General features: G+C 70.9%; 97 protein-coding genes and 1 pseudogene (2 of these 98 cut by a window edge). 51 read left to right on the top strand and 47 right to left on the bottom strand.

All coding sequences use genetic code 11. From position 1 onward, the window contains the following. Positions 1-261, top strand: partial view of a leucyl/phenylalanyl-tRNA--protein transferase gene (gene aat, locus K8640_RS06880; protein ID WP_223746332.1) — the end only. Its footprint begins 438 nt before the window's first position; only the last 261 of its 699 coding nucleotides appear in the window; its start codon lies off the left edge, out of view; it ends in the stop codon at positions 259-261. A gap of 12 nt (positions 262-273) precedes the next feature. Here the strand turns inward: aat and K8640_RS06875 are convergent, their stop codons facing one another. Then, entirely contained in the window at positions 274-1,269 is a 996-nt protein-coding gene (locus K8640_RS06875; RefSeq protein ID WP_223746331.1) for a WD40 repeat domain-containing protein, read from the bottom strand. A gap of 103 nt (positions 1,270-1,372) precedes the next feature. Beyond that, positions 1,373-2,380: a hypothetical protein gene (locus K8640_RS06870; protein WP_223746330.1), complete on the bottom strand. Its 1,008-nt coding sequence runs from the start codon at positions 2,378-2,380 to the stop codon at positions 1,373-1,375. Positions 2,381-2,524: 144 nt separating this feature from the next. Here K8640_RS06870 and K8640_RS06865 point away from each other — a divergent pair, with 144 nt between their 5' ends. Continuing rightward, positions 2,525-4,078, top strand: a complete 1,554-nt coding sequence (locus K8640_RS06865; protein ID WP_223746329.1) for an LVIVD repeat-containing protein — start codon at positions 2,525-2,527, stop codon at positions 4,076-4,078. Positions 4,079-4,081: 3 nt separating this feature from the next. Here the strand turns inward: K8640_RS06865 and K8640_RS06860 are convergent, their stop codons facing one another. Then, positions 4,082-4,864: a pilus assembly protein N-terminal domain-containing protein gene (locus tag K8640_RS06860; RefSeq protein ID WP_223746328.1), complete on the bottom strand. Its 783-nt coding sequence runs from the start codon at positions 4,862-4,864 to the stop codon at positions 4,082-4,084. A 54-nt stretch (positions 4,865-4,918) separates the two neighbouring features. On the opposite strand from K8640_RS06860, the gene K8640_RS06855 reads away from it, so the two are divergent. Then, complete coding sequence (locus tag K8640_RS06855; protein ID WP_223746327.1) at positions 4,919-6,262, top strand: hemolysin family protein; 1,344 nt, start codon at positions 4,919-4,921, stop codon at positions 6,260-6,262. A 3-nt stretch (positions 6,263-6,265) separates the two neighbouring features. Here the strand turns inward: K8640_RS06855 and K8640_RS06850 are convergent, their stop codons facing one another. The 3 genes from K8640_RS06850 to glgA are packed head-to-tail and all read right to left on the bottom strand — an operon-like array spanning position 6,266 to position 9,128. Then, positions 6,266-6,742: an LEA type 2 family protein gene (locus K8640_RS06850; protein ID WP_223746326.1), complete on the bottom strand. Its 477-nt coding sequence runs from the start codon at positions 6,740-6,742 to the stop codon at positions 6,266-6,268. Beyond that, positions 6,742-7,659 carry a serine/threonine-protein kinase gene (locus tag K8640_RS06845; RefSeq protein WP_046711397.1) on the bottom strand — a complete coding sequence of 306 codons (918 nt, stop codon included), beginning with the start codon at positions 7,657-7,659 and terminating at the stop codon, positions 6,742-6,744. The genes K8640_RS06850 and K8640_RS06845 overlap by 1 nt, the downstream gene beginning before the upstream one ends. Before the next feature lie 35 nt (positions 7,660-7,694). Then, a complete protein-coding gene (gene glgA / locus K8640_RS06840; protein WP_223746325.1) occupies positions 7,695-9,128 on the bottom strand; it encodes a glycogen synthase GlgA in 1,434 nt (477 codons plus the stop codon). A gap of 77 nt (positions 9,129-9,205) precedes the next feature. Here glgA and pdxH point away from each other — a divergent pair, with 77 nt between their 5' ends. Further along, the gene (pdxH, locus tag K8640_RS06835) at positions 9,206-9,790 is read left to right on the top strand and encodes a pyridoxamine 5'-phosphate oxidase (RefSeq protein ID WP_223746324.1); all 585 of its coding nucleotides are present in this window, start codon (positions 9,206-9,208) and stop codon (positions 9,788-9,790) included. A gap of 17 nt (positions 9,791-9,807) precedes the next feature. On the opposite strand, the gene K8640_RS06830 is transcribed toward pdxH, so the two are convergent. Beyond that, entirely contained in the window at positions 9,808-10,506 is a 699-nt protein-coding gene (locus K8640_RS06830) for an SDR family oxidoreductase (protein WP_223746323.1), read from the bottom strand. 96 nt (positions 10,507-10,602) lie between these two features. Here K8640_RS06830 and hemG point away from each other — a divergent pair, with 96 nt between their 5' ends. From hemG to K8640_RS06815, 3 genes are all read left to right on the top strand, one after another. Beyond that, positions 10,603-11,988 (top strand): protoporphyrinogen oxidase, encoded by a 1,386-nt coding sequence (gene hemG, locus K8640_RS06825; protein ID WP_223746322.1) that lies wholly within the window; start codon positions 10,603-10,605, stop codon positions 11,986-11,988. Between the two features lie 253 nt (positions 11,989-12,241). Next, entirely contained in the window at positions 12,242-13,297 is a 1,056-nt protein-coding gene (locus K8640_RS06820; RefSeq protein ID WP_141324242.1) for a sensor histidine kinase, read from the top strand. Beyond that, on the top strand, positions 13,294-14,073 hold the full coding sequence (locus K8640_RS06815) for a LytTR family DNA-binding domain-containing protein (protein WP_223746321.1): 780 nt from the start codon (positions 13,294-13,296) through the stop codon (positions 14,071-14,073). Before K8640_RS06820 ends, K8640_RS06815 begins: the two co-directional genes overlap by 4 nt. A gap of 58 nt (positions 14,074-14,131) precedes the next feature. Here K8640_RS06815 and K8640_RS06810 read toward each other — a convergent pair whose 3' ends face one another. The 3 genes from K8640_RS06810 to K8640_RS06800 form a co-directional block, all read right to left on the bottom strand. Further along, on the bottom strand, positions 14,132-14,878 hold the full coding sequence (locus K8640_RS06810) for a hypothetical protein (RefSeq protein ID WP_223746320.1): 747 nt from the start codon (positions 14,876-14,878) through the stop codon (positions 14,132-14,134). A 205-nt stretch (positions 14,879-15,083) separates the two neighbouring features. Beyond that, positions 15,084-16,511 (bottom strand): hypothetical protein, encoded by a 1,428-nt coding sequence (locus K8640_RS06805; RefSeq protein WP_223746319.1) that lies wholly within the window; start codon positions 16,509-16,511, stop codon positions 15,084-15,086. Positions 16,512-16,625: 114 nt separating this feature from the next. Next, the gene (locus tag K8640_RS06800) at positions 16,626-18,116 is read right to left on the bottom strand and encodes a glutamate--cysteine ligase (RefSeq protein ID WP_223746318.1); all 1,491 of its coding nucleotides are present in this window, start codon (positions 18,114-18,116) and stop codon (positions 16,626-16,628) included. Positions 18,117-18,283: 167 nt separating this feature from the next. Between K8640_RS06800 and rlmN the strand changes: the two genes are divergently transcribed. Both rlmN and K8640_RS06790 read left to right on the top strand, forming a co-directional pair. Then, a complete protein-coding gene (rlmN, locus tag K8640_RS06795; protein ID WP_223746478.1) occupies positions 18,284-19,363 on the top strand; it encodes a 23S rRNA (adenine(2503)-C(2))-methyltransferase RlmN in 1,080 nt (359 codons plus the stop codon). A gap of 188 nt (positions 19,364-19,551) precedes the next feature. Next, a complete protein-coding gene (locus K8640_RS06790; RefSeq protein WP_046711388.1) occupies positions 19,552-19,935 on the top strand; it encodes a hypothetical protein in 384 nt (127 codons plus the stop codon). Here the strand turns inward: K8640_RS06790 and K8640_RS06785 are convergent. Both K8640_RS06785 and K8640_RS06780 read right to left on the bottom strand, forming a co-directional pair. Beyond that, on the bottom strand, positions 19,925-21,535 hold the full coding sequence (locus tag K8640_RS06785; RefSeq protein WP_223746317.1) for an adenylate/guanylate cyclase domain-containing protein: 1,611 nt from the start codon (positions 21,533-21,535) through the stop codon (positions 19,925-19,927). The two genes, K8640_RS06790 and K8640_RS06785, sit on opposite strands and share 11 nt — an antisense overlap. A 33-nt stretch (positions 21,536-21,568) precedes the next feature. Further along, a complete protein-coding gene (locus tag K8640_RS06780; protein WP_223746316.1) occupies positions 21,569-22,423 on the bottom strand; it encodes a metallophosphoesterase in 855 nt (284 codons plus the stop codon). A gap of 191 nt (positions 22,424-22,614) precedes the next feature. Here K8640_RS06780 and K8640_RS06775 point away from each other — a divergent pair, with 191 nt between their 5' ends. The 8 genes from K8640_RS06775 (at position 22,615) to K8640_RS06740 (ending at position 31,653) form a co-directional block, all read left to right on the top strand. Next, on the top strand, positions 22,615-23,622 hold the full coding sequence (locus K8640_RS06775; protein ID WP_223746315.1) for a hypothetical protein: 1,008 nt from the start codon (positions 22,615-22,617) through the stop codon (positions 23,620-23,622). Between the two features lie 163 nt (positions 23,623-23,785). After that, a complete protein-coding gene (locus K8640_RS06770) occupies positions 23,786-24,997 on the top strand; it encodes a PEGA domain-containing protein (RefSeq protein WP_223746314.1) in 1,212 nt (403 codons plus the stop codon). Then, positions 24,994-25,941, top strand: coding sequence for a tRNA glutamyl-Q(34) synthetase GluQRS (gluQRS, locus tag K8640_RS06765; protein ID WP_223746313.1), 948 nt, complete (start codon positions 24,994-24,996; stop codon positions 25,939-25,941). Before K8640_RS06770 ends, gluQRS begins: the two co-directional genes overlap by 4 nt. A gap of 135 nt (positions 25,942-26,076) precedes the next feature. Next, positions 26,077-27,015 carry a hypothetical protein gene (locus tag K8640_RS06760; protein WP_223746312.1) on the top strand — a complete coding sequence of 313 codons (939 nt, stop codon included), beginning with the start codon at positions 26,077-26,079 and terminating at the stop codon, positions 27,013-27,015. Between the two features lie 454 nt (positions 27,016-27,469). Further along, positions 27,470-29,308, top strand: a complete 1,839-nt coding sequence (locus K8640_RS06755; RefSeq protein WP_223746311.1) for a patatin-like phospholipase family protein — start codon at positions 27,470-27,472, stop codon at positions 29,306-29,308. A gap of 206 nt (positions 29,309-29,514) precedes the next feature. Continuing rightward, entirely contained in the window at positions 29,515-30,120 is a 606-nt protein-coding gene (locus K8640_RS06750) for an AgmX/PglI C-terminal domain-containing protein (RefSeq protein WP_223746310.1), read from the top strand. A 27-nt stretch (positions 30,121-30,147) separates the two neighbouring features. Then, a complete protein-coding gene (locus K8640_RS06745) occupies positions 30,148-30,984 on the top strand; it encodes a GNAT family N-acetyltransferase (RefSeq protein WP_223746309.1) in 837 nt (278 codons plus the stop codon). A gap of 42 nt (positions 30,985-31,026) precedes the next feature. After that, positions 31,027-31,653 carry a tRNA-(ms[2]io[6]A)-hydroxylase gene (locus K8640_RS06740; RefSeq protein WP_223746308.1) on the top strand — a complete coding sequence of 209 codons (627 nt, stop codon included), beginning with the start codon at positions 31,027-31,029 and terminating at the stop codon, positions 31,651-31,653. A 10-nt stretch (positions 31,654-31,663) separates the two neighbouring features. Here K8640_RS06740 and K8640_RS06735 read toward each other — a convergent pair whose 3' ends face one another. After that, a complete protein-coding gene (locus K8640_RS06735) occupies positions 31,664-33,457 on the bottom strand; it encodes an SLC13 family permease (RefSeq protein ID WP_223746307.1) in 1,794 nt (597 codons plus the stop codon). A gap of 262 nt (positions 33,458-33,719) precedes the next feature. On the opposite strand from K8640_RS06735, the gene K8640_RS06730 reads away from it, so the two are divergent. From K8640_RS06730 to K8640_RS06720, 3 genes are all read left to right on the top strand, one after another. Beyond that, the gene (locus K8640_RS06730) at positions 33,720-35,513 is read left to right on the top strand and encodes a phosphoenolpyruvate carboxykinase (GTP) (protein ID WP_223746306.1); all 1,794 of its coding nucleotides are present in this window, start codon (positions 33,720-33,722) and stop codon (positions 35,511-35,513) included. Between the two features lie 149 nt (positions 35,514-35,662). Beyond that, complete coding sequence (locus tag K8640_RS06725; RefSeq protein WP_223746305.1) at positions 35,663-36,481, top strand: tetratricopeptide repeat protein; 819 nt, start codon at positions 35,663-35,665, stop codon at positions 36,479-36,481. Beyond that, the gene (locus K8640_RS06720) at positions 36,481-37,917 is read left to right on the top strand and encodes an ABC transporter substrate-binding protein (protein ID WP_223746304.1); all 1,437 of its coding nucleotides are present in this window, start codon (positions 36,481-36,483) and stop codon (positions 37,915-37,917) included. Before K8640_RS06725 ends, K8640_RS06720 begins: the two co-directional genes overlap by 1 nt. A 517-nt stretch (positions 37,918-38,434) precedes the next feature. On the opposite strand, the gene K8640_RS06715 is transcribed toward K8640_RS06720, so the two are convergent. The 6 genes from K8640_RS06715 to K8640_RS06690 form a co-directional block, all read right to left on the bottom strand. Beyond that, positions 38,435-39,607 carry a pyridoxal phosphate-dependent aminotransferase gene (locus K8640_RS06715; RefSeq protein WP_223746303.1) on the bottom strand — a complete coding sequence of 391 codons (1,173 nt, stop codon included), beginning with the start codon at positions 39,605-39,607 and terminating at the stop codon, positions 38,435-38,437. Further along, complete coding sequence (locus K8640_RS06710; RefSeq protein WP_046711372.1) at positions 39,604-39,882, bottom strand: hypothetical protein; 279 nt, start codon at positions 39,880-39,882, stop codon at positions 39,604-39,606. The genes K8640_RS06715 and K8640_RS06710 overlap by 4 nt, the downstream gene beginning before the upstream one ends. A gap of 131 nt (positions 39,883-40,013) precedes the next feature. Further along, on the bottom strand, positions 40,014-40,688 hold the full coding sequence (bioD, locus tag K8640_RS06705; protein WP_223746302.1) for a dethiobiotin synthase: 675 nt from the start codon (positions 40,686-40,688) through the stop codon (positions 40,014-40,016). Between the two features lie 160 nt (positions 40,689-40,848). Beyond that, positions 40,849-42,042 carry an 8-amino-7-oxononanoate synthase gene (gene bioF / locus K8640_RS06700; protein ID WP_223746301.1) on the bottom strand — a complete coding sequence of 398 codons (1,194 nt, stop codon included), beginning with the start codon at positions 42,040-42,042 and terminating at the stop codon, positions 40,849-40,851. Between the two features lie 11 nt (positions 42,043-42,053). After that, positions 42,054-43,082, bottom strand: coding sequence for a biotin synthase BioB (gene bioB / locus K8640_RS06695; protein ID WP_223746300.1), 1,029 nt, complete (start codon positions 43,080-43,082; stop codon positions 42,054-42,056). Between the two features lie 173 nt (positions 43,083-43,255). Continuing rightward, positions 43,256-43,522, bottom strand: coding sequence for a GlsB/YeaQ/YmgE family stress response membrane protein (locus K8640_RS06690; RefSeq protein WP_141328824.1), 267 nt, complete (start codon positions 43,520-43,522; stop codon positions 43,256-43,258). A 225-nt stretch (positions 43,523-43,747) separates the two neighbouring features. Between K8640_RS06690 and radA the strand changes: the two genes are divergently transcribed. After that, entirely contained in the window at positions 43,748-45,109 is a 1,362-nt protein-coding gene (radA, locus tag K8640_RS06685; protein WP_223746299.1) for a DNA repair protein RadA, read from the top strand. Positions 45,110-45,115: 6 nt separating this feature from the next. Here radA and K8640_RS06680 read toward each other — a convergent pair whose 3' ends face one another. Next, positions 45,116-45,541 carry a helix-turn-helix domain-containing protein gene (locus K8640_RS06680; RefSeq protein ID WP_223746298.1) on the bottom strand — a complete coding sequence of 142 codons (426 nt, stop codon included), beginning with the start codon at positions 45,539-45,541 and terminating at the stop codon, positions 45,116-45,118. A 107-nt stretch (positions 45,542-45,648) separates the two neighbouring features. Here K8640_RS06680 and K8640_RS06675 point away from each other — a divergent pair, with 107 nt between their 5' ends. Beyond that, a complete protein-coding gene (locus tag K8640_RS06675) occupies positions 45,649-46,056 on the top strand; it encodes a DoxX family protein (protein WP_141328818.1) in 408 nt (135 codons plus the stop codon). A 69-nt stretch (positions 46,057-46,125) separates the two neighbouring features. Here K8640_RS06675 and K8640_RS06670 read toward each other — a convergent pair whose 3' ends face one another. Together K8640_RS06670 and K8640_RS06665 are read right to left on the bottom strand one after the other, a co-directional pair. Then, a complete protein-coding gene (locus K8640_RS06670) occupies positions 46,126-46,722 on the bottom strand; it encodes a hypothetical protein (protein WP_223746297.1) in 597 nt (198 codons plus the stop codon). Positions 46,723-46,756: 34 nt separating this feature from the next. Beyond that, positions 46,757-47,443, bottom strand: a complete 687-nt coding sequence (locus K8640_RS06665) for an STAS domain-containing protein (protein WP_141328814.1) — start codon at positions 47,441-47,443, stop codon at positions 46,757-46,759. 433 nt (positions 47,444-47,876) lie between these two features. Between K8640_RS06665 and K8640_RS06660 the strand changes: the two genes are divergently transcribed. Both K8640_RS06660 and K8640_RS06655 read left to right on the top strand, forming a co-directional pair. Continuing rightward, on the top strand, positions 47,877-48,551 hold the full coding sequence (locus tag K8640_RS06660; protein ID WP_223746296.1) for a hemolysin III family protein: 675 nt from the start codon (positions 47,877-47,879) through the stop codon (positions 48,549-48,551). A 310-nt stretch (positions 48,552-48,861) separates the two neighbouring features. Then, positions 48,862-49,386, top strand: a complete 525-nt coding sequence (locus tag K8640_RS06655; protein ID WP_248542229.1) for an ABATE domain-containing protein — start codon at positions 48,862-48,864, stop codon at positions 49,384-49,386. On the opposite strand, the gene K8640_RS06650 is transcribed toward K8640_RS06655, so the two are convergent. Continuing rightward, complete coding sequence (locus K8640_RS06650) at positions 49,383-50,339, bottom strand: YafY family protein (RefSeq protein ID WP_223746294.1); 957 nt, start codon at positions 50,337-50,339, stop codon at positions 49,383-49,385. The genes K8640_RS06655 and K8640_RS06650 overlap by 4 nt on opposite strands. Before the next feature lie 100 nt (positions 50,340-50,439). On the opposite strand from K8640_RS06650, the gene K8640_RS06645 reads away from it, so the two are divergent. After that, the gene (locus K8640_RS06645; protein WP_223746293.1) at positions 50,440-51,075 is read left to right on the top strand and encodes a LysE family translocator; all 636 of its coding nucleotides are present in this window, start codon (positions 50,440-50,442) and stop codon (positions 51,073-51,075) included. A gap of 10 nt (positions 51,076-51,085) precedes the next feature. Here the strand turns inward: K8640_RS06645 and K8640_RS06640 are convergent, their stop codons facing one another. Continuing rightward, positions 51,086-51,355 carry a GlsB/YeaQ/YmgE family stress response membrane protein gene (locus K8640_RS06640; protein WP_046711358.1) on the bottom strand — a complete coding sequence of 90 codons (270 nt, stop codon included), beginning with the start codon at positions 51,353-51,355 and terminating at the stop codon, positions 51,086-51,088. A gap of 176 nt (positions 51,356-51,531) precedes the next feature. Between K8640_RS06640 and K8640_RS06635 the strand changes: the two genes are divergently transcribed. Together K8640_RS06635 and K8640_RS06630 are read left to right on the top strand one after the other, a co-directional pair. Continuing rightward, a complete protein-coding gene (locus K8640_RS06635; RefSeq protein ID WP_223746292.1) occupies positions 51,532-52,845 on the top strand; it encodes a chitosanase in 1,314 nt (437 codons plus the stop codon). 70 nt (positions 52,846-52,915) lie between these two features. Then, positions 52,916-54,388 carry an ATP-binding protein gene (locus K8640_RS06630; protein WP_223746291.1) on the top strand — a complete coding sequence of 491 codons (1,473 nt, stop codon included), beginning with the start codon at positions 52,916-52,918 and terminating at the stop codon, positions 54,386-54,388. Here K8640_RS06630 and K8640_RS06625 read toward each other — a convergent pair. From K8640_RS06625 to K8640_RS06615, 3 genes are all read right to left on the bottom strand, one after another. Then, positions 54,372-56,162, bottom strand: coding sequence for a methyl-accepting chemotaxis protein (locus K8640_RS06625; RefSeq protein WP_223746290.1), 1,791 nt, complete (start codon positions 56,160-56,162; stop codon positions 54,372-54,374). The genes K8640_RS06630 and K8640_RS06625 overlap by 17 nt on opposite strands. 230 nt (positions 56,163-56,392) lie before the next feature. Beyond that, on the bottom strand, positions 56,393-57,169 hold the full coding sequence (locus K8640_RS06620) for a TenA family transcriptional regulator (RefSeq protein ID WP_223746289.1): 777 nt from the start codon (positions 57,167-57,169) through the stop codon (positions 56,393-56,395). Positions 57,170-57,394: 225 nt separating this feature from the next. After that, complete coding sequence (locus K8640_RS06615; RefSeq protein WP_223746288.1) at positions 57,395-57,970, bottom strand: NUDIX hydrolase; 576 nt, start codon at positions 57,968-57,970, stop codon at positions 57,395-57,397. 160 nt (positions 57,971-58,130) lie between these two features. Here K8640_RS06615 and K8640_RS06610 point away from each other — a divergent pair, with 160 nt between their 5' ends. Both K8640_RS06610 and K8640_RS06605 read left to right on the top strand, forming a co-directional pair. Continuing rightward, complete coding sequence (locus K8640_RS06610; protein WP_223746287.1) at positions 58,131-59,537, top strand: sigma-54 dependent transcriptional regulator; 1,407 nt, start codon at positions 58,131-58,133, stop codon at positions 59,535-59,537. A gap of 174 nt (positions 59,538-59,711) precedes the next feature. Beyond that, a complete protein-coding gene (locus tag K8640_RS06605; RefSeq protein ID WP_223746286.1) occupies positions 59,712-60,779 on the top strand; it encodes a TetR family transcriptional regulator in 1,068 nt (355 codons plus the stop codon). A 10-nt stretch (positions 60,780-60,789) separates the two neighbouring features. Here K8640_RS06605 and K8640_RS06600 read toward each other — a convergent pair whose 3' ends face one another. After that, the gene (locus K8640_RS06600) at positions 60,790-61,329 is read right to left on the bottom strand and encodes a hypothetical protein (RefSeq protein WP_223746285.1); all 540 of its coding nucleotides are present in this window, start codon (positions 61,327-61,329) and stop codon (positions 60,790-60,792) included. Positions 61,330-61,428: 99 nt separating this feature from the next. Between K8640_RS06600 and K8640_RS06595 the strand changes: the two genes are divergently transcribed. Continuing rightward, on the top strand, positions 61,429-62,493 hold the full coding sequence (locus K8640_RS06595; protein WP_223746284.1) for a hypothetical protein: 1,065 nt from the start codon (positions 61,429-61,431) through the stop codon (positions 62,491-62,493). A gap of 3 nt (positions 62,494-62,496) precedes the next feature. Here K8640_RS06595 and K8640_RS06590 read toward each other — a convergent pair whose 3' ends face one another. Then, a complete protein-coding gene (locus K8640_RS06590) occupies positions 62,497-62,811 on the bottom strand; it encodes a tetratricopeptide repeat protein (protein ID WP_223746283.1) in 315 nt (104 codons plus the stop codon). 60 nt (positions 62,812-62,871) lie between these two features. Here K8640_RS06590 and rsfS point away from each other — a divergent pair, with 60 nt between their 5' ends. The 4 genes from rsfS to gpmI all read left to right on the top strand — a co-directional run bounded on the left by rsfS (position 62,872) and on the right by gpmI (position 66,756). Further along, complete coding sequence (gene rsfS, locus K8640_RS06585; RefSeq protein ID WP_223746282.1) at positions 62,872-63,444, top strand: ribosome silencing factor; 573 nt, start codon at positions 62,872-62,874, stop codon at positions 63,442-63,444. Further along, entirely contained in the window at positions 63,441-63,905 is a 465-nt protein-coding gene (locus K8640_RS06580) for a 23S rRNA (pseudouridine(1915)-N(3))-methyltransferase RlmH (RefSeq protein WP_255652755.1), read from the top strand. The genes rsfS and K8640_RS06580 overlap by 4 nt, the downstream gene beginning before the upstream one ends. Positions 63,906-63,976: 71 nt before the next feature. Next, the gene (locus tag K8640_RS06575; protein ID WP_223746280.1) at positions 63,977-65,128 is read left to right on the top strand and encodes an RNA ligase RtcB family protein; all 1,152 of its coding nucleotides are present in this window, start codon (positions 63,977-63,979) and stop codon (positions 65,126-65,128) included. Positions 65,129-65,214: 86 nt separating this feature from the next. Then, the gene (gene gpmI, locus K8640_RS06570) at positions 65,215-66,756 is read left to right on the top strand and encodes a 2,3-bisphosphoglycerate-independent phosphoglycerate mutase (RefSeq protein WP_223746279.1); all 1,542 of its coding nucleotides are present in this window, start codon (positions 65,215-65,217) and stop codon (positions 66,754-66,756) included. Positions 66,757-66,777: 21 nt separating this feature from the next. On the opposite strand, the gene K8640_RS06565 is transcribed toward gpmI, so the two are convergent. Next, positions 66,778-67,497 carry an immunity 52 family protein gene (locus tag K8640_RS06565; protein WP_370640317.1) on the bottom strand — a complete coding sequence of 240 codons (720 nt, stop codon included), beginning with the start codon at positions 67,495-67,497 and terminating at the stop codon, positions 66,778-66,780. 15 nt (positions 67,498-67,512) lie between these two features. After that, positions 67,513-68,793 (bottom strand): Tox-REase-5 domain-containing protein, encoded by a 1,281-nt coding sequence (locus tag K8640_RS06560; RefSeq protein ID WP_223746277.1) that lies wholly within the window; start codon positions 68,791-68,793, stop codon positions 67,513-67,515. A gap of 391 nt (positions 68,794-69,184) precedes the next feature. Here K8640_RS06560 and K8640_RS06555 point away from each other — a divergent pair, with 391 nt between their 5' ends. The 4 genes from K8640_RS06555 to K8640_RS06540 all read left to right on the top strand — a co-directional run bounded on the left by K8640_RS06555 (position 69,185) and on the right by K8640_RS06540 (position 75,040). Continuing rightward, on the top strand, positions 69,185-69,886 hold the full coding sequence (locus K8640_RS06555; RefSeq protein ID WP_223746276.1) for a ComF family protein: 702 nt from the start codon (positions 69,185-69,187) through the stop codon (positions 69,884-69,886). Positions 69,887-70,095: 209 nt separating this feature from the next. Then, entirely contained in the window at positions 70,096-71,364 is a 1,269-nt protein-coding gene (locus tag K8640_RS06550) for an SBBP repeat-containing protein (protein WP_223746275.1), read from the top strand. A 116-nt stretch (positions 71,365-71,480) separates the two neighbouring features. Next, entirely contained in the window at positions 71,481-74,204 is a 2,724-nt protein-coding gene (locus K8640_RS06545; protein ID WP_223746274.1) for a M1 family metallopeptidase, read from the top strand. A gap of 92 nt (positions 74,205-74,296) precedes the next feature. Next, positions 74,297-75,040: an arylamine N-acetyltransferase gene (locus K8640_RS06540; RefSeq protein ID WP_223746273.1), complete on the top strand. Its 744-nt coding sequence runs from the start codon at positions 74,297-74,299 to the stop codon at positions 75,038-75,040. A gap of 14 nt (positions 75,041-75,054) precedes the next feature. Here the strand turns inward: K8640_RS06540 and K8640_RS06535 are convergent, their stop codons facing one another. Beyond that, the gene (locus tag K8640_RS06535) at positions 75,055-76,017 is read right to left on the bottom strand and encodes a DUF6624 domain-containing protein (RefSeq protein WP_223746272.1); all 963 of its coding nucleotides are present in this window, start codon (positions 76,015-76,017) and stop codon (positions 75,055-75,057) included. A 270-nt stretch (positions 76,018-76,287) separates the two neighbouring features. On the opposite strand from K8640_RS06535, the gene K8640_RS06530 reads away from it, so the two are divergent. Together K8640_RS06530 and K8640_RS06525 are read left to right on the top strand one after the other, a co-directional pair. Next, on the top strand, positions 76,288-79,947 hold the full coding sequence (locus tag K8640_RS06530) for a DUF3857 domain-containing protein (RefSeq protein ID WP_223746271.1): 3,660 nt from the start codon (positions 76,288-76,290) through the stop codon (positions 79,945-79,947). A gap of 171 nt (positions 79,948-80,118) precedes the next feature. After that, positions 80,119-81,423 (top strand): hypothetical protein, encoded by a 1,305-nt coding sequence (locus tag K8640_RS06525; RefSeq protein WP_223746477.1) that lies wholly within the window; start codon positions 80,119-80,121, stop codon positions 81,421-81,423. A gap of 164 nt (positions 81,424-81,587) precedes the next feature. On the opposite strand, the gene K8640_RS06520 is transcribed toward K8640_RS06525, so the two are convergent. The 4 genes from K8640_RS06520 to K8640_RS06505 form a co-directional block, all read right to left on the bottom strand. Then, the gene (locus K8640_RS06520) at positions 81,588-82,790 is read right to left on the bottom strand and encodes a serine hydrolase (protein ID WP_223746270.1); all 1,203 of its coding nucleotides are present in this window, start codon (positions 82,788-82,790) and stop codon (positions 81,588-81,590) included. Positions 82,791-82,893: 103 nt separating this feature from the next. Beyond that, a complete protein-coding gene (locus tag K8640_RS06515) occupies positions 82,894-84,669 on the bottom strand; it encodes an acyl-CoA dehydrogenase family protein (RefSeq protein WP_223746269.1) in 1,776 nt (591 codons plus the stop codon). 159 nt (positions 84,670-84,828) lie between these two features. Further along, positions 84,829-86,997 (bottom strand): bifunctional alpha,alpha-trehalose-phosphate synthase (UDP-forming)/trehalose-phosphatase, encoded by a 2,169-nt coding sequence (locus K8640_RS06510; RefSeq protein WP_223746268.1) that lies wholly within the window; start codon positions 86,995-86,997, stop codon positions 84,829-84,831. Between the two features lie 14 nt (positions 86,998-87,011). Beyond that, entirely contained in the window at positions 87,012-88,160 is a 1,149-nt protein-coding gene (locus K8640_RS06505) for a hypothetical protein (RefSeq protein ID WP_223746267.1), read from the bottom strand. Positions 88,161-88,492: 332 nt separating this feature from the next. Between K8640_RS06505 and K8640_RS06500 the strand changes: the two genes are divergently transcribed. Both K8640_RS06500 and K8640_RS06495 read left to right on the top strand, forming a co-directional pair. Then, on the top strand, positions 88,493-89,704 hold the full coding sequence (locus K8640_RS06500) for a PAS domain-containing sensor histidine kinase (RefSeq protein WP_223746266.1): 1,212 nt from the start codon (positions 88,493-88,495) through the stop codon (positions 89,702-89,704). A gap of 240 nt (positions 89,705-89,944) precedes the next feature. Further along, positions 89,945-91,297, top strand: coding sequence for a sigma-54 dependent transcriptional regulator (locus K8640_RS06495; protein WP_223746265.1), 1,353 nt, complete (start codon positions 89,945-89,947; stop codon positions 91,295-91,297). Positions 91,298-91,304: 7 nt separating this feature from the next. On the opposite strand, the gene K8640_RS06490 is transcribed toward K8640_RS06495, so the two are convergent. The 3 genes and pseudogenes from K8640_RS06490 to K8640_RS06480 all read right to left on the bottom strand — a co-directional run bounded on the left by K8640_RS06490 (position 91,305) and on the right by K8640_RS06480 (position 93,768). Further along, positions 91,305-91,784: an SgcJ/EcaC family oxidoreductase gene (locus K8640_RS06490; RefSeq protein ID WP_141328359.1), complete on the bottom strand. Its 480-nt coding sequence runs from the start codon at positions 91,782-91,784 to the stop codon at positions 91,305-91,307. 98 nt (positions 91,785-91,882) lie between these two features. After that, positions 91,883-92,464, bottom strand: a complete 582-nt coding sequence (locus K8640_RS06485; protein WP_223746264.1) for an imm11 family protein — start codon at positions 92,462-92,464, stop codon at positions 91,883-91,885. Between the two features lies 1 nt (position 92,465). Continuing rightward, positions 92,466-93,768 (bottom strand): annotated as a pseudogene (locus tag K8640_RS06480) (AHH domain-containing protein). Between the two features lie 176 nt (positions 93,769-93,944). Here K8640_RS06480 and K8640_RS06475 point away from each other — a divergent pair. The 6 genes from K8640_RS06475 to K8640_RS06450 all read left to right on the top strand — a co-directional run bounded on the left by K8640_RS06475 (position 93,945) and on the right by K8640_RS06450 (position 100,722). After that, positions 93,945-95,393 (top strand): DUF6209 family protein, encoded by a 1,449-nt coding sequence (locus K8640_RS06475; RefSeq protein WP_223746263.1) that lies wholly within the window; start codon positions 93,945-93,947, stop codon positions 95,391-95,393. Beyond that, positions 95,390-95,701 (top strand): hypothetical protein, encoded by a 312-nt coding sequence (locus K8640_RS06470; RefSeq protein WP_046711330.1) that lies wholly within the window; start codon positions 95,390-95,392, stop codon positions 95,699-95,701. Before K8640_RS06475 ends, K8640_RS06470 begins: the two co-directional genes overlap by 4 nt. Before the next feature lie 255 nt (positions 95,702-95,956). After that, a complete protein-coding gene (locus K8640_RS06465) occupies positions 95,957-98,509 on the top strand; it encodes a hypothetical protein (RefSeq protein ID WP_223746262.1) in 2,553 nt (850 codons plus the stop codon). A 6-nt stretch (positions 98,510-98,515) separates the two neighbouring features. Further along, positions 98,516-99,121, top strand: a complete 606-nt coding sequence (locus K8640_RS06460) for a hypothetical protein (protein WP_223746261.1) — start codon at positions 98,516-98,518, stop codon at positions 99,119-99,121. A gap of 101 nt (positions 99,122-99,222) precedes the next feature. After that, positions 99,223-99,567, top strand: coding sequence for a hypothetical protein (locus K8640_RS06455; RefSeq protein ID WP_223746260.1), 345 nt, complete (start codon positions 99,223-99,225; stop codon positions 99,565-99,567). 87 nt (positions 99,568-99,654) lie between these two features. Beyond that, positions 99,655-100,722 carry a hypothetical protein gene (locus K8640_RS06450; RefSeq protein ID WP_223746259.1) on the top strand — a complete coding sequence of 356 codons (1,068 nt, stop codon included), beginning with the start codon at positions 99,655-99,657 and terminating at the stop codon, positions 100,720-100,722. Positions 100,723-100,758: 36 nt separating this feature from the next. Here the strand turns inward: K8640_RS06450 and K8640_RS06445 are convergent, their stop codons facing one another. Beyond that, entirely contained in the window at positions 100,759-101,772 is a 1,014-nt protein-coding gene (locus K8640_RS06445) for an NADP-dependent oxidoreductase (RefSeq protein WP_223746258.1), read from the bottom strand. An 87-nt stretch (positions 101,773-101,859) separates the two neighbouring features. Between K8640_RS06445 and K8640_RS06440 the strand changes: the two genes are divergently transcribed. Further along, positions 101,860-103,026: an acyl-CoA dehydrogenase family protein gene (locus tag K8640_RS06440; RefSeq protein WP_223746257.1), complete on the top strand. Its 1,167-nt coding sequence runs from the start codon at positions 101,860-101,862 to the stop codon at positions 103,024-103,026. A 78-nt stretch (positions 103,027-103,104) separates the two neighbouring features. Here the strand turns inward: K8640_RS06440 and K8640_RS06435 are convergent, their stop codons facing one another. From K8640_RS06435 to speD, 7 genes are all read right to left on the bottom strand, one after another. Next, on the bottom strand, positions 103,105-105,462 hold the full coding sequence (locus K8640_RS06435; RefSeq protein WP_223746256.1) for an arylsulfatase: 2,358 nt from the start codon (positions 105,460-105,462) through the stop codon (positions 103,105-103,107). Between the two features lie 179 nt (positions 105,463-105,641). Next, the gene (locus K8640_RS06430; protein ID WP_223746255.1) at positions 105,642-107,273 is read right to left on the bottom strand and encodes an FAD-dependent oxidoreductase; all 1,632 of its coding nucleotides are present in this window, start codon (positions 107,271-107,273) and stop codon (positions 105,642-105,644) included. After that, on the bottom strand, positions 107,264-108,760 hold the full coding sequence (locus tag K8640_RS06425) for a polyamine aminopropyltransferase (RefSeq protein ID WP_223746254.1): 1,497 nt from the start codon (positions 108,758-108,760) through the stop codon (positions 107,264-107,266). Before K8640_RS06425 ends, K8640_RS06430 begins: the two co-directional genes overlap by 10 nt. Positions 108,761-108,807: 47 nt before the next feature. Beyond that, positions 108,808-109,035 (bottom strand): DUF350 domain-containing protein, encoded by a 228-nt coding sequence (locus K8640_RS06420; RefSeq protein ID WP_046711323.1) that lies wholly within the window; start codon positions 109,033-109,035, stop codon positions 108,808-108,810. After that, on the bottom strand, positions 109,035-109,196 hold the full coding sequence (locus tag K8640_RS06415; RefSeq protein WP_223746253.1) for a hypothetical protein: 162 nt from the start codon (positions 109,194-109,196) through the stop codon (positions 109,035-109,037). The genes K8640_RS06420 and K8640_RS06415 overlap by 1 nt, the downstream gene beginning before the upstream one ends. 30 nt (positions 109,197-109,226) lie before the next feature. Further along, complete coding sequence (locus tag K8640_RS06410) at positions 109,227-111,128, bottom strand: DUF4178 domain-containing protein (protein ID WP_223746252.1); 1,902 nt, start codon at positions 111,126-111,128, stop codon at positions 109,227-109,229. Continuing rightward, on the bottom strand, positions 111,125-111,643 hold the full coding sequence (speD, locus tag K8640_RS43065) for an adenosylmethionine decarboxylase (protein WP_223746251.1): 519 nt from the start codon (positions 111,641-111,643) through the stop codon (positions 111,125-111,127). Before speD ends, K8640_RS06410 begins: the two co-directional genes overlap by 4 nt. Here speD and K8640_RS06400 point away from each other — a divergent pair. Both K8640_RS06400 and K8640_RS06395 read left to right on the top strand, forming a co-directional pair. Next, positions 111,633-112,601, top strand: coding sequence for a lipase (locus tag K8640_RS06400; protein ID WP_223746250.1), 969 nt, complete (start codon positions 111,633-111,635; stop codon positions 112,599-112,601). The two genes, speD and K8640_RS06400, sit on opposite strands and share 11 nt — an antisense overlap. A gap of 89 nt (positions 112,602-112,690) precedes the next feature. Beyond that, a protein-coding gene (locus tag K8640_RS06395) for a peptidylprolyl isomerase (protein WP_223746249.1) crosses the window boundary here: on the top strand, positions 112,691-113,162 show its 5' portion. Its footprint extends 266 nt past the window's final position; only the first 472 of its 738 coding nucleotides appear in the window; its start codon is at positions 112,691-112,693; its stop codon lies beyond the right edge, outside the window.

Here is a 113,162-nt window from a genome sequence, read left to right as displayed (position 1 = left end):
TACGGCGTGTCGCTGGGCGCGGCGTTCTTCGGCGAGAGCATGTTCGCGTTGGCGCCGGACGCGTCGAAGGTGGCCTTCGTCACCGCGGTGGAGCGCTTCAAGGCGTGGGGCTTCCAGTTCGTGGACTGCCAGGTGGAGACCGAGCACCTGTCGCGCTTCGGTGCGGAGTCCTGGCCCCGGAAGCGCTTCCTCACCGCGCTGCGCGAGGCCCTGCGCCAACCGACGCGGCAGGGGAAGTGGACCCAGCCCGCGTCCGAGTGACGAGCGCGAGCGTCAGTCCTCCACGCCCCACAGTTCCACGGTGCCGTCCGCCCTGCCCCACGCCACCAGGCGCCCGTCGGGCGAGAACACCGCGTCGCTCGTGTGCAGGTCCTCGCCGTCGCCATGGCTGAACAGTGCCTCGCCCGTGTCGAAGCGATGCACGCCGAAGCCTCGGCCATCGCGAGAGGCGGCGAGCAGCGCGCCGTCGGGGCTGAAGCTCAGGTTGCACGCGTAGCCCTGGAAGCCCGCGAGCGACTTCACCTGGCGACGCTCGCCCACGTGCACCACGGCGACCTCCTCCGTGATTCCGCCCACGGCGAGCAGCGGCTGCGTCGGATGGAAGGCGAGACTCCACACCGTGGACGCGTCGATGGAGAGCGCCACGGGGCGGGCCTCGGAGGCGACGTCCCAGAGCCACAGGTTCTCGCTGCGTCGGTCATCGGCGTGGAAGGTCACCGCGGCGTAGCGGCCCTCCACAGAGAGCGCGCACGCCGTCACCGACACGCCCAGGTCCATCGGCGTGAGCTCACGAAGCGGCCGCCAGGACTTCAGGTCCCACACCTCGGGCGAGTCACCTTCCAACGGAATCAGCAGCAACCGCGCGCCATCCGAGGACACGGCGAGCCGGGTCACCGCGTGCGTCAGGTGCCGCTCACGCACCTGTGCACCGTCCGTCGCGCAGAAGGCCACCAACCTCGGCCGCCACGGTCCTTGGGGCGACCGGTTCGCGGACACCACCGTCAAGACGTGCTCGGCGTCAGGGAACGCCAGGGAGTGCATTCCGGACGCGGACTCGTGGGTGCCCATCGGCTCCGGCGAGAGCGTCTCCACATCCCACCACCGCAGGGGCTGTCCCCTCCGCGCCAGCGCGCCGAGCCGGGCACCCGTCGGGTCGAAGACGAGCCGCTGGCCACAGGCAAACAAGTCCGGCACAGCGGGACCGAGCCTTGCCACCGGTTTGAGGCTCTCCGCGTTGGACTCGGTGATGACGGGACGGGAAGCTCGCATGGGGATGCTCGGCCGACGGGGCGGGAGCGGGGGCCTGACCGCGCCCCACCCTCCGCATACGAAGCCAGGGCGCGTCCCCGGTCACCGGAGACGACGAACTCCCTCAGCGCCTCACCTTGCACGGGGACAGGGTGCGTTGCTGCACCATCAGGTCCTCCTCCGAGGGGCTGCTGTAGCGCACGGCCTTCGGCGCGGCCTTGGGCTTCGCCACCTCGTGCACGTAGAGCGACATCAAGTCCCGCGTGAGGATGAACTTCAGCCCGCCGCTGTCGTGCAGGCCGCCGAAGAACACCGAGCCGCCATTGCGAAGCTGCACGGGCGTCAGCGCGCCGATGGGCTTGTGCAGCACCAGGGACAGGTCCTCCGTGGCCCAGTCACACGGGTTCTTCTTCCCGGCGCGCTCCATCCACGTCACCAGGAAGTCGCTCACCGTGGTGCCGTCCTCCCAGCTCGCGCCGATGCGCTCCCACAGCCGTCCGCACTCCGGCATGTCGCAGTCGCGCGCGGGCACGTACTCCATCACGTCCGAGGGCAGCCCCTCCGCCTCCTTGCCCGTCTCGCGCTCCGTCGGTCGGCGCAGCTTGCAGCCCGTGGGCTCGTCCTTCTGCCGCAGCGCCACCGGCGTGCCGGACAACCTGCCCGGCGGCAGCAGGTCGCACTCCGCCTGCACCTCCGCCATGAGGAACGTCTTGCGTTCCGCGTCCGTGGCGCCCATGCGCACGGCCCACCAGGCGCTCGGCACCGCGCGACAGGGCACCGCGTCCGTCTTGCCGTAGATCCACAGTGGAATCGTCGGGTCCGGCGCGCCCAGCTTCCGGATGTCCAGCTCGTCCACCCGCTTGACGCCGGCGCGCTCCCGCTCCAGCCCCTTGAAGTAGGGGTCCTTCGACTCGGGGATGATGGCCTGGTGCACCAACCAGCCCGAGCCCTCCAGCCCCGCCTGCGAGCGCTGGGTGAAGGGCACCACGTCCGGGCGCTTCGGACAGCCCCGCTCCACGTCGGAGGGGACGATGAACTTCACCGAGCCATCATCGTCCTGCGCCCCCGCGCTCCACGGCGCGAGCAGCGCCCACCCCAACACCCACGCAGTCGACCGCATCGACAATCGCATCCGCTCTCCTCCAGGCGACTCGAATCCTGGATGCGTTCATACCCCAAGCCCGGCGCCTGGCGGCACCTCGACGCACCGCGCCCGAAGCACGGCCAGCACCTTCGCGATATGAACACCCCGACACCCACTCACCAGGATGAGCCCATGCGCGCCCTGTCGATGCTGGCCGCGATGACACTGGCCTTGATGGCCTGCGGCAAGGACAAGCCCGACCCCGAGCCCCAACCTCCCGTCAGCGATGCCGACGAGGGCGACTGGGAGGACACGGGCCCCTTCGCCACCTGCGGCGTGGACGCCGCCTCCAACGCCTGCGGCAGCCTGGGCAGCTTCGACATCACCGGCTGCACCCCCGGGCAGCTCGCCTCGCTGGACCCCGACGGCGTCTACACGATTCACGTGCGCGCGCGCACGCCCCGCTACGGCAACACCTACGCCTTCTCGTCGCAATCGATGCGGCTGGCGGACTCGGGCGACCAGTACGCGGGCGGCCTGCCCCTCGACACGCGGCAGGTGCATGCCGGTGGCGTCGTCTTCGCCTCCGGCTCATTCACCTCGGGCACCACCTCCCGACGCCGCTCGTTCATCGGCTGCCAGTCCCCCGCTCCGAACCGCCTGCAGGGCTGCTACGTGGACTGCATCAACGGCCGGCTCGAGAGCGAGGGCACCTTCGACGCGTGGAAGGTGACGCCTCGCGACGGCGAGCCGGTGTCCTCCGGCCTGGAGCTGATGTCCGAGACCGCCGTGTCGGCGGGACTCGCCGCCGACGTCTACGTCACCAAGGGCCACGCCTACGTCGTGTCCCTGTACGGCGGCCTCTTCGTCTACGACGTGAGCGACCCGGCCCACCCCCGGCTCACCCGCAACATCCGCCGCACGAACGACAACTACTGGAACGGCGTGTGGGCGAAGGACGACGCGCTCTACATCGCCAGCGACTCGCGCGGCGTCATCGTCTTCGACATCAGCACCCCGGGCGAGCCGCTGGAGGTGCGCGCGATGGGCACCTCACGCACCAACGTGCACACGGTGTTCGTCGAGGGAAACCGCCTGTTCGCCGCGTCCCCCGCGCCCACCGGAGAAGTCCTCGTCTATGACATCTCCCAGCCGCTCGACCCCCAGCTGACGGGCACCTTCCAGGCCACGGGCTTCACCGCGGCGACGTCCTACGGCCCCCACGACATGTTCGCCTTCGAGGGGCGGCTCTACGTCAACTTCTGGCGCGCCGGCTACGTCATCGCGTCGCTGCAGGACGACGCCGCGCCCCGGCAGCTCGGCGCCTACCGCTACGAGCACTCCAACAGCCACGCCAGCGCCGTCGCGCGCTACGGCGAGCGCCTCATCGCCTTCGAGGGCGGCGAGGACTGGGGCGCGCACCTGCGCGTGCTGGACGTGACGGACGCCGCGAACCCCAAGCGCATCGGCGAGTACCGCCTGCGCCAGCACGTCTCCATCCACAACATGGTGCTGTCCGGCACGAAGCTCTACGTCGCCTGGTACCACGAGGGCGTGCGCGTGCTGGACGTGTCCACCCCGGAGAGCCCCCGCGAGGTGGCCCACTACAACACCTTCCGTCCGGACGACCCGATGCGCGGCGAGAGCTTCTACGACGGCGCCATCGGCATGCGCGTGCCCGGGGATGGCTTCGTCTACGCCGTGGACACCTCGCGCGGCCTGCTCATCCTGCGCGAGACGCCCTGAGCCTCACTGCGCCTTCTTGCGCGTGGGCTTCTTCGGCGCGGGCTTGAGGATTTCAATCTCCACCGGGGGCTCCGGCTTCACGTCCGGGCCCGCGTCCGGCGTGGCGGCCGAGGGCTCCGGGGCCTTCACCTCCACCCGGTCCTCCAGCGGCACCCGCCCCGCCGAGCGGCGGAACAGCTCCCACAGCGCCTTGTGCCAGTCCTCGCGGCTCGCCGAGCCCGACACCACCAGCCCCGCGCCGCTGTAGCGCGCCTCCAGGCCCAGCGGCTGCAGCGCGGTGGTGAACGACGTGAGCTGCTCCTGCAGCGCCGGCACGTCGAACGTCAGCTCCAGGTCCCGCGCGACGAAGGCGTCCGTGCGCAGCACCTCCAGCAGCGCCGCGCGGCACGCCGCGTCCTTCACCGTGGCCGTCAACCCGCGCTCCGCGCCCTGCGTGGCCTTCAGGTCCGGACACGCCTTGCGCGCCGCCGCCAGCCGGGGCGTGACGTCCTCCTCCGGCGGGCTGCCCACGGTCAGCCGCCACACGGCGAATCTCCCCTCCGCGTACAGGAGCATCAGCGTGCGCCCGGGCTTTCGCCCACTGAGCAACAGTTCGTTGCTGCCCTGGAGCACCTCCACGTGGGCCACGGAGGGGTCCTCCACCTCCACCCACTCGACGGCCGCCAGCTTCTGGAACTGCTCCTTGTCGACGTCCAGGGGACGGACCAGGTCCACCGGCCACGCCAGGGCCAGCGTGGGGACGAGGAGGGCCAGGAGTGCTCCAAGGGAATACATGCGAGCGGGCATCGGGGCTCCGGCGGGGTGGAACGGACCCTTAGCACGGGATAAGAACGGTGCTCTATGCCTACCTGGGCCCTCTGGGTCGCCTGCCTGGCGCTGTGCTTCGTCAGGTCGCTGGTCGCCGCGGCCGAATCCGCGCTCTACGGAACGTCGGACCTGCGTGCACAGGAGCTGGCCGAGTCCCACAAGGGCGCGTCGAGCCGACGCGTGCTGCGCCACAAGACCGAGCGCGAGGCCACCGCCACCGCGCTGCGCCTGGGCACCCTGCTCAGCGGGTTCCTCGCCGCCGCCATCGGCGCGTTCGTCCCGCCGCGCATGCTGGATTTGACGCGCTACGGTGAGGCCGCGTGGCTGCCCGTCGCCACCGTGGCCGCGGGCGCGCTGTTCGTCGGCGTGCTGGCCAGCCTCATGGAGGTCACCATGCGTGGCCTCGCCAACGCGAACCCGGAGCGCTGGGCGCTGCGGCTGTCGGGCGTGGTGTCGCTGCTGGTGGCGGTGCTCTATCCGCCCATGCGCGTGGTGCTGGGCGTGCTCAACCTGATGGCGCGCACCTTCGGCCGCACGCTGCGCTTCGAGCCGCCGCCGCCGCCGCTCGAGGAGCTGGAGAAGCTGCTCGCCGCGCAGGCCGCGAAGAACGAGGTCGACAAGAGCGCGCCCCAGCTCATCCGCTCCATCTTCGAGCTGTCCGACAAGCGCTGCCGCGACGTCATGGTGCCGCGCACCGAGGTCGTCACCGTCGACAGCACCATCTCCTCCGAGGACCTGCTGCGGCTGCTCGCCGAGGAGAACCACTCGCGCATCCCCGTGTACCGGGACGACGTGGACCACATCATCGGCGTGCTGCACGCGCGCGACATCATCCCGCTCCTGCAGCACCCGGAGCTCATCGTCCTGCAGGACATCATCCGCCCCGCGCACTTCGTGCCGTGGATGAAGCCCATCGGCGACCTCCTGCGCGACATGCAGAAGCGGAAGATCCACATGGCCATCGTCGTGGACGAGTACGGCGGCTTCATGGGCGTCGTCACACTGGAGGACATCCTGCGTGAAATCGTCGGCGACATCGGCGACGAGTTCGAGGTGGAGGAGAAGCAGGTCGAGAAGATGGCGGACGGCAGCTTCATGGTGGACGCCGCCATGGAGGTGGACAGCTTCACCCAGGCGTTCGGCTTCCCGCTGCCCGAGGGCGACTTCGACACGCTGGGCGGCTACCTGTCGTCGCTCGCCGGCCACCTGCCGGACGTGGGCGAGCGCTTCACCTACAACGGCTGGCAGTTCGTCGTGGCCAACAAGGAAGGCGCTCGCATCGACCGCGTGCGCATGTCCCGGCTCAAGAGCGCCACGCCGGGCAAGGACACGCGCCCCAAGGAGCCTCGCTCCGAGGCCTCCGCGGCCAAGTCCTGAGCGTCACTCCGCCATGCCCTCCAGCGGGGGCACGTGCGTGAGCTTGCGCGAGCCCTGGGCCCGGAAGGACGCCCGCCGCTCCGTGCCGCCGAAGCGCAGCACCACCCCGCCGCGCAGCCGCACCGGCACTGCCCCCGTCACCGGCACGACGCGCTCGGCGGCCAGCGGGAAGAGCACGCGCAGGGGCACCTCGCCCTGGGGCGCCAGCGCCGCGTCCACGTGCTGCTGGCCGGTGGCCACGCGCCGTCCGTCCACCCACAGCTCGAAGTCCACCGCGGTGAGCGTCGCCGGGTCCGACGCGGGGTTCCTCACCTGGAGCCCGACATCGAGCAGGCCCGAGCCGTCCGCCTGGAAGTCCACGTCCAGCGACTCGACGCGCACCGCCTCGTCGTAGGCGCGCGGCTTGAGGGGCACCGCGCCCAGGCAGCCCGGGCCGACGAGCGCCGCCCATGCCCCGAGGACGAGGAGCCGCGCGCGCATCAGCCGCCCAACAGGGGCTGGAGCGCCTCCACCGTGAGGGGCCAGCCCGCCCGACGGGCCAGCGCCTCCAGCGCCTTGATGAACTCCGCCGCCGACTGGAAGCGCCGCGCCCGGTCCGCGAAGAGCGCCTTGCGCACCACCAGCCCCGCGTAGTCCGGCAGGTCCGACGTCACCGAGGAGAGCAGCGGCACCCGCGCGTCGCGCACCTTGTGCATCAGGTCCGCCTCGTTGTCGCCCGAGTACAGCCGCCGGCTGGCGAACAGCTCCCACAGGATGATGCCCACGGCGAACAAGTCGGTGCGCGCGTCCACCGCCTGCCCCAGCACCTGCTCGGGGCTCATGTACGGCAGCGTGCCGCGCAGCGCGCCCGCGTCGCCGCGCATCATCCCCTCCACCTCCGCCACGCCGAAGTCCGTCAGCTTCACGTCGCCGTTGATGCCCAAGAGCACGTTGGCCGGGTTGAGGTCGCGGTGGACGATGGTGGCGCCGTTCTCCCCCACCTTCGCCCGGTGGATGTAGTCGAGCGCCTTGAGCAGGCACCACGCGATGTAGCACGCGGCCTCGGGCGGCATCGCCGCGCCGGCCTTGAGCAAGAGCTCCTGCATGTAGCCGAGCGTCCGGCCACTGACGAGCTCCTGCACCATGAGGTAGTCCGGCCCCGCCTTGAACAGGCGGAACGTCCGGACGATGTGCGCGTGTCGCAGGCGCACCGTCAGCTTCGCCTCGTCGACGAAGGCCTTCACGTAGGCCGTGTCGTTGCGGAACGACGGGTGCAACCGCTTGATGACAACTTCGTCAGGCTCGCCGGGCGAGCGCTGCGTCGTGGACCGGGCTCGCGCCTGGTACACCTCCGCCATGCCGCCAACGGCCAGTCGGCCGACTACCTCGTAGCCACCCAGGTCCGGAGCATCCGCCACGACACAAGCCTACTGCGATTTTCCGCAGGCACCCACTATTCAGCCATCAAGGCTGAATACAGGGCCTCGTATCGCCGGGCGGAGACATCCCAGGAAAAGTCCTTCTCCATGCCCCGCCGCCGGAAATCCGCGAGCCGGGGCGGGTCCGCGTAGAGGGCCTGGGCCCGGCGGAAGGCGGCCAGGAGCGCCGACTTGTGGAAGGCCTCGAAGAGGATGCCGTTGCCGTCCAGCCCCCCCTCCACGGTGTCCACCAGCCCCCCGGTGGCCCGGACGATGGGAACGGTCCCGTAACGCAGCGAATACATCTGGTTCAGCCCACACGGCTCGTAGCGGCTGGGCATCAGGAAGAAGTCCGCGCCGGCCTCCACCAGATGTGACAGGGCCGGGTCGAAGCCCAGGTGCACGGACACCTGGCGCGGGAAGCGGGCCTGCAGGGCGCGCAGGCCCTCCTCCAGGGGGCCCTCGCCGCTGCCCACGCCCACGAAGCGGATGTCCGCCTGCAGCGCGGTGGGCAGCGCCTCCAGGAGCAGGTCCATGCCCTTCTGCCACGCCAGCCGGCTGACGATGGCGAACACGGGCGCGTCCCCCTCCGGCAGGCCGAAGCGCTGGAGCAGCTCCCGCTTGCACACCGCCTTGCCCTCCATCTCCCGAGGGCCGAAGCGCGCCGGCAGGTAGGGGTCCGTGACGGGGTTCCACTCGTGCACGTCCACGCCGTTGAGGATGCCGTGCAGCCGGTGGGCGCGGCGGCGCAAGAGCCCGTCCAGGCCGTAGCCCTGCTCGGGCGTCTGGATTTCGCGCGCGTACGTGGGCGACACGGTGGTGAGCGCGTCGGAGAACACCAGGCCCCCCTTGAGCAGGTTGACGGTGTCGTAGAACTCCAGCCCGCCCTCCGAGGTGAACAAATCCCACGGCAGCCCCAGGTCCGCCATCGCGTCCTTCTGGAACTGCCCCTGGTAGGCCAGGTTGTGGATGGTGAACACGCTCCTGGCGCGTGACAGCGACGTGGACTGGAAGCCGCGCCGCAGCGCCACCGGGACCAGCCCCGTCTGCCAGTCGTTCGCGTGGATGATGTCCGGCTGGAAGCCCACGCGCTGGGCCGCCTGGAGCGCGCCCACGGACAGGTATGCGAAGCGCCGCACGTTGTCGCCGAACTCACCCGCCGCGTCGCCGTACAGCCCGTGGCGGCCGCCGAAGAAGTGCTCGTTCTCCAGGAAGAGGACCTCCAGCCCCTCCGCCACGCGGGCGGAGAGGATGGGCCCGCCCACCTCGCCGAAGGGGAAGCGCAGTTGGAGCGACTGTCCGGTGGGCGCGAGTCGTCCGGCGTCGCGCAAGTCACGGTAGCGCGGGGTGACGACCTTGACGTCGTGCCCCAGCGAGGCGAGCGCGGCGGGCAGCGCGCCGGCCACGTCCCCCAGTCCCCCCGTCTTCGAGAAGGGCGCCACCTCCGAGGAGATGAAGAGAATCTTCATGTGACAACCATGACGGTTGCGCCGGATGAGTCAACCGTGAACGTGCGCCCACTGTCCGCGTCCCTTATGGTGCGCCCGTGCTGATACCTCCCGACCCCATCCAGCGCTTCGCGGACGTCTTCGAGCGCGCCAAGAAGGCCATCCCCGTGGACCCCAACGCGGTGGTGGTGGCCAGCGTCGGCGCCGACGGCCGCCCCAGCGCGCGCGTCGTCCTCCTCAAGGACTTCGATGCGCGCGGCTTCGTGTTCTTCACCAACCACGAGAGCCGCAAGGGGAAGGAGCTGCTCACCCACCCCTTCGCCGCGCTGTGCTTCTACTGGCAGCCCCTGGACGAGCAGGTCCGCGTGGAGGGCCGCGTGGAGGTGGTGTCCCCCGAGGAGGCGGACCAGTACTTCAGGAGCCGCGCGCGCGGCAGCCAGGTGGGCGCGTGGGCCAGCCTCCAGAGCCAGCGGCTGGGCTCGCGCGATGAATTGGAGTCGCGCGTGGAGGACGTGGAGAAGCGCTACGCGGGAGGGGACGTGCCGCGCCCGCCGCACTGGTCCGGCTTCCGCGTGGTGCCCGACCGCATCGAGTTCTGGCACGCCCAGCCCAGCCGGCTGCATGACCGGCACGTCTACCTGCGCGACGGCGACGCGTGGCGCACGCAGATGCTCTACCCGTAGCGACGCGGCCCCTCGTGCTACCAGGGCACCTCCGCGCCCTGGTAGTCGAAGAAGCGACCACTGTGCTCCGCGCGCAGCTCATCGATGACGTTGAGCATCCCTCGCACCGAGTCGCGTGGCGGCAAGGGCGCGTCCGGCCCGCCCATGTCCGTCTTCACCCAGCCGGGGTGCAGCAGCACGGGCACGATTCCCTGGGCACGCAAGTCATTGGACAGGTTGCGCACGCCCATGTTCAACGCGACCTTGGACATCCGATAGGCATAAGCGCCGCCGTCGCTGTTGGACGACAGCGAGCCCATGCGCGAGGTGACGTAGGCCACCTTGCGCGAGCGGCCCCGCAGGAGCCCCGGGAGCAGCGCGCTGGTGACACGCAGCGGCCCCAGCGCGTTGACGGCGAAGGTGCGCACCACGTCCGCGTAGTCCACGTCCGTCAGCGCGCACCACAACCCTGGCACGCCCGCGTTGTTGATGAGGACATCCACCGGCTCCAGCAGCACCTCGTCGGCGAAATCCCTGACACTCGCCTCGTCGGCCACGTCCAGCGCATGGACTCTCAAGCGCCCCGCACAGCCGTGTTTCAGCGGCTCCAGCCGCCGCCGCCCCTCCTCGGTGCGCACCCCGGCGTCGACGATGTCGCCGCGCTCGAGGAGCTGTTGGACGAACTCATACCCAATGCCCCTGCTCGCTCCGGTGATGACGTAGCGCATGCTCTTCATTAACGCGCCGAATGGATGTCCTTGGCAAAACACGGACGAATGACGCGAGTGAGTGCACGCTGGTCACCGGAAAATTTGATTCAGGAGAGACAACCCATGACTGTCGCCGTCGTAGGAGGTGGGATTTCAGGTCTGGTCGTCGCCTGGCGATTGCGCTCCCGCGGTAGGGATGCCGTTCTCCTGGAGACAACCCCCCGGCTCGGTGGCGCGGTGGGCACGCGCGCGCAGCAGGGCTTCCTCCTGGAGACGGGCCCCAACAGCTTCCTGGACCGCGAGCCCGCCATGAGAGAACTGGCATCCGCGCTCAATCTGGAACACAGGATTCGCGCGGCGGATGGGGCGGCGAAGCGGCGGTATGTCTACACGCGGGGGAAGCTGCGCTCGGTGCCCGCATCGCCGCCGGCGTTCCTGAAGTCGGACATCCTCCCCTTCGGCGCGAAGCTGCGGGTGATGGGGGAGCTGTTCAGCGGCCGCGCGGCGGCTGGTGTGGACGAATCCCTGGCGGACTTCGGGCGCCGGCATCTGGGGCCCACGGCGACGCGGGTGCTGCTGGACGCGGTGCAGACGGGCATCTTCGCGGGCGACGTGGAGAAGCTGAGCGTGGGCGCCACGTTCCCGCAGCTCGTGAAGCTGGAGCGCGAGCACAGAAGCCTCCTGCTCGGCGCCATCCACGCCCAGAAGGCCCAGGCGAAGGCGCAGAAGGCCCTGCCCGCGGGCAGCACCGCGCCGAAGCTGAGCGGCGCGCTGAGCACCTTCGAGGGCGGGCTCGGCACGCTCATCGACGCCCTGGGCACGGCGCTCGGGGACGCGGCGCACACCGGTGCCACGGTGGAGGGCCTGACGCGGGGAGACGACGGCTGGCGGCTCGCGGTGAGCGAGCGGGGACAGCGCTCGGAGCTGAAGGCGTCCCACGTGGTGCTGGCCGCGCCCGCATACGTGACGCGGGGCCTCCTGGAGCCGCTGGACGCGGAGCTGGCTTCTCGCGTGGGCGGCATCGACTACGCGCCCATCGCCGTGGTGCACCTGGGCTTCGACGCGGGGACGACGCCCGCGCCGGACGGCTTCGGCTTCCTGGTGCCGCCGATGGAGAAGCGCCGGCTGCTCGGCGCCATCCACGCGTCCACCGTGTTCCCCTTCCGCGTGGAGGCGGGCCGGGTGCTGTACACGTGCATGGTGGGCGGCGCGACGCGGCCGGACCTGGTGGCGCTGGACGAGGCCGCGCTGGTGGCGCTGGCGCGCGAGGAGCTGCGGGCGCTCGCGGGCGTCACCGCCACGCCGACGCTCACCGAGGTCTTCCGCTGGAAGCGGGGCATCCCCCAGTACAACGTGGGCCACCTGGAGCGGATGGACGGCGTGGACCGGGCGCTCACGCGCCTGCCCGGGCTGCACCTGGCGGGGAACGCCTACAAGGGCGTGGGCCTCAACGACTGCATCCGCAACGGGCTTTCGCTCGCGGACGCGCTGGTGGACGCGGGGGCCTGAAAGCGACGGCTCGGCCCCGGGCGGCGACCGTCCGGCGCCACCGGGTCAGTGGGGCACGAGGGGCACGTCAGACTGGGCATGCATGCTGCGCAGCCTCCGGAGACCCCCATGCCCCCCACCCTCCTCGTCGCCGCCGCCATCGTCCTGTTCCCCGTCGTCCTCGCCGGAAGCATCCTCGTCGACGCGCTCGAGCTCGACGTGGACAAGGCCCCCGAGCAGTGACGCCTCCGACGGTGTAGGCTCCGCCGGGCGCATGTCGGAGAAGCCCGAAGGGTCCATCGTCCGCGCCACCCTGCGGGCCCTCGCGGAGCCCCGCAGGCTGGTGCCCATCCTCCTCGTCTGCGCCCCGCTCGTCGCCGCGCAGGTGAGCTTCAGCCGCGAGCCGCTCGCCCCGCACCTGGGCGTGCTCATGTGCCTGGTCTTCGTGGGCGTGGCCCCCGTCACCTACCGGGTCCTCTTCCCCAGCGGGCTGGATTTGAGCCACGGCGGCGTGCGCGTGCTGATGTACGGCACGCTGGGCAGCGGCGTGGTGCTGATGATGGGCATCGTGCTGCCCAAGCTCCTGGACATGGGGCCCACGTTCCTCACCCAGCGCACCAACCTCATGGTGTGCAACGCGCTGTTCCTCGTCGGCGGCTGGGGGCTGGGGCGGGACATCGGCTTCGAGGAGTCCCTGGCCAAGGAGCGCGCCCGCGCGGCCCGCTTCGCGCTGGAGGCGGAGCAGGCGCAGCTGCTCGCGCTGCGCAGCCACCTGGACCCGCACTTCCTCTTCAACACGCTCAACGCCATCGCCGAGTGGTGCCGCGAGGACGGCGCGGTGGCGGAGGCCGCGGTGCTCAGGCTGTCCACCATGCTTCGCTCGGTGCTCGCCGGCGTGCGCAAGGCGACCTGGCCCCTCTCCGAGGAGCTGGCGCTGATGCGCACCCTCTTCGACCTCCACCTGCTCAGGGACCCGGAGCTGTTCCAGCTCGCGGTGGACATCCGCCCCGGCGCCGAGGACGTGCCCGTGCCGCCGCTGGTGCTGCTGCCGCTCGCGGAGAACGCGGTGAAGCACGGCCCCGCCGCGGGCCACCGGGGCCGGCTGTCGCTGGAGGTGCAGGTGCGCGACGGCCAGGTGGCGGTGGCCATCGAGAACCCCGGCGCCTCCCGGGGGCCGCGCGAGGGCAGCGCGGGCCTGCCCACCGTGGAGCGCAGGCTCGCGCTGGCCTATGGCGAACAGGCGCGCCTGTCGCTCACCAGTGACGCGGAGCGCACCCGTGTCACCGTCACCCTGCCCCGCTCGGGCCCCCTGCCAGGAGTCATCACGTGAGCCCTCCCCTGCGTGTCCTCATCGCCGACGACGAGCTGCTCGCCCGCAAGCGCCTGTCGCGACTGTTGGGCGCGCTGCCCGACGTGCAGGTGTGCGGCGAGGCGGCGGACGGGGAGGCGGTGCTCGCCGCGGTGCGCGCGGGCGGCGTGGACGTGGTGCTGCTGGACATCCACATGCCCGGCCTCAGCGGCCTGGACGCGCTCGCGCTGCTGCCGGAAGACGGCCCTCGCGTGGTGCTCTGCACCGCGCACGCCGAGCACGCCGTGGACGCCTTCGAGCACGGCGCCGTGGACTACGTCTTGAAGCCCGTGGAGCCCGCGCGGCTGCAGAAGGCCCTGGAGCGCGTGCGCGCGAGAATCGGCGCGGAGCCCCGCGCCCGCGGGGACGGCGCCCCCACGGAGAAGCCGCCGCAGCAGGCCCGGGCGCTGGCGCGGCTGCCCATCCCCACGCGGCAGGGCATCGTCCTGGTGGACCCGGAGACCATCTCCCACGCGGCGCTGGATGACGAGCTGGTGACGGTGTTCACCGCGCAGGGCGAGTTCCTCACCGACTTCACGCTCAACGAGCTGGCGGAGAAGCTGCCCCAGGACCTGTTCCAACGGGTCCACCGCCGGGCGCTGCTCAACCTGCGCCACGTCGCCAGGCTGGAGCCCCTGGAGACGGGGGGCTACCTGGCGCGCACGTCCCGGGGCCACGCGGTGGAGGTCAGCCGCCAGTCCGCGCGCGAGCTGCGAAGGATGCTGGGTCTGCGCAAGGGCGCCGAGGACGAGGGCTGACCGCAAGTCCCCCTCGCGTGTCGCGGCGCGCCCAGCTCGCGCCGCACCTCACCTGCGACTACTGCACGCTCACCTCGACATCGACGAGCTGGCCGTTCTCCTCGCGCTGGAAGCGCACGTTGCCGTCCTCGGTCCACGCGGGCGAGGTGCCCTGTCCCAGGCTGTAGGCCGACGCGACGTTGTCCTGGGCGTCGAGCTTCATCACCCGCACCTCGGTGGTGGTCGTCGTCTGCGGCGCGAGGTAGACGATGATGCGGCGCTGGTTGGGCCCCCACTGCACGGGGGTGTTGCTCACCGGAGCCGGCACGTAGGCGGGGTCCGTGGCGAGCGACGTGCTCCGGTTCGTCACCTGCATCAGGTTCTTCCCGTTGGCCTTCACGCGCCAGAAGGACGCGAGCCCCGAGCGCAGCTTCGACTGGAACAGGATGCTCTTGCCGTCCGGCGTCCACGACGCGCTCTGGTCGTCATGGCCCGTCGTCAGCCGCTCCGTCTTGCCGTTGCTCGCCTTGTAGAGGTGGAGCTCCGCGCTGGTCACCGGCTGGCCCACGTTCCACGAGGAGGGCAGCTTCGAGAACACCACCTGGCTGCCGTCCGGCGACACCGACGGGGCGCTCGCGCGCTCGGCGATGAGCGTCGACTTGCCGTCCTTCACGCCGTACAGCTGCTGGCTCGGCGTGAGGTAGACGATGATGCGTCGGTCCGCGACGGCGCTCTGCGACTGCTCCGCCACGGTGGCGTCACCGCCGGAGGATGCGGCCTCCATGTCCGCGCCACCGCAAGCGGTCAGCGCCAGAGAAGAAGCCATCCACATCACGAGTGTCCCGCGACGAGCGATGCTTCGGACTTCATTCGGATGCATACGGTCCTCTGTGTGAAAATTTCCGCTGCCGAGTACGAATACTGACAAAGGAGTCTGACCCGCACTCACGGGTATTTCACGTCAGACTGCTGGAACAATCCACCCAGTCTCAATTGACCCGCCGAGTACCCAACGCGCCTCTCGCACCGCGTCAGCGGTTGACGAACAGCGCCGGGATGCGCGCCGCGTCGTCGCCCAGCACTTCCGAGAGGAGCTGGTGGGCAGGGGTGGGAAGCGTGGTGCCGGCGCGTGCACAGCGGGAAGCCTCGTCCAATGTGCGCATGGGCACGTCGCAGTAGGACTCGCGCCAGTGGACGGAGAGGGACTCGGCGAAGCGGCGGGCCATCAGCTCCACGCGCTGCTCCAGCCAGCCCTCGGGCGAGGTGAAGCTGGCGCGGCGCGGGCGAATCTCACCGGGCTCGAAGTGGACGTCGTGCTCCAGCGAGGACTCGGACAGGTGGTCCTGGAGCACCGTCGCCAGCGGGGCCCGACGCGCGTCCAGCACCCCCGAGGAGGACAGCGTGAGCTGGTGCTCCACCGACAGGCGCAGGGCGTGGTACTCGAAGGTGCGCGCCACATCCCTGTAGCGCGTGACGGGCACGGTGAAGTTGCGCGTGTACGTGCGCACCTTGGTCACCTTGCGCGTCTGCGTCTTGCCGTCCTTGTCGGTGTACGTCTCGTCCGCCTCGAACGGCTCCTCGATGGTCTCCTTGCGCTCCTCGTGGTCGGTGTAGGGGACGCGCTCCGTGTACGGCGCCGTCATGGCCACGTTCTCGCTGCCGCGGCGCGTGTCGAAGCGGCCGGCGAGCAAGAGCTCCGGCTGGGGCTTCGCGGCGGGCGAGTACCAGGGCGACAGCTCGTAGGCGCGCGCGAGCCGCGAGCGCAGGAGCGCCATGCGCGCGGAGTCGAGGCCCGACACCTGGCCCTCCCACGTGGGCACGCCGGTGAGCTCGGGGGCCGGAGCGGGCTCGGGGGCGGGCTCGCGCCAGTGGCGGCAGTAGCGCGACACCACCTCGCGCCAGTGCGCGCCGGTGTCGGACGTCACGGCCTTGAGGCGCCCGCAGGTGTCCTTGCCGCTCTGGAGCACGGAGGACTCCATCTCGCGCTGGATGCCGACCATCTCCTTGTGCGCGAGCAGCGGGCGCTTGCGGATGAGCGCCTCCTCCGCCGTCAGCGCGTGGCCCTGGCTCGCGGGCGCGACGATGACGGCGCGCAGGTGCCGGTGCGTGCCCTCCATCTCCTCCAGGAGCGAGCTCTCCAGGCCGCCGCTGAGCTTCGCGTTCCACTGCACGCGCCGGTCGAGGAAGCGCAACAGGTCGTCCTCGGCCTTCTCGTCGATGCCGTCCAACCGGAAGCGCCGCGCGTTGCCGAGCAGCTGGCTGAGCGCCTTGCCGCGCAGGCCATCGCGCTCGATGACCAGGGACTTGTCGTGCGGGTCCTTGGCGACGAGGTCGTCATAGAGGCTGGCGGCCTCGACGAACTGGCCGTTGCGCGCCAGCTCGTCGGCGCGACCTCGCAGGGTGGAGCAGGCACTTCCCAAAAGAGCGAGCAGCAACAGCGGAGGAAGGAGTCGGGACATGGGCGCGAAGAGCAGGACCTCTGCCGCTGACGTGGCGGGCGCCCGGATATTCGCCCCAGCCGCGCCCGGCTCGCAACGACGGGGGTCCTCCCGAGGCCGCCCGCCCGCCCGCGCCTACTCCACCGGCCAGTCGTGCACGGGCGCCCCCGAGGCCGTCAGCTCCAGGTAGCGCTCCAGCATCGCCGCCAGGGCGTCCCTGCGGGGCATGCCCGCCTCCAACCGCGTGAGCACCTGCCGCTGCCAGCGCGCCCCCGTCCTGCGCGTGTCCACCCGGCGGGAGATGACCTCCATCATCCGGTCCGCCTCCTGTGCCTCCACGCCCGCGGACACCAGCCCGCGGTGCGCCACGGGGATGAGCCTGCGCACCAGGTCCACCACGGGCACCACGCGGGGGCTCGGCGCGGACTCACCCGGCCACAGCAGCTCCGCGTCCAGCCCCTTGCGCGAGGCGCGGATGAAGTTGCCCGCGGCGTGCGCGAAGGGCAGCGCGGGCAGCAGCGCGTCGATGCGCTCGGCGAGCCCCAGCGTCAGGCCCAGGAGGAACGCGCCGTTGGCCACCATGTCCACCACGGAGGGCCCCGCGGGCAGCGCGCGCAGCTCGATGCGCAGGTGCCCCGCGTCCTTCGGGTCATAGACGGCCCGGTTCCAGGACCACACGGTGCCCTGGTGCAGCCGCAGCTCCTCCAGCCCCGGCGGACGGCCCGAGGCCGCGTGCTCCAGCGGGGACTCGTGCCCCACCACGGGCAACAGCGGCGCGTGCAGCGCGACCGACTCGGCGAACAGCTCGTAGGCGCCCTCGCGCACCCAGCCGTGGCCGAACGTCACGCGCCCGTGGGGCTGGAAGCCGCCCTCGCCCGGCTCGCCCCGGTCATCCACGGACTGACGGAACAGCGCCACGCGTGTCTCGTCCCAGAGCTTGCGCCCCAGGAACAGCGGCGAGTTGGCGCTGATGGCCAAGGCGGGCGCGGTGGCCAGCTGCGCGGCGTTGTACAGGCGCGCGAAGTCGGCGGGCGTCACGCGCAGGTGGAACTGGAGGGACGTGTTCGCGCCCTCGAGCGTCGTGTCGTCCCAGGCGAGCGTCAGCGCCTCCTCGTCGCCCCGGATGGCGACCTCGATGGGCTTGCCTCGGCGCTGGCGGATGGCGTTGTTCAGCGCGCGGTAGCGCGGCTGGGCCGTCAGCGCGCCCTTGCCCAGGTCCGCCTCGCGCAGCGTGGGCAGGATTCCAATCACCGCCACCCGCGCGCCCTCGACCGCCGCCGCGCGCCGCACCTCCGCGAGCGCGTCCTCCAGCTCCGCCCGGAGCGCGGTGAAGGGCCGCCCCGCCAGCGGCCCCGGGCGCAGGTTGACCTCCAGGTTGAAGCGGTTCATCTCCAGCGTCACGCGCGGGTCCTTCGTGCGCGCGAGCACCTGCTGGTTCATCGGCAGCGGGAAGCCCCGGTCGTCCACGAGGAACAACTCCAGCTCCGCGCCAATCGTCGTCGGTCCTTCGCCGAAGCCGGGCCTGGCGAGGACGACGCGCAGCGCCTCCAGGCTCTCGTCGAGCCTGCGCGAGAAGCGCTCGAAGTCCTCCGGACCGAACTGCTCCTGCTGGATGGAGAGCCCCATGCGCGGACAACCTGTGCACGGTCGCCCGCACCGGCAGCACTCGCCAGGGGCTCGCCGGCCCGGCCGCCGGGACTGCCTCGGGCCGTCCGCTCCGGAGGCACGCCCGTCTTTCACCCCGGGGCACCCGGGTGACGAGGGGCCCGGGTGTGTTATCTGGCGTCCTGGCCATGCCGTCCGACACGCCCACCAACCTCTACGACCTGACGCGGCCCGCGCTCGGCGCGCTGCTGTCCGACTGGGGCTACCGGCCCCACCACCGCGACGTGCTCTGGTCCGGCCTGTACCGACAGCAGGCCCGGGCGCTGGACGAGGTGGAGGGGCTGCGCGCGGACCTGCGCGAGGCCCTGCGCGAGCGCGCGCGGCTGGGACAGCTCACCACGCACCACGAGGCGTTCAGCTCCGACGGCCACACCCACAAGCTGCTCATGAAGCTGGAGGACGGACAGACGATTGAGACCGTCCTCATGCGCTTCAAGGGCCGCGCGACGGTGTGCATCAGCACTCAGGCAGGGTGCGCCATGGGCTGTGTCTTCTGCGCCACGGGGCAGATGGGCCTGTCGCGTCACCTGACGCCCGGCGAAATCGTGGGGCAGATTCTCCACGTGCAGCGCATCCTCCGCGAGTCGGGCGAGACGCTGCGCAACGTCGTGCTCATGGGCATGGGCGAGCCGTTGCACAACTACGACAACACCCTGGCCGCGGTGGATGTCCTGGTGGACCCGCTGGGCCTGGCCCTGGCGCCGCGCTTCATCACGCTGAGCACGGTGGGCGTGGTGCCGGGCATCCGTCGACTCGCGGACGAGGACCGGCCGGTGCAGCTGGCGGTGAGCCTGCACGGCGCGACGGACGCGGAGCGCGCGGCGCTGGTGCCCGCGGGGCGACGCTGGCCGCTGGCGGAGCTGATGGACGCGTGCCGCTACTACATCGCCCGACGCAAGCGCCGCATCTTCTTCGAGTGGACGCTCATCGAGGGCCGCAACGACACGGTGGAGCACGCCCACACACTGGGCGCGCTGTTGGGTGACATGGACGCGCACGTCAACGTCATCCCCCTCAACCCCACGGTGGGCTACGACGGCGGGCCGAGCCGACCCGAGTCGGTGCGCACCTTCCAGGACGTGCTGATGTCGCACGGTGTCCCCAGCACCGTGCGTCAACGCCGGGGCATCGACATCGACGCGGGCTGCGGTCAGCTCAAGTCCGCCGTGGAGCGACGCTCGCGCCGTTCACTTCCCACCAGCCCGTGACGCGCTCGCGCGCGCATGTCAGCCGCGCCCGTTAACGTCGCGCCGCCGGAGGCCTTGTGCCGAGCTCCGGACCCACACCCTCATCTTGTGTCGCTGGAGGACACCCGCGAGGTTTCCGCGGGGGGGCTCTTGCACGCTCCATGGCCGTGGGCACATTCTTTCCATCGGCTTCCCCGGGGAGGTGGGCGATGCTTTCCATCCAGGAGCATTCGACGACGGAAGAAGCGAGCAGCGACTTGCTCGACTTCATCCTCCAGCCGTCCAACTGGCTCTCGGCCGCGCGCCGGGAGACGGACCCTGCCGTATGGCCGGGTCAGAACACGCTCTACCAGCGCCGGGTGGGCCCGCTGCGCATCAGCGCGTGCGTGGAGGTCTCCGCGGGGCTGGAGGTGCTGCTGCACATCGCCTTCCGCGCGCCGGGGCTCACGCCCGTGAAGGCGGCGGACCAGTTGGAGAGCTTCCTCAAGGAGCGGCTGCCGCTCACGCCCAACTCCGAGTGGCAGGTGGAGGTGGACGAGCGCCGGTGGATCCACTTCTCCCGGCGCTACGCGGCCTCGCACCTCACGGCGTGAGGCTGTCCAGCCGGTGATGGCGCAGGGGCTGCGCCACGTTCTTCACCGGCGTCTCGGTGAGCGCGCCGAAGCGCAGGCCCTGGATGAAGGGCTCGGTGGAGTCCACCAGCACGTCCCGGGCGCTCGCCATGACGAGCGTCTCGCGGAAGCCCGCCAGTGACTGCAGGCGCGCCGCCTGGTTCATGCCGCTGGAGAAGGCGGTGTACTGACGGTTGGGGCCGAAGAGGCCGCAGTTGACGTGGGCCAGGTTGACGCCCACGGCCACGCCCAGACCGGGGAGCTTTACGCGCTCGCACAGCGCGGCCACTTCCTCGCGGGCTCCGAGCCTCGCGGTGAGCGACTGGATGTCACACGCGGCCCGAACGGCGGCCTCGGCGCGCTCCCTGCGGCTGGACTTGAAGAAGGGCGGGCCGAACAGGCCGATGACGCAGTCGCCGACCATCTTGTCGAACACGCCGCCGTGCTCCCAGATGCAGTCCACGGCGCGCGCGCTCCACTCGTCCACGAAGCGGCCGATGTTGCGCGGGCTGTCGAAGCCGTGCTCGCAGATGCGCGTGAAGCCGTTGATGTCCGCGAAGAGGATTCCCACCTCCTGGTCCTGCGCGCGCAGGTGCTGCGCGTAGTTGGGGTCCTGCAGGAGCGCGTCGATGATGCTGGTGGGGAAGAACTGCGACAGGTGGATGCGCTCGCGGTTGTAGTCGAGCAGGCGCTGGCTGAGCGTGGAGGCCAGCACGCGCAAGAGGTCCATCGTGTACGCGGAGAAGCCCTCGTCGCAGGCGACGGCGATCTTCCCCAGGGGCTCGCTGGAGGCCGAGCCGGAGATGAGCACCGCCTCGGTGGTGCGGCCAGGGAGCAGCTGGCGCAGCGCGGAGACCTCCTCGGACAGCAGGCGGTGGCCGTGCTGGCGCAGGGCGCGCTCCACGTCCTGGCTGGGCTGCTCGCCGCTCTCGAACTCCAGGTGGCCGTTGCGGTACAGGCGGTAGTGGAGCACCTGGGGGCGCACGGCGTCGCGGTAGAGCAGGAGGAAGGAGGGCACGCGCACGCGCTGGGCCAGCGTGAGCACCGCCTGGTCCATGCCCACCTCGAACACGGGGTTGGCCAGGTGCGCGTTGCACTGGATGATGAGCTGGTGCTTCTCCGACGCGGTGTGGACCAGGCACAGCACGGTGTCGAGCTGCTCGGCGATGGTGTCGAGCAGGCGCAGGGCGCGGGCCGAGGCCTCCGGTGACGTGTGGTCTCCGGAGAAGAGCAGGCCGAAGGAGCCCACGGGGTCTCCGGCGACGTCGAGCGGCTGGGTGACGAGCGTCGCGTCTCCGATTCGCTGGGGTCCGGGGGCGCCGTCGAGCAGCGGGCCGGGGAAGTCTCCGCCCCAGTCGCCCTCCTGCCAGGTGCGGGTGCGCAGGTCCTCGTCGCGCGTGGTCAGCGCCACGGCGCGGGCGCCGGTGAGCGCGAGGATGGGCGGGAAGCAGCGGCGGAAGGTCTGCGTGAGGTTCTCACGCGCGCGGAGGCTCTCCTCGAGGAGGTCATCCACCGCGCGGTGGAGCGCGCGCAGCGTCTTGTATTCCTCGAGGCTCAGGTCCGTGGCCAGCGGATGCGTCATGAGGCGGGTTCTACCGCCGAGGACGCGGCGTTGTCACAGGGGCGGCGTGTGGGGCTGGCCGCCCACGACCTGACCGCGGGCCACCTCGATGAGCCAGTAGCCCTCGTGGCCGGCCTCGGTGGAGGAGCCGGCGCCGAAGATGTGGGGGCGCTCGTTGGTGGCGGGGTGGTGGTAGCGCTGGTGGATGTGACCGTGGAGGACGGCGTGGCGGGGGCCTGGGAGCAGCCGCAGCAAGGCCTGGGCGTCGCGCAGGCCGTGGTGCCAGCGGTCGGCGCGTCCCCTGCGGGTGAGGGGCGCGTGGTGGACGACGACGAGGACGGCGCGGCCGTCCAACCGGGGGTCCTTCAGCAGGGCCGAGAGGCCGTCGAGCTGGGCGTCGCCGATGACGCCGAAGGAGAGGCCGGGCGAAGCGGGGACGCGGGCGGACAGGAGGCCCACGACGGCGGCCTCGGAGCCCACGAGGCGCACGAAGGGGAAGGCGCCCTCGCGGCGGTGTTCGGGAAGGTCGCTGTGGAGCAGGTGGCCGAAGTGGCTGGCGAAGCGGCCCTTCTGGTGGCTGCCGGGGGTGTAGACGTCGTGGTTGCCGGGGATGATGGTGCAGCGGCTCGGGTCGTCGGCGAGGGGGCCGAGGGCCTGGCGCGCGCCCTTGAACTCGCTGTCGAGCGCGTACGCGGTGAGGTCACCGGAGAGGATGAAGTGGTCCGCGGCGTGGCGGTCGACTTCGCGGGCGATGGCGGAGAGGGAGTGGGGGGCGCGGGCGTAGCGCTTCGCGCGGCCGCCGACGGTGAGCTCGGCCAGGGCGACCCAGCGGCGCCAGCCGAGCTTGCGCAGGGGCAGCGCGAAGTAGTCGTCGGTGATGTGGACGTCGGAACAGTGGATGAAGCGCATCAAGACTCCCGCCCGGGAACGGGCGGCCGGGTGCGGACATTCTCTCCGGATGACGAATGGGGGGAAGCGCCATCGACGCCGGTGGGGTGTACAGGCGTGACGGAATCGCCGCGAAGTGATGGTCAGGCCATGGACCTTCGCGGCGAGCGCTTCGAGATGCTTCGAGCCCCTGCACCGTCCGCGAGGTCGACATGGTGCGTCTGCGGCTCTTGGTGTTCGTGCTGTGGCTCCATGCCCCCCTGGCCAGCGCCTATCCCATTGCGCCGCGGACACTCTGGTCGCTGACGCAGGAAGCGAACAGCATCGTCTGGGTGGAGGTGGAGAGCGTCCGCATGGCCCCGAGACGCGCTGGCGATACCTGGGCAGATGACCCTGGAGATATCGCACGGCTGAAGGTCCTGGAGTCACTGATGGGCGCGGCCCGGCCAGGAATGACGATCGAAGTGCCCTCCTCCTCGGCATTCATTTGCCCAGCCCCCGCGAGCTATACGACCGGGAAGCGGGTGCTCGCGTTCCTCTTCGAGGAAGAGGGCGAATGGTGGACAGTGGGTATGTCCTACGGCGTGCGCCCCTTGGAGAACGCGCCCGAACTGGATGTGTACCGGCGGGTCGTGAAGGCCGCACGGGAGGCACATGCGCTCACCGCATCGCTTCCAGAGACGTCACCCGTCCGGACGAAAGCACGACAGGACTGGCACGTGCTCGCCGCACGTTTTCCAGCGACGCGCTGGGACGGGCTGCATGACCTGATTCCCAGGGCGAGTCTGCTCCAGTACGGCGCCTTCATGCCTCCCAGCGCGTCATCCCTTCCGCTCACATCGGCACAGCTCGGACAAGTGGCACAGGACTTCGTGAGCGCGCCGTCGCTGGACCTCTCGTTCGTGATGACGCTCATGCTTCTCCGAGAGGTCCCGCACCGGAACTTCGACCAGATGGCCACACGCGTCCTGGAAACCATCATCCTCGACAGGCAGATGCCTCCCTGGGGATTCACCGCCTTCAACCTCATGCGGGCAAGGCATGGAGAGACGCCCCATCCTCCTCCCAAGCTTGTCCCCAAGCCGGGAGTGCTCCGCGCCGAGATGAACGCTCAGCGGTTCCAGGCGCTACAGCTCGAATGGACCGCGTTCAAGCAGCGCCATGGACTGAAGCCTCGACCATTGTCTCTGCCCGTCAGGTCCCAGCCCTCGGGTCCATGATGTGCTTCATCCTGGATGCCTCCTCGTGGCAACCGTTCTCCGAGGGACTTCCCGTTCCGCGTCGAGTAAGCAATCGGCTCTCCCGGAGCCCTCTCGGGCAGGAGGGGCCGGCGGCACGGGACTCCGCTCCGTGCTAGGAACACGGTCGGAGTCACTGCCGACCATGAAGCGATTCGCGCTCCTGCTCTGCCTCGTCCTGGGCGCCTCTTCCCTCGCCGCGCAGCCGCGCGTGCCTCGGAAGAAGGTGGCCGTGCTGCCCTTCCAGGCCATCTCCGGTGATGTCCCCGCACGCGCTGGCCCACGGCTCGCCGCGCGGCTCGCCTCCGAGCTCCATGGCACCGCGGGGCTGGCGCTCGTCGACACTCCCGCGACCACGCCTTCCGAGACCACGGTCGACGCGCTCGCCGCCGCGCGTGCCGCCGTGCAGGAGGCGACCACCGCGCGTGCCGCCCGTCGCTTCTCCCGCGCAGACGCCGCGCTCGGCCGCGCGCTCGAGGCCTACGCGGACAACGCCGTTCATCTCACGGATGGCGCGGAGCTCGCGGACACCTACGCCCTGCGCGCCGCCGTGCGCTACGCCGTCGGCCGCGATGACGAGGCCACCCAGGCCCTCACCCACGCCCTCTCCATCGCGCCTGGGCGTCCCCTCCCCCTGGCCGCTACGTCCCCGCTCTTCGCGCACACCGTCGAGCGCGTTCGCACCACCCACGCCGCGCAGCCTCGCGCCACGCTCCGCTTCGAGTCCGTCCCCTCCGGCGTCGAGGTCACGCTCGATGGCATCGCCGTCGGCACCACGCCAGTGCGCGTGCTGCATGTGCCTCCGGGCGCGCACCTGTGGCGCGCCACGCTTCCCTCGGGCGAGAGCGTCGCGGGCGTGGCGGAGGCCGTGGCAGAGCGCGAGGTGCCCGTGCTCCTCATGCCTCCAGGCGATGGCCCCGCCGCGTCGCTGGCGATGTCCCTCTCCAACAATCAGCTCGATGCGTCCGCGATCAAGGCCGCGTCGAAGCTCGGTCGCGACCTCGGCGCAGACTTCGTCGTGCTCGGCACCCTGTCCCGCATGGGCTCGGGCCTCGCCCTCGACGCGTTCGTCCTCGCGCCCGGCGACACCTCGCCACGCAGGCTGCCGCGCATCGCCATGGACCTGGAGTTGCTCGACGCGGGTGACCCGTTGCGCGAGATAGCGGCACAGCTCGCCTCGCGCGGCGTGGAGGCGGGACTCGCCGAGTCCGTTCCGCTCTCACCGACTCCCGGCGCCTCGCGCAACACACGCACCTCACAGACGGTCTATGCCGTGCCTGTCGCGGATGCGGCGAAGCCCGTGGCCCCCGTCCGCAAGCCCGCGGATGCCATCCGCAAGCCGCTCGTCCGTCCATGAGCACCTTCCGAGGACGCTTCGCGCCCAGCCCCACGGGCCGGATGCACCTGGGCAACATCCGCAGCGCGCTGCTCGGCTGGCTCCAGGCTCGCGCCGCCAACGGGCGGTTCCTCTTGCGCATCGAGGACCTCGACCGCGCTCGCTGCAAGCCCCAGTACGTCGACGACCTGATGCAGGACCTGCGCTGGCTCGGCCTCGACTGGGATGAAACACCCCTCGTCCAGAGTCAGCGCGACGACCTCTACCGCGCGGCCCTCGCCACGCTGGAACAACAAGACCTCGTCTATCCCTGCTTCTGCACCCGCGCGGAGATTGCCCGCGCCGTCAGCGCCCCCCACGGCCTCTCCGAGGAAGGCCCCCGCTACCCCGGCACCTGCGCCCACCTCACCTCCGCGCAAATCGCCGAGCGCGCCAGGACTCGCGCCCCCGCCATCCGCTTCCGCGCCCGTCCCGGAGAGGTCCACTTCATCGACGCCCTGATGGGCCCCTACACCCAAGACGTCGACGCCGTGGTCGGTGACTTCGTCGTGCGCCGCAACGACGGCGTCGCCAGCTACCAGCTCGCCGTCGTCGTCGATGACGCGGCCTCCGACATCACCCACGTGCTGCGCGGCGACGACCTGCTCTCCTCCACGCCCCGCCAGCTCCAGCTCTACGACGCCCTGGCGAAACGAGCGCCCGACTTCCTCCACGTCCCACTCGTGCACGGAGAGGACGGCAAGCGCCTCGCCAAGCGCGAGGGTGCCTTCGCCCTCGCTGAGCTGCGCGAGCGCGGCGTCGCACCCGAGCGCGTGCTGGGCCTGCTCGCCGCGTGGAGCGGACTCGGAGACGGTACCCCCAGGACACTCGAAGAGCTGCTGCGCGCCTTCTCCATCGAAGCCCTCCCCCGCTCGCCCGTGGTGGCGAAGGAAGCCGTGCTCCTCAAGGCACTCGACCTGCGGTGAGCCCCCGCCGTCTCCCTCTCACCGAGGAGGCGTCCTGGAGCCGTGGAATCGTCCGCGGCCCGACGATGCCCATGTTTGCCGCGGAACCCGAGCAGCCCGCTTCAGGGGTGCTCACCGCGGCAGGAGGCCCGGCCCATGGCAACAACCATCGTGGAAAGAGAGAAACCCGGCGTCATCTCCGCCAGCGCGGGAACGCCCTTCAAGCTCAGCTGGGGCGCCATCCTCGGCGGCACCTTCGTCGCGCTCGGCGTGCTCATCCTCCTGTACTCCCTGGGCCTCGCGCTCGGACTGTCGTCCGTCGATCCGAGCAACCCAGGCAGTGCACGCTCGGCGGGCATCGGCACCGGCATCTGGGGCCTCATCGCTCCGCTCATCGCCCTCTTCGCGGGAGGCTTCGTCGCCGCCCGCACCGCGGGCGTGGTGGACAAGGGCGGCGGCGCGATGCACGGCGCCGTGATGTGGGGGCTGACGACCATCGCGGGCGTTGCCCTCATGGGCATGGTCATCTCCACCATCGTCGGCACCGCGGTGCGCACCGCCACCGGCGTGGTGGGTGCCACGGGCGCCGCCGTCGCGGGCGCGGCCTCCCAGGGTGACCAGGTCGCCAACGCCTTCGGCCTCGACGCCAACGACGCGCTCGGTCCGGTGAACGAGCGGCTGCGCGCCGAGGGCAAGCCGGCCATCACCGCCAACCAGCTCGAGGCCGCGACGAAGGACATCGTCACCACCGGCGTGCGCACGGGCAACGTGGACCGCGAGCTGCTCGTCAGCTCCATCGCGGAGAACACGCGCCTGTCGCGGCAGGACTCGGAGGACGTCGCCAACCGCGTGCAGGTGCAGATCGATGCCGCCAAGACGAAGGTCGGCCAGGTCGGCCAGCAGGTGCAGCAGGGCGCGCTCGTGGCCGCGGACAAGTCCGGCCGCGTCTTCTGGGGCATCTTCGGCGCGCTGCTGCTGGGCCTCATCGCCTCCGTGCTCGGCGCGGGCCTGGGCGTGAGCAAGCGCCAGCGCGTCTACGCCGAGGGCGCCATCTCCACGCCGGGAACGACGACCCGCCGTGAGGTGTATCCGTAAGGCAACGAAGCGCCCTTGCGGCACACGCGAGGCCCACTCCTTCACGGGGGTGGGCCTCGCGTCGTCCCCATCCAGCCACGAGAGCGAGCCCCAGGCGCGCTCGCCCCGCACAAGGCCCTGACGGCGGCGAACCGTGCCCGACGGAGCGTCGCGTGACGCAGGGCCCCCGCGAAGTCGGTCGGCGGGCCCTCGCGCGCACCCGCGCCACACGGAGCACGACTCGCTCGCGCCGCCCCTCGGCCGGTCCGCGCTCCGGAATGGCGCGGGGTTGAGATGTTCATCGCTCCACGTCAGGGCGTCGCTCGCGTCCGCCAGGCACCTCACGATGCGCCGTCCCCCTCACGACGACGCGCTGCCCCGTGGGCCTCCTGCGGTAACCTGCTCGCGAGTCGTCATCAGGGGGGCGCCCTCACACCTCCAGGCCCCCAGTCACGCTCCATGACGGGGGAAGCTCGTGAACCGAAGTCGGACGTCCCTGCTGTGTCTCGTGCTGCTCGCCACCCTCAGTGGCGGCTGCTTCCTGCGCACCGGCTACATCCTCGAGGCGCTCAACGAGCCCTCGGAGCCGAAGACGCCTCCCCTTCCCCCTTCCTTCCGCGAGCGCGTGGGCCGCCTGACGCGCTCCCACCTGGTCGACGCCTACGCCGACCCCGCCGAGGTCGCGAAGTGGATGTCCGCCCTCGGCAGCGCCCCCCGCCCCATCGTCGAGCAGGTGGAGTGCCTGCGCGCCCACGCCGGCGGCAGCAACGCCACCTGCTACGACACCTTCCTGCGCGCCACCGTCCCCGGAGGCATCTGGGGCCTGCCCACCCAACCCCGGAGCGTCAACCCCACGGCGCCCACCGCCGCGGAGGTCGACGCGCAGCGCTTCCTCGGCAACGCGATGGGCATCGCCGCGTCGCTCGCCGCGCTGGGTGACTCGCTTTCGGACCCAGTGAACCCCAGCCTGCTCAACCAGGGCCTGCGCGAGGGCGCCGAGTCCGCCGCGCAGTACGTGAGCGCCCGCCGCTGGAGCCGCAAGCTGGGGCGCCCCTCCAACGCCATCGTCCTCAGCGGCGGCGGCGCCAACGGAGCCTTCAGCGCGGGCATCCTGTGGCGCCTGCTCGGCGTGCTCGAGCAGTGCCGCGGCAAGCCCGAGCCCGAGGGCTGCGGCGACGCGCGCATCGACCTGGCCGCGGGCTCCAGCACCGGCGCGCTCATCAGCACGCTCGTCGACCTGTTCCACACGCCCGGGTACGAGCAGAAGGCCCGCGACGTGCTCCTGGGCAACTACACGTGCTCGGTGGAGTCGGACCTGTACTGCGTCAACTCGACGTGGGTCTGGAAGATTGCCTCGGACCTCAAGGGACTGGTCCGCTTCGACGGCATCGAGAACAAGCTGCGCGCCATGGTCGTCCCCGCGCAGCTCACCAACGGCACGGAGCTGGTCTCCGTCTCGGTCGACTTCGAGACCGGTGACGTCCACGGCGTCAGCGACCAGGACCCCGCGGACTTCTCGCCCACCGCCACCGAGGCGCAGCGCGTGGACGGCCTCATCAACGCCGTGCTCGCCTCCATCGTCGAGCCCGTGCTCGCCGAGCCCGTCCCCTGGATTCCCTCCAGCAAGGGCCGCCACGCGGGCACCTTCCTGGATGGCGGCGTGCGCTCGGGCCTGCCCGTGCTCCAGGCCGTGCAGCGCGGCGCCGAGCGCGTGCTGGTCATCTCCACCGGCAACCTCGAGTCCACGCCCGTGCCGGCCCCGGACAACGCCGTCACCACGCTGATGCGCACCATCGACCTGTTCGTCGCCCAGCCGCGCGTGGGCGAGGTGCAGCAGGCGGAGCTCGCCGCCGTGGGCCGCCGCTTCGCCGAGTACAACGTCTGCGCGCTGCGGCTCGCCCAGGTGGAGGACCCCACCGCGGTGGAGCCCTACTGCCGCCGCACCGGCACCGGCTTCGTCCCCACCGAGCCGCGCTCGCTCCAGGCCGCCACCAGCATGTGGCTGGGCCCCGCCCGCTTCGAGCAGGTCGCGTCCAGTTGGCGCTCGTCGTGGATGTTCCGGCCCGAGTCGCAGCTCGCCACCGCCAGCGGCTACGCGTTCTCGCCGCAGGTCATGCGCCCGCTCTTCAAGGAGGGCGTGAAGTCCTTCCAGCAGCGCTGCGCCGAGGTGCTGCGCCTGTTCGAGGTGCGCGGCACGCTCGCCCAGAACGAGTGCGCCCGCCCCGTCGACGACGTCGTCACCGAGGCCGAGTCGCGCTTCGCCCCGATGGGCCAGTGCACCGACGGCAAGCCCGACCAGCGCTCCTGCGATTGAAGTCTCCAGGAGAGCCGGGGCCGCCCTCCGCGCCCCGGCTCCCGTCGCCATGAGCCCCCTGTCGCCACGAGGGGCCTCAGCGCCCAGGCCACCGCCGCTCCTGTCGCCACGAGCCCCGGGCTCCCCGGCCAGCCTCCGCGCCATGCGGGCCCCACGGAGCACCGGCGTCGGCATATCCTCGCGCGCCCGCTTCACCCGAGTGCGCCATGTCCCAGAGCTCCACCACCCGCTGGCTCGCCCTGCCCCTGGTCTGCCTGAGCCTCCTCCTGCTCCTGGCCGCCCTGGCCTACTGGCTCACCCAACCCACCTCCCCGCCGCCGCCACCGCCCGAGGAGCCCATCGCCCAGGCGCCCCCGCCGGCCCCCACGCCGCCGCCCCGCCTCACCCCGCCGCCCGTGGTGCCGCCCCCCGCCTTCCCCTCGCCTCAGTCCGAGGTGCCCGTCCCCGAGCAGCCCGACAAACGCCGCGTCATCCAGAGCGAGTTCACCCTCGAGGAAATCCACGGCGACTTCCGCCCCGAGGACATCGAGGCCGCCCTCAAGGCGGTGACTCCGCTCGTGCAGCAATGTTTCCAGGATGCCGCACAGCGAAACCGGGGCCCACAAGCCGTGAAGCTGCGCTTCAACCTGGAGTCACGCGGCGAGGGCGAGGGGCGGATGGACAAGGGCGAAGTGCTGGCGAGCACCATCCCGGACCCGATGGTGCAAGCGTGCGTGGTGGACTCGCTGCTGGACATCGGGTTCAAGACCCCGTCCCGAGGGGGCCGGGCGACGGTGGTGTACCCCTTCGAGTTCCGCGTACCGTTGGAGTAAGGTCGCAAGGCCCCCAACCCCACCTCAATGCCCGTCTCCGTCGAACAGCTCGGCCCCCAGGACGCGGACGCCCTGCGGGCGTTGCTCTCGAAGGACCCGGTCCACAACCTCTACCTCTTGGGGTTGCTGGAGGAGTTCGGCATCGCCGCCCGGGGCCGCATCCCCTTCGCCTTCTACGGGCGCTTCGACAACAAGCTGCTGACGGCCGCCGTCTTCGTGGGAGGAGAAGGCGGCTTGGTGGTGCCCAGCGCCAGCGACGCGAGCGCCACGAGCGTCATCGCGGACGCGCTGGCCTCCTCGCTGCGCCTGAAGGCCGCGGTGGGAGACAAGTCCTCGGTGGACGCGCTGCTGCGCAGCCTGTCCCCCGGCAAGCCCCGGCTGTCGCGCACGCAGCGGCTGTTCAGCGTGTCCGCGGACGACCTGGGCCCCTTCACCAACCCGCTCCTGCGGCTCGCGCGCGAGGAGGACCTGCCCCGCCTGCTGCCGCTGGCGCAGGGCTACGTGCGCGAGGCCATGGAGCGAGACCCGCTCTCCGAGGACCCCCGGGGCTACGAGGCCCGCGTCGTCCAGCGCGTGCGCCAGAAGCGCACCTACGTGCTGGAGGAGAACGACGCGCTGGTGCTCAAGGTCGACATCGGCAGCCGCTCCCAGTACGGCGCGGAGCTGGAGGGCCTCTACACCCTGCCCTCCGAGCGCCAGAAGGGCCACGCCACGCTGTGCCTGGGACAGATTTCCCGGCACCTCTTGTCCTCGCTGCCCCGGCTGACGATGCGCATCGACGAGCGCGACGAGAGCACCGCCCGCATCGCCCGGAAGGTCGGCTACCTGGCCGGCCGCACGTGGCGGCTGGTGCTGGTGGAGTAGCTCGCCCAGGCCGGGCGCGATGCCGTACAGTCCGCGCCCTCCATGAGCAGCCGTCCCACGCCTTCCCGCCGCCCCCTCTCCGGAGAGGGCCCCGTCATCCTCCACTCGGCCACGGACCCGCGCTGGCTCCCGCTGGCGCTCGAGCACTTCGACGCCGTGCTGGTGGACCACGCCCACTGCGAGAAGAAGGCCGCCGCCAACGCGCTGTCGCTCCTGCAGGCCTACCCGGACCTGCCGGGGCTGCCCGCGCAGATGGCCCGGCTGGCGCGCGAGGAGAGCGCGCACCTGGCCCGCGTGCTCGACCTCATGGAGGCCCGGGGGCTCACGCTCACCAAGGACTCCGGGGACCCGTACGCCCAAGGCCTGCAGAAGCTGGTGCGCACCCCGGCCGCCGAGCGGCGCACCGACAGGCTGCTCGTCGCCGCCATCATCGAGGCGCGCTCCTGTGAGCGGCTGTCACTGCTCGCCGAGGGGCTGACGGACCCGGCGCTCGCGCGCTTCTACGGGGAGCTGGCCCAGTCCGAGGATGGCCACCAGTCGCTGTTCTTCCGGCTGGCCGTCACCGCGTCCGGAGGCGACGACGCGCCCGTGCGCGAGCGGATGGAGTGGATGCTCGACCACGAGGCGCGGGTGCTCGAGGACATCGGCGTGCGCGCGGCCATCCACTGACGCCCTCGCCTCAGAAGGGCCACACCCACGGCACCGCCACCGTCAGCACCACCACGAGCAGCAGGGTGAGCGGCGTGCCCAGCCGGAAGAAGTCCGTGAAGCGGTAGTGCCCGGGGCCGTAGACCAGCACGCAGCTGGGCTCCAGCGGCGTGATGAACGAGCAGCTGGCCGCCAGCGTCACGCCGATGGCGAAGGGGCGCACGTCCACGCCCAGCTGCGCCGCCGCGTTCACGGCCACCGGCAGCACCACCAGCGCCGCGGCCTGGTTGGACATGGGCGCGGACAGGACGATGGTGAGCAGCATCAGCGCCACCAGCACCGTGCGCGGCCCGCCGAAGTCACCCAGCTCCGCCACCCGCTGACCCAGGAACTTCCCCGCCCCGCTCACCTCCATGGCCAGCCCCAGCGCCATCATGGAGCCGATGAGCAGCACCACCCGCCAGTCCACCCGGAACGCCTTGCGCGCGTCCATGCAGCCGGTGGCGATCATCGCCAGCATGCCGGTGAGCCCCGCCACCGACAGCGGCAGGATGTCCAGCGAGCCCGCCGCGAGCGCGCACAGGAACAGCACCACCGCGAGCAGCGCCTTGCCGTAGCGCGGCGGCTGGTACTCGTGGCCGCTCAGCACCGTCAGGCTCAGCCCGTCCGCCAGCTCCGCCGCCTTCTCGCGGGGTCCGCGCAAGAGCAGCACGTCCCCCACCGCCAGGGGCAGCAGCGACAGACGCCGCTCGCCGAAGGTGCGGCCCAACAGCTGGAGCTTGGTGACGCGCTGGAGGCTCGGGTGGCGGTGCAGGGCCAGCGCCACCAGGCCGTAGCGCTCCACGAAGAGCGCCTCCTTCAGGCTGCGCCCCACCAGCGGGCTGCCCGGCGGTACCGCGGCCTCCACCAGCGCCGTGTCCTCGTCGAGCTGCGCCTCGTCCGCGTGCCGCAGGTCCGGACGGATTTCGATGCCCTGCAGGTCCTTCACCCGGAGGATGTCCTCGCGCGAGCCCTCGACCAGCAGCCGCTCGTCGCCGCTCAGCACCTGCGTGGGCGTGGCCGACGTGGCCTTCCCGTCGCGGAGCAGCCCGATGACGCGCAGGCCCAGCCCTTCCGTGATTTCGGCCAGCGGCTTGCCCAGGTAGCGCGAGCCCGCGGGCAGCACCGCCTCCGTCAGGTAGTCGCGCAGCGTCCACTCGTCCGCGCTCCCCTTGCCCACCCGCGAGGGCAGCAGGAGCGGCCCGAGCAGCACCACGACGAGGATGCCGATGACCGCCACCGGCAGCCCCACCGGCGCCAGCTCCGCCACGCCAATGGGCCGCATCCCCATGCGCTCGAGCGCCGCGGACATCACCAGGTTGGTGGACGTGCCGTAGAGGAACACCATGCCGCCCAGCATCGACGCGTACGCCAGGGGCAGGAGCACCTTGCTCTTGGGCACCTTCGCCCGGTTCGCCGCGCCGATGGCCACCGGCAGGAAGGCCGCCGTCGTCACCGTGTTGGAGATGACGGACGAGAACACCGCCACCACCACCATCATCGCCAGGACGAAGGTCTGGTGGCCGAAGCGCGCGAAGAAGGCCAGCCGCTGCCCGACCAGCTGCACCACGCCCGTCGACGCCAGCCCCTGCGTCATCGCCAGCAGCGTGAAGATGAAGATGACGGTGTCGTTGCTGAAGCCCTCGAAGGCCTGCCGGGGCGTCAGCACCCCCGTCAGCGCCAACAGGCACACCACCACCAGCGAGCTGACCTCGATGGGGATGCTATCGATGGTGAACAGAACCAGCGCGATGAGAACGACGGCCAGGACGATGGCGATGGTCATGGAAAACCAGTGGGGGCCGCCAACTTGTGCCCTGTCCGCCGGGGCGGCGAGCCCCTGCCGCACTGTGTCGTCAACTACTAGATGACCGAGCGCTGATAAGAGGAATTAGGAGATTGTGCCTGGTGGGGCGGGGCATCGTCGGACGCCAGTTGCTTTTAGGCGCCCCTTCCAGAAGTTTTGTCGTCTCTCCCGCTGGTAGGGGCCGTGCCCTACTTCACCAGGACGGGGAGCCCCTATCTTGAGAGAACACAAGGAAACTTCCATGGCTTCGACGCAAGTGGCGGCGGAGGGCTCCAAGGCCCCCACGAACAACCCCACGCTGCTGGCCTGGGTGGCCGAGATGGCCAAGATGACCCAGCCGGACAGCATTGTCTGGTGCGATGGCTCCGAGTCCGAGAAGAAGCGGATGACGGAGCAGGCGGTGAGTGAGGGCATCCTCATCCCGCTGAACCAGCAGAAGCGGCCCGGCTGCTACCTGCACCGCTCCAACCCGAACGACGTGGCGCGCGTGGAGCACCTCACGTTCATCTGCACGCCGAACAAGGCGGAGGCGGGCCCCACCAACAACTGGATGGAGCCGGACGAGGCGTACCACAAGCTGGGCCAGCTCTTCGCCGGCAGCATGAAGGGCCGCACCATGTACGTGGTGCCCTACGCCATGGGCCCCATCGGCAGCCCCTTCACGAAGATTGGCGTGGAGCTGACCGACAGCATCTACGTGGTGCTGAACATGCGCATCATGGCGCGCATGGGTCAGCAGGCGCTGGACATGCTGGGCGACAGCGACGACTTCAACCGCGGCCTGCACAGCACGGGCGACGTCAACCCGGACCGCCGCTACATCTGCCACTTCCCGCACGACAACACCATCTGGAGCTTCGGCTCGGGATATGGCGGCAACGTGCTGCTGGGGAAGAAATGCCTGGCGCTGCGCATCGGCAGCTTCCTGGGCCGCGAGGAGGGGTGGCTGGCCGAGCACATGCTCATCCTCGGGGTGACGAGCCCCAAGGGCGAGACGACCTACGTCGCCGCCGCCTTCCCGTCCGCGTGCGGCAAGACGAACTTCGCGATGATGATTCCGCCCGCCGAGTACAAGGGCTGGAAGATCGAAACGGTGGGCGACGACATCGCCTGGATGCGCCCGGGCCCGGACGGCCGGCTGTACGCCATCAACCCGGAGGCCGGCTACTTCGGCGTCGTCCCGGGCACCAACAACAAGACCAACCCCAACGCCATGGAGACCATCTCCAAGGACACGCTGTTCACCAACGTGGCGCTGACGCCGGATGGTGACGTGTGGTGGGAGGGCAAGGACGGCGAGGTCCCCGAGGAGCTCATCGACTGGCAGGGCCGGCCCTGGAAGAAGGGCAGCACGGAGAAGGCGGCGCACCCGAACAGCCGCTTCACCGCGCCCATGTCCAACAACCCGGTGCTCAGCCCCAAGGCGAATGATCCGATGGGCGTGCCCATCTCCGCGCTCATCTTCGGCGGCCGTCGCTCCAGCACCGTCCCCCTGGTGCTCCAGGCCTTCAACTGGACCCACGGCGTGTTCCTGGGCGCCACCATGGGCAGCGAGACGACGGCGGCGGCCACGGGCAAGGTCGGCGTCGTGCGCCGCGACCCCATGGCCATGCTGCCCTTCTGCGGCTACCACATGGGCGACTACCTCCAGCACTGGCTGGACATGCAGAAGACCATTCCGCAGCTGCCCAAGATCTTCCAGGTGAACTGGTTCCGCCAGGACAAGGACGGCAAGTTCCTGTGGCCGGGCTTCGGCGAGAACATGCGCGTGCTGGAGTGGGTGGTGAACCGCGTGCACGGCCGCGTCCCCACCAAGGAGACGCTGCTGGGCTGGGTGCCCCGTCAGGACGAGGGCCTCAACCTCAAGGGCCTGGACATGTCGGCGGACGCCGTCGCCGAGGCCACCTCCATCAAGGAGGACGAGTGGAAGACCGAGCTCAAGAGCCAGGAGGTGTTCTTCGAGCAGCTGGGCACCAAGGCGCCGGAGGCGCTCATGCTCCAGCGCAAGCTCTTGATTTCGCGCCTGGAGCACTGAGGCGCCCGTCGGCTGTAGCGCCTTGAAGCACCCGTCGGGGTCGCTCCCTCTCCCAGTCTGGGGGTGGAAGCGGCCCCGACCACGTTTCACGAGGTGTGAGGTCACCCTCTTCGCCCCGGGGCCGAAGGCGCGCTAGTCTCGTGTTCATCATGAGACTGGTCTTCGTATTGTCGGCGGCCCTCGCGCTGTCGCCCCCGGTGGCGTTCGCCCAGCGCGCCAAGAATCCAGCGGCCCTCATCAAGGAAGGCGAGCGGCTGTATCAAGCCGGCAAGTACCAGGAGGCAGCGGACGCGCTGAAGAAGGCCCACGAGGCCCAGCCCAACCCGCGGCTCATCTTCAACATCGCCGTGGCGCTGGAGAACGCCGGGGATTTGCGCGAGGCGCTCTCCTGGTACCAGCAATACGTGGGCAACACCGAGGGCACGGACCCGGCGCTGCTCAAGCGCAGCGCGCGCAGCATCGACAAGCTGCGGCTCTTGCTCGACAAGGAGAACCAGGCCCAGGCCACCGCGGAGGCCGAGCGGCTGAAGCTGCAGGGCGAGGCGGAGGCGGCGAAGAAGCGCGCGGAGGAGGAGCAGCTCGCCGCGCAGCGCGCCGAGGAGGAGAACCTGCGCCAGCGCCAGGCGGAGCTGGACCGGGCCATCAAGTCCTACCAACGCCAGAAGATCGCCGCCTACGCGGTGGGCGGCGTGGCGGTGCTGGGCGTGGGCGCGGGCGTGCTGTTCGGCCTGCAGGCGCGCGACGAGCGCGAGAAGTTCGACGCGGCGCGCACCGAGGACACCAAGCAGACCTTCGCGGACAACACGAAGACCAAGGCGCTGCTCGCGGACATCGGCTTCGGCGTGGGCCTGGCCGGCGCCATCACCGCCATCATCCTGTATCCGAAAGAAGGCCCCCCGGCGGAAGGCGAGGTCCGGATGACCCTGGCGCCTCGTGGCACCGGCGCGGGTCTGGAGGTCAGCTTCTGATGAAGACCCTGCGACTCATGTCGTGCTGCGCGGCGCTCCTGGCCGGCTGCAGCTTCACCACCGCGGGCGGGCTCGACGAGTGCGAGACCAGCGCGGACTGCGACACCAACCAGGTGTGCTCCTCGGGCGGCTTCTGCCTGCCCCAGCCGGAGGGCTGCGGCGAAATCGTGGGCCCCACCACGGGCAACCCCATCATCCTGGGCGCGGCGCTGCCCCTGACGACGTCCACCGGAGAGGACGTGTCGGAGCGGCAGGCGCTCAACGCGCTCAAGCTGGCGATGGAGGAGATCAACCAGCGCGAGGGTGTGGGCGGCCGGCGGTTCAACCTGCTCATCTGCGACACGCGCTCGGAGCCCGCCCGGGCCCGCGAGCAGGCCGAGTGGCTGGTGACCGAGCGCGGCGTGCCCGCCATCTTCTCCTCGGGCAGCGCGCAGACCATCGCCATCAGCACCATCACCATTCCGCGCAACGTGCTCTTGATGACGCACACGGCGACCAGCCCCGACATCGCCACGCTGAGCGACAAGACGGCGGCGTCGGGTGAGGCGGGCCTGGTGTGGCGCACGGCGCCGTCGGACCGGCTGCAGGGCCGCATCATCGCGGACCTGGTGAGCAACGTGCGCGCGGTGAGCGGGGACCAGCGCCCCTTCGCCGACACCACGACGGTGAGCCTGGTCTACGTGAACGACGCCTACGGTCAGGGCCTGTTCGACACCGTGCTCGGCCGGGTGAGCAACGGCCGGACGCCCTCCTCCGCGTTCTACGCGCGCAACGGCGACGTCAGCGCGGCGGTGACGCACCTGGCGACCAACCCGGCGCCGAGCATCGCGGTGATGATGGGCTTCTCCGAGGACAACGCGAAGATCATCACCCAGGCCGCCGCCCAGGGCCGCACCACCCAGCGCTACTTCTTCACGGACGCGAGCAAGGACTCGAACCTCATCACGTCGCTGGGCACCTCGAAGGGCATCGTCGAGGGCGCCTATGGCACCGCGCCCGCGCAGGCGCGCCCGGGTGACGCGGTCTACACGACGTTCAAGGAGCGCTTCCGCACGGCCTACAACGGCACGGACCCGGGCCAGTTCTCCTTCACGGCGCACGCGTACGACTCGATGTACCTGGTGGCGCTGGGCGCGGCGTACGCGGCGGGCGCGGAGGTCAACAACCCGCAGCCCATCACCGGCGACCGCATCGCCCAGGGCCTGGCCAAGGTGACGCCGCCGCCGGCCACCCCGGCCACCACCTACGCGCTGGGCTTCAGCCGCTTCACCGAGGCGCGCGGCGAAATCAGCGCGGGCAAGTTCATCAACGTGCAGGGCGCCAGCGGCCCGCTGGACTTCGATGCCACGGGCGAGGCGCCGTCCGAGTACGAGCTGTTCCAGATTGTCGACGGCGCCTTCCAGACGGTGGAGCTCATCGCTCCGGCCGCGGACTGAAGAAGCCCCGGGTTGAAGGAGCGCTCCCTCGGTCAGGGGAGCGCTCTACCCCGCCGCCCCGAGCACCCGCGTCAGGGCGGCGACGGACGGTGGAACTCATCGCTCCGGCCGCGGACTGAAAGCGCCGGTGCGTGGAAGGAGCGCTCCCGCAGCCGAGGGAGCGTGCGACCCCGTCGCCCCGAGCACCCGGGTCAGGGCGGCGATGGACGGTGGAGTTCATCGCTCCGGCCGTGGACTGAAGAAGCCTGGGCTGAAGGAGCGCCCCCTCATCCGAGGGAGCGCGCTACCCCGTCGCCCCGAGCACCCGCGTCAGGGCGGCGATGGACGGTGGAGTTCATCGCTCCGGTCGCGAACTGAAGAAGCGCCGGTGCGTGAAAGGAGCGCTCCCGCAGCCGAGGGCGCGCTCTTCCCCGCCGCCCCGAGCACCCGCGTCAGGACGGTGGAGCTCATCGCTCCGGCCGAGGACTGAAGAAGCGCCGGTGCCTGGAAGGAGCGCTCCCCCAGCCGAGGGAGCGTGCTACCCCGTCGCCCCGAGCACCCGCGTCAGCGGCGCCAGGGCGGCGAGGAAGTCCTCGGGCGGGGAGAGCAGCGAGAGCACCAGGAACGCGCCCCCGCCGAAGTCGTAGAAGTAGCCGGGCTGGACGAGCACCCCCGCCTCCAGCAGCGCGAGGCACGTGGCCTCCTCGCCGGGCTCCCTCGGAATGCGCAGCACCGCGCTCCAGCCGCCGTGCGCGGGCAGCACGTCCCACGTCGCGCCCGGGGGGCGGGCCCGCAGGAGGTGCTCGCGGTTGGCGCGCACGCGCTCGAGCAGCGCCGCCTGGAACACGGGCGCATGGGCGAGCAGTCGGGGCAGCGCGAGCTGCACGGGCGTGGCCACGGACAGGTACGTGTCGGCCACCCACTCCAGGCGGGCCAGGGCCTCGTCGCGCGCGGCCTCGGGCCCGCCCACGTGCATCCACCCAAGCTTCAGGCCGGGCAGGCCCGCCACCTTGGACAGGCCGGACAGGCTGAAGGTGGGCATGGGGAGCGCGCGGCCGGCCACCGTCGTCACGCGGCCGGGCGCCGGGGCCCAGGCGTAATCGGCGAACACCTCGTCGCTGATGAGGGCCAGTTGGTGGCGCGCGCAGACGTCGGCGAGCGCGGAGAGCTCGCCCTCGTGCAGGAAGTGGCCGGTGGGGTTGCCGGGGTTGATGATGAGCACGGCGCGGGTGCGCGGGCCGAGGGCCGCCTCCACCTCGCCCGCGTCCAGGCCGAAGCCGTGCGCGAGCGGAAGGCGGTAGGAGCGCGTCTGGACGGCCTCCAGACGCGCCAGGTGCTCGAAGAGGGGGTAGCAGGGCGCGGGGACGAGGACGTCGTCACCCGGCTCGCACAGGAGCTTGAAGAGCCAGCCGTAGGACTCGCTGGTGCTCGCGCTGAGCACCAGGTGCTCCGGGGAGACGGCGGTGCCCCGGGAGCGGAGGTACCCGGCCACCGCCTCGCGAGCCGAGGGGAGGCCGAGTGCTTCCGGCGCATAGTCGAAGGCGCCGGGAGGGTGGAGCACTCCGGCGTCGGGCGCCGGGAGCCCCACGCGGGTGGGGTTTGAAACCGTGAGGTCCAGTGGGGGGAGGCCCTGGGCGCGGAGCCCGGCGAGCGCTTCCGCCAGTGGATTCGGGGTGCGGGAGAAGTCCGAGCGGAGGGAGAAGCGGCTCACAGCCCCGTCTGCAGCATGGCGTTGGCGACGCGGCGGATGAGCTCGCGACGCACTTCCTTGCGGCAGTGCTCGATGGCCTTCTCATGAGGCCTGGGAAGCTCCGGGTCCCTGGCTCGCAGGGCGGTACGGAGGACGAGCTCCACCTTGGTGGGCTCGATGTGGAACAGCCGAGCCCCGTCCTTCTGGAGGAAGTAGGACAGCCCCCTCTGGTCGATGAGCTTGTGGAAGAAGCGTCGGACGTCCGCGAGGAACGTGAGGTCGATGATGTCCGCCATTCGTGACGGCTTTCTCGCGCGGAAAAATCGGCCCGTCCATTTCACGGCCGCGTCACCCGAAAACTTGCGCGACCTGTAGCACCCGTCTGTCCGGCCGAACGCGCGGGAGGCCGAATTCTCGGCCCCGGCGCTCACGGCATCAGAGGACGCAGGGCGCGCCGGAACGCGGCGTGCCGACGTCGCGCGTCGGGCTCGAACGGCACCGGCCCGAGCACGGGAACACCGTGGCGCGCCTGCAGTAGCGCGCGGTTGTCGCGCTCGGAGACGTCACGGGTGGAGGTGCTCCGCGAGAGCAGCACGGCGCGCACGGGGATGCGCCGGGCGGCGAGCGCCTGGAGCGACAGCGCGGTGTGGTTGAGCGTGCCCAGGCCCGCGCGCGCCACCAGCAGCACGGGCAGCCGCAGCGTCTGGATGAGGTCGATGACGTCGTGGCGCGAGTCCAGCGGGACGAAGAGTCCCCCAGCGCCCTCCACCACGGCGGGGCCGCCCTTCAGCTGCCTCCAGGCCGCCAGGGTGGTCTTCCAGTCCGGCTCGCGGCCCAGGCGCGCGGCGGCCACGCCCGGGGCCACGGGCAGGCGGAAGCGGTGCGGACACAGGACATCCAGCGGGAGCGTGCTGCCGGCGGCCTCTCGCAGCGAGAGCGCGTCGGCGGGGGCGCGCAGGGAGGCGCAGCCGGACTCGTAGGGCTTGAAGCCCTGGGGCGACAGGCCCGCGTCGGCGAGCAGGGACAGGAGCGCGCGCGAGGCCTGCGTCTTGCCCACCCCCGTGTCCGTGCCGGTGACGAAAATCTGGAACGGTCGGCTCATGCGGTGTTGTCTCCGTGGATCATCCTCGGGCGAGGTGTCCGCACGCCCGAGCCTTCGCGCCAAGGCCGCCGCGGACCGAGGCACGCTCGCGCGACGTACAGAATGACGAGGGCGTCTGGTCCGCGGGCGCGCCGCGCGCGAGAGGCGTGGCCCGAGGCCCTCACCACGACGTGCCACGGTCATGCACGCCCACGTGCCGCAGCGCCTCGAGCGCGAGGTCCACGTGCCCCAGCGTATGGCCCGCCGACAGGCAGAAGCGCAGCCGGCTCGTCCCCTCGGGCACCGTGGGCGGACGGATGGCCTTCACCAGCACCCCCGCCTCGCGCAGCCGCCTCGCCGCGTCCAGCGCGCGCCCGGGCTCGCCCAGGATGACCGGGAACACCGCGCTGCGAGCCTCCGCGCGCAGGCCCAGGCCCCTCAGCCCCTCCGCGAAGCGACGGATGTTGCGCCACAGCCGCTCGCGCAGCTCCACGTCCTTCTCCACCGCGTCCACCGCCACCTCCGCCGCCGCGCACAGCGCCGCCGGCAAGGCCGTGGAGAAGATGAACGGCCGCGCCCGGCTCGTGAGCAGGTCCGCCACCACGCGCGACGTGGCCACGTAGGCCCCCTGCCCTCCCAGCGCCTTGCTCAGCGTCCCCATGCGTAGCGCCACCCGCGACTCCAGCCCCAGCTCCTCGCACAGCCCCGCGCCCCGCGCGCCGAGCACCCCCGTCGCGTGCGCCTCGTCCACCATCAGCGCGGCGCCGTGCGCCTCACACGCCTCCACGATTGCACGCAGCGGCGCCACGTCCCCATCCATGGAAAACACCGTGTCCGTGACGACCAGCTTGCGCCGCGCCGTCGTCGACGCGAGCGCCTCCGTGAGCGCCTCCACGTCCGCGTGCGGGTACACGACGACCTTCGCGCGCGACAGCCTGCACCCATCCACCAGGGACGCATGGTTCAGCGCGTCCGAGAACACCGCGTCCCCCGGCCCCACCAGCGCGGGGAGGATGCCCGTGTTCGCCGCGTAGCCGCTGTTGAACAGCAGCACCGCCTCCGCCCGCTCGAACGCCGCGAGCCGCGCCTCCAGCCGGTGATGCGCCAGGGTGTCGCCCACCACCAGCCGGCTCGCGCCCGTGCCGACGCCGTAGCGCTCCACCGCGGCCATCGCCGCCGCCCTCACCGCCGAGGACGCCGCGAGCCCCAGGTAGTCATTGGACGAGAAGTTGACGAGCGTCTCGCCCCCCATCGTCACCACCGGCCCCTGCGCCGAGTCCAGGGGCTCCAGCCCGCGCCGAAGCCCCCGCGCCTGCAGCGCCGACACATCCTCGCGCGCCCACTCCGAGGCCACGTCGCGCGTCGAATCACTCACGGCCCACCGTCCTACCGGTCCTGCCGCGGCTCCAGCGGACGGATGCCAGCCTTCTCCAGGAGCGCCATGTCCTGGGTGTACTCGGGGTTGCCCGTGGTCAAGAGCTTCTCGCCGAAGAACAGCGAGTTCGCGCCCGCCATCATGCACAAAAGCTGCGCCTCCTCGTTCATCTGCTGACGGCCCGCCGACAGCCGCACCATCGACTGGGGCATCAGGATGCGCGCGGTGGCGATGGTGCGCACCATGTCCACCGTCTCCACCCGGGGCTGCTCCGCCAGCGGCGTGCCCTCCACCGCCACCAGCGCGTTGATGGGCACCGACTCCGGGTGGTGCTCCTGATTGGCCAGCGTGCGCAGCAGGTTGCAGCGATCATCCACCGACTCGCCCAGGCCGATGATGCCGCCGCAGCACACGGAGATGCCCGCGTCCCGCACCCGCCCCAGCGTGCGCAGCCGATCTTCATACAGGCGCGTGGAGATGATGTCCCCGTAGTGCTCGGCGGACGTATCCAGGTTGTGGTTGTACGCGGACAGCCCCGCGTCCTTCAGGCGCTTGGCCTGGCTGTCCGTCAGCATGCCGAGCGTGGCGCACGCCTCCATCCCCAGCTCGCGCACGCCCCGCACCATCTCCAGCACGCTGTCGAACTGCGGGCCGTCCTTCACCTCGCGCCACGCGGCCCCCATGCAGAAGCGCGTGGCCCCCGCGGAGCGGGCCTTCCGGGCGGCGGCCAGCACCTCCGGCACCGCCATCAGCTTCTCCGCCTTGACGCCCGTCTTGTAGCGCGCCGCCTGCGGGCAGTACGCGCAGTCCTCCGAGCACCCGCCCGTCTTGATGGACAACAGCGAGCACAGCTGCACCTTGTTGTCCTGGAACACCGCGCGGTGCACCGTCTGCGCCCGATGGACCAGGTCCAACAGCGGCAGCGCGTAGACGGCCCGCACCTCGGCCAGCGTCCAGTCGTGCCGCACCGCCACTCCCTCCGGAGCGGGCTCGGCGTGGTGGGCATGGCCGTGGAAGGACTCGGTGGCGGCGTCGGACATGGGCTCCTCGACAGACGGCAAGAGGAGCGCGAACGTGCGCGGGCGGCGCGGACTTGTCAACCACTCAGCGAGAACAGGTTGACGACTTCCCTCCCCCCCCCGAACGGACGACCGGCGCCCGAGGAGAACCCTGGAGCGCCGGCCTTCCACCCTTCATGTCATGCGGGCTCGCGTCAGACGTGGACGCGGCGCCGGCCGGCCAGTCCCACCAGGAACAGGACCAGGAGCGCGCCCAGCACGGAGAACAGCAGACCGGACGGGTGCAGGTCGAAGACGCGGCCGTCGCTGCGGAACAGCGAGCCGATGAAGCCACCCACGAAGGAGCCGACGATACCCAGCAGCGTCGTGGCCACCAGACCCATGGACTGGTTGCCGGGCATCAGGGCCCGAGCGAGAAGACCGGCGAGAAGACCGATGACCAGGAAAGCGATGATCCCCATGACACGACCTCACAGTGAGTGGTGAAGAGGGCGCACGGTGTGGCGCCCACCCGGCTTGTGCGAGGGTCAGCGCCCATCGCGCCGCCCGTGGGAATGAAGCTGGGTCGCCCCTCCCCAACGTACAACTCGACGGCATGGGTCTTGACACCAAGCCTGCCTGCTCTCCAGACGTGCCTGCTCGTCCGCCCGTGGCGACGTCAGGGTAGTGCGATACACACCCGACCCATGGCGAAGGCGAAGACGCACTACACCTGCCAGGCGTGCGGGTACCAGACGGCGAAGTGGCTGGGGAAGTGCCCGGACTGTGGCGCATGGAGCTCGCTCCTGGAGGAAGCCGGGGCGAAGCAGGACGAGAAACGCCCGGCCTGGGGCGCCTCGGGCGGCGCGGCGAAGCCCATGCTGCTCAAGGACGTCAGCGGGGACGCGGAGGTGCGCCAGCGCACCGGCATCGCCGAGTTCGACCGGGTGCTGGGCGGCGGCGTGGTGGCGGGCTCCGTCGTCCTGTTGGGCGGCGACCCGGGCATCGGCAAGTCCACGCTGCTGCTCGCGGCCCTGGACCGGCTCGCGCGCCAGGGCGCGGTGCTCTACGTCTCCGGCGAGGAGAGCCTGCGCCAGACGAAGATGCGCGCCGAGCGGCTGCGCGTGGAGGGCGACTCCATCCACCTGTTCGCGGAGACGGACGCGGAGCGGGTGCTGGCCGCCGCCGAATCGCTCCAGCCGCGCGCGCTGGTGGTGGACTCCATCCAGACCATGTACCTGCCGGAGTTGGGCAACGCGCCGGGCAGCATCACCCAGGTGCGCGAGGTGGCCGGGCGGCTGATGGCCTACGCCAAGCGCACGGGGGTGCCCACCTTCATCGTGGGCCACGTGACGAAGGAGGGCTCCATCGCGGGCCCCCGCGTGCTCGAGCACATGGTGGACACCGTGCTCTACTTCGAGGGCGAGCGCGGCCACCCGTTCCGAATCCTGCGCGCGCACAAGAACCGCTTCGGCTCCACCAACGAGATTGGCGTCTTCGAGATGAAGGGCGCGGGCTTGGTGGAGGTCTCGGACCCGTCCGCCCTCTTCCTGTCGGAGCGCCCCGCGGGCAAGTCCGGCAGCGTCGTCACCAGCACGCTCAACGGCACCCGCCCCCTCCTGGTGGAGGTGCAGGCCTTGGTGGCCCCCACCGGCTACGGCACCGCGCGGCGCACCGCCATCGGCGTGGACAGCAACCGCGTGGCCCTGCTCGCCGCCGTGCTGGAGAAGAAGGAGGAGATTCCCCTCGTCGGGTGTGACTTGTTCGTCAACGTCGCGGGCGGCATGCAGCTCAACGAGCCCGCGTGCGACCTGGCTGTCTGCGCGGCGCTGGTGAGCAGCCTGCAGAACCGGCCGCTGGACCCGCACACGCTGGTGCTGGGCGAGGTGGGCCTGGCGGGTGAGGTGCGCGCGGTGGGCCAGGTGGAACCCCGGCTCATCGAGGCGGCGAAGATGGGCTTCAAGCGGGTGGTGATGCCCGCGGGCAGCGCCCGGCGCATGGAGGCCACGAAGCTGCGCGTGGTGGGCGTGGAGACCCTGGGCGACGCGCTCCGGGCCATGTTCGACTGACGGGCCCTACCTCCGCGTGGGCCCCGTCGGAGGAGGCGGCTTGGGCTTCTTGTCGTAGCGGCCCCGGGCCGTCTGGATGGCGGCCCGGCTCTGCAGCGCCCACTTCGCCAGCTCCTGGACGGGGTCCAAGAGCGTGTGCCCCAGGGGCGTGAGCGCGTACTCCACGCGGGGCGGCACCGTGGGGTACTGGGTGCGCGTCACCAGCCCGTCCCGCTCCAGCCCCCTGAGGGTGAGCGTCAGCATGCGCTGGGAGATGCCCTCGATGCCGCGCTTCAAGTCACTGAAGCGCAGCGGCCCGTCTCCCAGGCTGCCCACGACGAGCACGCTCCACTTGTCGCCCACGCGCGTGAGGACGTCGCGCACGGCCAGACAGGACTCGGTGGCGCCATGGGGATTCTTCGAGCGGGGACGCTTGGCGGGAGGTGGTGACATGGATGTGCCTTCTTGCGGACGAAACGGGCCCCCGTTACACGAGCGCCGGTTACGGGTTGTAACCGACGAACCTTTCGGAACCCACTCCCATCAGGAGCCGTCCCCCCATGACGACCGCCGCCACCACCGCCGTCCCCGCCTCCAAACCCTGGGCCCTCTGGACGGGCCGGGTCTTCTCCGGCCTCGTCGTGCTGGCGCTGGTCGCCAGCGCGTCCATGAAGCTGCGGCAGCCCCCGGAGGTGGTGGAGGGCTTCGCCAAGTCGGGCTTCCCGGCGTCGGTGCTCGTGCCCATCGGCATCGCGGAGCTGCTCTCGGCGCTGCTCTACGCGGTGCCGCGCACGGCGGTGCTGGGGGCCATCCTCGTCACGGGCTACCTGGGCGGCGCCACGGTGACGCACGTGCGGCAGGGGGACTCGTTCCTCATCCCCGTGCTGCTGGGCGTCATCGCCTGGGGCGGCCTGTTCCTCAGGGATGCGCGCGTGCGGGCGCTGTTGCCCCTGCGCGGCCCGAACTAGGAACCACCTCCTGCCTGCAAGCCGCCGCGCCCTCGTTCCCGACGGGGGCGCGGCGGAGGTGTCCTTCCGCTACCAGGTCACGATGAAGGTGCAGGAGGCGCCGCCCTTCTGACGGCAGCCCTGGTCCGGGTCATGCGTGACGACGGCGTGGGGCATGAAGCGCTGGGCCATGCCCTTGATGAGGCCCTGGTCGAACCGGCACGGATAGGGATTGCCACACACCACGTGGCCCTCGTTCTTCCCGGGCACGGCGCTGTAAGAGTAGTGACCGATGCCGTCCGCCATCTCCCCCGTGAGGGGATTGAACATGGACCGGCCGTTCTTCCGGTGGTTCATGTGGAAGGCGATGTCGATGGAGGCGAGCCCCTTGTGGATGTCGGTGATGTCCGAGGGGAACACGGCGTTCTTGGGAATCATCGAGCCGACCTTCTCCAGGCCGCGCCCGCCCAGCAGGGAGTCGATCTTCCGGTACGCCTGGAGGTAGTCCTCCAGCGGGTACCAGGCCGTCACGTCGATGGCGCGCTCGGCGCCCGCCCCGCGCGCGGGGACCTTCATCACGTCCAGCAGGGCGTTGACGAGGACGGTGAACGACTGGATGGCCTCCACGATGGAGGCCACGCTCGCGCCCGTGACGGTGATGCCGGGCTCGTGGGTGACTTGGGACATGTGAGTCTGGGTTCCGGAAAGAGGGTTCGGAGGGCTACCGGCCGCCCGCGTCGAGGGCGCGGTGGGCGGTGTGGTTGCGCAGGTACAGGAAGCACTCCTTCAGCCCGTCACGCAGGCTGCCGAGCGTCTTCACGTCCCGCAGGTCGACGCCAATCTGCGTGAGCGTCTGGGCGATGACCGGGCTGATGCCCGTCACCACGCAGTAGGTGCCGAGCAGGCGGGCGGCGTTCACCATCTTCACGAAGTGGTTCGCGGTGGAGGTGTCCACCACCTCCACGCCCGTGATGTCGATGATGGCGCAGCGGGCCTTGCCCTGGGAGATGCGGTGCAGGAGCCGCTCGGTCATCTCCAGCGAGCGCTGCGTGTCCACCACCCCGACGATGGGCAGCGTGAGCACGTCCTCCCACAGCTCGATGATGGGCGTGGACAAGTCGCGGATGGCCAGCCGCTGCTTCTCGATGGTGGAGAGCTTCTCCTCCAGCTCGCGCCGGGCCGCGTCGAGCTTGAGCATCGACTGCTCGCTCTCCTGCACGGACGCGTGGAGCTGGCGGGCGAAGAGGTTGATGGTGTCCTCGAACGAGGAGAACACGTCATGGTTCTCCACCGCGATGAGATGCTCGTCCGGGTTGAACTCCCCGAGCGAAATCATCGCCAGCACGTCCCGGATGCGCTCGAGACGCTCGAGGTTGATTTCGATGACCTGCGGTTGCGACTGATTCATGGGCGATGAGGCCCGGGCCGTGGACGAGGGAGTTGGCGTTGGACGGCCCGAAACGGATTCGACACATCAGGGTATGCCCAAAACCTCTCAATGCTTCAAATGGGTGGACATCGACCCGGATGAAACATTGAAAAGCCCGCCTCTCCAGAGAGAGAACAGACTCCCTGGGAAGCGCTGTCAGCCCGGCGGGGCGTGGCCAATTCCTCTCAAATCAAAGGCCCAAACCCAGACGGACGGGCGAGCGCTCGCGGACCGCCCGCGCGCACGGGCAACGCTTCGCGTCGGAGCCATGGACACGGCGTGGGCTCCTGGACGTCGCGGGGCCCTTCGAGTGCGGAGCAGTCGACGCTCGGGGCGGGACCGCCGTCCACGGGTGGACGGGATGTCCGGGGCGCTGACGCGCCGGTGACCGGGCGTGACTAGGACAGGGGGCATGGCGTCCATCGTCCCTCCCGAGCTCCGCGCCGTGGTCGCGGAGGTGAAGCCCCGGCTGCGAGGCGTGTCGCACGCGCTCGCGTTCCTCGCGGCGTTGGGCGGCTTCATCGCGCTCGCGCTCGCGCCGGCCAAGGGCCTGCAGCACTTCGCCGACTGCGTCTTCGGCCTGTCGCTGGTGCTGATGTTCGGGACCAGCGCCACCTACCACGTGCCCACCTGGGGCCCGGCCGCGTACCAGCGCCTGCGGCGGATGGACCACGCCGCCATCTACCTGCTCATCGCCGGGACCTTCACGCCGCTGGCCACGCTGGACGCACCCGACGCGTGGACGCGGCACCTGCTCTGGGTGATGTGGGGCTGCGCGCTCACGGGCGCGGGGCTGTCGCTCTTCGGCATCTCCGGCACGCGGGGCGTGCGCTCGGTGCTCTACGTCATCCTGGGCGCGCTCTCCGCCCCGGTGATGCTGCGGCTGCCCTCGGTGGTGGGGACGACGCGCGCGACCTGGCTCGTGCTGGGCGGGCTGCTCTACGCGGTGGGCGCCGTCGTCTACGCGCGCCGGTGGCCGGACCCCAGCCCCGCCGTCTTCGGCTACCACGAGGTCTTCCACCTCATGGTCATCGCCGCCGCCTCCACGCACTACCTCGTGCTCGTCGACTTCCTCTGGAGCCGGTGACGACGGGGTGACGGCGCGCGCCCGCACCAGGACGATGCGTGCATGCGCCCTCGCGCATCTCCTCTAGTGACCCGCGCGCGCCTGGCTCCGAAGCCAGACACGGGGTGAAACCCACGCATGCGTCGGAATGAAACCCCATGGAAGGGTTACCAACTTCACGCGTGCGTTGGCGCGCATTCCAGGTAGTTTGCCATTGCGGTTCCCCCCTCCTCGAGGTCTCTCCATGGTCGCCAGGCAACGCGCTGCTCCCCCCTCCCCGCCGATTTCCAAGGGAGAGCGAAGGGACGGCTTCGCGTTCCGGGCGGGGCGCGTGTCGCTGGACCTGCCGGCGACGCTGGCGGGGCGGCTGAAGGACACGCCCCAGGAGCTGCTCCAGACGCCGAAGGACCTGGGCCGGTGGCTCATCGCCGCGGGACTGGCGGCGCAGGTGCAGGAGCCCACGGCGGAGGAGCTGGCCCAGGCGCGCGAGCTGCGCGAGGCGCTCCACCGGCTGGCCCTGGCCCGCGCGCGCGGGGAGAACTTCTCCGCGAGGGACCGCTCCATCCTCAACCGCTGGGCCGCGGAGCCGCCGCCCGCGCCCCAGCTGGGGCCTCGCGGGCTGTTCTGGGCGGGCGCGGACATCCGGGGGCTGTTGGTGACGGTGGCGCGCGACGGCGCGGAGCTGCTCGGCGGCGAGCTGGCGGAGCGCGTGCGCACGTGTGAGCAGCGCGACTGTGGCCTGCTCTTCGTGGACACCTCGCGCTCGGGCTTGCGGCGCTGGTGCTCCATGTCCGGCTGCGGCAACAAGGCCAAGGTGGCCGAGTTCCGGCGTCGGCAGCGGCAGGAGGCCCGCTAGCCACCCCCGCGCGCCAGGGCCAGCAGCTTTTGGGCGCGGGCCTCCAGCGCGGCGCGCAGCCCGTCGGGGCGCTGGATGTGGAACGCGAAGGGCAGCCGCGACAGCTCCCGCGCGAACCAGTCCAGGTCATCCGTCTGCCCCGACAGCCGCACGCCGCCGGGCACCACCTCCAGCACGCCCAGCGTGGCGAACAGGTGCTGGCGCGCCCGGGCCAGGTCCGTGTCGAGCAGCACCTCCACGGCGAACGCGCGCGGCAGCGACGCCACCGCAGCCTCCACGTGCGCCAGCGCGTCGAAGCCGTCCGGCCGCGTGAAGTGGACGTCGAGCGGGAGCACCGCGCGCACCCGGTCCAACCGGAAGGTGCGTAGATCCTCGCGCAGGTGGCAGACGCCCACCGCGTACCAGCGCCCGCCGCGCCAGACGAGGCCATACGGGTCGAAGTCGCGCTCGGTGTCCTCCTCGCGCGCGCCTCGGTAGCCCAGGCGCACGCGCTTGCGCAGCTGGGCCGCGGAGCTCAGGGCGACGAGCGCGGTGTTGTCCGCCATCTCGCGGGCGCGGGAGATGTCGAGCGTCACCGACTCGTCCACGGAGCGCACGCGCCGCTTCAGCGTCGCGGGCATCACCCGCTCCAGCTTCGCCTGGGCGCTCTCCACCGCGGGGGCCGCCTCCGCCAGGCCCAGCCCGCGCGAGGCGAGCAGCCCCACCGACAGCGCCAGCACCTCGTCCTCGGTGAACATCATCGGCGGCAGCTTGAAGCCCGCCACCAGCATGTAGGCGCCGTCCCTGCCGCGCTCGGCGGTGATGGGGATGCCCAGCTCCTCCAACTTCAGGATGTAGCGGCGCACGGTGCGCCGGTCCACCTCCAGCCGCCGCGCCAGCTCCGAGCCGCTCATCCGCCCATGGGTCTGCAGCAACTCGAGCACGGTGAGCACGCGCGTGGTGGGCCGGGACATAGGTCGGGAACCTAACGCCAGGGGCGCTCGAATCAGGGCCGATTCCGCCCTACATGCTCCGTACGGTGCCGCCCTCCCCGCTCCCCTGGAGGGCACCCCCATGACGCAGACGTCCCACCTCTGGCTGTTCTTCGTGCTCGTGTCCGGAATCGTCATCCTCCCCGGGCTGGACATGGCCTTCGTCCTGGCCAGCTCCCTGGTGGGAGGACGCCGCTCGGGGCTGGCCGCGGTGGGCGGCATCATCTGCGGCGGCGTGTGTCACGTGGCGGTGGGGGCGACGGGGGTGGCGGTGCTGCTCGCGGTGATGCCCGCCGCGTTCAACGTGCTGCTCTGGGTGGGGGCGCTCTACGTGGCGTGGATGGGGGTGGCGCTGGTGCGAAGCCCGTCCACCTTCTCCCCGTCCTCGCAGGCCGGCCAGCGCTCCGCCCTGGCCACGTTCCGCCGGGGAGCGCTCACCAACCTGCTCAACCCGAAGGCCTACGTCTTCATGCTCGCCGTCTTCCCCCAGTTCCTGCGGAAGGAGTATGGGCCGCTGTGGCTGCAGGCCCTGGTCCTGGGGGCCATCATCGCGCTGACCCAGGGCGCGGTGTACGGCGCCATCACCCTGGTCGCGGACCGCGCGCGCGGCTGGCTGGAGTCACGTCCCTCCGCCAGCGCGCGCGTGGCTCAGGCCGTGGGAGGCCTCATGGTGCTCGCCGCCGTCGTCACCGCCCTCGAGGGCTGGCGCGGCACCTGAAGCCGCCCACTCATGTGCGTCGGACGCGTGTCGAGTGGATGGCTCTCAGGATGAGCAGCAGCACCACCGCTCCGATGAAGGCCACGAAGATGGTCCCGGCCAGGCCGCCGAAGGGCGTGCCCGCTCCCAGTGCACGGAAGATGAAGCCGCCCAGGAACGCTCCCACCACACCCACGACGATGTCGCCGATGAGCCCGTAGCCCCCGCCGACCACGGCCGACGCCAACCACCCGGCGATGAGGCCGATGACCGCCCACACTAGAATCGTTTCCAAAGACATCTCTTCCTCCTCGGGTCGCACTGATGTGTCTGGCGCAAACCTAAGCACGCCGGTTCGCGTTCGAACGGAGGCCGGGCCGTTCGCAGGGCAGGCAAGCGGGCGTCGAGCTGGTTTTGACTGACTTTCCGTTCTTTCGGAGGTAGCTGAAGAAAGACACCGCGCAAAGGAGAGCGCCCATGGGTCGTCATCGGAATGATTCACTGTGGATGAAGTGCGGAGCCCTGCTGTGGGCGGGGGCCCTGGTGGGGTGTGGTGGGGCGGAGGTGGGAGGTGGGCCGGTGGAGGAGGCCCGTGGGGAGCAGGGGCTCGCGGCCTGCGCGTATGTGATTACGACGAACACGTACGTGGGCGCGGACTGGTGGGGCACCATCGTCTTCAAGAACACGGGCGCGGCGGCGATGACGAGCCCGACGATTGCGTTCGGGGTTCCCAGCGGCGTGACGTGCGACCACGACGAGCCGGGCTGGACGCACACGCAGAGCGGGAGCACGTGCACGTACTCGCGCACCTCGGGGCTGACGGTGGGGGTGAACGCGTCCTACACGTTCTACTACTCGACGAACTCGAACACGTCGTGGACGGCGAGCAACATCGTCATCAGCGACCCGAGCTGCGGGAGCACGCCGCCTCCCCCGGGAGGTGGGCTGACGGAGAACCAGAAGAAGGTGTCGGAGGGGCTCACGAGCATCTGGGAGAACGACACGCCGGTGCTCGCGTATGCGTATTCGGAGAACATCCAGGACGGGCGCGGCTACACCAGCGGGCGCGCGGGGTTCTGCACGGGCACGGGCGACGCCATCCAGGTCATCCAGTGCTACAACGCGCGGCGCAGCGCGGCCAATGGCAACGTGATGGCCAAGTACATGCCGGGGCTGACGACCATCAACAACCGCTTCCTGTCCACGGGGCAATCGCAGCCATCCACGTCGGAGCTGGATGTCATCGGCAACTGGCGGGCGGACTGGGCCGCCAGCTACAACAACACCACCACGCGCGCGGACTTCAAGGCGTGCCAGGACCAGGTCAGCGACCAGTTCTATTACACGCCGGCCATGGCGGAGGCGAACAAGTGGGGCGCCACGAGCGCGCTGTCGAAGATGGCGCTGTATGACGCGTACATCAACCACGGCGAGTCGGGGGTGAAGAGCCTGGTGCGCGCGGCGAACAACGCGCTGGGCAACACGGCCCAGGTGGCGCCGGCGGTGGGCTACAACGGAATCACGGAGTCGTCGTGGCTGCAGCGCTTCCTGGAGAAGCGCCGCGACGTGCTGGCGGCGGACGCCACGTGGCTGCAGGCCATCGACCGCGTGGCCGCGTACGAGAAGCTGCGCCGCCGGGGCAACTGGGATTTGTCCGCCGCCGTGCGCAACGACGTGCGCGCCAGCGACTGCTGGAACTCGCCCTATCCGTTCAGCGGCTACACCGTGCGCAACATCAACGCGGACGGCACCTGGAGCACCCCCGGCTCGTACACGTTCTCGTGTCAGTGAGGGGTGGGTGAGCGCCCGGGGAGCGTCAGTCCCTCGTGCGTGGGCCGAAGGAGTAGAGTCCGGCCCACGCATGAGCCCGGAGCGCCGAGACACCTTCCGCTGGCGGGACGTCCCGCACCTGTTGTCGACGCGGCTGCTGGCGGCGTTCCTCGTCCCCACCCTGCTCATCCTCGCGGTGACGGGCACGGCGGTGTACCAGCTGGCGCGCGCCATCCTCGAGGAGGAGCTGGGCACCAGCCTCTCCAACATCGCCGCCGCCACCGCCAGCCAGCTCAACGGCGAGCGCATGCTCACCATCGAACCCGGCGACGACGTGGGCGGCACCCGCACCTGGCGCAACGTGGTGCGCCTGCTCGAGGGCGTGCGCGAGGCCAGCAACGTGCGCCGCGTCTTCGCCGTCGACGTCCAGGGACGTGTGCGCGCGGACGTGGGCGGCGGCCTGCCCGTGGGCGCGGAGGTGCCGGAGCTCGCGCGCGACAGGCTGGAGCTGGCGCGCGTCTTCGCCGGCCAGCACGCCGCGAGCCAGGTGCTCTTCACCGGTTCCGACGGACGCCTGTACAAGACGGGCTATGCCCCCATCACCCTGGCGGGCCAGGTGGTGGGCGCGGTGGGCGTGGAGGGCAGCGCGGCCTTCTTCGGCCCCCTGCAGCGGCTGTCGCGCACCTTCGCCATCATGGGCGCGCTCGCCCTGGCCGCGCTCGCCGTCGTCGCGCTGCTCACCGCGCGGGGCCTCGCGCGCCCCCTGCGCCGGCTGATGGACTCCGCCCTGCGCATCGGCCGGGGCGACCTCACCACGCCCGTGCCGCCCGAGCCCACGCGCGAAATCGGCGTGCTCGCGCGCGAGCTGGAGGAGATGCGCGGCGCGCTGGAGGGCCGGGACAGACAGCTCAAGATGATGCTCGCGGGCGTCGCCCACGAGGTGCGAAACCCCCTGGGCGGCATCGCCCTGTTCTCCGGCCTGCTCCAGGAGGACCTCCGCGCCGGCGCCCACGAGGACGCCCGCGCGCACGTCGAGCGCATCGAACGCGAGGTGGCCTTCCTGCAGCGCATCGTCGAGGACTTCCTCGCCTTCGCCCGCGAGCAGCCCCTGGCCCGCGCGCCCGTGGAGGCCCCCGCGCTCCTGTCCATCGTCAGCGAGCTGTCCTCCGCGGAGGCCCAGTCCCGGAACGTGGTCCTGGACGTGGACGCCTCTCCCGCCCTGCTGGAGGCCGACGGCAGCCTGCTCACCGCCGCCCTCTTGAACCTGGTGAAGAACGCCGTGCAGGCCTCGCCGTCCGGAGGCCACGTGCGCATCCACGGCGCCGTGCGCGACGGGCGCTACGCCATCCAGGTCCACGACGCCGGCGCGGGCGTGCCCGACCTCCAGAAGGAGCGCATCTTCGAGCCCTTCTTCACCACCCGGGAGAAGGGCACCGGCCTGGGCCTGCCCCTGGCGCGCAAGATTGCCCGCGCCCACGGGGGCGAGCTGCACCTGACGTCCACGCCGGGCGACACCACCTTCACCCTGACGCTGCCGTTGGGCGCCGTCAGCCCGCCTCGTTGAACTGACGCGCCATCTGCCCCACCTCGCCGGACACCTGCGCGAGCGTGCTCGTGGCCTCCTGCGTGGACTCCAGGCGCTTCATCGTCTCGTCCATGATTTGCGACAGGTCCGAGACGGCGATGGAGATCTGCGAGATGCCCGCGTTCTGCTGCGTCACGGCGGCGGCAATCTGCCGGGCCGCGGCCGAGTTCTCCTGCGACATCAGCGACAAGGCCCGCAGCGAGTCGCCCGACGCCCGCATCTGGTCCAGCCCCGTGCCGATGGTGCGCACGCCCTGCTCGCCCATGCGGGCCGCGTCCTGGATGCCCACGCTGACGTCCTGGAGCACGTCGCGGATGCGCCGCGTGGACTGCAGCGACTGGTCCGCCAGCGCCCGCACCTCGCGGGCCACCACCGCGAAGCCCTTGCCCTGCTCCCCCGAGCGCGCCGCCTCGATGGCCGCGTTCACCGCGAGCAGGTGCGACTGGGCGGCCAGGTCCTTCACCGTCTCCGTGATGTCGCCAATCAGCGAGGCGCTCCGGGCCAGCTTGTCCAGCCGCTGCTGGATGCCGTCCACCGCGCCGCGGATGTCCGCCAGCCCCGCCACGCTCTTCTCCACCGCCGCCTCGCCCTGCAGCCCCAGCGCCTCCGCGCGCCGGGCCACCTGCAGCACCGCCTCCGCCCGGTCCGCCGCCATGCTCGAGGTGCGCCGTATCTCCTCCGACGTCACCTGCGCCTGGTGCAGCGCCGCCGACTGCTTCGACAGGCTCTGCTGCTGCGCGTCGTTCGCCGCGCGCAGGTGCCCGCCCGCCTCCCCCAGCCGCGCCGCCGAGGCCTGCAGCGTCAGGGGAAGCTGACGCAGCCGCGCCAGCACCGCGTTCATGCCTTCGGCCAGGTCCCCCATCTCGTCCGTGGACACCCACGCGGGCGCCACCACGCGCCCCGCCGCCACGGATTCAATCGCCTGCCCCACCGCGTCCGCCGCCCGCGCCTGCCTGCGCGCCAGCATCCACATGGTGATGCCCGGCAGCAGCAGGAGCCCGCCCACCCACGCCAGGCTGAACGTCAGCTCCCCCGCCAGCACCCCGCCCAGCTCCATCAGCATCCGCGCCGAGCGGCGCGCGCCCTCGGACTCCAGCTCCAGCGCCAGCGTGTCCCGGATGGCCTCCAGCTTCACCACCACCACGCAGCCGCTGAGCACCAGCGCGGAGATGATGGAGCCGCCGAAGGTGAAGGGCAGGAACCACGCCTGCCGGGGCCACGAGAAGCCGCCGCCCGCCAGCGCCACCGTCGCGTGCTTGCGCTGCTCCTCCAGCGCCAGCGGCAACAACATCCGCTCCAGCGAGACGCTGATGGGAAAGCCCAGCAGCACGCCACAGCACACGCCGATGATGGTCCCCAGCACCACCTGCGACAAATCCTTGTGCCACGTCAGGCACACGTGGAGGCTGAACCAGAAGCCCCCCAGCGTCCACCCCACCCACGACGTCCCCACCGCCACGCGCCACGGCAGCCGCAGGATGCGCTCCAGTCGCTCACCCGGCTTGTCGCCCGCGCGCGAGCGCAGCGCGTTGCCCACCATCCACCGCATCAGCAGCGCGGGGTAGAGCATCCCCAGGCCCACCAGGATGGGCGGCAGCACCCACGCCACCGCCCTCACGCCCTCCCACCCGGCGACGCCCATGGACATGCCGTTGAGGTACGCCGCGATGGGCGCCGCGGGGACCACCCAGGACATGAACACCCTGAGCGCGCGCCAGCGATACTCGCGAATCAACGAATCTTCGATGCTCATGCGGGATTGCCTTCCCGCGCCTCCGGCCAGGGGACGCGGTGAGTCCAGGAATGGAGGGATGGCGGACGACCCCATTCTCCGCACGTCGTCGAGACGAAAGCGAGCGGCGCACGCCCGGTTCCAGACATTGCACTCCCGTCAGCCGGGCGCTCGTCGAAAGGCATACACAATCTGGAAATCAACCTCCCCCGGAAAGGTTGAGCAAGAAGACAGACGCGGCGATTTCAGCCTCAATCCACACAGCAGGCGCGGATGGCGGAGGTATACAGGCGCAGGGACTTGCGCGTGGCGTCGAGCACCCGGGCAGGCTCGTCCCCGGTGGGGTCCGTGCAGAGCTTGAGGATTTCGAGCGCCTCCACCGGGTGCAGGTCGTCATAGCGAGCGTGCGCCTTGAGCCACATCATCGCGCTGGCGTCGATGCGCGCGCCGTCCGCGGCATAGGCGCGGAAGGGCTCCACCACGTCGCGCGTCCACACGCCGGTGATGCCCTCGATGGCCCAGTTGGACGCGGCGATGCCCTCCGCCAGCGTGCCCCGGGCACAGGTGTCTCGCAGGTGCGCGTGCAGCGCCTGGAGCTCCGGCAGCGGCCGCACCTGGAAGAGCGCCTCCGGCTCCAGGCCGAGCGCGCGCACCCAGTCGATGAACCACTCCGCGTGGCGCGCCTCCACGGCCAGGTTCTGCAGGAGCCAGCGGCGGATGCTCGCGTCCCCCTCGGAGCGGCCGTACGTCGTCTTGGCCAGCGACAGGGCCATGTACTTGGGGAAGGACTCGACGATGAGGAAGAACTGCGACAGCACGCGGCGCCAGTACACCAGCGGCGGGCGCCGGCCCTCGGCGGTGGCGCGGAACAGCGGAGGCCAGCACGCCGCGTCCCAGTCCCGGCGGGTCGCATCCAGCATGGACTCGAGCCAGCGGGGATGCGCCGACGGGTTCAGCGGCGGAGGCCCATAGCGGCGCACTGGCACACGAGACGTGAGGCTGCGCACTTCCTGCTCGGAAGACGACATGGCGGCACGAGGCTCCTGCACCCGGCGGGTTCCAGACCGACATGGCCCCCCTCACCCGCCAGGGCGGCCCCATAGTGGTGACAGCACCTCCACGAGGCCACGCGACTGTCGTCGCCCGACGCTTTTCTCACCGCCTTGTTTCAGATTTCAGCCGGGGGCACCTGGAGGCGTCACGCGCCCCACAGCGGGCCTGTCTCTCCGACCGACGCCGACTCGCGCCCGCCGTCACGGGGTGCGGGCCACCTGGCGGCGCGCCTTCTCCAGCATGCGCTGGAGCGGCGCCTCGTCCGCGCGGGCGAGCGCCTCGTCCCAGGTGAGCCACTGCGCGCCGGAGGACTCGTGGGGGTCGTGCGCGAGCGACTCCGGGTCCTCGGCCACGACGAGGTAGCGCACGTCCAGGTGCTGGTGCTCGGGCTCGTCGCGGCGCGCGGGGATGGTGTGGACGTCCACGTCCAGCGGGCGGGGCGCGGTGGGGTGGAGCACCACGCGGCAGCCGGTCTCCTCGCGCGCCTCGCGCAGGGCGGTGGCCTCCATGTCGCCGCCGTCCGCCGGGTCCGCGTGTCCGCCCGGCTGCAGCCACCGGTGGAGCTTGCCGTGCAGCACCATCACCACGCGCTCGCCCCGGGGGTCCACCACCACCGCGCTGCCGGTGAAGTGCGCCGTGGCCTGCGCGCGGGAGAAGGGCGAGGCGAGCGTGGCCGCGTGGTGGCGCATCCGCTCCAGGTCCTGGCGCTCCTTGTCGTCCCCGGGGACGTGGCGCGCCAGGAGCTCCCGCAGGGCGTGGGCGTTCTGGGATTCCATGCGCGACCACGTATCCCCGGCGGGCCCTCACACGCCAGCGCCTTCTGGAAGCGGCCGGCCCGCCCGGGGCGGTGTAGGGTTCTGGCCGGGTGTGTTCTCATGCGGACGCACCCGGGGCGGCCGGCCCCGCTGGCATGAGGACCTGAGGGCAAGCACCTGCATGGCGCGCATTCTCGTCATCGACGACCACGACACCCTCCGCGAGGGGATGACCGTCACGCTCACGCGCTCCGGGCACGCCGTGTCCGCGGTGCGCGGCGGCGCGGACGGGCTGGCCGCCTGGCGCAAGGCCCCGTTCGACCTGGTCGTCACGGATTTGAAGATGGACGGCATGGACGGCATCGCCGTCACCCAGGCCCTCAAGGCGCTGGACCCCTCCGCCGTCGTCATGGTGGTGACGGCCTTCGGCACGATTGAGACGGCCGTGCGGGCCATGCAGGAGGGCGCCTACGACTTCATCACCAAGCCCTTCACGCCCGACGTGCTGCGCGCCAAGGTGGACAAGGGGCTGGAGCTGGCGAGCACCCGCCGGCGCGTGGAGAAGCTGGAGGGGCGCACCGCCGCGCACGACGCGGACGCGGCCCTGACGCACGGCAGCCTGGTGGGCGACAGCGAGCCCATGCAGAAGCTGCTCTCCCAGGCGCGCAAGGCGGCGATGAGCGACGCCACGGTGCTCGTTCGCGGCGAGAGCGGCACCGGCAAGGAGCTCATCGCGCGCATGCTGCACCAGCAGTCCCCGCGCAAGGACGGGCCCTTCGTCGTGGTGCACTGCGCGGCGCTGGCGGAGACGCTGCTGGAGAGCGAGCTGTTCGGCCACGAGCGCGGCGCCTTCACCGGCGCGGTGAAGCGCAAGCTGGGCCGCTTCGAGCTGGCCGACGGCGGCACCCTCTTCCTCGACGAAATCGGGGAGATTCCCCACGCGGTGCAGACCAAGCTGTTGCGCGTGCTCCAGGAGAAGGAGATCCAGCGCGTGGGCGGCGAGGAGACGCTCAAGGTGGACGTGCGCGTGGTGAGCGCCACGCACCGGGATTTGCAGGCCGAGGTGAAGGCGGGCCGCTTCCGCGAGGACCTGTACTACCGGCTGCACATCGTCCCGCTGGTGCTGCCGCCTTTGCGCGAGCGCCCAGAGGACATCGCCGCGCTGGCGCGCCACTTCGTCGCCAAGCACGCGGTGCGCGTCAACCGCCGGGTGACGGGGCTGGACGAGGGCGCCCTGCGCGCCCTGGCCCGCCACGCGTGGCCCGGCAACGTGCGCGAGCTGGAGAACGTGGTGGAGCAGGCGCTCGTCTTCGCGGAAGGGGAGGTGCTCACCGCCCAGGACCTGCCCGGCCACCTCACCGGCGGCACGCCGCGCATGGACGCGGGGCTGCCGGTGCCGCACGGCGACAGGCCCCTGCCGGACATCCTGGAGGACCTGGAGCGGCAGCTCATCGCTCGCGCCTACGAGAAGGCCGGCGGAGTGAAGACGGAGACCGCCCGCCTGCTGGGCATCAAGACGTCGGCGCTGTACTACAAGCTGGAGAAGTATGGCTTCCTCCCCAAGGGCACCGCGCCCGAGGAGGGGTGATCCTCGGAAATCCGTGACCCCAGGCCCACGCCCCATGACTTTCCACCGGCCCCCCCTCCCCACCCCGTCCCACCCGGCGCGCCCAGACGCCTGGAATCCCAGCGCTTTTCGCGCGAGGCGGGGACACGGGGGCGCCACGGGGCTGGCATCCGCCTTGCTCATGGGGGCGTGTTGATGAACCCCCGCTCCCTCGTCCTCGCGTTGTGCCTGCTGGTGGGCGTGCCCGCCTGGGCCGCGTCCGGCCTGGAGGCGGCGCGCGCGCGGGCGCAGGTGGCGAGGACGGAAGCGCGGGCGCTGAGGACCCAGCAGCAGACGCTGCGCGACGAGCTGCAGGGCGTGGCCGAGCGCATCGAGGCGCTGAAGGCCCGTGCCCAGGGGCGGCTGACCACGGGCACGGAGCTGGAGACGGCGCTGAGGCGCTCGCAGGAGCTGAGCGGCTCGCTCACCCAGCTGGCGCAGGCGGTGTCCACGGCCGAGGGCGAGTCGGAGCGCGCGCACGTGGCGCTGCACCAGGCGCTGTCGGAGGAGCTCGGGCGGCTGATGACGGCCTGGGACAAGACGGTGGACCGCGCCCAGCGAGCCACGCTGCTGGAGGTGATGCGCACCACGCGCACCGAGCGCGACTCGGTGCGCCTGGCGCTGCCGGCCTCCAAGGTCCCCACGCTGGACAGGACGACGACGGGCGGCGACGACCCGGAGGACCTGCTGGAGCAGGCGGACACCCTGCGCGACGCCGAGGACAAGGTGCGCGAGCGGCTCAAGCTGATGCGCGCGCGAATCACCGAGGCGCGCGAGGAGCGCGACCTGGACCGCCGGATGAGCGACTTCCTGGGCGAGGAGTCGATGTTCGACGAGCAGGACCGGCGGCTGCGGCTCAGGATGAGCGCGGACAGGAGCCTGCGGGTGGAGCCCAGCGACCGCGGCGGTGGCCTGTTCCAGGAGGCCAGCGGCGACAGCGACGCGCCGCCCATGTCGGGCAACCCGGGCACGGGCGCGCCCCCGGAGCCCTCCATGCCGGACACCCCCGGGACGCCCACCACGGGCCGCCCCGAGCCCATGTCCGTCCGCGCCACGGACCGCCGCCCCCTGGTGGACGGGGTGCGCGCCCAGGACCTGGCCGCCGGAGGTCCGGTGGACCTCACGGCGATGGAGGCCGAGGCCAGGCGCCTGGAGGCCCTGGCCGGGGAGCTGGATGGCCGGGCCGGCGCGCTGGAGCGCCGCGCGCAGGAGCTGACGAAGTAGGGCCCTCGGGCTAGAGCAGCCCGGACTCGACCTCCAGCCGCACCACCGCGCGCAGCCGCACCTCGCGCTCGGGCGTCCGGCCCTTGCCGCGGATGATGATGCTCATGGTGGGCGCGGCGACGAAGGGCTGCAGCTCCACGTCCGCCAGGTCCAGCCGCAGCGTGGGGTTGGGCGCGCGCGGGCTGCCACGGGACAGGTCGTTCTTCCACGCGATGCGCGACTCACGGTCTCCGGCGCGGACGAAGAACTCCACGTTGTCCAGGAAGGTGAAGTCCACGTCGTTGGGGCTGAGAATCTGGAGCGAGAGCGAGTCGACGTGGACGGAGGTGGCCTCGCTCTTGGAGAGCCCCTGGTTCTTGAAGTCCTGGTTCTGGTCGAAGTCCATCCCCGCGAAGCTGCTGATGGGGGGGAAGGCGTTGAGCTCGGTGCTGCCGCCCGGCAGGCTCGCGGGCACGGTCGTCTCGCCCCTCACCTCGGTGATGAACGTCGACTGGGCGCAGGCGGCCAGCCCGAGGCCGACCGCCGCGGCGAGAAGTGAGGCAGGGCGCATTCCAGCAATGTACCGGGCGCGAGCCGTGTCGTCACCGTCGCCAGCCAACCGGCCGGGCCCGTCCTCCCGCGAGTGGGGCGTGCAGGCACGAGGCCGGGTATGGTGCCCCGCGTCGTGTCCCGCGTCCGCCCTACCCTCCTGGTGTTCCTGGTGCTCGCCACCGCCCGCCCCGCGTCCGCGGCCGAGTGGGAGGGCGCGCTCAAGGGCACCCTGCGGCTGCTGGCGGACACCAACGCCCCGCGCGACTTCACCGACGGCAGCACGCCTTCGCCCGGAGTGGACCCGGCGCTGAGCGTGCTGGGTTCGGCCGAGGGGAAGGGGACGTTCGAGCGCACGCAGCTCGTCGGCCGCTACGAGCTGGGGGCGCGCAAGTACGCGGGCTTCTCCGACGAGGACACGCTCATCCAGGCCGGCGCGCTCGAGGCCTCGCTGGCGCTGGGCACGGAGTTCGGCCTGGGCGCGGAGGGGCACGCGAAGGACCGGCGGGGCGGCACCCGCGCGTACTCGGATTTGGGCGCGAGCGCCTTCGCGGAGTACGCCCCGGACGTGCGGCTGGCGCTGCGGGTGCGGGCGGGCGCGCGCAGGTTCGTCTACCGGCCGGACCCCACGGCGAACTTCGGCGGGCTGGAGCTGGGGGTGCTGGGGCGCTACCGCTTCGACCGGCGCCACAGCCTGTCCGTCTTCGGCGACTGGGGCGCGCGCCGCTACGGGCCGCTGGCGCGCCCGCGTCCGGGCGTGGAGAGCTCCCCGGGGCGGCGCGAGGACGGCGCCCTCACCGCGGGCTTCGGCTACAACTACCGGGGGCCGCTGACCCTGGGGCTGCGCTACACGTACCAGGAGGTCTCCTCCAACAGCTACGGGGAGACGGTGCTGCGCCACCGGGTGTCGGCGAACGCCGGGGTGCGGCTGCCCTGGCGGATGACGCTGCTGGCGCAGGGCTCGCTGGGCGTGACGCGCTATCCGGACGGCATCTACCTGTCGCCGGAAATCATTCTCGTGGAGGAGGACGAGGGGCAGAACTCCCTGTCCCTGAAGCTGTCGCGCCCCGTCTCGGAGCGCGTGGACCTGGAGCTGTCCTGGGGCCTGTGGAGCACGCGGCTGCCGCGCAACGACTTGAGCTACTCCCGCCAGGTGTTCGGCGTGGGCGTCACCTGGCGCGACTGAGGCTCAGCCCAGGTCGCAGATGCGCTCGTCGATCTCCTCGGCGAGCCCCGGGTGTCCCTGGGCCAGGGCGTGCTCCTTCGCCCGGGTGAGCACCTCGCGGGCGCGCTCGGACTGCCCGGCGCCCGACAGCGCGTCCCCCAGGGAGACCATGGCGGCCGCGTAGGTCCCATCCAGCCGCACCGCCTGCTCCAGGGCGGCGGCGGCCTCGGCGTACTGCTTGCGGTCCAAGTACAGCTTGCCGAGGGAGAAGTGGCTCATGGGGGAGTCGGGGAAGTCCGCCACCATCTTCTTGAACTGTTCCAGCCGGGCGTCGCTCATGGACAGGACCCTTAGAGGACCCATGGCGTGTTGCCAAGGGTGCGGTAGGGTGCGCCGCACATGGCAACGAAGAAGAAGACGACCCCCAAGAAGAAGAGCGCGGCCAAGAAGGCGCCGGCGCGCGGCAAGAAGTCGGCGACGGGCAGGACGGTCGCCGCGAGCAAGGCGCCCGCCAAGGCCAAGGCCCCGGCGCGCAAGAAGACGACGGGCAAGACGCCGCTGCGGCCCAAGAAGAAGGCGAAGCTGCCAGCCGCCCCGCAGCAGAAGACGGGCCCCGCGGAGAACCCCCAGGCGCAGGCCCTGGCGCGCCGCATGGCGCAGCTGCTCATCGACAAGAAGGCGCTGGACGTCGTCATCCTGGATGTCCGGGGCATGACGTCGTACGCGGACTACATCGTCATCGCCTCCGGCGAGAGCGACCGCCAGGTGAGCGCCATGGCGGAGAACGTCCAGGTGCAGCTCAAGCAGGGTGACGCGCCCGAGCGCGCGCTGGGCACCGAGGGCGTGGACACGGGCCAGTGGGTGCTGCTCGACTACGGCGAGGTGGTGGCGCACCTGTTCCTCGCGGACCTGCGCGCGCACTACGACCTCGAGGGTCTCTGGGCGGACGCCGCCCGGGAGAAGGTGTCCTGAAGGTCCGCCTGCTCTCCATCGGCAAGGACCGCTCGGGCCTCTTCGAGCCGGCGGTCCAGGAGTATGCCCGGAGGCTGGGGCACTACACCCGCTTCGAGCTGGTGGAGCTCGCCGAGGCGAGCGGCAAGAAGCTCAAGCCCGGCGACGCCAAGGCCGCGGAGGCCCAGGCCATCCTCGCGAAGCGAAAGCCGCAGGACTGGCTGGTGGCGCTGGACGAGCGCGGCTCGCTCATCGACTCGGTGGAGCTGGGCCGCTACGTGGGCAAGGCGCAGACGGGCTCCAGGGACCTGCTCTTCGTCATCGGCGGCGACGAGGGCCTGGACGAGAGCGTGCGGGCCGCGGCCCATCTGACGCTGTCCTTGTCCAAGATGACGCTGCCCCACAGGCTTGCGCGCGTGGTGCTCGTGGAGCAGCTGTACCGGGCGTTCACCATCCTCAAGGGTGAGCCGTACCACAAGTAGGCAGGCGGGCCTCCCAGGCCCCCTTGCGCGCTGGCGTCAGGGCCGTCGGACAGGAGGCGTCAACGGGCCCCATGAGCACCGCCAGCACCGAAACCTCCCTTCCCTCCCCCGCCGCCACCGTGCGCGTCATCGCCTCGCCCCAGTCGTGGGTGGAGGGTGAGGCGGTGCGACAACTCGAGGCTGTCGCGCGGCTGCCCGGCATGAAGGCCGCGGTGGGACTTCCGGACCTGCACCCGGGCAAGGGCGCGCCGGTGGGCGCGGCCTTCACCTCGGAGGGCCTCTTCTATCCCTACCTGGTGGGCAACGACATCGGCTGTGGGATGGGGTTGTGGGACGTGGGGATGCTGGCGCGAAAGTCGAAGGCCGAGCGCTGGGCCTCGAAGCTGGATGTGGAGGGACCCTGGAACGGTGACGTGGAGGGGTTCCTGGCGGAGGAAGGGGTGAGGCCCTCGGGCTTCGAGGGGGCGCTGGGCACGGTGGGCGGCGGCAACCACTTCGCGGAGCTGCAGCGGGTGGACGCGGTGCACGACGCGCGGGCGTTCGCCGAGCTGGGGCTGGAGGCGGACCGGTTGCTGCTGCTGGTGCACTCGGGCTCGCGGGGGCTGGGCGAGGCGATTCTGCGGGCCCACGTGGACCGGCACGCGGCGGGCGGGCTGACGGCGGGCTCGGACGAGGCGCGGGCGTACCTGACGCGGCATGACCACGCGGTGGCGTGGGCCCGGGCCAACCGGGCGCTGGTGGCGCGCAGGGTGCTGGATGGCATCGGCGCTCCGGCGCGGCGAGTGTTGGATGTCTGCCACAACAGCGTCACCCCACGACGCGAGGACGGGGCCCTGAGGTGGTTGCATCGCAAGGGCGCGGCGCCAGCGGACGAGGGGCCCGTGGTGATTCCGGGCAGTCGTGGCGCGCTGAGCTATCTGGTGGCGCCGGTGGGGGATGGGACGGGCAGCGCGTACAGCCTGGCGCACGGCGCGGGGCGCAAGTGGACGCGCACGGCGGCCCGGGAGCGCATCAAGGAGCGCTTCACGGCGGAGTCGCTCACCCGGACGAGCTTCAAGAGCCACGTCGTCTGCGAGAACAAGGACCTGCTCTTCGAGGAGGCGCCGCAGGCGTACAAGGCCATCGACCGGGTGGTGACGGACCTGGTGGAGGCGGGGCTGGTGAAGGTGGTGGCCACGCTGGCGCCGGTGCTGACGTACAAGACGCGCTCCCACGAGGAGTAGCGCGGGCCCGCGGGAAGAAGCCGGCCCTGGAGTCGAAGCGCGTTTTTCCCCTCCGCGTCCGGCGGGTGCGTGGTTAGGGTTCGGGCATGACTCCCGCGCACAAGGTATTGCTCTGCATCCTGGATGGTTGGGGCATCCGCCACGAGCGAGAGGCGAACGCCATCCTCCTGGCCGGCACGCCGAACCTGGACAAGCTGACGAGCCCCTACCCGTTCACCGAGCTGCAGACCTCGGGGTTGGCCGTGGGTCTGCCCGAGGGGCAGATGGGCAACTCGGAGGTCGGCCACACCAACATCGGCGCCGGCCGCATCGTCTACCAGGACCTGGTGCGCATCAACCGCGCGGCCGAGTCCGGCGAGCTGGCGCAGAACCCGGTGCTCCGCGCGGCGATGGACGGCGTGAAGGCGGACGGCAAGGCGCTGCACCTGTTGGGGTTGGTGTCGCCGGGCGGGGTGCACTCGTCGATGGAGCACCTGTACGCGCTCCTGAAGGCGGCGCGGGAGCGGGGTGTGCCGCAGGTGTACGTGCACGCGTTCCTGGACGGACGTGACACGCCGCCGCAGAGCGCGCTGGGCTACGTGGAGGCGCTGGAGCGCTTCCTCCACGAGACGCACACGGGCCGCATCGCCACGGTGAGCGGGCGCTATTACGCGATGGACCGCGACAAGCGGTGGGACCGGGTGCAGCTGGCGTACGAGGCGCTGGTGCACGCGCGCGGCCCCAAGGCTCCGGACGCGCTGAGCGCCATCCGCGCGTCGTACGCGGAGAAGGTGACGGACGAGTTCGTGAAGCCCACGGTGATGGCGAGCGGGGATGGGACGCCCGTGGGCCGCATCCAGGATGGGGACACGGTGGTGTTCTTCAACTTCCGCGCGGACCGGGCGAGGGAGCTGACGCAGGCCCTGGCGTATCCGACGTTCAAGGAGTTCGACCGGGGCGGGCTCCGGCTGGGGCGGTACGTGTGCATGACCCAGTACGACGAGACCTTCGACCTGCCGGTGGCGTTCGCGCCGGACCAGCCGCAGGACATCTTCCCGGAGATTCTGGCGCGGCAGGGGCTGCGGCAGTTCCGCACGGCGGAGACGGAGAAGTACGCGCACGTGACGTTCTTCTTCAACGGTGGGCGCGAGGTCGTCTATCCGGGTGAGGACCGGCACCTGGTGCCGAGTCCGCGCGACGTGAAGACGTACGACTTGAAGCCGGAGATGGCGGCGCGCGAGGTGACGGCGGAGCTGGTGCGGCGGCTGGACTCGGGGACGTATGACTTCGCGCTGGCGAACTTCGCCAACCCGGACATGGTGGGGCACAGCGGCCGGCTGGACGCGGCGATGCAGGCGGTGCGGGTGGTGGACGAGTGCCTGGGCGTGCTCGGCAAGGCGTGCGAGCGCAACGGCTGGGTGATGGCCATCTCGGCGGACCACGGCAACTGCGAGCAGATGGTGGACCCGGTGACGGGCGAGCCGCACACGGCGCACACGCTGAACCCGGTGCCCTTCCACCTCATCCACCCGGCGTTCCGGGGACAGAAGCTGCGCCCCGGCATCCTCGCGGACATCGCGCCCACGCTGTGCAAGGTGATGAACCTGCCGCAGTCGAAGGAGATGAACCGGCAGGGCGTACTGCCCTGAGCACGGGGCCCCTCCGGTCCGCTACGGCTGGAGGGGCTTGAGCAAGCCGGCGCCGTCCAGCAGCTCCCGCACGTGCTCGGCCAACGCCACGTGCTGGGGGTTGCTCGCCATGAAGCGCTCGGGGGTGAGGATGATGAGGGTGCCCTTCTCCTCCACGGCTTCGACGCGCACGGGAGCAGGCAATGGGGGCACCGTGCCTCGCTGATGCGAGAGGTACGTCACCCACCCGATGCGAGGAGCCCCCTTGAGGCTCCGTGCGTCCATCAAGCTGCCAAGAGCATGCGAAGTGGCGACTCCCCAGTCAGGCGCCCACGCGACAGCGGAAGCGCGCAGGAGCCCAGCCAGCACAGACGCGGTCAACACCGGGTCTGCATGCGGACCCTGACTCGGGAGAGTGAACGCACATGCGTTCTTCACCCTCGCTGCGTAGCTACCGCATGTGACTCGGAAGCTGCTCGCTCCGTGGTCATCGCCCACGCCGTTCCAGGCCTCGATGCGAAAACCAATCTCCTTGACGACCCGGTCCTTGCCTCGACGAACGAGCGCCTCGAGCTCATTGGCATCGGGCTCGATGGGCCGCAGCAATGCGTCATGGCGAGACTTGCCGGTCTGGAACCACTGCGCGAACGAGGGAGCTACCGTCCTCAGCTCCGTGAGGAGAACCGCCATCCGTCGAGCGCAAGCCTCGGGCAGTTCCTCCCTGGGCCCCCAGTAGGCCCCTGCATAATAGGTCTCGTTCATGCGCGGCTGACTCGCTCAGAGCAAAGGGGTGAAGACGACTTCGATTTCGTCGATTCCGTTGACTCGGAACAGCTCCTTGATCGCTTCAGCTGTCTTCTCTTCCGCGATGTGCCACCGAATCGACGTGCCCTCGGGCGCCTTGGCCAACTGCCTCTGCGCCTGGTCTACGAGGGCCTTGGCTCCCGACTTCTCGAACCAAACCCTCGGCGTGAGGTTGTCGAGGAACTTGTTCGCATAGCCCGGCCCCTTCGCCTCCAGCAGCACGCCCCTCTCGAACCCATCGAACTTCACGCCTCCGCTGTCCCTGCCGACACCTCCGACCCAGTATGCCTCGTCCGCCGAGTGGCCCGTGATTTGTTCCTGGTAGCGACGGGCGCGAGGGGACATGGACTCCTTCGCGGGTCCCCACTGCCCAGGTCCCTTCGATGGGCCCCCCTCCTTCACGGCCGTGCCCGCCCGCTGGAGGATGATGGCCGCGCCAGGGCCTCCGCTCAGCACCGCGGCCGCACGCCCCACGGGCGCCGCCACGATTCGCATGGCGACCGCGCCGTCAGCGGACAACACGAGCACCGGCACCTCCGCCGTGGCGAACGCCGTCCCCTGCAACGTGCGCGTCGCCGAGGACACCGTGCCCCACGTGGCGATGAGGTTCGTCATCAGCCTGGAGACGGCCTGCACCTGCTCGCCTCGCGTCATGTACCGGAAGCGCTCCAGGTACTCGGGCGATGACTCCAGCAGCGCTACCACAGCGGCCGGCATCTGACGGAGCGCCGCGAGGTTGTCCGCTGGCGACGTCGAGAAGAACCGTCCCACCGAGAGGGCCAGTCCCACGAACGCTTCTTCCGCCCCATCCAGCGTCCGACTGATGACGTCCGCGTCGTCGTGGACGTCGGCCAGTGGGAAGCCGTTCTCCTCCTCCAGCTCCGCGTTCAGCAGCCGGAAGACACCCGTGCGACCGTCGTAGAACCGACCCAGCTCGAAGCCGTGCGCGCGGAAGGCCCCAGCCCTCCACTCGACGGGCGCCACCCGTTGCTGCGTCCGTCCACTGCGCACCCACGCCAGGCATCCATCAGGCCGGAGCACCGCCAGATGCTTGAAGCGCTCCACCCGGCGCACCAGCTCGGCCCGCGACACCTCGCCCGTGGTCAGCACCTCTCGCAGCATGAAGCCCAGCGCGACACGCGCGGGGAACTGCCCCAATGTCACGTCCTTCGCCTGCAGCGTCCGCAGGAGCCGGGCGGCATGCCTGGGTGTCAGCGCGCTCCCCGCGACAGGCAACGCGTCCTGCTCCTCCACCCCAGCACTCTTCAGCAAGGCGTCGAACGCATCACGCCGCTCCCCTCCGTGCGCCCAGTCACCCGCTTCGCGAGCGTCTCCAGCCCACCTGGCGCGTTGCTGGAAGATGCCCCTGTGAGAAGACGCGTCGACCCCGGCGCAGCCCGTGGCGAAGAGGACGACGCCAAGAATCCAAAGGTCCGCACGCATTCCGCGCCCCCAAGCCTCCCTTCACGGAAGACAAGTGACTCGAATGCTGGCATCGGCGTCTGACCCACGAATCCACTCGACGCTCCCCTCCACCGCCGCCTAGCGTTCCCAAGCGGGCGGTGGGGGAACGGGCGATGGGGATGGGGACGACACGAGTCGGGTGCAGGGGTTCCACGCAGCGGGCGTCCACGAGCGCGCGCCCATGCTGAGGGCCCTGCTGGACGTGCTCTACCCGCCCGCGTGCATCGCCTGCGCGAAGGTCCTCCCAGGCCCCGGCGCCTTCTTCTGCGAGCCCTGTGACACCGCCGTGGAGCGCCTGCCGCCCGTGTGCTGCCGCACCTGCGCGGAGCCCGGTCCGTTCCCCGCCGGCATGTGCCCACGCTGCCGCGCTTCTCCCCCACCCTTCTTGCGCGCCTGGGCCCCGTTCGCGCACGAAGGCCCCGTGGCCCGCGCCGTCCACCGCTTCAAGTACGAAGACCACCCGGAGCTGGCCGCGCCCCTCGGCGAGATGCTCGCGGCCGAGGCCCACCGCTTCCTCACCCGCGCGCCCCGCCTCGTCGTCGCGCTGCCGCTCCACACCCGCCGCTACCACGCGCGCAAGTACGACCAGGCCCAACTGCTCGCGGGCGCGCTGGCGAAACACCTGGGCCTGCGCGCCCCCGTCGGGCTGCTCACGCGCACGCGGGAGACCCAACGACAGGTGGGCCTCACCGAGGCCGAGCGCGCCGACAACGTCGCGGACGCCTTCGTCGCCTCGGACGACCTCGCGGGGCGCGACGTGCTCCTCCTCGATGACGTCTTCACCACCGGCGCCACCGCGCGCGCCGCGGCCACCGCGCTCCTGGTCGCCGGCGCCACCCGCGTCGAGGTCCTCACCCTCGCCCGCGCCTTCACCATGACGTGAACACCACCTGACGCAGCAACTGTCACAGCGCGTCAACTGCAACCGGGTCCACGACAACTCACGCCCGGATTCAGCGCGGACCCCGCGTGTCTTTCATTACCCATCTTCCGCGACTTTCCGTCCCGTGTTCTTGCATCAGTGCCGTGTCACGAGACATTTCGAGTCGCGTTTCACGGCTCGCTTCCCCCCTCTTCGAAACGGAGTCCGTGATGAAGCTCCCCGTGTTGAGCTCGTTCGCCCTCGCCGGTGCCGTGTGCGCGCTGGGCCTCCCCGCCCCCGTCCAGGCCCAGGTCCCCGCGCCCTCGTGGACGCGGCAGTTCGGCGCCAACCTCGACGAGCAGGCCCGCGCCGTCGCCGTCGCGGGCACCGCCGTCTATGTCGTGGGCAACACCACCAGCCAGCTCGGCCCCGAGCCCAAGGCCGGCGGCAACGACGTCTTCGTCGCGAAGTACGACACCGCGGGCGCGCTGCAGTGGGTGCACCAGTTCGGCACGCCCGAGGATGACCGCCCCGCCGCCGCGGCCACCGACTCCGAGGGGAACGTGTACGTGACGGGCCGGACGTACGGCTCGATGGGCTTCCACACGAACGCCGGCGGCTATGACTTCTTCATCGCCAAGTACAGCCCGCAGGGCCAGCAGCTCTGGGTGCGCCAGCAGGGCACGCAGATGGATGACTTCGGCACGGGCCTGGCCATCGGCGCGGACGACACGCTGTACTTCTCCGGCTACACCGGCGGCAGCTTCGCCAACGGCGGCAACCCCGGCCACTACGACGCCCTCGTGGGCCTCTACGACTCCGCCGGAAACCCGTACTGGCTCCGGCAGCTGGGCTCGACGAGCAGCGACATCGCGCGAGGCATCGCCGTGACGCCGGACCACAAGGTGTACGTCGTGGGCCAGACGAGCGGCAGCCTCGACGGCGCCACCACGCCCACGGGCACGGACATGTTCCTGCTGCGCCTGGACATCCTCGGCGCCACCCAGTGGGTGCGCCAGCTGGACCTCTCCGAGCTCGATGACGCCAAGGGCGTGGCGGTGAGCCCCGACGGCGGCGCCTACCTCGTCGGCGACACCTTCGGCGCCATCGACGGCCACACCAACGCCGGCACCATCGACGTGGTGCTCGCCCGCTATGACGCCGTGGGCAACCGCCAGTGGAGCCGCCTGCTCGGCGGCGCGCAGCCCGACTACGCGAGCGGCGTCGCCGTGGCCGCCAACGGCACCGTGAACGTCACGGGCTACACGGCCAACGCCCTGGACGGCCAGCCGTACGCCGGCAGCCAGGACGCCTTCTTCACCCGCTACGACGGCTCGGGCACCAAGCTGGGCACGCGCGTCGTCGGCACCCACCTGCCCGACGTCGGCAGCGGCGTGGCGGTGGACATCAGCGGCAATGCCTACGTGACGGGCTCCACCTACGGCAGCCTGGGCGGCACCAACGCGGGCAGCTACGACGCGTTCCTCGTCCGCTTCTGAGACAGGCCCGCATTCCGTGTCCGGACGTGGGACAGGTGTTCGTTGCCTGTCTCACGCGGAATCCAGGACGGAAGCTTCGCGGTGGCCAATCGTCGAGGGCGCGATAGCCTCGCGGCATGCGCTGGCACTCCCTCCTCCTCGTCCCCGCGTTGCTCTCACTCCACTGTACCCACGCCACCGGGTCCGCCGGGCCGTCCAAGCCCGAGGCCACGGTGGCGGCGGCGCCCGAGTGGCCCGAGGCCCAGCCCCCCGCGCTGCGCCTGCCGGACACCGTCCAGCCCCTGCACTACCTGCTGGACCTGAAGCTCATCTCCACCGAGTCCACCCACTCCGGCACCGTCACCATCGACGTGGACGTGCGCGAGCCGGTGCGCCAGGTCTGGCTGCACGGACAGGATTTGGAGGTCACCTCCGCGCGCATCGAGACGCAGGGCCGCGCGCTCGAGGCCAGGCCCGTCACCGCGAGCGAGGGCCGGCTGGGCCTGCTGCTGCCCGAGACGCTGCCCGCGGGCAAGGCGCGCATCGTCATCGCCTTCACGGGTCAAATCGACAAGGAGCGCAGCCGGGGCCTGTACTCGCAGGAGGAGGGCGGCCACAACTACCTCTACACCTTCTTCGAGCCGGTGGACGCGCGCCGCGCCTTCCCGTGCTTCGACGAGCCGGGCTTCAAGGTGCCCTGGCAGCTGCGCTTCACGGTGAAGGCCGAGGACGTGGCGCTGGCCAACCACGCCATCGAGGCGAAGGAGACGCTGCCGGACGGCCTGCAGCGCATCACCTTCCGCGACAGCAAGCCCATGCCCAGCTACCTCGTCGCCTTCGTGGTGGGCCCGTTCGACGTGGTGGACGCGGGCACCACCGGGCGCAACAGGGTGCCGCTGCGCTTCGTCGTCCCCAAGGGCCGCGGCGCGGAGACGGCGTACGCCGCGAGCGTCACCCCGCGCATCGTCACCGTGCTCGAGGACTTCTTCGACCAGGCGTACCCGTACGAGAAGCTCGACGTCGCGGTGGTGCCCCGCTACTGGGGCACCATGGAGCACCCGGGCCTGGTCGCCCTGGGGCAGCCCCTGACGCTCATCCGCCCCGGCGAGGAGACGCTCCAGCGGCGCAAGTGGTACGTCAACATCGCGGGCCACGAGCTGGGGCACTACTGGTTCGGCAACATCGTCACCTGCCGCTGGTGGGACGACATCTGGCTGAACGAGTCGCTCACCTCGTGGCTGGACCGCAAGCAGATGGACGGGTTCGACCCGAGCTGGGGCTTCGGCCGGGACGCGAGCACCAACGCGCTGGCGGGCGCCATGAGCGCGGACGCGCTCGCCGCGGCGCTGCCGGTGCGAAAGCCCGCCAACACGCATGACGAGGTCATCGGCTCGTTCGACAACTCCACCACCTACGCCAAGGGCTCCGCCATCATCGGCATGTTCGAGTCGTGGCTGGGCGAGGACACGATGCGCGACATCCTGCGCGCGCACATCCGCAAGCACGAGTGGGGCACGGCGACGTCGGATGACTTCGCCGCCACGCTCGCCCAGGCCGCGAGCCCCGACGTCGCGCGCTCCTTCCGCAGCTTCATCGACCAGCCCGGCGCGCCCCACATCTCCGCGCAGCTGGTGTGCGACGCGGGCAAGGCGCCGCGCCTGAAGCTGTCCCAGGAGCGCTTCCTGCCCGCGGGCTCCACCGCGTCCAAGGACGCCACCTGGTCCGTTCCCGTGTGCGTGCGCGCCGGGGACCGCGCGGGCGACGTGCGCGCCTGCCAGCTGCTCTCCGAGCGCACCGGCGAGATGGAGCTGCCCATGAAGAGCTGCCCCCAGTGGGTGCTGCTCAACGCGGGCGGCATGGGCTACTACCGCGCCAGCTACACGCTGCGGCAGTTCCAGCAGGTGAACAGCGTGGCCAGCAAGTCGCTGACGGTGCCCGAGCGGCTGGCCTTCTTCGCGGACATCGAGGGCGCGGTGCAGCGGGGCGACGTGCGGCTCGGGGAGGTGCTGTCCCTGGTGAACGACACGGCGAAGGACCCGGACCGCGGCATCGCGCTGAGCGGCGCGCGCCTCTTGCACCTGGTGGGCGAGGACTCGCTCACGCCCGCCGAGCGGCAGCGCTTCCGCGCCTGGGTGGGCAAGCTCTACGGAGCGCGGGCCCGGGCGCTGGGCTGGCAGCCGGCGAAGGGCGACAGCGACGAGGTGAAGCAGACGCGCTCGTTGTTCCTGTCGCTCGCGACGATGATGGGTGACGAGCCCACGCTCACGCGCGAGGCCAAGGCCCTGGTGACGAAGTGGCTGGCGCAGCGCGACAGCGTGAGCCCGGAGGCGGTGCCGGTGGCGCTGGCGGTGGCGGCGCGCAACTCCGACCGCGCGCTCCACGAGCAGCTCCTCACCCGCGCGCGCAAGGCGGAGGACCGCAACGAGCGCAACCAGATGATCTCCGCGCTGTCGGGCTTCCGCGACCCGGAGCTGGTGAAGCAGAACCTGACGCTGGCGATGACGGAGTTCGACGTGCGCGACGCGCGGCCCTTGTTCGCGGGCGCGTTCAACGAGCCGGAGACGCGGGCGGTGGCGTGGCAGTTCTACCGCGAGAACTTCGACACGCTGGCCTCGCGCGTCCGCTCGGATGAGCTGGGCTGGCTCATCGCGATGACGGGCTCGCTGTGTGACGACACCAGCCGCGCGCAGATGGAGGCCTTCCTCGGGCCTCGCGTCGACAAGCTGGAGGGTGCGCCGCGCGCCTACGCCCGGGCGCTCGAGTCCGTGCGGCTGTGCGTGGAGTCCAACCGTCTCCACCAGGACAGCGTGCGCGCGTTCATCGGCAAGCTGCCCCAGGTCACCGCGGCGCCCACCCGCTGAGGGCCCGTGCGGGCTCCCTCGTGTTCAAGAGGGAGCCCGCTCCACGCGGGCAGACGGTGCGCGCGCCCCGCGAGCGCGCTAGACATGGGGCCATGCTCGACTCCGCCCGCTACCTCGAACGCATCGGCGCCCCCGCGCACGCATCGCTCGCCGAGCTGCAGCGCGCCCACCTGGAGTCGGTGCCCTTCGAGAACCTGGACATCCACCTGGGCCGGCCCATCCAGCTGGACCCGGACGCGCTCTTCGACAAGGTCGTCGTCCGGCGGCGCGGCGGCTTCTGCTACGAGCTCAACGGGCTGTTCTCCCGCCTGCTCACCGCGCGCGGCCTGCGCGTGACGCCGCTGTCCGCGCGCGTCGCCACCGAGCCCCGGGACGGCACCTTCGGCCCGGAGTTCGACCACCTGACGCTCCAGGTGGAGGACCGCGAGGGGACGTGGCTCGTCGACGTGGGCTTCGGCGACAGCTTCCTCGAGCCCCTGCGCCTGGACGACAGGGGTGTGCAGACGCGCGTCGGACGCGACTTCCGGCTCGCGCCCGAGGGCGACCGGCTCATGCTCCTGCGGCGCGAAGACTCCGGCTGGCAGCCGCAGTACTCCCTGTCCCTCGTCCCGCGCGCGCTCGGGGACTTCGTGGACATGTGCCACCACCACCAGACGTCGCCCCAGTCCATCTTCACGCGGGGGCGCCTGTGCACCCGGGCGACGCGGGAGGGCCGCGTCACCCTCAAGGAAGGCGCCCTCGTCCTCACCCGGGGCACCACCCGCGAGGAGCACCCCGTGGAGGGCGAGGACGCTCGCGCCCGGGTACTGGCGGAGCACTTCGGCATCCGCCTCTAGCCGGGCCCCAGGACTCAGGGCTTCTGTTCGGCCTGCTTGCGCATCGCCTCGAACGAGGCCTTGTACTCCTCCATCGTCCCCAGGCCCACGGCCGCGCGGCGCGCGTCCACGTTGGCCGGGTCCTCCAGGTTCTTGGGCTCCATCTGCCCGTTCACCTCTTCCATCTGCGTGCCGTAGCGCTGCGGCTTGCCCGTGTTCACCAGCACGCGGTCCGTCAGGTACGCCAGGTTCTGCTTGGAGCCCTCCCCGCGCGCCACGGCCGCCTCCAGCAGGGGCAGCACCTGCTCCTGGAACGCCACGTCCTTGTCCGCGTGCTGCACCAGGAGCCACGCCGCATGGGAGGCCTTCTTGCCCACCAGCGCCTGGCCCGGCCAGCCCTTCTTGGCGATGACGTCCTTGAGCCAGGCCGTGTTGCTCGCGTCGACCTCCTCCAGCTTCTTCGTCATGGCCTCGTCCTGGAAGTTGTTCCGCATCAGCGTCATGCGCACCTGCTGGTCCACCTCCATGCGCGACAGCAGCTCGTCGCGCAGCGCCGGGTCCGCCGCCTTCAGCTGCTTCGCCTCCTCCTCGGCGACGCGCTTCTCGATGGCCGCGAAGCCCGGCAGGCCCCGGACGTTGTCCAGGTCCGTGTCCTTCTTCATGTGGGCCGCGTCATCGAAGCCCTCGTCCGCCGCGCGCCCCAGCCACATCAGGGCCTCCTCGCCCTGGTTCAGCATCGACGCAGCGCAGGCCGCGTTGTAGGCCATGTTGTTGCTGCGCACCCCACCCTCCCAGGCGGACCGGAACAGCGGCAGCGCCGCCTCGCCGTTGCCGACGGCGGCCAGCCCGGTCGCCTCCATGGCGGCCTTGCGCGCCTCGGGCGTCGCCACGGGCTTGGGCGCGGCGGCCTGGGCCTCGGCGGGGGTGGCCGCGCCTCCGGACGCGTGGGCACAGGCGGCCAGGTTCAGCGCGGCGAGCAGGATGACGAGACGACGCATTCGGGGGCTCCAGGGGGTGTGAGGTGAAAACGGGGTAGCAGTGTAGGCGGGTTTTTCGGGACACCAAGCGCTCGTCCACCGCGAAATCCGCCGGAGGCCCACCCACACCCACCCCGTTCCCGAGCGCACCCCGGGTAACGTTTTCGGTTGCCTGTGCGCCGTCCGGGGTCGCATGCAGGGGAAGGCCCCGGAGGGCCCGCCTGTTCATCGCCGTCGGCGTCCCCAGGAATGGGACGCTGTGCCCCACGCATGTCGCACCGAGGAGAACGGATGTCGCGCTTCACATGGCTGGCCGCAGTCTTCGTGCTCACCTGCCCCCTCTGGGCGCAGGCCCGGCCCGCGGCGGACGAAACAGCGCGCGTGTACGCGGCCGAGGCGATGAAGCAGGCCTCCTCGCCCCGAGGCGCCGCCGGCCTGTTGCGGCTGCACTCCCTGGTGGACGAGGTGGAGGACCTCACGCCGCTGGTGAGCACGTACGCGTACATCGCCTCGCGGCGCCAGTTCGACGCGAACACGCGCGCCACCGCGCAGCTGCTCCTCTTGGACACCGAGCGGGCCCGCGGCCGGCTGACGCGCGCCAACGAGGTGCGCCAGTGGATGGGCTTCGTGGGCGACTACTACGTCGTCGGCGGCTTCGACAACGAGGGCAAGTCCGGGTGTGACACGGACTTCGGCCCGGAGGCCGCGGCGCTGGATTTGACGGCCACCTACCCGGGCGCCAAGGGCCGTCAGGTGTCGTGGCGCAAGCTGACGGCGAACACGGCGGACGGCTACGTGGACCTGGCCACCGCGGTGCGCCCCAACCGCGAGGCCGTGGCGTACGCGGCCACGTGGCTGGAGTCCAACCAGGAGTCGCGCGTGACGCTGGGCCTGGGCACCTCCGGCGCCTACCGCCTGTGGGTCAACGGCCAGCTCGCCTCCAAGGAGGACCGCTACAACCTGCCGCGCCCGGACCAGGCGCGCGTGTCCGTGAAGCTGCGCAAGGGCCTCAACCGCGTGCTCCTCAAGGTGTGCCAGGAGACGGGCCCGCTGGGCTTCTACCTGCGCCAGGAGTCGCCGGGCGTGCGCGCGTCGCTGCCCGCCAAGGCCCCCGCCGTGGAGCGCGGCGCGGCCCCCGCGCCCCAGGTGCTGCCCACGCTCACCTCCGCGCTCAAGGCGCTGGTGGAGAAGAACCCCGACGACGCGGCCCTGCGCGGCGACTACGCGCGGGTGCTCGGCTTCTACCGCGGCTTCGATGACCGCGAGCACACCGCCACCGTGGAGGCCACGCGCGCCGCGGAGCTCGCCCCCCAGGACGCGCGCCTGCAGATGCTCGCGGCGAGCCTCCAGCGCGATGACCTGAACGAGCGCCGCCGCTTCCTGGAGGCCGCGGTGAAGGCGGACCCCGCGCTGCCCGAGGCCCGCGTGGCGCTGGCCGACTTCGAGCTGGAGCGCGGCCACCCCGAGCGCGTCATCCCGCTGGTGGCGCCCGTGCTGGAGAAGACGCCGGACGACGCGCCCGCGCGCCTGGTCCTCGCGCGCGCCCACGAGGCGCTGGGCGAGCGTCCCCGCGCGCACGCGCTGGTGGAGGAGGCCTTCCGCCATCAGCCCCGGCAGCCGCGCGCGGTGCGCTCGGCGGCGCAGATTTCGCGGCAGCTGGGCCGCAACCGCGAGGCCATGGACCGCATGCGCGTGGTGCTGGCGCTGCGCTTCGACGACACCGGCACGCGCCGCTCGCTGGCCGCGCTGCTGGCGGACTCCGGTCAGGTGGAGGCCGCCGAGCGCGAGTACGCGCAGCTGGTGGCCCTCAACCCGTTCGACAACGGCGCGCGCGTGCGGCTCGCCGAGCTCAAGGCCAGCAACGGCAACGTGGAGCAGGCCGTGGCGCTGTTCGCCGAGGCCCGCGCGCTGTCGCCCGATGAGCCGGAGGTCTACGAGCGCGAGGGCCGCGCGCTGCTCGCCGCCGGTCGGCGTGAGCCCGCGCTGGCCGCCTTCGAGCGCTCGCTGGTGCTGCGTCCACAGAACCCCGGCCTCAAGGAGGCCCTGCGCGCCCTCAAGGGCGAGGGCACCGGCGCCGGCATGCAGCACGTGGTGGACGCCAGGCCCCTGGCGAAGGAGGCCGAGGCCTACGTCCACGAGGACGCCATCTACCTGGTCGACAACACCTACGTGAATGTCCAGAAGAGCGGCCTGTCCAGCCGGCTGTCGCAGATGGTGGTGAAGGTGCAGAACGCGCGCGGCGTGGACGCGTTCCGCTCGATGCCCATCACCTACTCGCCGGACCGGCAGGAGGTGCGCATCCTGCGCGCGCGCGTGACGAAGGCGGACGGCTCCGTGGTGGAGAGCTACGGGGAGAACGACCGCAACATCAACGAGCCCTGGACGGGCATGTACTACGACGCCCGCGCCAAGGTGCTGTCCTTCCCGTCGCTCGCCGCCGGCGACACGCTGGAGGTGACGTACCGCCTGGATGACACCGCACAGGAGAACCTGCTGTCGGACTACTGGGGTGACGTGGAGAGCGTGCAGGGCGTCTACCCGAAGCTGCGCTTCCAGTACCTGGTGGAGACGCCGAAGGAGCGGCCGCTGTACTGGAACAAGAGCAAGCTCACCGGCGTGGAGAGCGCGCAGGAGTCGCTGGAGGGCGGCCGCGTGCTGTACCGCTGGGGCGCGAAGCACGTGGCCAAGGTGGTGCCGGAGCCGGGCATGCCGGGCTGGGCGGAGGTCGCCCAGAACCTGCACGTCTCCACGTACCAGACGTGGGACCAGGTGGGCCGCTACTGGTGGGGGCTCGTGAGGGACCAGCTGCAGCCCAACGCGGAGCTGAAGCAGACGGTGGACCAGGTGCTCCAGGGCGTGGACCGCAAGAACGAGCTGGCGGTGGTGCGCGCCATCTACAACTTCGTGGTGACGAACACGCGCTACGTGGCGCTGGAGTTCGGCATCCACGGCTTCAAGCCCTACCGGGTCGACCGCGTGCTGGCGCGGCGCTTCGGTGACTGCAAGGACAAGGCGAGCCTCATCCACTCCATGCTGCGGGTGGCGGGCGTGGACAGCCGGCTGGTGCTCCTGCGCATGCGCAACCTGGGCGCGCTGGACGCGGAGCCGGCGAGCCTGGCCGCCTTCAACCACGCGATTGCGTATGTGCCCAAGTTCGACCTGTACCTGGATGGCACCGCGGAGTTCCACGGGGCCAAGGAGCTGCCCAGCTCGGACCGGGTGGCCAACGTGCTGGTGGTGGAGCCGGACGGCAAGAGCACCTTCATGGTGACGCCGGAGGCGAAGGCGGAGGACAACGCCACGGGCCTGAAGATGGACGTGACGCTGCGCGCGGACGGCAGCGCCGAGGTGACGGGCTCCAGCACGGTGAGCGGGCAGAGCGCGCCCGAGTACCGCCGCGCCTACCGTCCCGAGGCCACGCGCAAGTCCACCTTCGAGCGCGCGTGGGCGCAGAGCTTCCCGGGCCTGACGGTGAACGAGGTGTCGCTCAACGACACCACGCGGCTGGACGAGGACGTGGCGATGGGCTTCCGGATGAGCATCCCGCGCTACGCGGAGGTGCTGTCCAACGCGGTGCGCTTTTTGCCCTTCGGCACGGGCCGCACCTACCAGCAGGCCTTCGCGCCGCTGGCGGAGCGCCGCTTCGACCTGGTGATGCAGAGCCCGTGGGTGAACCTGTTCAACCTGCGCTACACGCTGCCGGCGGGCTGGTCCGTGACGGAGCTGCCGCAGGCGGTGGACGAGACGAACCCGTTCGGCCGGCTGCGGCTCACCTACCGCGTGGAGGAGGGCAAGCTCATCGCCGAGGGCGAGGTGAAACTCTCCGTCGCGCGCATCAAGTCGGACGAGTACCCGGCGTTCCGGGAGTTCCTGGGCCGGGTGGACCGCGCCTTCGGGCGTCGGGTCATCATCCAGGGCCCCGGCGGCCGCACCGCGTCGCTCACCCCGTGAGGTGAGTGGAGCGACGTCCCGCCGCGCCCCGCCTTGAGGCCGGGGCGCGCGGGCAGCGGCTCCGCGAGGGTTGCCGTGGGGACCTGGCCGTGTACTGTCGCCTCCAACATGGGAGGCGGCTCGATGAGGCACCTACGTCGCGGAAGACTCGCGGGACTGGCTGTGGCGTCGATGGTCTTCTCGGGCTCCGGCGCGGCCTCGGCCGAGCCCGAGGTGAAGCCCCTGCCCGAGGTCCTGGAGGTGGGCACACTCACCTCGGCCTTCGCTGAGTTCCAGCGGACGTGTGCCGCGGACGGACAGCGGCTGTGGGGCCACTCGCTGTGTGCTCCGCTCCTCGTCGTCCATCCCGGCACGCGCGTCTTCGTCGCGAGCACCTGGCCGAAGGGCGCGGGGACGGGGCCCTGGGTGGGCGTGCTCCCCTCGGAGCTCACCATCGCGAACACGGCCCTGAGTTGGGCGGGAACCACCTGGGTCCAGCTCCAGGGGCCGTTGCCCGACGTCCCCGTGCGTCGCCGTGCGCTGCTGGCCCATGAGGCTTTTCATCGGCTCCGCACCACTCTGGGACAGCCCGGGCGTGAGAAGGACAATGCCCACCTCGATGGCATGGAGGGCCGCACGCTGCTGCAACTTGAGTGGCGGGCCCTCGCGGCAGCGCTGCGCGCGACGAACCCTTCGGTGCGCGCTCGGGCTGTCGAGGACGCGCTGGTGTTCCGTCGCGAGCGTCGAGCGCGCTTCGAGGGAGCCGCCGTCGCGGAGGGGCTCCTCGAGGAGAACGAAGGTCTCGCGGAGTACACGGGCGTGGCGCTGGCGGGGGCCGATGCACGTGGCAGGCGAGCCCTGGCGCTGGAGAACCTCGAGGATGGCGCCAAACGGAAGTCCTTCGTGCGCGCCTTCGCCTATGCATCGGGCCCGGCCTACGGGCTCCTGTTGGACGAGGTGGGCCCACGCGCCCAGGGGTGGCGTGCCCGGGCGCTCGCCGGGGCGGACCTGGGAGCACTGCTTCAGGAGGCATTGAAGCTGGGGATGCCTGAGTCCTCGCCCGAGCGAGAGGCACGCTACGAAGGCGCCGAGTTGAGAGAGAGCGAACGCGAGCGGGCTCGCCTCGCCGAAGCCCGGGCCGAGGCGCTGCGCAAGAAGCTGGTGGAGGGCCCGGTGCTGCGCCTGCCCCTGGTCCGCATGCGCATCCAGTTCAACCCAGGTGAGCTCATCCCGCTGGCCGAGCACGGCACGGTGTATCCCGGTGCGCGCATCGTCGATGCGTGGGGCTCGCTCACTGTGAGTTCCGATGTGCTCCTGTCCTCGGACTGGAAGACGGCCACGGTGACCGCTCCTCGCACGGAGCCCGGAGATGCCCGCTGGGAAGGCGAGGGCTGGGTGTTGGAGCTCGCCCCTGGCTGGCAGGCCAAGGCGGGGCCCCGACCTGGAGACCTGGTGCTCCAGGCCCCCGACGCTCGCGCACCGGCGCCCAAGCCCTGACTCGACTTGAGCGAGTCCTCGAAGTGCGAGCATCAGGTCCACGGAGGCCGCCGACGCACTTGTAGTCCCCAGCATCAACCCACGCCCCTCGCGTACACGAGGAGCGACTTTGCCCCCCACCTGGCATGTCCCCGCCCGTGAGGTGAGCTGAGCGACGCTCCGCCTCAGGTTCGGGGCACGCGAGCAGCGAAGGTGGTGGCGATGATGCGGTCGGCGAGCACCGGCCGCGCGTGCCCCATGCGGTGCGTGTTGAAGGCATAGACGAGGCGCCGGCTCGAATCCCGCGTGGCGCCCATCCCGCTGACATAGCCCTGGCGCGCCCCGCGCCGTCCCCACACCGTCACGCCGCCCAACTCGTAGCGCGCCAGGCCCGCGCCGTGCGCCGCGCGACCACCGTGGGCCGAGGGCACGTCCGGCACGGTGAACATCTCCTCCAACTGCTCGGAGGGCAGCAGCCGGCCCCGGAAGAGCGCGGAGAGGAACGTGTCCAGGTCCGCGGTGGAGGAGATCATCTCCCCCGCGGACCACATCAGGGACTGGTTCGCCTCCGTGACGTCCACCCAGCGCTGCGTCCCATCCGCGCTGGCGAGGGCCTCGTAGCCCCGCGCGTGGGGACCGGGAATCGTCGGGTCGTTGCCCGGCACGGACGTGTCGCGCAGGCCCAGCGGCGTGAGGATGCGCTCGCGCACGGCATGGCCGTACGGCCGACCCGTCACCTTCTCGATGAGCAGCCCCGCCACCAGGTAGCCGATGTGGCCGTACTCCTGCACGGTCCCCGGCGTGAAGCGCGGCCCCTGTGGGAGCGCCAGCGCCACCAGCTCGCGCGGAGACCAGCGACGGAAGCGGTGCTCGAAGAACCACTCGGGATGGCGCATGGACAGCGGGACACCGGGCAGGCCGTGGGTGTGGTTGAGCAACTGCCGGACGGTGATGAGCGGATAGTTGGGTGGCAGCAGGCCGGGCAGCGAGTGTTGCACCGGACGGTCCAGGTCCACGCGGCGCTCGCCGGCGAGCTGCAACAGCACCGTGGCGGTGAAGGTCTGCGTGAGGCCGCCGATGCGGAAGCGCGCGTCACCAGGCATCGGCGCGCCGGTGTGCAGGTCCGCCACACCCGCGGAGCCGAGCCAGCGGCCCGCGGAGCCTTGCACGCGGACCTGGGCGGCCGTCGCGTCGGGCAGCTCGATGATGACCTGTCGCAGCGTCTCGCGGTCCAACGGGGCCAGCAATGACTGGCCCCAGTCCAGGCCCTGTTCACGGGTGTCCACTTCGTTGGAGAGCGCTTCGTCCCCGGGAGCACACCCCGTCCCGGAGAAGCTCACCACCAATACCGCGGCACCGACCCGCAGACCCCGGCGCGGGACATCCATGTTCCCTCTCCCCTCTCGAAACTCCGGCCCGGGGACAGAACACCAGTGAGGGGGAGCGGTGTCACCCGCTCCGTGGGGATTTCGTGGACTGGACCACGTCAGGTCAGCGGAAGCGTCGGGCCCACGCCTCCACGTAACCCTCCGGGGCGGCGATGGGCGCCTCCCTCAGGGCCTCGGGCAACGCGAAGGACTCCAGCACCCGAGGCACGTGGGGCAGCAGTTCCACGCAGGCCTCGCGCAGCTCCACGTCCAACCGCCGCGCCTCCTCCGCGCCGAGCAGCCCCTCGGACTGGAACCAACCCGCGTGACGCCGCAGGCCGTCGGCCACGAAGACCCGGAGCACCGCGCTCGCCGTCCGGAATCCCTCCGACGACGGGACCTCCGCCCGGAGCGCCACCTGCAAGCACTCCAGCGCGAGCGCCTCGCCCTGCGCCTCCGCCAGGGCGATGGCCTCCGTGGACCACGCGTTCCAACGCTCGAAGCGATCTTCCCCGGGCCCCAGAGGCGCCTCCAGGCCCTGAGCGATTCGCGTCCGCAGCCGTCGGGCCCGCTCGGCGAACAGGCTGGAGCCCTCCGTCCGCGCCGCGTCCGTCCCCTCCGAGGGGGTCCGGAGGTGCTCTCCCATCACCAGGCGCCTGGCGGCGGTGAGCTGCAGCACCTGGTTCTCCCCTTCAGCCGTCATCACCGCCTGACATGTCCCCAGGTACTCCGGGATGCGATTGATGCCGAACATGCCCTGCGCGCCGCAACGCTCCCGACACGTCTGGATGATTTCGAAGGCCGTCCGGGAAATGTACGGTTTGAGCAGCATGGCGAGCAGCGAGAGCCTCTCGCGCTCCTCGTCCCCCTCCTCACTGAAGCGTTCCTGCACGAACCGGCCGAACAGCGTGCAGGCTTGGATGCGTGCCAGCCCGATGAGGAGGTCATGCTGGACGTTCCAGCACTCCAGCATCGCAGCAGTGCCCCGGTCCGGCACCGCGACCCGCCGCTGGCGGGCGTAGCTCAGCGCGATGGAGAGCGAGGCCCGGGCGCTCGCCACCGCCCCGCACGACAGGGCCACCCGCCCTGTCTGGAGCATCTCGATGGTGCGCCTGAAGCGCTCACGTCGGCCGTAGTCGCTGTGGAAGACCCCCTGCTCGCTGATGGAGCCCGCGTCCCCCGGCAGCCAGTCCCGGAAGGAAAGCCAGACACGGTCGAACCCAATCATCGCGTTGTCCATGGCATACAGCGGCCGCTCCGGCTGGGGCACCACACGCACGCCCTGATGGAGGCTGCCGTCCTTCCCCCTCAGGCGGAGGATGAAGGGGAAGACGCCCTGGTCCTCCCCGGCCACCTTGAGCCGCGCGGCGATGACGACGAGCTTGGGGACGTCCTCCGCCCCCACGTTCGGCATGAACTTCAACGCGGCGTCGCGCGGCGTGGTCAGCCAGAAGCCGCGCCGGTCATGGTCATACTCGGCCTCCGTCTCCAAACTGAAGACGGTGCTGCCATACCCCAGCTCCGTCAGCAGGAAGACGCCCACCGAGTCCCCGCTGTCGAGCTCGCGCAGGTAGTCCTCCAGGTCCGTGCGCCCGCGCCCCAGGCTCAGCAGCGCGTTGAGCGTGAGGTTGAAGTGCCCGCTGAGCACCAGGAACAGCTCCGGCGCCAGCATCGCCGACCACTCGAACAGCGCGAACAGGCTGGGCAGGTCCTGGGCGATGGCCTTCCCCGACCCGAGCCCCCGGTGCACCTCCTGGAGCTGTCGGTACGCATGCCGCGCCCGCTCGCCCAGCGTCTGATGCTCCCGCTGACGGAACACCTCGGCGGCGAAGAGCCGCGCGAAACGGGACTCGCGCTCACGCGCGTTCGACTCGGCCACCGGAACACGGGACTCGGACATGCGGACCTCGCTCTGGAGTGGACAGCGGCGTGTCTGATAACGCAGACCCCACCACACTGCCCAATCAAAGACAAACATCCAGACCCGCAATCCCAGCCATCCATTCCCCGCACCCGCCTCCACCTGCGGGCGAGCGCGAAGCCCCCAGCCCATCCGCGCTCAGGAGGCCACGAGCGCGGCGAGCAGCTTGCGCACCTCCTCCGGACCGCTGACGCGATAGGTGGCGCGCGTGGGCTTGTTGCCCGCATGAATCGTGAGTCCGTCCTCGGGCATGGCCTCGAACAGGTCCTCGTCCGTGCGGTCATCGCCGATGGCCACCGCAAGCGTGCCGGGGGGCAGCCCGCGCAGGACGCCCTCCACCACCCGGCCCTTGTGCACGCCGTGCGGCCGCACCTCCACCACCTTGTCGCCTGGGAGGACATCCACCGGCCTGCGCGCGAAGGTCTCCGCCAGCTTCAGCCGCAGCTCGCGCGACTGCAGCGCGCCGAACTCCGGGTCCACCTGCCGGTAGTGCCACGCGAGCGACGCGGACTTCTCCTCCACGAACGAGCCCGGCACGCGCGCGGCGAACTCGTCGAGCACCGGCCGGGCCGCGGCCTTCCACTCGGCGGACACCCCCTCCAGCATCTTCCACGTGTCCCCGGGCCTGGGCCGCGACCACAGGCCGTGCTCCGCGTAGAGCCCCAGGTTCAGCGTCCCGAACCACGCCTCCAGCGTCTCCTTGGGCCTGCCGCTCACCACGCTCACCGAGAGGTCCGGCCGCGCGAGCAGCTTCGCCAGCAGCTCGCGCAGCGCATCGTCCGGCGCGGCCAGCTCCGGCCTGCGCGCGAAGCCCACCAGCGTGCCGTCATAGTCGAGCATCAGCGCCAGCCGCCCGGCGGACTTCATCACCTCCAGCGCCTCGGTGGCGCCCTGGAACTTGCGGACGGAGACCGAGGGCAGCCCCTGCAACCGCCCCAGGAAGCTGGACACCCACCAGTGGACGTCATGGGCCTTCACCTGCGCGCGCAGGGCGCGCATGCGCTCGCGGCGCTCGGGCTCGCCCATCTCCAGCGCCTCCTCGATGGCGTCCGCCGCCTTCTCCACGTCGTAGGGGTTGACGGAGACGGCCCGGTGCAGCTCGTCCGCCGCGCCGGCGAACTCGCTGAGCACCAGCACGCCGTCATCGTCCGGCCGGGCGGCGCAGAACTCCTTCGCCACCAGGTTCATCCCGTCCCGCACCGGCGTGACGAGCATGACGTCCGCGGCGCGGTACAGCCCCGTGAGCTGCTTCTCGTTGAAGGAGCGGTAGAGGTAGTGCACGGGCACGTTCTGCGTCGTGCCGTACTGGCCGTTGATGCGCCCCACCAGCTCGTTCACCTGCTCGCGGTACGTGGCGTACTCGCTCACCTGGGTCCGGCTGGGCACCGCCACCTGGATGAAGCGCAGCCGCCCGCGCCACGTGGGCTCGCGCTCCAGCAGGCGCTGCACGGCGAGCAACCGCCGGGGGATGCCCTTCGTGTAGTCGAGCCGGTCGATGCCCAGCAGGATGCGCTGGCCCTCGGCGCTGCGCCGCAGGGACGCGACCTCCTCCAGCACGCTCGGCTCCTTCGCCAGTGACTCGAAGGCCTCCGTGTCGATGCCCATGGGGAACGCGCCCACGCGCACCTGGCGCCCTTCCCACATGATGCGGTCCACGTCCGTGTCCAGGCCGAGCTGCCGCAAGAGCGAGCCGGAGAAGTGCCGCACGTAGCTCACGGTGTGGAAGCCGATGAGGTCCGCGCCGAGCAGCCCCTTCAGCAGCGCCTCGCGACGGGGCAGCGTGCGGAAGATTTCGGACGAGGGGAACGGGATGTGGTGGAAGTAGCCGATGCGCGCCTCGGGCAGGCGCTGGCGCAACAGCCCCGGCACCAGCATGAGCTGGTAGTCGTGGACCCAGATGATGTCACCGGGTTGATAGTGCCGGGCCACCAGGTCCGCGAAGCGCTCGTTGACCTTGCGGTACACCTCCCAGTCGCGGTCCTGCCGGGGGACGCGCTCCAGCATGTAGTGGCACAGCGGCCAGAGCACCCGGTTGGAGTAGCCCTCGTAGTAGCGGCTCACCTCGCTGGGCGACAGGTGGATGGGCACGCAGCGCTCCTCGGCGAGGCGGGCCTCCACCTGGGTGCGTTGGGTTTCCGACAGACGGGACACGTCACCGGGCCAACCAATCCACAGGCCGCCGGAGCGTTCATGGGGTCGTCGAAGGCCCGTGGCCAGCCCGCCGGAGCTGAGCACCACGGCGACACTGTCCTTCTCCACCTTGACGGTGACAGGGAGACGATTGGAGACGAGCAGGAGTCGAGGCATAGAACCTCAAACCCTTATTCACTCCCTCCACGAATGGCCATCGCCGATTCGCGCGAGGTGGCGATTGTTGGACCCTCGCGTGTCGCCCGAGGTGCCCAGCCCAGTCGCGCGAGCAACGCGGGCTCGCGGCCGGGTTTCCAGATGAACGCATCCAGCACGTAGTGCGTGGCCTGCGGCAGCGCGAGCAGCGGCACCACCAGCGCCAGCAGGTCCGGCGACAGCGTCCACTCCGAGCCCCCGAAGAGGCCCGTGCGCTCGTGCCAGATGAAGCGGTCCCACAGGAGCTCCTCCGCGAACGCCAGCGCCACGAGGAACAGGAGGAAGCCCGGCAGGCCCGCGCGGAGGATGGAGCTGGCGACGCCGAAGTCCCCTTCCCCGTCGCGGCCTCGCGCGTAGCGGAACAGGAGCGCGAAGTACGGCACGCCGTGCAGCACGACGTTCATCACCGTGAAGGTGAAGTCGTCGCGCGCGAGGACGATGCCGCCGAACCACGTCACCCACGTGGCGCCGATGAGCAGCACCTTGCCCAGCTGGAGTCCCTCGCCGCGCGCCACGCGGGCGAGCTGGAGGCCAGCCCAGGTGAGGAGCACGCCCGCGTGCAGCACCAGGGCCACGGTGCCGAGCCACGGGGGCAGCCCCGGGAGGAAGTCGCCCTCGACGAACCACCAGAACGCGCGCGGCAGGTTCGCGTGCCACCACACCACGGGGCCCACGGTGGCGGCGTAGATGGCGGCGGCGTCGAGGCGACGCTCCAGGTCCGAGGCGCGGGCCTTGCGCGTGTAGAGCGCCACCCAGCCGTACTGCTGGCGGACGAAGTGGAACAGCGCCACGTAGGCGAACAGGGTCCAGAACGCGCCCGCGGAGATTTGATGCGCCAGCACGCCCACGACCCAGGCGACCAGGGGAGCCCCCAGGTAGAGCCCGGGGCGCTCACGCAGCTGCCCCGGGTCCAGGTAGGTGCGGAACAGCGTGGACCAGACGTGGGCCACGTCCACGCAGACGACGAGCAGCAGCCACGCCCAAGGAGGCGTGTCCCCCGCGGCGCCGAGCCACGGCGCGGCGAGCACGAGGGCCACGGACGCGAGGGCACTGCCAGCGAACACGGCGAGGTCCACGCGCGGACCGAACAGCCAGCTCTGGGAAGGCGCGAGGAAGCGGGGCATCCGGACCGAGAGGCTATCAGCACCGTGGAGCGGTTGGGTGGCGAGGCTCGGCCCCCTCGTGGGGGCACGAGGAGGCGAGGTGTCCAGGCCACATCGCCATCAACTCGGATGAGCCGAGTGGTGCGCCGCTCCCACGTGGGCGACGCAGACGGAGAGCACGAGAGAGAGGCGGGCATCTGACCAGGCCGGCAACGCCATGGAGTGGAGGGCCCCAGGCAGGGTGTGTCCGGCCCTCGCGGCGATTCAGTCCGCGCCGGGAAGTGGAGGGGCTTGCAAGCGCGGCGCGGCTCCCGCGTAGTGCGCCTGTCGACCTCCTTCCCGAAGCTTCCGCCATGTCCTCCACGCCCCCGCCCCCTCGCTTCCGTCGTCGGCTCCTGGCGGTGATGCTCCTGGCGGGACTCGTGCCCCTGGTGTTGCTGGGCGTGGTGGCGCAGGGCGTCCTGGAGCGTGTGCTGTCCGTCTCCGTCGCGCCCGTGGAGGCCGTGCTGGACGAGGTGTCCGTGAACCTGGAGCGACAAGGGCTCTCTCGTGACGCACTGGACGAGGCGCGGCTGAACCTCGCGCAGGCGGAGCTGACCCGACGGGCACTGGCGCGCCGGGTCCCCGCGTTCATCACCGTGCTCGTGTTCGTCTCGGGCTGTGTGCTCGCGCTGGCCGCCGTGCTGCTCGGCCGCGCGCTGACCCGGCCGGTGACGACGTTGACCGAGGGCATGTGGGCCTATGCCCGTGGCGACCTGTCGGTGCGTCTGCCTGCCGTCGACCCGCCGCGCGACGAGCTCCAGTTCCTCCTGGGCCAGTTCAACCGGATGGGACAGGAGCTGGTCGCACAACGCGAGCGCGCGAAGTCCGCCGAGCAGATCGCCGCATGGCAGGACGTGGCGCGCGCCTTGGCCCATGAGCTGAAGAACCCGCTCACGGCGATGAAGCTCTCGCTCGCGCGGCTGTCGCGCTCGGACCCGGCGTCTGCCGCGGACACCACGCGCATCTCCGAGTCCGTGGCGCTGCTCCAGGAAGAGGTGGAGCTGCTCATGCGCATGACGCAGAGCTTCTCTACCTTCGCGCGGCTGCCCGCGCCGCACTTCCAGGACGTGCCGCTCCGGCCGCTGCTCTCCGAGGTCTGCTCACTGTACGCGCGGACGTCTGCGGTCCCCGTGGAGCTCGTCCCCGGTCCCGAGGTCTCGTTGCGCGCGGACCCGGACGGACTTCGCCGCCTCTTCGGCAACCTCGTGAAGAACGCCACCGAGGCATCCTCCGAGAGCGCCGCTCCGGTGCGCGTCTGCGTGGAGGAGTCCTCCACGGGCGGCGTGCGCGTCACCGTGACGGATGGAGGCAGCGGCGTCCCGGGTGTCCTCGAGGGCGCGGCGCTCACCCGTGGACTCTTCAGCACGAAGCCCGAGGGCAGCGGACTCGGGCTGCCCATCTCGCAGAAGATCACGCACGAGCACGGCGGACAGCTTCGCCTGGAGCCCGCGCCGGGCGGCGGTACGCTCGCCAGCGTGGAGCTTCCCCTCGTGCCTCCGCCCGCCCAGGTGTCTCCGTCATGAAGCCCGGCTCGCGCATCCTCGTCGTCGATGACGACCCTGGCATCCTCGACGCCGGTGCGCGACCTCCTGCGCGGCGTGGAGTCCCCCTGGTGCCACGGCCCCTCCAGGTGTCTCCGTCATGAAGTCCGGCCCCCGCATCCTCGTCGTCGATGACGACCCTGGCGTCCTCGATGCCATGCGCTGCCTCCCGCACGACGTGGAGCATCCCCTCGTGCCTCAACCTCTCCAGGTGTCTCCGTCATGAAGCCCGGCCCTCGCATCCTCGTCATCGATGACGACCCCGGCGTCCTCAAAGCCCTGCGGGGCCTGTTGAGCGACGAGGGCTTCACTGTCGTCGAGGCCCGCTCCACCGCGGAGGCGACCCGCGTCCTCGATGCCCCCGAGGCTCCGCCCGCGATGATGTTGCTCGACCTCCGCATGCCCGGAGAGACAGGCCTGGAGTTCCTCGCGCGACTGCCCCGCCCCCTGCCCGTGCCCGTCGTCGTGCTGTCGGGCGAAGCCTCTCCCTCCGAAGCCGCGCAGGCCCTGAAGCTCGGCGCCACCGACTTCGTGGAGAAGCCCCCTTCCCCCGAGCGACTCCTCACGGCGCTGCGCAACGCACTGGCGCTCGGCGCGCTCCAGGAGGAGCGAGAGCGACTGCTGGACGCGCTCGCCCGCCCTGGACACCTCGTGGGCGACAGCCCCGCCATGGAGGCCCTGCGCCGGCTCATCACCCGCGTGGCCCCGAGCGACACGGCGGTGCTCATCACCGGCGAGACCGGCACCGGCAAGGAGCGCGTCGCACGCGCGCTGCACCTGGCCTCGGGCCGCAAGGGACGCCTCGTCGCCGTCAACTGCGCGGCCATCCCGTCCACGCTGCTGGAGAGCGAGCTGTTCGGCCACGAGAAGGGCGCGTTCTCCGGCGCGCACAGTCGGCGCGCGGGGCGCATCGAGCAGGCCCACGGCGGCACGCTGTTCCTCGACGAGATTGGCGACATGCCGCTGGAGCTGCAGGCCAAGCTGCTGCGCGTGCTGGAGACACGCGAGGTCGAGCGACTTGGCGGCTCGGCGCCCGTGCCGGTGGATGCGCGTGTGCTCGCCGCCACCCATCAGGAGCTCGCCCGCGCGGTGAAGGACGGCCGCTTCCGACAGGACCTCTTCTTCCGCCTCAACGTGATGCCGCTCCACATCCCGCCGCTGCGCGAGCGCCCCGAGGACCTGCTCCCCCTCGCCCGCGCCTTCGCCGCGGAGTTCGCCGGACGCGAGGTGCCCCTGACGCTCGCGCCCGGCGCGGAGGTGGCCCTGCGCGCCTACCCGTGGCCCGGCAACGTGCGCGAGCTGCGCAACGTCATCGAGCGGCTCAACCTGCTGCGCGGCGACGGGCCGATGTTGCTCGGACCGGAGGCCGTCTCCGGCCCCCTCGCCTCCCCCACCCCCAAGCGCGCCAGCGTGGGCGAGAAGAGCTACCGCGAGCACGTCGAGGACTTCGAGCGTGAGCTCATCCGCGCCGCGCTCCAGGAAGGCGAGAGCATCGCCGGCGCCGCACGCCTGCTCCAGGTGGACCGGGGCAACCTCTACCGTCGCATCAAGGCGCTCGGGCTCCCCGTGAGCTGACAGCGCCTCACGGAGCCGCGGGCCGCGGCTTCACGTCCGTGTTCTGCCCCGCGACGATGCGCCACGCGCCGTCCGCCGAGCGCTGCATCACGTAGCGCATCTGCGTCCTCAGGACTCCCGGCTCGGTGTTCTGCACGCCCGGAGGAAGGCCCGGATGGCCCGTCACCTCGTGCGTCGTGTCCACCACCGCCACGTCGTCGCCGACGAAGGAGATGCGGCGCACCGTCACCTTGCTCTGGCTGCCCTTGAACAGCGACTCGAAGATGGCCGCGTGGCGCTCCTGGATCTGCGCCTTCCCCTCGAACATCGTCCCCGCGATGTTGATGAAGTCCGCGTCGGGCGCGAAGTCCTGGGACCACACCACCGCGTCCTGGCGGTTCCAAGCCGCCGTCTGCGCGTCCACCTGCTCACGAATCCGCTGCTCGTCCCGCGTGTGGTCCACGTGTGAACACGCCAGGGGGAACATCAGCCATGCGCACGCGGTCATCACCCGAAACCTCCGGGCGGTGTCGAGGGGCAGTTCGGGGAGCAGGTCAGCGAGCATCAGAGGGTTCTCGGGGTGGGTGGTGGCCTTGGCGTGCCATTCTATCCTTCGCTGGGGCCCGTCACGCGTTCAAATGACACTCCAAGGTTCCCGACTCCTTCGAGTGCGTTCTTGATGTCTTCGGAAACAACGAGCGCGACCTTGAACTTCTTCAGCCGGAAGACCTGCGCGCCCTCGGTCTTCGAGGGGTCGATGCGAAGCCCGTAGATCCAACGGTACTGACCTGCGAACTCAGGGAAGGTTCCTTCGCGGTAGTGCTGCACTTCCGCGCACCGTGCCTCATCAATGGCATCAACCGCCTTGATGGCATTGACGACGAAGCTCCTATCAGACTCTCCCTCGATTGACACAGGGAAGAGTTGAACGTCATCGGGTGCCAGGGTTCGGAAGACGTCAGCGATTTCTTCATGACCGAGGGGCGTTTCCTCGACCCCCGCGAACAGGAATGTGCGCTTCTGGCCGGGATGTGAAATCCGCGCTTTGAGGGGCCCAGGATCTACAAGGACGTGCCCTTCTGTGAACATCCAAGGCTCATCGAACGCCTCGCCAGAGGCTCGTGTTGGCGTTTCAAGGAGCCAATGCGGCACATTGGCAAGCCTCACCCAATAGAAGTGGCGCTCCACCCTACTCCTCCACCTTCACGATGAAACGCCGAAGCTTGGAGTCCGGCGTCATCAGCTCGTTCGCGATCTGCGCCAGCTCCTCCGTCAAGCTTGCACGACAGGTCTCTATCGTCCGGCAACGCGAAACAGAGCGGTCGAGGCGCTGCATGACCTCTCGATGGTACAGCTCGGGGTGAGGGCCCTCGTGCCCCTTGAGCCGCACCTTGTTTGCCGCATCCTCCAGACTCATACCGGCCTTCTTGAAGATGCGCTCACACTCGGGCGTCCACGGCCCCCCTGTTGCATCCGAAATCGAGTTCTTGTTCGTGCAGATGTGGTGAACAGGCCCGACCTCGTCACCGGGAATCCGCCCATCCGAGTACATCGCCAGGGCAGCGGCTGCGCCAGGCGCCAGCGCGACATGGAGCACGCCGGCGGCGGGAAGCGCCATCGAAGTCACACCGCCATTCATCGCCGCTCCGAGCTGGAACCCCGATTCAGCCCGCGCTCGGACCACGGCTTGCGAGAAGCCAGGGAGCTTCGGACCTTGAGCCGCCATGGCGTTCTTGCCGCCCAGCGCCGCGGTGACGAGCAGCACCAGGACGCGCGTGCCGTTCGTCCCCAACACCCTCCCGAACCGATGCCCGATGTCCTGCAACTCGATGACGCTCGTTGCTCGCTCCGCGTCGTCCCACAACCTCACGAAGCCCCGGCCGATCTCCCAGACCGGCAGGACGCCCAGGTAGGCCACCATCGCCGCCGTCAACGCCACCGCGATGACCTTCGTGATGGGCTCAGGAAGAGCCATCGTGAGGAGCACTGTCAAAGCAGCCGAGGTCAGCAGGGCCTTGAGTGCCGCCGGGTTCAGCACCTTGCCGACCTCCACCTCGACGCTCTCCCAAACAGTATCGAGCGCGAAACGACAGCGCCATCAACGTCCGGTCCCTGCGAGAGAAGGTCAGACCCGTTGCCCCAACGAGGGTCAGGCACTCATCGCCATCAGGGCAGATGCGCGCGGACAGCGACTCGGGCGAGCCTCCATGGCCTGAGTCCACAATGCCCTTCGAGGACGCGAGCAGCGTCCTGGACCGCACCCAACCTCGTTGGTCGGCCTCGTCCGCTTCGCGAAAGGCGACGTCCATCCGAAGGTCGAGGATGAGTGCCGTGAGGGCGGACTTGAACTCATCCTCGGTGACCTCGACCGGGTCAACGTCCACGGACTCGTGGACGACCCGCTGACCGCTCCCCGTGTCGAGCTGGACGACGCGGCCGGTGGCACAACCGGCCGTGAGCAACAGCAGCGGGAGTATCCCAACCCACCTCATAGAGTCCCCCGAAGGTGAATCTCCCGAAATCCAGGGCGGATGGCATCCTGGGTCCAGTGTCCAGCAACTTCAACGGGATTCCCCGTGCGACTCCCAGTGAGCAGGAAACCCAGGAAGCCCCGGGGCGATAATCCCATGCGGCCACCCCCAGGTCGCCCCACAGGAAGAGTCGCCCCATGTCGAACCGCATCGGCCGCCCCACCTTCGTCCCCACCGCGCAGACGGGCCTCACCCCGGAGCGCGAGCGGTCGGCCCGGGCCACCGGCGACAAGTCCTCCCAGACCCGCGCCAAGGTCGACCAGTTCGAGTCGCGCGCCGCCCGCCCCAACGCGTCCCTCCTGGGCACCGCGCTCCCGACGGCGGCGGTCGCCCTGCCTTCCAAGGCCGCGGACATCCAGCCCCAGCTCCACGCGGCCACGGGGTACTCGGCCCACTTCGGCTCGGGCAAGCGCACCGCCACGGCGCACGTCGAGGGCCAGGGACAGGTCCACCTGCCCACCGGCTCGGGCCGTGGCCCCTCCTTCCACGCGGAGGCGGGCAAGCCGCTGACGGTGACGGCGGACCCGGCGCGCTTCTCGTCGCAGCACCAGAAGGTGGAGCTGGTGTGGCGGCTGGTCCCCGGCGGCGCGGAGAACGTCGTCCCCATGTCGGACGGCACGCGCGACGCACAGGGCCGGCTGAACCTCCAGCCGGGCACCTTCGACGTCCCTCCAGACGCGACGGGCCTGGTGCGCATCTCCTTCCGCACCACGGACGCGTCCGGGCGCACCAGCAACCAGTGGGACCCGAGCAGCGACGCCTCCATCGCCTCCGCCGAGGGCGCGACGGTGTCCTTCACCGACGACTTCCAGACGCAGGTGGACGGCACGCTGCGCGCGGGCGACAAGCTGCAGCTCGCGTATGACCAGGACCGGCTCAAGTCGCTCGCGGGCGGCAAGACGCCCACCGAGGTCGTCGCCTGCGTCTCCTTCAACGGCGAGCCGCCGCTGGAGTTCCCGCTGGACCTGCAGGCCCAGGACGGCGGCAAGGGCGGCGCGTTCATGCCCTCGGTCCGCGTGCCCTTCGAGGCCACGGACGTGCAGGTCTGGTTCCGCGGCAAGGCGGACGACAACACGACGTGGGACTCCGCCAACGGGCAGAACTTCAAGTTCTCCGTGGGCGTCACGCGCGACGACGCGGAGCCGGGCTGGAAGAACGAGCTCTTGCGCAGCAAGAGCTTCCCCAACCTCAGCGCGGACAAGTTCGTGGGAATCGGCCCTTCGTCACAGCGCTACAACTGCATCGCGTGGACGCTGGGCAACCGCAACGAGTGGGTCTGGCCGGGCACGCGCGTGGAGGACTTCGACAAGCTCTACGCGCAGCAGGGCTACCAGCCGCTCGACACGTTGGACCTGAGCCACGACCCCACGCTGGAGAAGGTGGTCATCTACGGCCGCAAGCCGGTGACGGGCAACGGCCCGCTCGAGGTGACGCACGGCGCGCTGATGGACGAGCAGGGCCGCTTCACGAGCAAGATCGGCACCCAGCCGCTCATCCGTCACAACAGCGCTGACGACCTCACCGGGCCTTCGTATGGTGCGCCCGTGCGAGTCTACGTGCGGCCCCGGCCGGTGAGCGTGTCATGAGCCCGTCCAGCGAGCGCTTCGACGCCCTGGCCGCGGAGTGGGAGCGGCACTGCGAGGAGCACCGGGAGGCATCCAATCCCTTCGTGTTCGTCCAGCATCCGTCCTTCGAGTCGCTCGTGGGGCTCGGGCGCGCGGCGGTGCCGCTCATCATCGAGCGCTATCGCCACGGCAGCGTGTTCTGGGGCGCGGCGCTGCGCCGCATCACCGGCGTCACCACCTTCGGCGAGGGCGTCGTGGGGGACCTGGAGGCGAACCGGCGCGGCTGGCTGAAGTGGTGGGACGCGCACCAGGCCGAGTTCCCGGGCTGAGACGAAGCGGGACGCCGGGCCGGAAGGCCGCGCCCCGTCTGACACACCCACGTCCTCCGACAGCGCGAGCCTCCGGGACCCGGAGTGCTCCCTCGGGACAGGCGTGAAGACGTGCCGCAATCGCGGGGCGCGATGTCAGTATCACATCCGGATTCGACATCAGGATGTGCCCATGACATCGACACGGCTGGCCGGCCCTCGTCCTTTCAAGCACTTGTCACGACGCGGCGGCTGGAACGCAGCGTGCTCTGTCCCATGCGCATGAACCGCCTCGCGCTTCTCTCCTGCCTCGTCTCCCTCGCCTCCGGCGCCCAGTCCGTGCCGGACGCTGGCGTCGCCGCCGGGCCCCAGGCCGTCGACACGCCCTCCTCCACCACGCCTGGCCCCGCCACCACGGCGAGTCCAGGGAGCGCCGCCCAGCCCGAGGGGCGCGACCCGCGAGCCGACGACGAGCGTGACGACAAGCACGCGTCCGAGCCCGAGGGCGACTACGGTCAGCTCCGCGTGAAGACGTCCGAGGAGGACGCACGCGCCGAGCACCAGCGCTCGAAGCGCGGCAAGAAGTCGCGCGACGGCCGCAAGGACGCGTCACGCGAGCAGCGCGACCTGTGCGAGGACGAGGACCTGGAGGACGACGACAGCGACGAGCTGTCCGTGCTCGCGCCGCTCCAGCTCGACGTCGACGGCCGCGCGCTCACGCCGACCACGCTCGAGCTGCACGGCCTGCATCGGCTGACAGACGCCCAGGTCCGCGCCTTCATCCGTCCCACCCCGGAGGAGGGCAGCACGCCCACACCGGCGAATCTCCGGCAGACGCTGCGCCGGCTCGCGCGCACGGGCCTGTTCTCCCGCGTGGAGCCCCGCGTGCGCGTCACCGAGCAGGGCGCCGCGGTGCTCGAAATCCACCTGGAGGAGCACCCCATCGTCACCCAGGTGGAGGTCGAGGGCCTGCGGGACCTCCAGCTCGATGAAATCCTGGAGGAGCTGCTCCACCTGCCGCCGCGCTACCCGGACGAGGACGGCGACGAGGAGGACGAGGAGTTCGTCGCCACCCTTCGGGTGAACGGCGCGCGCGGCACGCTCACCGTCACCAGGCCCTGCCCGCCCCAGCACCCGCCCCGCGAGTGGCTGGCCCGAATGGACAAGGACACGTACCGCCCGGGCATCGTCCTCGGCGGCGTGACGGCCGCGCTGCAGCGCGCGTTGAGGGAGCTGCGCTCGGACGGCTACATGCTCGCGAGCCTCTCGGGGACGCTGACGCCGGACGGCAAGCTCACCGTCATCGTGGACGAGGGACGACTGGAGGCCGTCGACGTCGTGGGCGTGGAGGGCGCCATCGCCGACCGCGTGCGCGACGCGCTGGACCTCAAGCCCGGAGACGTCTTCCTGCGCAGCGACGCGCGCCGCGCCATGGAGCGGCTGGAGGCCCGCCTGCCGTTCCTGGAGGCGAAGAGCGTGGACACCGACTCCCGGGACACGGCCCGGCGCCGCGACGCGCGCATCGTCGAGGAGCGCACCGCCGATGGCGTGCGCCACTACCGGACGCAGGAGCAGAAGCGGAAGGAGAAGCGCCGCCGCGACAACGTCGAGGTCGAGCTGAGCTGGGGCGAGCTCTTCGAGTCCTGGCGCCACGGCCGCGACGGGGACGGCATCACCCTGGAGGGTCGCAAGCTGGTGGTGCACGTGCGCCCGCGCCGCCCGGACGTCGACGTGTCCCTGCTGCCCATCCACACGCAGGTGACGGGACTGGCGCCGGGCCTGGCGGGCTCGCTGCGCCTCTGGGATGGGAAGGACCGCATCCACACCACGCTCGACGCCGCCGCGTTCCTGGCGCTGCGATTGGGCGGCCAGAAAATCCCCGACGACCCCGAGGGCACGAAGCGGCAGCGCCGGGTGAACCTGCTCGGCGGCGCGAAGGTGGAGATTCCGGCGGTGGGCCTGGCGGAGCTGGGCGCCCAGGCGCACGACTTCACCGACACGCTGGACCGCTGGCGGATGAGCGACATCGACTCGTCGCTGTACTCGGCGCTCATCAACCGGCCGGACCGCGACTACTTTCGCCGCAAGGGCGTGGCGGGCTTCGCCACGTTCCGCTGGTCCGACTGGCTCGCGGGCGTCGAGTACCACTCGGACCGCTACGAGACGCTGCGCAGCTTCTCCCCGCCGCTCTCGCTGTTCCGCCGCGACTCGCCGCCCTTCCCCAACGCGCCGGTGACGGAGGGCCGCTTCCAGTCCGTGGTGGCCCGGGTGGAGTACGCCAGCAACGCGCCACGCGGAACGAAGGTGGGCTCGCTGTTCCGCACGCCGGAGACGGCGCTGCTCGACATTGACGGGGACTGGGACCACCGCCCGTTCCTGCACGCCTTCATGACGCTGGAGGTGGGCGAGGGGCCGGCGACCACCGGCGCGGACGAGCGGTTCTGGAAGCTGGTGGGCGACGCCTCCCTGGTGGTGCCCACCAGCGCGAAGACGGGGCTGCGGCTGCGCCTGCGGGGCGCGGGCGGTGACAACCTGCCTGAGCAGAAGCGCGAGGCGCTCGGTGGGTGGACGGCGCTGCGAGGCTTCGGCTTCAAGGAGTTCAAGGGCGACGTGTCCATGCTCGCGAGCGCCGAGTACCGGTGGCATGCCTTCGGTCTCTTCACGGACCTGGGCACGGTGCGCGGGGAGGGCGAGTGGACGGACCCGCGACTCGGCGTGGGCGCGAGCTTCCACTTCACCGACGACGTGCGCATGGACGTCGCGTGGCGCACGGACGAGAAGGCCACGGCCACGCCCGAGGCGCGCCTGTTCTTCGTGCGGACGTTCTAGAGGCCCATGGCACGCACGGGAATACACCGCAGACGCAGGCTCGGCGCGGCGATGGTGGCCGCGCTGGGGCTGTTCGCGCCCCAGGCCCTGGCGGAGGAGCCTCGCGTCGCCTGCACCGCCACGCTCTCCGGTCGGCGCGTGCTGGTGCGCCCGGAGGCCTTCGCCTTCCTCTCGGAGGAGCTGGACCGGCTGGTGCGGCTGGGCATGGCGGGCAAGGTGGAGGTGGAGCTGTCGCTGTGGAAGCGCCGGACGCTGTGGTTCAACACCCGGCTGGACGGCGCGCGGCTCACGCAGGTGATTGGTTACGGCCGCGAGGGCTATCTGCTGGATGGACGGCTGCTTCCACAAGGGCCCTCGGCGCTGGAACTGGAGCGCGTCGCCTGGACGCTGGAGTCCCGCCCCGACGTGGCCGACCGCTTCGTCGTCCAGGTGGAGGTGAGGCTGAACGTGGTGACGGCGGCCAGCCTGGGACGCATGGCCTCGTGGCTGCGGTGGAAGGATGAAGAGGCAGAGGCAGGCCGCAGCAGCCTGACGGGGACGCTGCTGCGCTCCGTCGCGGAAGACCTCACCCGACGCGCCTCCGGGCGCTGCGACGTCGCTCCGCCCACCTGAGGCGGAGGGACGCCCCGGCAACGACAGACACACACGCCCATCCCCATGGGTCCCACACGAATCGCGGTGCCCGGCCTCGCGTCGGGGCACGGAGAATGGTCATGCGCCGCTGGCTTCTCACCCTGTCCGTCCTGCTCACGTCCTGTGGGCTGCGCCTGGAGTCGCTTGGGAGCACGGTGCATGTCTTCGCGCCCGAGGACGCCGAGGCCCAGGGCGCGAGCATCCCGGTGCTCTATCTGGAAAAGGACCGCGCCCTCTTCTTCCCCGAGGGGGTGAGCGGCGCCGCCGGCGCCGTGGAGCCGCGCCCCAGCGAGCTCGTCGCGCTGGGGCAGCGAAAGGACATCGTCATCATCGCGGTGGACACGGAGCGCACGTCGGGTCCCTGGACGCCCTCCGGCATCCCGACGCGCTACGTCACCCACCTCGGCGCCACGGCCAAGCCCTGACGGCCCCAGGAAACCCTCTCACAAATCATTGACTAAACTACAGAAGCAACCAGACTGCGCCTGTCAATCAAACCCCTGGGGGGATTCATGCGCGATGTCGTCCGTGGACTCGTGGTCTGGGCGCTGTGCTCCACGCAACTGGGCTGTGGTCAAGAAGACCTGCAACCCTCGCACCTCGAACCGGATATCGAGGTCGTCGCCTCCTCGTCCGCCCCGTTGAGCACGAATGACGTGGGAGTCATTGCGCCCGCGGGTGGCTGCCCGGCCTTCGCTCCCACCGTCTGGATTCACATGGACAACGAGGACAGCCGCCAGACCAGCTCTGTCAGCGGCTGGGTGGGGGCCACCCAGGTGAACGGGGCCGGCAACACCACCTTCACCTTCTGTCGGGTCGACGGGAACAAGTTCAGGGCGCTCTCGACCAGCGCGGGCCCGTCGAGCAACTTCGCGCTGCTGAAGCTGGGGGCGAGCTGTCCCGCGGGCAGCGCCGAGTTCAGTCGCTACTTCGACAACGAAGACCGCGACAACATGAACTCGAACTCGAACTCGGCCAACATCTGGCCCAACCTGCAGGGTCGGGACACGACCCTGTACTTCTGCCTCTTCACGGGGGCGACGACTCCCGCCAGCTCGCTGCCCATCCTCGAGTTCGAGTATGGCGTCTTCGCGACACCCTACTTCCGCTTCGGCAAGGGAGCGGGTGTCATCTTCACCGACGACGAGGACACCCGGAACGCCAACGCCTACACCGTGGCCTACGACTTCCAGTGGGCGGCCAAGGCCATCGTCACGGAGGGAGGGAACACGACGCTCTACACGGCCCACGCCGCGTATGTCTATTGCGGCGACAACAGCTGCAATGCCCACGAAGGCGAGCTGAGCTGCGCGTCGGACTGCACCGTCTGCGGCAATGGCATCTGCGGCCCCCGGGAGACCGCCACCTCCTGCGCCGATGACTGCGGTTGGTGCGGCGATGGGGTCTGCAGCAACAGCGAGAGCTCGAGGACGTGCGGGAGCGACTGCGCCCAGTGCGGTGACTTCGTCTGCAACGGTGGCGAGACAACCCAGTCCTGTCCGCTCGACTGCCGCAACTGCAACGACCTGACCTCCACCCCGGACGGGCTCATCCCCACCTGCCCCGGCCCCAACGGCTAGCCTCCCCCGAGGCGCGCCGCGATGCCGTGGCGCGCCTCACCCCACCCGCACCACCGCGCGCCCGAAGTTCTCGCCGCGAAACAGCCCGGCGAAGAGCGCGGGCGCGGACTCGAGTCCCTCCGCCACGTGCTCGCGGTGCTTCAGCGTGCCGTCCTGGAGCCACTCGCGCAGCGCCGTCCGCGCCTCGCCGAAGCGCGCGAAGTAGTCGAGCACCACGAAGCCCTCCATGCGCAGCCTGTGGGTGATGAGGAACGGCGTGTTCTTCAGGCCCGCGCGCTGCTCGGGCGGCACGCCGTAGTCCGCCACCAGTCCCGACACCACGACGCGGCCCCTGAGCGCCATGCACGCAAGCGTCGTGTCCAGCATCGTCCCGCCCACGTTGTCCAGGTACACATCCACGCCCCGTGGACACTCGCGTCGAATCGCCGCGCCCAGGTCCACCTCCGCCCGGTAGTTGATGACCGCGTCGAAGCCGAGCGCGTCCTTCACCCAGCGGCACTTCTCCGCCCCACCGGCGATGCCCACCACCCGCGCCCCCTGACGCTTCGCGATTTGTCCCGCGACGGAGCCCACCGCGCCCGCCGCCGAGGACACCAGCACCGTCTCGCCTTCCTGGGGGCGCCCCAGCTCCAGGATGCCGAAGTACGCCGTCAGCCCCGGGATGCCCAACACGCCCAGCTCCGCGGACAGGGACTCGCTTCCGCGCTCCACCTTGCGCAGCCCCTTCGCGCTCACCACCGCGTGCTCGCGCCAGCCCCACCCGCCCGCCACCACGTCCCCCACCGCGTAGCGCGCGTCCCGCGAGTCCAACACCTCGCCCACCGTCGCGCTCCCGATGACCTCTCCGGGCCTCAACGCCGGCGCATACGAGTCCACGCCGCCCAGCCGCGCCAACGTCCCCGGGTCCACCGACGCGAACAACGTCCGCACCCGCAGCTCCCCCTCCCCGGGCTCGCCCACCTCCACCGGCTCCAACCGGAAGTGCTCCGGCTCCGGACGCCCGGGAATGTGGCGCGCGAGGACGATGTGACGGCTCGGCAGAGGGCTCATCGACAGGCTCCGGGTTCGAGGCGCCCCACCTTCTTCCGTCCACCTCCGACTGGCAACAGGAAGTCATGTCTTCCTAGGCTGTCCACCATGACGAGTCTCCCCACGCCCCCCGTCCATCCCCTGCTCGCCACCGCCCGGGAGCTCGCGCCGCGCCTGTCCGAGCGCTCGGCCGAAATCGAGAGCGCGCGCCGCCTGCCCGCGGACCTGGTCTCCGAGCTCAACCGCGCCGGCGTCTTCCGGATGATGATTCCCGAGACCTACGGCGGCCTGGAGCTGCACCCCGCGCTGTCGTTCCAGGTCATCGAGGCGCTCGCGCGCGCGGACGGCGCCACGGGCTGGAACGCGATGATTGGCGCGGCCACCGCGCTGACGGCCGCGTGGCTCCCGGAGGCCGTGGGCCGCGCCATCTTCTCACGGCCGGACGTCATCACCGGCGGCGTGGCCGCGCCCCTGGGCCGCGCCGAGCGCGTCGAGGGTGGCCACCGCGTCACCGGCCGCTGGACCTGGGCGAGCGGCAGTCAGCACTGCCACTGGCTGATTGGCGGCGCGCTGGTGACGGAGGGCGGCAAGCCCCGCATGGTGCGCGAGGGCGTGCCGGAGACTCGCCTGTTCTTCTTCCCCGCCGAGCACGTCACGCTGCACGACACGTGGTTCGCCGCGGGCCTGTGCGGCACGGGCAGCGGCGACATGGAGGTGAAGGACCTCTTCGTTCCGGACGACCATGGCTTCTCGTTCTTCGCGCCCCCGCGCGTCGCCCGGCCGCTGTATGGCTTCCCCTTCGGCCTGCTCGGCCTGGGCATCCCCGCGGTGGCGCTCGGCATCGCCCGGCGCGCCATCGACGAGCTGACCCTGCTGGCCCGCCAGAAGACGGTGGTGGTGGAGCGCAGGCTGCTGGCCGCGCGCCCCGCGGTGCAGGAGGCCGTCTCCGAGGCCGAGGCCCTCGTGCGCTCCTCGCGTGCCTTCGCGCTGGAGACGATTCACGCCGTCTTCGACGAGGCCTCCCGCGGCCCCGCCTCGGTGCGCGCGAGGGCCGAGCTGCGCCTGGCCATGACCCACGCCACACGAAGCTCCGCGCGCGCCGTGGACCTCATGTACGAGGCCGCGGGAGGCCCCGCCGTCTTCCACACGAGCGCGCTCCAGCGCTGCCTGCGCGACGTGCACACCCTCACCCAGCACGCCATGGTGGCCCGGCCCACGCTGGAGCTCACCGGCGGAATCCTCCTGGGCTTCGACCCGCCGACGCCCGTGCTGTGACACGAAAAAGGGGCCCGGCCTCCCTGAAGCGCTGGGAAGAGACCGGGCCCCGAGGGGCGACGACGTGTCACCCCATGCCTACTGCCGGGCCATCGCCGTCTTGCGCTCGGACTGTTCGTCGCGCAGGTGCTCGCCCGAGACGTCCACCACGACCTCGCGCAGCGTGCCGCCGCGGAACGCGTAGGGCGCGCGGTACATCGAGCTCACCGCGGAGTTGTCATCCCGTCCGCACGTCAGCCCCTCGCCCAGGCTGATGACCAACGGCATGGTGGCGGCGATGTCGCTCTGCGCCACCAGCTCCCCGTCGATGAACAGCCGCCCGCGTCCCGGCGCGCCCTTGCCCTCGGCCAGGTCCGGCGCCCCCGTGGGCTCGAACTCGAACCTCAACTCAGAGGGCCCCTCGGGTATCTCCACTCCGGACTCGATGTGGAACTCGCGCTCGCCCACGAAGTTGTAGACGTAGTGCAGCCGCCGGTCCTGGATGAAGAAGGTGTAGCCGCCGGTGAGCCCGCCGTGGCTGAGCAGCACGCCCTCCGCGTCGCCCTCCACGTCCACCCTGGCGGTGATGGAGTGTGGCCGGTTGAGCACGTGCACCGCCACGTTCTCCGGCGCCGGTGACGTGTGCGGGCGGTACACGTAGCGCTTGCGGTCCCGGGTGATTTGCGGCCGCTCCTCGGAGAAGACGGCCCGGTCGGGCGACGCGAGCGGCATGACCTGGTAGCGCCCCGCCTCCACGTACCAGAGGGCAATCATCTCGATGAGCTTGCCCCGCTCCTCGGACGCGAGGTTCTTCGTCTCCGAGCAGTCCTCCGCCACGTGGTACAGCTCCCACCCCTCCGCGTCGAGCTGGCGCAGCCGCTCCTCGGTGAGCTTCGACTCGCCGAAGCCCTCGCCCGCCTCGGTGAACGAAGGGCCCGGGAAGGGGCACACCGCACGCCAACCGTCGTGGTAGATGGCGCGGTTGCTGAACATCTCGAAGTACTGCGTGCGGTGCCGGCTCTCCGCCCGAGCGTCGTCGAAGGTGTGGCGGAAGCTGACGCCCTCGATGGGAGACTGGGTGACCCCGCGCAGCGCGGCCGGCGGCGTCAGCCCCAGGCAGTCGAGCACCGTGGGCACCATGTCGATGGCGTGGCAGTACTGCGAGCGGATTTCGCCGCGCGCGCGGATGCCCTTGGGCCAGTGGACCAGGAACGGGTCCGTGGTGCCGCCGCGGTACACCTCCCGCTTCCACCGGCGGAACGGCGTATCCCCCGCCCACGCCCAGCCCCAGGAGTAGTGGTTGAAGTACCTGGGCCCGCCCAGCTCGTCGATGGCCTCCAGGTTCTGCTCCAGCGACTCGGGCGTGTTGTTGAAGAACTTCAGCTCGTTGACGGAGCCGTGCGGCCCGCCCTCCGCGCTCGCGCCGTTGTCGGAGATGACCATGATGAGCGTGTTGTCCAGCTCACCGGTCTCCTCCAGGAACTTCAGCAGCCGACCGATGTGATGGTCCGTGTGCTCCAGGAAGCCGGCGAACACCTCCATCATCCGCGCGTAGAGCCGCCGCTCGTCGGCGGACAGCGTCTCCCACTCCGCCACGTCCGGGTCGTGCCGGGACAGCTTCGTGCCCGGAGGAATCACGCCCAGCTTCAGCTGGCGCTGGTAGACCTTCTTCCGGTACGCGTCCCAGCCGTCGTCGAACTGGCCCTTGTACTTGTCCGCCCACTCCCTGGGCACGTGATGCGGGGCGTGCATCGCGCCCGTGCAGAAGTACATGAAGAAGGGCTTGTCCGGCGCCACCTGCTTGGAGTCCGCGATGAAGTCCACCGCGCGGTCCACCAGGTCCTCGGTGAGGTGGTAGCCCTCCTCGGGCGTCTTCGGCGGGAGCACCGGGTGGTTGTCGTGGACCAGGTCCGGGAAGTACTGGTGCGTGTCGCCGCCGAGGAAGCCGTAGAAGCGCTCGAAGCCGCGCCCCAGTGGCCAGCGGTTGTAGGGCCCCGCCGCGCTCGTCTGCTCCGCGGGCGTCAGGTGCCACTTGCCCAGGGCATACGTGTTGTACCCCTGCTCCTGCAGCATCTCCGAGAGGAACCCGTTCTCGAAGGGGATGGTGCCGTTGTAGCCGGGATACCCGAGGGAGACCTCGGTGATGGTGGCCATGCCGTTGGAGTGGTGGTTGCGACCGGTGAGGATGCACGAGCGCGTGGGGGAGCACAGCGCGGTGGTGTGCATGCTGTTGTAGAGCAGTCCGCCCTTCGCCAGCCGGTCCAGGTTCGGCGTGTGGATGGGCGAGCCATAACAGCCCAGGTGCCCGAAGCCCGTGTCGTCCAGGACGATGAAGAGGACGTTCGGCGCGCCGTCCTTCGCGCGCAGCGGCCGGGGCCAGGCCGGTGAGGACTGCTCCCACGTGCGACCGATGGTGCCGGGAAAGGCACTGCCCGGCGTGTATTCCTTGAGCGACATGTCCCTTGCCTCCGAGAAGACGTGACACCGCGAGCCGCGTCCGCGAGCCCCCGTCACGGGAGGACACCGCACCGGCCCCGAAGCTCAGGAATGGACACAGCATCGGACAGCCACCGCTGTCCCCAGGGTGGAGCCGGGCGAGCAGGGCCCAGCTCGACAGCCCCTGGACGTCACTCGCGCTACAGCCAGCTCTCGGAGGCCACGCCCAGTCCCGCCAGCACGCGCTCCGCGGCCTTCACCCCGAACCAGTTCGCCTCCTCGAAGAGGGCCAGTCCCCCCAGGTCCGTGTGCGCGAAGTGCAGGCTGGGCCCCAGGCTCTCCTGCGCGGCCTGGCGCTCCGGCCCCCAGATGAAGCCGGGCGTCGGCCGCACCATGGCGTGGCCCCAGCGCTGGACCTCCAGCCGCTGCGCCTGCGCGGAGATTCCCGGGTGCGCGGGGCGCAGGTCCGCCATGACGAGCGCCTCCCAGTCCGCGTAGCTGGCGGAGAGCGCCTTCTCCCGCTCCGCCTTCACGTCCCCGCCCGCCATCGGCAGGTACCACGTGAGCACCGTGGGGCCGTTCTCGTCCTGGCGCAGCCGCTGGTGCGTGGCCACCACGTAGCCCAGGCTCTTGCTCTCCTGGAACACGTTGTCCCACGCGAGCGGGAAGCCCCGGGACACAGGCGGCGAGGACAACGTCAGGTTCGCCACCACCCACGGCGCGTAGGTGAACGCGGACAGCCACGCGGGCCGCTGCGCGCGCCACGGCGCCACCACGTGCGCGGCGATGAAGCGGGGACACGTCAGCACCACCTGACGCGCCTGGAAGGAGCGCGGCTGGCCCGTGCGCGCATCCAGCGCGTCCACGCGGCACCCCTTCACCGAAGGCGTCACGGTGTGCACCAGCACGTCGCGCTCCACCGCGCGCGGCGGCAGCGAGCTCGACAGCTGTTGGACCAGCCGTCCGTTGCCCTCGGGCCAGCTCAGGAAGCCCTCGCTGCGCTCGCCCTGCCCGTCCTGGCGCGCGGCGAAGTACCAGATGCCCGCCCACGCGGAGACGTGCTCGGACGTGGCGCCGTAGTCGTCGCGGCACGCGTAGTCCACCAGCCACTTCAGCCGCGTGGAGTGGAAGCCCTCGCGCTCCAGCCATTGGGCCATGCTCAAGGCGTCCAGCGCCGTCCACTCCGCGTCGTCGCTGGAGCGAGAGGTGGGCACCGCGAAGGCCTTGCGCCCCTTCGCGTCGCGCGCGGCGGCGAAGGCGTTCATCCGCGCATCGAAGCGCTCCAGCTCGGCCAAGTCTGCGGCCGTGGCGCCCACGCGCAGGTAGAGCCCCTCGTACCAGTGGCCCCGGTAGAAGTGGCGCTCGTCCGGCTCCTGGATGAGCAGCGTCTCCTCGAACGTCGGCAGGCCCTGCGCGTCCACGCCCGACACCGCGCCCATCTCGCGCAAGAGCCGCACCACCGGGCCCCGGTCCTCCGTGGGCGCCGGCAGGTAGTGCGCGCCCCAGGGGAAGGACGTCACCGCGTTGCGCCCGGAGCGGGACGTACCGCCGACGTCCGCCTCCAGCTCCACCACGCGCACGTCCTTCACGCCCGCGCCCATCAGCCGCCACGCGGCGGACAGGCCGGCGATGCCGCCGCCCACCACCAGCACGTCCACCGGCTCCACCGTCTGGGCGACAGGAAGCGGGCCGCCGCGCAGCTTGTGGCCCACCTCCACCGCCCGGTCCACCACGGCGCCGGGGATGGGCGCGCGGGGAGCGTCGCGCTTGCACGCGCTGGCCACCGCCGAGCCGAGGAACGCGGCGATGAGCTCCCGCCGCGTCAGTTCCACCGCCGCCACTCCTCCTCGTAGTAATGCACCAGCACCTGGTTGTTGAGCCGGTTCACCTCCGTGGGCAGCGGGCCCATGTCCGGAGGGAAGCGCGTCAGCGACTCCAGCGTGGGCAGGTCCAGGAAGCGCAGGCCCTCGGGCAGCGCGCGGTGGTGCCCGGGCGCCTCGTGCGCCACCAGCACGTAGCCCCACTCACCGAAGGACGGCACCAGCGCGTGGTAGGGCTCCGTCCAATAACCCGCGGCCCTGAGCGTGTTCTCCACGCACCAGAAGGAGCGCCGCGCGAACAGGGGGCTGGTGCTCTGCACCACCGCCACGCCGTCGGGCGCCACCCGCTTCTTGAGCAGCTTGTAGAAGCCCGTGGTGTACAGCTTGCCCAGCGCGAAGTTGTTCGGGTCCGGGAAGTCGACGATGACCACGTCGTACTGCTGCGTCCCCTCCATCAGGAACTGCATCGCGTCCGTGTTGATGACGCGCATGCGCGCATCCGTCAGCGAGTGGTGGTTGAGCTTCACCAGCTCGTCGAAGCGCATGGCCAGGCCCGTGATGGCCGGGTCCAGGTCCACCAGCGTCACGGAGCGCACCTCCGGGTAGCGCAGCACCTCGCGCGCGGCCAGCCCGTCGCCGCCGCCCAGGATGAGCACGTGCTCCACCTTGCCCGCGCGCACCATGGCCGGGTGCACCAGCGACTCGTGGTAGCGGTACTCGTCCAGGCTCGCGAACTGGAGGTTGCCGTTGAGGAACAGCGAGAAGCCCCGCTTGCCGCGCGTCAGGATGATGCGCTGGTACGGTGAGCTGGACGCGTGCACCACGTCGTCCGCGTAGAGCTGGTCCTCGTAGAACGTCGTCAGCCTGTCTCCCAGCGCGAAGCCCACCACCAGGAACACCGTCAGCACCACCGCCTTGATGCGCAGGCGCAGCGGGTTGCCCAGCAGCGGCGCCAGGAGCCACGTGCTCCACAGGCCCACCGCCGCGTTCAGGATGCCGAACAACAGTGACGTGCGCACCAGCCCCAGCTTGGGCACCAGGAGCAACGGGAACGCGACGCTCGCCGCCAGCGCGCCCAGGTAGTCGAGCGACAGCACCTGGCTGACCAGGTCCTTGAACTTCAGCTGGTCCTTGAGGATGCGCAGGAGGAGCGGAATCTCCAGCCCCACCAGCGCGCCGATGACGATGACGCTGCCGTACAGCGCCACCTGGAACATGTCCGTCAGCGTGAAGGTGAGGAACAGCACCGGCGCGCAGATGCCGCCCAGGAGCGCCACCGCCAGCTCCACCTCCACGAAGCGCTGGGCCACCCCCTTGTCGATGTAGCGCGACAGGTAGCTGCCGATGCCCATCGCGAAGAGGTAGCCACCGATGACGGTGGAGAACTGGGTGATGGAGTCGCCCAGCAGGTAGCTGGCCAGCGCCCCGACGACGAGCTCGTAGACGAGCCCGCACGTCGCGATGACGATGACGGTGATGTACAGCAGCGTCTTGTTCACGTCGTCACTTCACGGCCGCGTCGGTGGGCCCGACGGCAAAATCCTCGTCAACCACCAATGGCCGCGGCCACGATGATGGACAGGCCGAGGATGAACGAGCCGATGACGATGCCGACCGCCGTGTTCTGGTCGACCTCCAGCTCCTTGTGCACGTCGAACGGCATGATGAGGCGGATGACGTAGAAGCCCGCCACGAACACCGCCAGGCCGATGAGCGAATAGATGACGCTCGCCAGCACACCCTGCCAGCTCACGACGACGCCGAGTAACAGCATCACTTCCCTCCCTGAAAACCACCAGTCCACAGCAGGATGCCGCCCGGGCCGCGCTTCACGGTGCCCGGCACCCGGTCCTTCTCTTCACGCGTGAACGGCGACCACGCGGTCAACATCATGGTCGCGTACGCCGCGAGCACCACGCCTCCGAACCACTTCATGCCCCGCCTCCGTGTCGTGCCATCGCGAGCCTAATGATTGCCCAGGTTGCTGTCCGCCCACCTGCGCGTCTCGAAGTTGTGCGAGCGGAAGAACGCGAACACCGGCCCCAGCAGCAGCAGCACCAGCGCCACGCAGAACCAGCTCCCGTTGGGCACGTCGTGCACCAGCTTCACGTGGTAGCCACGGTCGACCGGCTGGGGTGACGCATCGAAGGACGCCGTGGTGCGCAGCACGTACTTCCCCGCGGGGAGCGCGGACAGGTACAGGCTCTCGCTCGGGCTGCCCTCGGACCAGGAGCCGTCGCTGTCCTGGCCATAGTAGTAGCTGAGCTCCTGGTAGAAGCTCGTCACGTCGCCGGTGTCCTGGTTCACCAGGTCGCCCTGCACGCCAATCCAGCTGTTGCCCAGCCCCGAGGACAGCTCCACCTTCACGTTGCCGCGCTTGGTCAGCTCGAACGGCGCGCTGAAGCGCGTGGCGGAGGGCGTGTTGGACATCGCCTCCGGGGGCAGCTTGACGCCTTCCTCCAGCACCACCCGGTTCAGCGCGCTGATGGAGAAGAAGCCCGACAGCACCAACAGCCCCAAAAACCAGATGAAGGACCACAGGAAGGTGGACTTCATCCGCTCGGAGAAGGGGTTGGGCTGGCTGGGCTGGATGCCCTCGGGCGAAGGCAGTTTCTCCAGGTTGAAGGCCTTCTGGATGACCTCCGGCGCCAGGTACTCGCCATGCGTGTACGTCACCTCGTCCTCGGTGGCGTCCACGTTGAGGGAGTACGGCGGATTCACGTACTCAGTGGCCTCGGCGGACTCGCCGGCCTGCACCTTCCAGTAGAACTCGCCCTGCACCGTCTCCGTCACCGCGTGCACGTTCTGGAAGGCCTTGTAGCGCCGCTTGTCGAAGAAGGCGGACGTCAGCGGGGCCAGCGACACGTCACCGGCGGCCACCGGCTCCAGGAACACCCAGTGGCCGTTGGAGTTCATCAGCCAGACGAAGCCCTTCGCCCGGTGGTACAGCAGGTACTCCTCCCACGGGTAGCGCACGCCCTCCACCGTGCACGAGCGCACGAGGAAGCCGATGCACATCCACTCCGTGTTCTTCAGCGTCCCCTTCGCGCCCAGCGGGATGAGGGGCGGATGGTCGGGCTTCTCGAGCAGCCGCAGGAAGGACAGCTTGCCCTTCCGCACATCCAGCAGCGCGCCGCAGAACGGGCACGCCACGCGCAGCGACTGGTCCGGCGCGCGCAGCTCCAGCGGGCCGTTGCACTCGGTGCAGCGCGCCTGCTGCAGGTCCACCTTGCGCTTCGCGCGCGGGCGCAGCTGGTCGGCGGGGATGCCGAGCTGGTCGAGCTTGAGCCGCTCCCCGATGAAGACCTCCGGGTCGCGGTGGCGGGTGCCGAAGTCCAGGGTGAGGAAGGCGCCGTTGGAGCCCGTGGCGTCGACGTAATAGGAGTCCTGCGTGGGGTCCACATCGCTGGGGAGCTGCCCCTCGGCGGCCACCACCGTGCCGTGGCCGCGCTCCTCCACCACCCAGACGCGGTTGCGCAGCTTCAGCCGCTGGCCGGGGTGCATGTCCTCCAGTTGGAGGCCCTCCTCCACGCCGCCGTCGAGCAGCAGGTGGAAGGCGCCCTCGGACTCGCTCATCCACGCGGCGCGGCCGTCGTCGAACTCCACGTACCACTCGTCCCACGGGCCCGCGCCATGGTCCTTCTGCAGGTGGCCCACCACCCGGAAGCCCGTGCGCGCGTAGCGCCCCTCCGCGCCCAGTTGGAGCGGGGAGTCGGTGGGGACGATGCGGCCAATCTTCCCGTGCGACTCGAAGTCATCGCCCTTGCGGGCCACCACCGTCTGGCAGTGTCCGCACACCACGACCTGCGCCGAGCCGGCGGTGAACTCCACGTCCGCGCCGCACGACGGACACCTCCCCTGACTCACGCCATCACCCCCCGCTTCAGCTCACGCACCTCGCATGAGGCCGCGCCCAGGCGCCTGGCCAGCAGCGACTCGAAGTCGGGCCGGGAGCGCGGGCGGCAGCAGTAGACATTGAGCGCGGCGAAGCCATGCTCGGGGAAGGTGTGGATGGCCAAGTGGCTTTCGGCCAGCAACGTCAGGCCGGTGATGCCCCCGGGCTCCGGGAACACGTGCCACTGCGGCTGACCCACGACCTTCAGGTCCAGCAGGACGATGAGCTCCTCGAAGAGCGCCGCCAACGCGGCCGCGTCCTTGAGCAACCCAGGCGAGCAGCCGCTCGCGTCAACGAGCCATTCCTGTCCGGTCGTCAGCTTCGAAGTCCTCCCGCCTCTGCCCACCTCTTTAGCACGAGCCCCGACGCACGAAAGCCGCTCGTGCCCCCGGGGCGCCCCCTCGTTGGCGTCCGGCCCGCGCTTGCCGCTACGCTCCGCAAGTGAAATGACGCAGCCGTCGCCCCCCGAAGTGCCCGTGTCCCCCATCCCCACGCCCTCTCCGGAGCGGGAGCCCGGGGCCATCGCCCGGCTGACGCGAGGTCTGAGAGGACTTCCCGCCGCGCCGCGCTGGTGGGGACCGGGCTGTGGCGGCATGGCTGGCTGGCTCCTGAACCTGCCGGCGGGCGCGCCTCCGTCGGTGGACCTGACGCCGCGCTTCCACGCGCTGCTCGCGCGGGTGCGGGACGGCGAGCCGGTGTTGCCGGTGGAGGCGTGGCGTCACCAGTACGTGCTGGTGCGGGGGATGCTGGGCGACGAGCTGCCTGGGTACCTGTTGGACAACGTGCAGCGGCTGGAGCGCCGGGGCCTGGACGTGCGCGAGGCGCCGGTGGACACCGAGGGGCTGCTGCTCGACAACGTCGCGGTGCTGCGCGAGGCGCTGCTGGACGCGGCGCACTTCGGGCGCTCGGTGGTGCTGGTGGGCCACAGCAAGGGCGGCGTGGAGTGCACGGCGGTGCTCGCGCTGTACCCGGAGCTGCGCCGCGTGGTGCGCGCGGTGGTGACGCTGCAGGCGCCGTACGGCGGCTCGCCCATCGCGCACGACCTGTCCACCACGCCGGAGATGCGCAGGCTCATCGACTTCGCCTTCCCGCTGCTGTTCCACGGGGTGTCGCGCTCGGTGGAGGAGCTGTCCTACACGAAGCGCATGGAGTTCATCCGCCGGCACCCCTACCCCCTGGACATCCCCACGGTGGCGCTCGCCACCTCGCGCCTGTCGAGGCTGTCGTCGCTCTACGCGCTGCAGCGCTACCTGGACGAGCGCTACCAGTACGCTTCCGACGGCATGGTGACGGCGCTGGACGCGGAGGTGCCGGGGGCGGGCCTGGTGCGGCTGTCGGACATGGACCACGCGGAGGCCGCGCTGCGCGCCTTCCCGGGCTTCAGCCGCTACCACCCGGGGGACCTCACCGAGGTGATGGTGGCACTGGCGCTCGAGCCCCGCTGAGGGGGATTGTGCCCTGCGGTGGACGTCCGGGGCGGGGGGCGACGAGACGTCCTGGAATCCGGCGCGGGTGGGGGTAATCTGCGCCGCCCATGACCTTCCGAATCCTGACTGCGCTCGTGCTGAGCCTCTCCCTCGCCGCTTGCAAGGACTCCTCCGACAAGAAGGAGCCCACCGCGGCCACGCCCACCCCGCCCGCCGCGACGAAGCCCGCGGACAAGCCCGTCGCGGCCACGCCGCCCCCCGCCGCCCCCGAGGCCACCGGAGAGTGGACCAAGAAGGTCCAGGCCGGTCAGGACCTGCTGGCCACGATGGAGACGAACCAGGGCACCATCGAGCTGCGCCTGTTCTCCAAGGACGCGCCGCTGACGGTGGCCAACTTCGTGGGCCTGGCCACGGGCGAGAAGCCGTGGAAGGACCCGAACACGGGCGAGCAGGTGACGGGCCGGCCGCTGTACAACGGCGTCATCTTCCACCGCGTGATTCCGAACTTCATGATTCAGGGTGGCGACCCCACGGGCACCGGCCGCGGTGACCCGGGCTACCGCTTCGCGGACGAGTTCC

The organism is Myxococcus sp. XM-1-1-1 (assembly GCF_020037095.1).
In the GTDB taxonomy this organism is placed as follows: domain Bacteria; phylum Myxococcota; class Myxococcia; order Myxococcales; family Myxococcaceae; genus Myxococcus; species Myxococcus fulvus.
The sequence above is the reverse complement of the archived record's forward strand: the minus strand, read 5'-3'. Positions and strand labels throughout refer to the sequence as shown.

What these genes read in the sequence shown, in the direction of transcription:
- K8640_RS06660 (WP_223746296.1), top strand. Translation starts at nt 47,877, where the DNA reads ATGGCGTCCATCGTCCCTCCCGAGCTCCGCGCCGTGGTCGCGGAGGTG.
- K8640_RS06665 (WP_141328814.1), bottom strand. Translation starts at nt 47,443, where the DNA reads ATGAATCAGTCGCAACCGCAGGTCATCGAAATCAACCTCGAGCGTCTC.
- K8640_RS06550 (WP_223746275.1), top strand. Translation starts at nt 70,096, where the DNA reads ATGAAGCTCCCCGTGTTGAGCTCGTTCGCCCTCGCCGGTGCCGTGTGC.
- K8640_RS06750 (WP_223746310.1), top strand. Translation starts at nt 29,515, where the DNA reads ATGTCCCAGAGCTCCACCACCCGCTGGCTCGCCCTGCCCCTGGTCTGC.
- K8640_RS06650 (WP_223746294.1), bottom strand. Translation starts at nt 50,339, where the DNA reads ATGTCCCGGCCCACCACGCGCGTGCTCACCGTGCTCGAGTTGCTGCAG.
- K8640_RS06500 (WP_223746266.1), top strand. Translation starts at nt 88,493, where the DNA reads ATGTCCTCCACGCCCCCGCCCCCTCGCTTCCGTCGTCGGCTCCTGGCG.
- K8640_RS06520 (WP_223746270.1), bottom strand. Translation starts at nt 82,790, where the DNA reads ATGGATGTCCCGCGCCGGGGTCTGCGGGTCGGTGCCGCGGTATTGGTG.
- K8640_RS06875 (WP_223746331.1), bottom strand. Translation starts at nt 1,269, where the DNA reads ATGCGAGCTTCCCGTCCCGTCATCACCGAGTCCAACGCGGAGAGCCTC.
- bioD (WP_223746302.1), bottom strand. Translation starts at nt 40,688, where the DNA reads ATGAGCCGACCGTTCCAGATTTTCGTCACCGGCACGGACACGGGGGTG.
- K8640_RS06870 (WP_223746330.1), bottom strand. Translation starts at nt 2,380, where the DNA reads ATGCGATTGTCGATGCGGTCGACTGCGTGGGTGTTGGGGTGGGCGCTG.
- glgA (WP_223746325.1), bottom strand. Translation starts at nt 9,128, where the DNA reads ATGAAGATTCTCTTCATCTCCTCGGAGGTGGCGCCCTTCTCGAAGACG.
- K8640_RS06450 (WP_223746259.1), top strand. Translation starts at nt 99,655, where the DNA reads ATGCGCGATGTCGTCCGTGGACTCGTGGTCTGGGCGCTGTGCTCCACG.
- K8640_RS06590 (WP_223746283.1), bottom strand. Translation starts at nt 62,811, where the DNA reads ATGAGCGACGCCCGGCTGGAACAGTTCAAGAAGATGGTGGCGGACTTC.
- K8640_RS06415 (WP_223746253.1), bottom strand. Translation starts at nt 109,196, where the DNA reads ATGAAGTGGTTCGGAGGCGTGGTGCTCGCGGCGTACGCGACCATGATG.
- K8640_RS06530 (WP_223746271.1), top strand. Translation starts at nt 76,288, where the DNA reads ATGTCGCGCTTCACATGGCTGGCCGCAGTCTTCGTGCTCACCTGCCCC.
- K8640_RS06600 (WP_223746285.1), bottom strand. Translation starts at nt 61,329, where the DNA reads ATGCGCCCTGCCTCACTTCTCGCCGCGGCGGTCGGCCTCGGGCTGGCC.
- K8640_RS06625 (WP_223746290.1), bottom strand. Translation starts at nt 56,162, where the DNA reads ATGAGCATCGAAGATTCGTTGATTCGCGAGTATCGCTGGCGCGCGCTC.
- K8640_RS06605 (WP_223746286.1), top strand. Translation starts at nt 59,712, where the DNA reads ATGAACCCCCGCTCCCTCGTCCTCGCGTTGTGCCTGCTGGTGGGCGTG.
- K8640_RS06545 (WP_223746274.1), top strand. Translation starts at nt 71,481, where the DNA reads ATGCGCTGGCACTCCCTCCTCCTCGTCCCCGCGTTGCTCTCACTCCAC.
- K8640_RS06445 (WP_223746258.1), bottom strand. Translation starts at nt 101,772, where the DNA reads ATGAGCCCTCTGCCGAGCCGTCACATCGTCCTCGCGCGCCACATTCCC.
- K8640_RS06770 (WP_223746314.1), top strand. Translation starts at nt 23,786, where the DNA reads ATGAAGCGATTCGCGCTCCTGCTCTGCCTCGTCCTGGGCGCCTCTTCC.
- K8640_RS06465 (WP_223746262.1), top strand. Translation starts at nt 95,957, where the DNA reads ATGCGCATGAACCGCCTCGCGCTTCTCTCCTGCCTCGTCTCCCTCGCC.
- K8640_RS06740 (WP_223746308.1), top strand. Translation starts at nt 31,027, where the DNA reads ATGAGCAGCCGTCCCACGCCTTCCCGCCGCCCCCTCTCCGGAGAGGGC.
- rsfS (WP_223746282.1), top strand. Translation starts at nt 62,872, where the DNA reads ATGGCAACGAAGAAGAAGACGACCCCCAAGAAGAAGAGCGCGGCCAAG.
- K8640_RS06810 (WP_223746320.1), bottom strand. Translation starts at nt 14,878, where the DNA reads ATGGCTTCTTCTCTGGCGCTGACCGCTTGCGGTGGCGCGGACATGGAG.
- K8640_RS06575 (WP_223746280.1), top strand. Translation starts at nt 63,977, where the DNA reads ATGAGCACCGCCAGCACCGAAACCTCCCTTCCCTCCCCCGCCGCCACC.
- K8640_RS06515 (WP_223746269.1), bottom strand. Translation starts at nt 84,669, where the DNA reads ATGTCCGAGTCCCGTGTTCCGGTGGCCGAGTCGAACGCGCGTGAGCGC.
- K8640_RS06525 (WP_223746477.1), top strand. Translation starts at nt 80,119, where the DNA reads ATGGTCTTCTCGGGCTCCGGCGCGGCCTCGGCCGAGCCCGAGGTGAAG.
- K8640_RS06680 (WP_223746298.1), bottom strand. Translation starts at nt 45,541, where the DNA reads ATGTCACCACCTCCCGCCAAGCGTCCCCGCTCGAAGAATCCCCATGGC.
- gpmI (WP_223746279.1), top strand. Translation starts at nt 65,215, where the DNA reads ATGACTCCCGCGCACAAGGTATTGCTCTGCATCCTGGATGGTTGGGGC.
- K8640_RS06610 (WP_223746287.1), top strand. Translation starts at nt 58,131, where the DNA reads ATGGCGCGCATTCTCGTCATCGACGACCACGACACCCTCCGCGAGGGG.
- K8640_RS06760 (WP_223746312.1), top strand. Translation starts at nt 26,077, where the DNA reads ATGGCAACAACCATCGTGGAAAGAGAGAAACCCGGCGTCATCTCCGCC.
- K8640_RS06730 (WP_223746306.1), top strand. Translation starts at nt 33,720, where the DNA reads ATGGCTTCGACGCAAGTGGCGGCGGAGGGCTCCAAGGCCCCCACGAAC.
- K8640_RS06745 (WP_223746309.1), top strand. Translation starts at nt 30,148, where the DNA reads ATGCCCGTCTCCGTCGAACAGCTCGGCCCCCAGGACGCGGACGCCCTG.
- K8640_RS06460 (WP_223746261.1), top strand. Translation starts at nt 98,516, where the DNA reads ATGGCACGCACGGGAATACACCGCAGACGCAGGCTCGGCGCGGCGATG.
- K8640_RS06635 (WP_223746292.1), top strand. Translation starts at nt 51,532, where the DNA reads ATGGGTCGTCATCGGAATGATTCACTGTGGATGAAGTGCGGAGCCCTG.
- gluQRS (WP_223746313.1), top strand. Translation starts at nt 24,994, where the DNA reads ATGAGCACCTTCCGAGGACGCTTCGCGCCCAGCCCCACGGGCCGGATG.
- K8640_RS06565 (WP_370640317.1), bottom strand. Translation starts at nt 67,497, where the DNA reads ATGAACGAGACCTATTATGCAGGGGCCTACTGGGGGCCCAGGGAGGAA.
- K8640_RS06645 (WP_223746293.1), top strand. Translation starts at nt 50,440, where the DNA reads ATGACGCAGACGTCCCACCTCTGGCTGTTCTTCGTGCTCGTGTCCGGA.
- K8640_RS06535 (WP_223746272.1), bottom strand. Translation starts at nt 76,017, where the DNA reads ATGCGTCGTCTCGTCATCCTGCTCGCCGCGCTGAACCTGGCCGCCTGT.
- radA (WP_223746299.1), top strand. Translation starts at nt 43,748, where the DNA reads ATGGCGAAGGCGAAGACGCACTACACCTGCCAGGCGTGCGGGTACCAG.
- K8640_RS06735 (WP_223746307.1), bottom strand. Translation starts at nt 33,457, where the DNA reads ATGACCATCGCCATCGTCCTGGCCGTCGTTCTCATCGCGCTGGTTCTG.
- K8640_RS06820 (WP_141324242.1), top strand. Translation starts at nt 12,242, where the DNA reads ATGTCGGAGAAGCCCGAAGGGTCCATCGTCCGCGCCACCCTGCGGGCC.
- K8640_RS06710 (WP_046711372.1), bottom strand. Translation starts at nt 39,882, where the DNA reads ATGGCGGACATCATCGACCTCACGTTCCTCGCGGACGTCCGACGCTTC.
- K8640_RS06475 (WP_223746263.1), top strand. Translation starts at nt 93,945, where the DNA reads ATGTCGAACCGCATCGGCCGCCCCACCTTCGTCCCCACCGCGCAGACG.
- K8640_RS06455 (WP_223746260.1), top strand. Translation starts at nt 99,223, where the DNA reads ATGCGCCGCTGGCTTCTCACCCTGTCCGTCCTGCTCACGTCCTGTGGG.
- K8640_RS06620 (WP_223746289.1), bottom strand. Translation starts at nt 57,169, where the DNA reads ATGTCGTCTTCCGAGCAGGAAGTGCGCAGCCTCACGTCTCGTGTGCCA.
- K8640_RS06850 (WP_223746326.1), bottom strand. Translation starts at nt 6,742, where the DNA reads ATGCGCGCGCGGCTCCTCGTCCTCGGGGCATGGGCGGCGCTCGTCGGC.
- K8640_RS06420 (WP_046711323.1), bottom strand. Translation starts at nt 109,035, where the DNA reads ATGCTGTTACTCGGCGTCGTCGTGAGCTGGCAGGGTGTGCTGGCGAGC.
- rlmN (WP_223746478.1), top strand. Translation starts at nt 18,284, where the DNA reads ATGCCGTCCGACACGCCCACCAACCTCTACGACCTGACGCGGCCCGCG.
- K8640_RS06440 (WP_223746257.1), top strand. Translation starts at nt 101,860, where the DNA reads ATGACGAGTCTCCCCACGCCCCCCGTCCATCCCCTGCTCGCCACCGCC.
- K8640_RS06470 (WP_046711330.1), top strand. Translation starts at nt 95,390, where the DNA reads ATGAGCCCGTCCAGCGAGCGCTTCGACGCCCTGGCCGCGGAGTGGGAG.
- K8640_RS06630 (WP_223746291.1), top strand. Translation starts at nt 52,916, where the DNA reads ATGAGCCCGGAGCGCCGAGACACCTTCCGCTGGCGGGACGTCCCGCAC.
- K8640_RS06490 (WP_141328359.1), bottom strand. Translation starts at nt 91,784, where the DNA reads ATGACCGCGTGCGCATGGCTGATGTTCCCCCTGGCGTGTTCACACGTG.
- K8640_RS06435 (WP_223746256.1), bottom strand. Translation starts at nt 105,462, where the DNA reads ATGTCGCTCAAGGAATACACGCCGGGCAGTGCCTTTCCCGGCACCATC.
- K8640_RS06495 (WP_223746265.1), top strand. Translation starts at nt 89,945, where the DNA reads ATGAAGCCCGGCCCTCGCATCCTCGTCATCGATGACGACCCCGGCGTC.
- speD (WP_223746251.1), bottom strand. Translation starts at nt 111,643, where the DNA reads ATGGGGGACACGGGCACTTCGGGGGGCGACGGCTGCGTCATTTCACTT.
- K8640_RS06805 (WP_223746319.1), bottom strand. Translation starts at nt 16,511, where the DNA reads ATGTCCCGACTCCTTCCTCCGCTGTTGCTGCTCGCTCTTTTGGGAAGT.
- K8640_RS06670 (WP_223746297.1), bottom strand. Translation starts at nt 46,722, where the DNA reads ATGTCCCAAGTCACCCACGAGCCCGGCATCACCGTCACGGGCGCGAGC.
- K8640_RS06510 (WP_223746268.1), bottom strand. Translation starts at nt 86,997, where the DNA reads ATGCCTCGACTCCTGCTCGTCTCCAATCGTCTCCCTGTCACCGTCAAG.
- K8640_RS06540 (WP_223746273.1), top strand. Translation starts at nt 74,297, where the DNA reads ATGCTCGACTCCGCCCGCTACCTCGAACGCATCGGCGCCCCCGCGCAC.
- K8640_RS06675 (WP_141328818.1), top strand. Translation starts at nt 45,649, where the DNA reads ATGACGACCGCCGCCACCACCGCCGTCCCCGCCTCCAAACCCTGGGCC.
- K8640_RS06785 (WP_223746317.1), bottom strand. Translation starts at nt 21,535, where the DNA reads ATGACGCATCCGCTGGCCACGGACCTGAGCCTCGAGGAATACAAGACG.
- hemG (WP_223746322.1), top strand. Translation starts at nt 10,603, where the DNA reads ATGACTGTCGCCGTCGTAGGAGGTGGGATTTCAGGTCTGGTCGTCGCC.
- K8640_RS06800 (WP_223746318.1), bottom strand. Translation starts at nt 18,116, where the DNA reads ATGGGGCTCTCCATCCAGCAGGAGCAGTTCGGTCCGGAGGACTTCGAG.
- K8640_RS06720 (WP_223746304.1), top strand. Translation starts at nt 36,481, where the DNA reads ATGAAGACCCTGCGACTCATGTCGTGCTGCGCGGCGCTCCTGGCCGGC.
- K8640_RS06725 (WP_223746305.1), top strand. Translation starts at nt 35,663, where the DNA reads ATGAGACTGGTCTTCGTATTGTCGGCGGCCCTCGCGCTGTCGCCCCCG.
- K8640_RS06505 (WP_223746267.1), bottom strand. Translation starts at nt 88,160, where the DNA reads ATGCCCCGCTTCCTCGCGCCTTCCCAGAGCTGGCTGTTCGGTCCGCGC.
- K8640_RS06860 (WP_223746328.1), bottom strand. Translation starts at nt 4,864, where the DNA reads ATGCCCGCTCGCATGTATTCCCTTGGAGCACTCCTGGCCCTCCTCGTC.
- K8640_RS06855 (WP_223746327.1), top strand. Translation starts at nt 4,919, where the DNA reads ATGCCTACCTGGGCCCTCTGGGTCGCCTGCCTGGCGCTGTGCTTCGTC.
- K8640_RS06690 (WP_141328824.1), bottom strand. Translation starts at nt 43,522, where the DNA reads ATGGGGATCATCGCTTTCCTGGTCATCGGTCTTCTCGCCGGTCTTCTC.
- K8640_RS06780 (WP_223746316.1), bottom strand. Translation starts at nt 22,423, where the DNA reads ATGCGCTTCATCCACTGTTCCGACGTCCACATCACCGACGACTACTTC.
- K8640_RS06615 (WP_223746288.1), bottom strand. Translation starts at nt 57,970, where the DNA reads ATGGAATCCCAGAACGCCCACGCCCTGCGGGAGCTCCTGGCGCGCCAC.
- bioB (WP_223746300.1), bottom strand. Translation starts at nt 43,082, where the DNA reads ATGTCCGACGCCGCCACCGAGTCCTTCCACGGCCATGCCCACCACGCC.
- K8640_RS06595 (WP_223746284.1), top strand. Translation starts at nt 61,429, where the DNA reads ATGGTGCCCCGCGTCGTGTCCCGCGTCCGCCCTACCCTCCTGGTGTTC.
- K8640_RS06775 (WP_223746315.1), top strand. Translation starts at nt 22,615, where the DNA reads ATGGTGCGTCTGCGGCTCTTGGTGTTCGTGCTGTGGCTCCATGCCCCC.
- K8640_RS06865 (WP_223746329.1), top strand. Translation starts at nt 2,525, where the DNA reads ATGCGCGCCCTGTCGATGCTGGCCGCGATGACACTGGCCTTGATGGCC.
- K8640_RS06640 (WP_046711358.1), bottom strand. Translation starts at nt 51,355, where the DNA reads ATGTCTTTGGAAACGATTCTAGTGTGGGCGGTCATCGGCCTCATCGCC.
- K8640_RS06830 (WP_223746323.1), bottom strand. Translation starts at nt 10,506, where the DNA reads ATGAAGAGCATGCGCTACGTCATCACCGGAGCGAGCAGGGGCATTGGG.
- K8640_RS06790 (WP_046711388.1), top strand. Translation starts at nt 19,552, where the DNA reads ATGCTTTCCATCCAGGAGCATTCGACGACGGAAGAAGCGAGCAGCGAC.
- K8640_RS06555 (WP_223746276.1), top strand. Translation starts at nt 69,185, where the DNA reads ATGCTGAGGGCCCTGCTGGACGTGCTCTACCCGCCCGCGTGCATCGCC.